General features: G+C 70.2%; 111 protein-coding genes and 2 pseudogenes (2 of these 113 running past the window's edge). 74 read left to right on the top strand and 39 right to left on the bottom strand.

What is annotated here, in order from left to right; translation table 11 throughout:
• The 6 genes and pseudogenes from clpB to ACW9TB_RS00795 all read right to left on the bottom strand — a co-directional run.
• On the bottom strand, positions 1–2,257 hold the 5' portion of the coding sequence (gene clpB / locus ACW9TB_RS00820; RefSeq protein ID WP_472745946.1) for an ATP-dependent chaperone ClpB. The gene continues 326 nt to the left of window position 1, outside the view; 2,257 of the gene's 2,583 nt are visible here — the first part of the coding sequence; the start codon lies at positions 2,255–2,257; its stop codon lies off the left edge, out of view.
• Positions 2,258–2,524: 267 nt separating this feature from the next.
• Positions 2,525–2,777, bottom strand: a pseudogene (locus ACW9TB_RS00815) (heat shock protein transcriptional repressor HspR); the annotation flags it as partial.
• 2 nt (positions 2,778–2,779) lie between these two features.
• Positions 2,780–3,982, bottom strand: a complete 1,203-nt coding sequence (gene dnaJ / locus ACW9TB_RS00810; protein WP_472745945.1) for a molecular chaperone DnaJ — start codon at positions 3,980–3,982, stop codon at positions 2,780–2,782.
• 34 nt (positions 3,983–4,016) lie between these two features.
• Complete coding sequence (gene grpE, locus ACW9TB_RS00805) at positions 4,017–4,634, bottom strand: nucleotide exchange factor GrpE (protein WP_472745944.1); 618 nt, start codon at positions 4,632–4,634, stop codon at positions 4,017–4,019.
• 28 nt (positions 4,635–4,662) lie between these two features.
• The gene (gene dnaK, locus ACW9TB_RS00800; protein ID WP_472745943.1) at positions 4,663–6,540 is read right to left on the bottom strand and encodes a molecular chaperone DnaK; all 1,878 of its coding nucleotides are present in this window, start codon (positions 6,538–6,540) and stop codon (positions 4,663–4,665) included.
• A 235-nt stretch (positions 6,541–6,775) separates the two neighbouring features.
• A complete protein-coding gene (locus tag ACW9TB_RS00795) occupies positions 6,776–7,261 on the bottom strand; it encodes a hypothetical protein (RefSeq protein ID WP_472745942.1) in 486 nt (161 codons plus the stop codon).
• A 158-nt stretch (positions 7,262–7,419) separates the two neighbouring features.
• Between ACW9TB_RS00795 and proC the strand changes: the two genes are divergently transcribed.
• The 8 genes from proC (at position 7,420) to ACW9TB_RS00755 (ending at position 14,826) form a co-directional block, all read left to right on the top strand.
• Positions 7,420–8,214 (top strand): pyrroline-5-carboxylate reductase, encoded by a 795-nt coding sequence (gene proC, locus ACW9TB_RS00790; RefSeq protein ID WP_472745941.1) that lies wholly within the window; start codon positions 7,420–7,422, stop codon positions 8,212–8,214.
• A 75-nt stretch (positions 8,215–8,289) separates the two neighbouring features.
• The gene (locus tag ACW9TB_RS00785) at positions 8,290–9,528 is read left to right on the top strand and encodes an MFS transporter (RefSeq protein WP_472745940.1); all 1,239 of its coding nucleotides are present in this window, start codon (positions 8,290–8,292) and stop codon (positions 9,526–9,528) included.
• 206 nt (positions 9,529–9,734) lie between these two features.
• Positions 9,735–10,898: an acetoin utilization protein AcuC gene (locus ACW9TB_RS00780; RefSeq protein WP_472745939.1), complete on the top strand. Its 1,164-nt coding sequence runs from the start codon at positions 9,735–9,737 to the stop codon at positions 10,896–10,898.
• A gap of 260 nt (positions 10,899–11,158) precedes the next feature.
• Positions 11,159–11,998 carry a phosphatase gene (locus ACW9TB_RS00775; protein ID WP_472745938.1) on the top strand — a complete coding sequence of 280 codons (840 nt, stop codon included), beginning with the start codon at positions 11,159–11,161 and terminating at the stop codon, positions 11,996–11,998.
• A gap of 322 nt (positions 11,999–12,320) precedes the next feature.
• Positions 12,321–12,524: a helix-turn-helix domain-containing protein gene (locus tag ACW9TB_RS00770; protein WP_012887307.1), complete on the top strand. Its 204-nt coding sequence runs from the start codon at positions 12,321–12,323 to the stop codon at positions 12,522–12,524.
• Positions 12,525–12,830: 306 nt separating this feature from the next.
• Complete coding sequence (locus tag ACW9TB_RS00765; protein ID WP_018654693.1) at positions 12,831–12,929, top strand: 30S ribosomal protein bS22; 99 nt, start codon at positions 12,831–12,833, stop codon at positions 12,927–12,929.
• Between the two features lie 20 nt (positions 12,930–12,949).
• Positions 12,950–13,963: an NAD-dependent epimerase/dehydratase family protein gene (locus ACW9TB_RS00760; protein ID WP_472745937.1), complete on the top strand. Its 1,014-nt coding sequence runs from the start codon at positions 12,950–12,952 to the stop codon at positions 13,961–13,963.
• A complete protein-coding gene (locus ACW9TB_RS00755) occupies positions 13,960–14,826 on the top strand; it encodes a lysophospholipid acyltransferase family protein (RefSeq protein WP_472745936.1) in 867 nt (288 codons plus the stop codon). The genes ACW9TB_RS00760 and ACW9TB_RS00755 overlap by 4 nt, the downstream gene beginning before the upstream one ends.
• 14 nt (positions 14,827–14,840) lie before the next feature.
• Here ACW9TB_RS00755 and ACW9TB_RS00750 read toward each other — a convergent pair whose 3' ends face one another.
• The 3 genes from ACW9TB_RS00750 to ACW9TB_RS00740 form a co-directional block, all read right to left on the bottom strand.
• Positions 14,841–15,740 carry an HAD family hydrolase gene (locus ACW9TB_RS00750; RefSeq protein WP_472745935.1) on the bottom strand — a complete coding sequence of 300 codons (900 nt, stop codon included), beginning with the start codon at positions 15,738–15,740 and terminating at the stop codon, positions 14,841–14,843.
• 257 nt (positions 15,741–15,997) lie between these two features.
• Complete coding sequence (locus ACW9TB_RS00745; RefSeq protein ID WP_472745934.1) at positions 15,998–16,624, bottom strand: DUF5667 domain-containing protein; 627 nt, start codon at positions 16,622–16,624, stop codon at positions 15,998–16,000.
• Positions 16,625–16,808: 184 nt separating this feature from the next.
• Complete coding sequence (locus tag ACW9TB_RS00740; RefSeq protein WP_472745933.1) at positions 16,809–17,453, bottom strand: sigma-70 family RNA polymerase sigma factor; 645 nt, start codon at positions 17,451–17,453, stop codon at positions 16,809–16,811.
• Between the two features lie 421 nt (positions 17,454–17,874).
• Between ACW9TB_RS00740 and ACW9TB_RS00735 the strand changes: the two genes are divergently transcribed.
• Positions 17,875–19,572, top strand: a complete 1,698-nt coding sequence (locus tag ACW9TB_RS00735) for a putative quinol monooxygenase (RefSeq protein ID WP_472745932.1) — start codon at positions 17,875–17,877, stop codon at positions 19,570–19,572.
• Between the two features lie 224 nt (positions 19,573–19,796).
• Here ACW9TB_RS00735 and ACW9TB_RS00730 read toward each other — a convergent pair whose 3' ends face one another.
• Positions 19,797–20,045, bottom strand: coding sequence for a glutaredoxin family protein (locus ACW9TB_RS00730; RefSeq protein ID WP_344891144.1), 249 nt, complete (start codon positions 20,043–20,045; stop codon positions 19,797–19,799).
• A gap of 270 nt (positions 20,046–20,315) precedes the next feature.
• Here ACW9TB_RS00730 and ACW9TB_RS00725 point away from each other — a divergent pair, with 270 nt between their 5' ends.
• From ACW9TB_RS00725 to ACW9TB_RS00700, 6 genes are all read left to right on the top strand, one after another.
• Complete coding sequence (locus tag ACW9TB_RS00725) at positions 20,316–21,023, top strand: redox-sensing transcriptional repressor Rex (RefSeq protein WP_329089022.1); 708 nt, start codon at positions 20,316–20,318, stop codon at positions 21,021–21,023.
• A gap of 241 nt (positions 21,024–21,264) precedes the next feature.
• Positions 21,265–22,605, top strand: coding sequence for a glutamyl-tRNA reductase (locus ACW9TB_RS00720; protein WP_472745931.1), 1,341 nt, complete (start codon positions 21,265–21,267; stop codon positions 22,603–22,605).
• Positions 22,602–23,522, top strand: coding sequence for a hydroxymethylbilane synthase (gene hemC / locus ACW9TB_RS00715; RefSeq protein ID WP_472745930.1), 921 nt, complete (start codon positions 22,602–22,604; stop codon positions 23,520–23,522). Before ACW9TB_RS00720 ends, hemC begins: the two co-directional genes overlap by 4 nt.
• Positions 23,519–25,099, top strand: a complete 1,581-nt coding sequence (locus ACW9TB_RS00710; protein ID WP_472745929.1) for a bifunctional uroporphyrinogen-III C-methyltransferase/uroporphyrinogen-III synthase — start codon at positions 23,519–23,521, stop codon at positions 25,097–25,099. Before hemC ends, ACW9TB_RS00710 begins: the two co-directional genes overlap by 4 nt.
• Positions 25,100–25,383: 284 nt before the next feature.
• Entirely contained in the window at positions 25,384–26,370 is a 987-nt protein-coding gene (gene hemB, locus ACW9TB_RS00705; RefSeq protein ID WP_472745928.1) for a porphobilinogen synthase, read from the top strand.
• A 192-nt stretch (positions 26,371–26,562) separates the two neighbouring features.
• Positions 26,563–27,204: a bifunctional DNA primase/polymerase gene (locus ACW9TB_RS00700; RefSeq protein WP_472745927.1), complete on the top strand. Its 642-nt coding sequence runs from the start codon at positions 26,563–26,565 to the stop codon at positions 27,202–27,204.
• A 49-nt stretch (positions 27,205–27,253) separates the two neighbouring features.
• Here the strand turns inward: ACW9TB_RS00700 and ACW9TB_RS00695 are convergent, their stop codons facing one another.
• Both ACW9TB_RS00695 and ACW9TB_RS00690 read right to left on the bottom strand, forming a co-directional pair.
• Positions 27,254–27,895 carry a response regulator transcription factor gene (locus ACW9TB_RS00695; RefSeq protein WP_472745926.1) on the bottom strand — a complete coding sequence of 214 codons (642 nt, stop codon included), beginning with the start codon at positions 27,893–27,895 and terminating at the stop codon, positions 27,254–27,256.
• On the bottom strand, positions 27,892–29,841 hold the full coding sequence (locus tag ACW9TB_RS00690) for a sensor histidine kinase (protein ID WP_472746516.1): 1,950 nt from the start codon (positions 29,839–29,841) through the stop codon (positions 27,892–27,894). Before ACW9TB_RS00690 ends, ACW9TB_RS00695 begins: the two co-directional genes overlap by 4 nt.
• 61 nt (positions 29,842–29,902) lie before the next feature.
• Here ACW9TB_RS00690 and ACW9TB_RS00685 point away from each other — a divergent pair, with 61 nt between their 5' ends.
• Complete coding sequence (locus ACW9TB_RS00685; protein ID WP_472745925.1) at positions 29,903–30,223, top strand: hypothetical protein; 321 nt, start codon at positions 29,903–29,905, stop codon at positions 30,221–30,223.
• On the opposite strand, the gene ACW9TB_RS00680 is transcribed toward ACW9TB_RS00685, so the two are convergent.
• Complete coding sequence (locus ACW9TB_RS00680) at positions 30,204–31,598, bottom strand: sensor histidine kinase (protein ID WP_472745924.1); 1,395 nt, start codon at positions 31,596–31,598, stop codon at positions 30,204–30,206. The genes ACW9TB_RS00685 and ACW9TB_RS00680 overlap by 20 nt on opposite strands.
• 204 nt (positions 31,599–31,802) lie before the next feature.
• Between ACW9TB_RS00680 and hemL the strand changes: the two genes are divergently transcribed.
• The gene (gene hemL, locus ACW9TB_RS00675) at positions 31,803–33,101 is read left to right on the top strand and encodes a glutamate-1-semialdehyde 2,1-aminomutase (RefSeq protein ID WP_472745923.1); all 1,299 of its coding nucleotides are present in this window, start codon (positions 31,803–31,805) and stop codon (positions 33,099–33,101) included.
• Positions 33,102–33,113: 12 nt separating this feature from the next.
• On the opposite strand, the gene ACW9TB_RS00670 is transcribed toward hemL, so the two are convergent.
• Both ACW9TB_RS00670 and ACW9TB_RS00665 read right to left on the bottom strand, forming a co-directional pair.
• Positions 33,114–33,707 (bottom strand): Uma2 family endonuclease, encoded by a 594-nt coding sequence (locus ACW9TB_RS00670; RefSeq protein WP_472745922.1) that lies wholly within the window; start codon positions 33,705–33,707, stop codon positions 33,114–33,116.
• A gap of 43 nt (positions 33,708–33,750) precedes the next feature.
• The gene (locus ACW9TB_RS00665; protein ID WP_472745921.1) at positions 33,751–34,641 is read right to left on the bottom strand and encodes an EamA family transporter; all 891 of its coding nucleotides are present in this window, start codon (positions 34,639–34,641) and stop codon (positions 33,751–33,753) included.
• Positions 34,642–34,707: 66 nt separating this feature from the next.
• On the opposite strand from ACW9TB_RS00665, the gene ACW9TB_RS00660 reads away from it, so the two are divergent.
• Entirely contained in the window at positions 34,708–35,715 is a 1,008-nt protein-coding gene (locus ACW9TB_RS00660; RefSeq protein ID WP_472745920.1) for a LysR family transcriptional regulator, read from the top strand.
• A gap of 81 nt (positions 35,716–35,796) precedes the next feature.
• Here the strand turns inward: ACW9TB_RS00660 and ACW9TB_RS00655 are convergent, their stop codons facing one another.
• The gene (locus tag ACW9TB_RS00655; RefSeq protein WP_472745919.1) at positions 35,797–36,663 is read right to left on the bottom strand and encodes an EamA family transporter; all 867 of its coding nucleotides are present in this window, start codon (positions 36,661–36,663) and stop codon (positions 35,797–35,799) included.
• 341 nt (positions 36,664–37,004) lie between these two features.
• On the opposite strand from ACW9TB_RS00655, the gene ACW9TB_RS00650 reads away from it, so the two are divergent.
• Genes ACW9TB_RS00650 through ccsA form a run of 5 tightly spaced genes read left to right on the top strand, consistent with a single transcriptional unit; the run spans position 37,005 to position 41,545 of the window.
• A complete protein-coding gene (locus ACW9TB_RS00650) occupies positions 37,005–37,643 on the top strand; it encodes a histidine phosphatase family protein (RefSeq protein ID WP_472745918.1) in 639 nt (212 codons plus the stop codon).
• 56 nt (positions 37,644–37,699) lie between these two features.
• The gene (locus tag ACW9TB_RS00645) at positions 37,700–38,269 is read left to right on the top strand and encodes a TlpA family protein disulfide reductase (protein ID WP_472745917.1); all 570 of its coding nucleotides are present in this window, start codon (positions 37,700–37,702) and stop codon (positions 38,267–38,269) included.
• Between the two features lie 27 nt (positions 38,270–38,296).
• Positions 38,297–39,031 carry a cytochrome c biogenesis CcdA family protein gene (locus ACW9TB_RS00640; RefSeq protein WP_472745916.1) on the top strand — a complete coding sequence of 245 codons (735 nt, stop codon included), beginning with the start codon at positions 38,297–38,299 and terminating at the stop codon, positions 39,029–39,031.
• Positions 39,031–40,602: a cytochrome c biogenesis protein ResB gene (gene resB, locus ACW9TB_RS00635; RefSeq protein WP_472745915.1), complete on the top strand. Its 1,572-nt coding sequence runs from the start codon at positions 39,031–39,033 to the stop codon at positions 40,600–40,602. The genes ACW9TB_RS00640 and resB overlap by 1 nt, the downstream gene beginning before the upstream one ends.
• Entirely contained in the window at positions 40,592–41,545 is a 954-nt protein-coding gene (ccsA, locus tag ACW9TB_RS00630; protein ID WP_472745914.1) for a cytochrome c biogenesis protein CcsA, read from the top strand. Before resB ends, ccsA begins: the two co-directional genes overlap by 11 nt.
• A 177-nt stretch (positions 41,546–41,722) precedes the next feature.
• Here ccsA and ACW9TB_RS00625 read toward each other — a convergent pair whose 3' ends face one another.
• The gene (locus tag ACW9TB_RS00625; RefSeq protein WP_472745913.1) at positions 41,723–42,022 is read right to left on the bottom strand and encodes a PLD nuclease N-terminal domain-containing protein; all 300 of its coding nucleotides are present in this window, start codon (positions 42,020–42,022) and stop codon (positions 41,723–41,725) included.
• Positions 42,023–42,213: 191 nt separating this feature from the next.
• Here ACW9TB_RS00625 and ACW9TB_RS00620 point away from each other — a divergent pair, with 191 nt between their 5' ends.
• Both ACW9TB_RS00620 and ACW9TB_RS00615 read left to right on the top strand, forming a co-directional pair.
• Positions 42,214–42,972 (top strand): hypothetical protein, encoded by a 759-nt coding sequence (locus ACW9TB_RS00620; protein ID WP_472745912.1) that lies wholly within the window; start codon positions 42,214–42,216, stop codon positions 42,970–42,972.
• Between the two features lie 10 nt (positions 42,973–42,982).
• Positions 42,983–43,222: a hypothetical protein gene (locus tag ACW9TB_RS00615; protein ID WP_440067964.1), complete on the top strand. Its 240-nt coding sequence runs from the start codon at positions 42,983–42,985 to the stop codon at positions 43,220–43,222.
• A 216-nt stretch (positions 43,223–43,438) separates the two neighbouring features.
• Here the strand turns inward: ACW9TB_RS00615 and ACW9TB_RS00610 are convergent, their stop codons facing one another.
• Entirely contained in the window at positions 43,439–43,678 is a 240-nt protein-coding gene (locus ACW9TB_RS00610; protein ID WP_012887349.1) for a BldC family transcriptional regulator, read from the bottom strand.
• Between the two features lie 263 nt (positions 43,679–43,941).
• On the opposite strand from ACW9TB_RS00610, the gene ACW9TB_RS00605 reads away from it, so the two are divergent.
• Entirely contained in the window at positions 43,942–44,139 is a 198-nt protein-coding gene (locus tag ACW9TB_RS00605) for a DUF4229 domain-containing protein (protein WP_472745911.1), read from the top strand.
• On the opposite strand, the gene ACW9TB_RS00600 is transcribed toward ACW9TB_RS00605, so the two are convergent.
• A complete protein-coding gene (locus ACW9TB_RS00600) occupies positions 44,123–45,514 on the bottom strand; it encodes a delta-60 repeat domain-containing protein (RefSeq protein WP_472745910.1) in 1,392 nt (463 codons plus the stop codon). The two genes, ACW9TB_RS00605 and ACW9TB_RS00600, sit on opposite strands and share 17 nt — an antisense overlap.
• A 78-nt stretch (positions 45,515–45,592) precedes the next feature.
• Here ACW9TB_RS00600 and ACW9TB_RS00595 point away from each other — a divergent pair, with 78 nt between their 5' ends.
• The 18 genes from ACW9TB_RS00595 to ACW9TB_RS00510 all read left to right on the top strand — a co-directional run bounded on the left by ACW9TB_RS00595 (position 45,593) and on the right by ACW9TB_RS00510 (position 65,512).
• Positions 45,593–46,318 carry a demethylmenaquinone methyltransferase gene (locus ACW9TB_RS00595; RefSeq protein WP_472745909.1) on the top strand — a complete coding sequence of 242 codons (726 nt, stop codon included), beginning with the start codon at positions 45,593–45,595 and terminating at the stop codon, positions 46,316–46,318.
• Between the two features lie 149 nt (positions 46,319–46,467).
• Complete coding sequence (locus ACW9TB_RS00590; RefSeq protein ID WP_472745908.1) at positions 46,468–47,745, top strand: geranylgeranyl reductase family protein; 1,278 nt, start codon at positions 46,468–46,470, stop codon at positions 47,743–47,745.
• A gap of 121 nt (positions 47,746–47,866) precedes the next feature.
• Positions 47,867–48,226 carry an NADH-quinone oxidoreductase subunit A gene (locus ACW9TB_RS00585; protein WP_329089076.1) on the top strand — a complete coding sequence of 120 codons (360 nt, stop codon included), beginning with the start codon at positions 47,867–47,869 and terminating at the stop codon, positions 48,224–48,226.
• Positions 48,227–48,228: 2 nt separating this feature from the next.
• A complete protein-coding gene (locus ACW9TB_RS00580; protein ID WP_030916695.1) occupies positions 48,229–48,780 on the top strand; it encodes a NuoB/complex I 20 kDa subunit family protein in 552 nt (183 codons plus the stop codon).
• Entirely contained in the window at positions 48,777–49,463 is a 687-nt protein-coding gene (locus tag ACW9TB_RS00575) for an NADH-quinone oxidoreductase subunit C (RefSeq protein ID WP_472745907.1), read from the top strand. Before ACW9TB_RS00580 ends, ACW9TB_RS00575 begins: the two co-directional genes overlap by 4 nt.
• Entirely contained in the window at positions 49,460–50,830 is a 1,371-nt protein-coding gene (locus tag ACW9TB_RS00570; protein ID WP_472745906.1) for an NADH-quinone oxidoreductase subunit D, read from the top strand. The genes ACW9TB_RS00575 and ACW9TB_RS00570 overlap by 4 nt, the downstream gene beginning before the upstream one ends.
• A complete protein-coding gene (gene nuoE / locus ACW9TB_RS00565; protein ID WP_472745905.1) occupies positions 50,827–51,579 on the top strand; it encodes an NADH-quinone oxidoreductase subunit NuoE in 753 nt (250 codons plus the stop codon). Before ACW9TB_RS00570 ends, nuoE begins: the two co-directional genes overlap by 4 nt.
• Before the next feature lie 130 nt (positions 51,580–51,709).
• Positions 51,710–52,996 (top strand): NADH-quinone oxidoreductase subunit NuoF, encoded by a 1,287-nt coding sequence (nuoF, locus tag ACW9TB_RS00560; protein ID WP_472745904.1) that lies wholly within the window; start codon positions 51,710–51,712, stop codon positions 52,994–52,996.
• 67 nt (positions 52,997–53,063) lie between these two features.
• Positions 53,064–55,601, top strand: coding sequence for an NADH-quinone oxidoreductase subunit G (locus ACW9TB_RS00555; RefSeq protein ID WP_472745903.1), 2,538 nt, complete (start codon positions 53,064–53,066; stop codon positions 55,599–55,601).
• On the top strand, positions 55,601–56,950 hold the full coding sequence (nuoH, locus tag ACW9TB_RS00550) for an NADH-quinone oxidoreductase subunit NuoH (protein WP_472745902.1): 1,350 nt from the start codon (positions 55,601–55,603) through the stop codon (positions 56,948–56,950). The genes ACW9TB_RS00555 and nuoH overlap by 1 nt, the downstream gene beginning before the upstream one ends.
• The gene (gene nuoI, locus ACW9TB_RS00545; RefSeq protein WP_389919290.1) at positions 56,937–57,452 is read left to right on the top strand and encodes an NADH-quinone oxidoreductase subunit NuoI; all 516 of its coding nucleotides are present in this window, start codon (positions 56,937–56,939) and stop codon (positions 57,450–57,452) included. Before nuoH ends, nuoI begins: the two co-directional genes overlap by 14 nt.
• Positions 57,445–58,281: an NADH-quinone oxidoreductase subunit J gene (locus ACW9TB_RS00540; RefSeq protein ID WP_472745901.1), complete on the top strand. Its 837-nt coding sequence runs from the start codon at positions 57,445–57,447 to the stop codon at positions 58,279–58,281. Before nuoI ends, ACW9TB_RS00540 begins: the two co-directional genes overlap by 8 nt.
• Entirely contained in the window at positions 58,278–58,574 is a 297-nt protein-coding gene (nuoK, locus tag ACW9TB_RS00535; RefSeq protein ID WP_329089089.1) for an NADH-quinone oxidoreductase subunit NuoK, read from the top strand. Before ACW9TB_RS00540 ends, nuoK begins: the two co-directional genes overlap by 4 nt.
• A gap of 66 nt (positions 58,575–58,640) precedes the next feature.
• The gene (gene nuoL, locus ACW9TB_RS00530; protein ID WP_472746515.1) at positions 58,641–60,503 is read left to right on the top strand and encodes an NADH-quinone oxidoreductase subunit L; all 1,863 of its coding nucleotides are present in this window, start codon (positions 58,641–58,643) and stop codon (positions 60,501–60,503) included.
• Positions 60,503–62,125, top strand: a complete 1,623-nt coding sequence (locus ACW9TB_RS00525) for an NADH-quinone oxidoreductase subunit M (protein WP_472745900.1) — start codon at positions 60,503–60,505, stop codon at positions 62,123–62,125. Before nuoL ends, ACW9TB_RS00525 begins: the two co-directional genes overlap by 1 nt.
• Entirely contained in the window at positions 62,122–63,672 is a 1,551-nt protein-coding gene (nuoN, locus tag ACW9TB_RS00520; RefSeq protein ID WP_472745899.1) for an NADH-quinone oxidoreductase subunit NuoN, read from the top strand. The genes ACW9TB_RS00525 and nuoN overlap by 4 nt, the downstream gene beginning before the upstream one ends.
• 14 nt (positions 63,673–63,686) lie before the next feature.
• On the top strand, positions 63,687–64,691 hold the full coding sequence (locus tag ACW9TB_RS00515; RefSeq protein ID WP_472745898.1) for a polyprenyl synthetase family protein: 1,005 nt from the start codon (positions 63,687–63,689) through the stop codon (positions 64,689–64,691).
• A 419-nt stretch (positions 64,692–65,110) separates the two neighbouring features.
• Entirely contained in the window at positions 65,111–65,512 is a 402-nt protein-coding gene (locus tag ACW9TB_RS00510) for a MarR family winged helix-turn-helix transcriptional regulator (RefSeq protein WP_472745897.1), read from the top strand.
• Between the two features lie 5 nt (positions 65,513–65,517).
• On the opposite strand, the gene rarD is transcribed toward ACW9TB_RS00510, so the two are convergent.
• Complete coding sequence (gene rarD, locus ACW9TB_RS00505) at positions 65,518–66,438, bottom strand: EamA family transporter RarD (protein WP_472745896.1); 921 nt, start codon at positions 66,436–66,438, stop codon at positions 65,518–65,520.
• Between the two features lie 136 nt (positions 66,439–66,574).
• On the opposite strand from rarD, the gene msrA reads away from it, so the two are divergent.
• The 9 genes from msrA (at position 66,575) to ACW9TB_RS00460 (ending at position 72,037) form a co-directional block, all read left to right on the top strand.
• Positions 66,575–67,237 carry a peptide-methionine (S)-S-oxide reductase MsrA gene (gene msrA, locus ACW9TB_RS00500; protein ID WP_472745895.1) on the top strand — a complete coding sequence of 221 codons (663 nt, stop codon included), beginning with the start codon at positions 66,575–66,577 and terminating at the stop codon, positions 67,235–67,237.
• A gap of 344 nt (positions 67,238–67,581) precedes the next feature.
• On the top strand, positions 67,582–68,166 hold the full coding sequence (locus tag ACW9TB_RS00495; protein ID WP_472745894.1) for an HD domain-containing protein: 585 nt from the start codon (positions 67,582–67,584) through the stop codon (positions 68,164–68,166).
• 265 nt (positions 68,167–68,431) lie between these two features.
• Complete coding sequence (locus ACW9TB_RS00490; protein WP_472745893.1) at positions 68,432–68,902, top strand: hypothetical protein; 471 nt, start codon at positions 68,432–68,434, stop codon at positions 68,900–68,902.
• Complete coding sequence (locus ACW9TB_RS00485) at positions 68,899–69,255, top strand: hypothetical protein (RefSeq protein WP_472745892.1); 357 nt, start codon at positions 68,899–68,901, stop codon at positions 69,253–69,255. Before ACW9TB_RS00490 ends, ACW9TB_RS00485 begins: the two co-directional genes overlap by 4 nt.
• 114 nt (positions 69,256–69,369) lie before the next feature.
• Positions 69,370–69,525 carry a hypothetical protein gene (locus ACW9TB_RS00480; protein WP_472745891.1) on the top strand — a complete coding sequence of 52 codons (156 nt, stop codon included), beginning with the start codon at positions 69,370–69,372 and terminating at the stop codon, positions 69,523–69,525.
• Between the two features lie 35 nt (positions 69,526–69,560).
• Positions 69,561–69,863 (top strand): hypothetical protein, encoded by a 303-nt coding sequence (locus ACW9TB_RS00475; protein WP_472745890.1) that lies wholly within the window; start codon positions 69,561–69,563, stop codon positions 69,861–69,863.
• Positions 69,860–70,276 carry a type II toxin-antitoxin system VapC family toxin gene (locus ACW9TB_RS00470; RefSeq protein ID WP_472745889.1) on the top strand — a complete coding sequence of 139 codons (417 nt, stop codon included), beginning with the start codon at positions 69,860–69,862 and terminating at the stop codon, positions 70,274–70,276. Before ACW9TB_RS00475 ends, ACW9TB_RS00470 begins: the two co-directional genes overlap by 4 nt.
• A 74-nt stretch (positions 70,277–70,350) precedes the next feature.
• Entirely contained in the window at positions 70,351–70,929 is a 579-nt protein-coding gene (locus ACW9TB_RS00465) for a TetR/AcrR family transcriptional regulator (RefSeq protein WP_472745888.1), read from the top strand.
• Between the two features lie 214 nt (positions 70,930–71,143).
• Positions 71,144–72,037 carry an SDR family NAD(P)-dependent oxidoreductase gene (locus ACW9TB_RS00460; protein WP_472745887.1) on the top strand — a complete coding sequence of 298 codons (894 nt, stop codon included), beginning with the start codon at positions 71,144–71,146 and terminating at the stop codon, positions 72,035–72,037.
• A 305-nt stretch (positions 72,038–72,342) separates the two neighbouring features.
• On the opposite strand, the gene ACW9TB_RS00455 is transcribed toward ACW9TB_RS00460, so the two are convergent.
• From ACW9TB_RS00455 to ACW9TB_RS00440, 4 genes and pseudogenes are all read right to left on the bottom strand, one after another.
• Positions 72,343–73,476, bottom strand: coding sequence for a CU044_5270 family protein (locus ACW9TB_RS00455; protein ID WP_472745886.1), 1,134 nt, complete (start codon positions 73,474–73,476; stop codon positions 72,343–72,345).
• Positions 73,473–74,033 (bottom strand): RNA polymerase sigma factor, encoded by a 561-nt coding sequence (locus tag ACW9TB_RS00450; protein ID WP_472745885.1) that lies wholly within the window; start codon positions 74,031–74,033, stop codon positions 73,473–73,475. The genes ACW9TB_RS00455 and ACW9TB_RS00450 overlap by 4 nt, the downstream gene beginning before the upstream one ends.
• A 152-nt stretch (positions 74,034–74,185) precedes the next feature.
• A pseudogene (locus ACW9TB_RS00445) lies at positions 74,186–74,845 on the bottom strand (DUF6891 domain-containing protein).
• A 322-nt stretch (positions 74,846–75,167) separates the two neighbouring features.
• A complete protein-coding gene (locus ACW9TB_RS00440) occupies positions 75,168–76,004 on the bottom strand; it encodes a MerR family transcriptional regulator (RefSeq protein ID WP_472745884.1) in 837 nt (278 codons plus the stop codon).
• A gap of 55 nt (positions 76,005–76,059) precedes the next feature.
• Here ACW9TB_RS00440 and ACW9TB_RS00435 point away from each other — a divergent pair, with 55 nt between their 5' ends.
• On the top strand, positions 76,060–76,800 hold the full coding sequence (locus ACW9TB_RS00435) for a hypothetical protein (RefSeq protein ID WP_472745883.1): 741 nt from the start codon (positions 76,060–76,062) through the stop codon (positions 76,798–76,800).
• A gap of 369 nt (positions 76,801–77,169) precedes the next feature.
• Entirely contained in the window at positions 77,170–78,339 is a 1,170-nt protein-coding gene (locus tag ACW9TB_RS00430; RefSeq protein ID WP_472745882.1) for a Cmx/CmrA family chloramphenicol efflux MFS transporter, read from the top strand.
• 145 nt (positions 78,340–78,484) lie between these two features.
• Here the strand turns inward: ACW9TB_RS00430 and ACW9TB_RS00425 are convergent, their stop codons facing one another.
• Together ACW9TB_RS00425 and ACW9TB_RS00420 are read right to left on the bottom strand one after the other, a co-directional pair.
• A complete protein-coding gene (locus ACW9TB_RS00425) occupies positions 78,485–79,099 on the bottom strand; it encodes a signal protein (RefSeq protein WP_472745881.1) in 615 nt (204 codons plus the stop codon).
• 286 nt (positions 79,100–79,385) lie between these two features.
• A complete protein-coding gene (locus tag ACW9TB_RS00420) occupies positions 79,386–80,780 on the bottom strand; it encodes a hypothetical protein (RefSeq protein ID WP_472745880.1) in 1,395 nt (464 codons plus the stop codon).
• On the opposite strand from ACW9TB_RS00420, the gene ACW9TB_RS00415 reads away from it, so the two are divergent.
• The gene (locus ACW9TB_RS00415; protein ID WP_472745879.1) at positions 80,737–81,417 is read left to right on the top strand and encodes a hypothetical protein; all 681 of its coding nucleotides are present in this window, start codon (positions 80,737–80,739) and stop codon (positions 81,415–81,417) included. The genes ACW9TB_RS00420 and ACW9TB_RS00415 overlap by 44 nt on opposite strands.
• 53 nt (positions 81,418–81,470) lie before the next feature.
• Entirely contained in the window at positions 81,471–82,025 is a 555-nt protein-coding gene (locus ACW9TB_RS00410) for a hypothetical protein (RefSeq protein WP_472745878.1), read from the top strand.
• A gap of 112 nt (positions 82,026–82,137) precedes the next feature.
• Here the strand turns inward: ACW9TB_RS00410 and ACW9TB_RS00405 are convergent, their stop codons facing one another.
• Positions 82,138–83,139: an NAD(P)-dependent alcohol dehydrogenase gene (locus tag ACW9TB_RS00405; RefSeq protein WP_472745877.1), complete on the bottom strand. Its 1,002-nt coding sequence runs from the start codon at positions 83,137–83,139 to the stop codon at positions 82,138–82,140.
• Positions 83,140–83,432: 293 nt separating this feature from the next.
• Here ACW9TB_RS00405 and ACW9TB_RS00400 point away from each other — a divergent pair, with 293 nt between their 5' ends.
• Entirely contained in the window at positions 83,433–84,077 is a 645-nt protein-coding gene (locus ACW9TB_RS00400) for a DUF2306 domain-containing protein (RefSeq protein WP_472745876.1), read from the top strand.
• Here the strand turns inward: ACW9TB_RS00400 and ACW9TB_RS00395 are convergent.
• From ACW9TB_RS00395 to ACW9TB_RS00385, 3 genes are all read right to left on the bottom strand, one after another.
• Complete coding sequence (locus ACW9TB_RS00395) at positions 84,067–84,723, bottom strand: response regulator (protein WP_472745875.1); 657 nt, start codon at positions 84,721–84,723, stop codon at positions 84,067–84,069. The genes ACW9TB_RS00400 and ACW9TB_RS00395 overlap by 11 nt on opposite strands.
• The gene (locus ACW9TB_RS00390) at positions 84,720–85,859 is read right to left on the bottom strand and encodes a sensor histidine kinase (protein ID WP_472745874.1); all 1,140 of its coding nucleotides are present in this window, start codon (positions 85,857–85,859) and stop codon (positions 84,720–84,722) included. The genes ACW9TB_RS00395 and ACW9TB_RS00390 overlap by 4 nt, the downstream gene beginning before the upstream one ends.
• A gap of 216 nt (positions 85,860–86,075) precedes the next feature.
• Complete coding sequence (locus ACW9TB_RS00385) at positions 86,076–86,690, bottom strand: TetR/AcrR family transcriptional regulator (protein ID WP_472745873.1); 615 nt, start codon at positions 86,688–86,690, stop codon at positions 86,076–86,078.
• Between the two features lie 127 nt (positions 86,691–86,817).
• Between ACW9TB_RS00385 and ACW9TB_RS00380 the strand changes: the two genes are divergently transcribed.
• Positions 86,818–87,618: an alpha/beta fold hydrolase gene (locus ACW9TB_RS00380; protein WP_472745872.1), complete on the top strand. Its 801-nt coding sequence runs from the start codon at positions 86,818–86,820 to the stop codon at positions 87,616–87,618.
• A 13-nt stretch (positions 87,619–87,631) separates the two neighbouring features.
• On the opposite strand, the gene ACW9TB_RS00375 is transcribed toward ACW9TB_RS00380, so the two are convergent.
• The 3 genes from ACW9TB_RS00375 to ACW9TB_RS00365 form a co-directional block, all read right to left on the bottom strand.
• Positions 87,632–89,017, bottom strand: coding sequence for an MFS transporter (locus ACW9TB_RS00375; RefSeq protein WP_472745871.1), 1,386 nt, complete (start codon positions 89,015–89,017; stop codon positions 87,632–87,634).
• A 252-nt stretch (positions 89,018–89,269) separates the two neighbouring features.
• Complete coding sequence (locus ACW9TB_RS00370; RefSeq protein ID WP_472745870.1) at positions 89,270–89,704, bottom strand: VOC family protein; 435 nt, start codon at positions 89,702–89,704, stop codon at positions 89,270–89,272.
• A gap of 103 nt (positions 89,705–89,807) precedes the next feature.
• A complete protein-coding gene (locus tag ACW9TB_RS00365; RefSeq protein WP_472745869.1) occupies positions 89,808–90,755 on the bottom strand; it encodes an SDR family NAD(P)-dependent oxidoreductase in 948 nt (315 codons plus the stop codon).
• A gap of 191 nt (positions 90,756–90,946) precedes the next feature.
• On the opposite strand from ACW9TB_RS00365, the gene ACW9TB_RS00360 reads away from it, so the two are divergent.
• Positions 90,947–91,546, top strand: a complete 600-nt coding sequence (locus ACW9TB_RS00360; RefSeq protein ID WP_472745868.1) for a TetR/AcrR family transcriptional regulator — start codon at positions 90,947–90,949, stop codon at positions 91,544–91,546.
• Between the two features lie 133 nt (positions 91,547–91,679).
• Here the strand turns inward: ACW9TB_RS00360 and ACW9TB_RS00355 are convergent, their stop codons facing one another.
• Positions 91,680–94,142, bottom strand: a complete 2,463-nt coding sequence (locus ACW9TB_RS00355) for a discoidin domain-containing protein (RefSeq protein ID WP_472745867.1) — start codon at positions 94,140–94,142, stop codon at positions 91,680–91,682.
• 571 nt (positions 94,143–94,713) lie between these two features.
• Positions 94,714–95,277, bottom strand: a complete 564-nt coding sequence (locus ACW9TB_RS00350; protein ID WP_472745866.1) for a helix-turn-helix domain-containing protein — start codon at positions 95,275–95,277, stop codon at positions 94,714–94,716.
• Positions 95,278–95,355: 78 nt separating this feature from the next.
• Here ACW9TB_RS00350 and ACW9TB_RS00345 point away from each other — a divergent pair, with 78 nt between their 5' ends.
• Both ACW9TB_RS00345 and ACW9TB_RS00340 read left to right on the top strand, forming a co-directional pair.
• Positions 95,356–96,870, top strand: a complete 1,515-nt coding sequence (locus ACW9TB_RS00345) for an alpha/beta hydrolase family protein (protein ID WP_472745865.1) — start codon at positions 95,356–95,358, stop codon at positions 96,868–96,870.
• Positions 96,871–97,073: 203 nt separating this feature from the next.
• A complete protein-coding gene (locus ACW9TB_RS00340; protein ID WP_472745864.1) occupies positions 97,074–98,048 on the top strand; it encodes a hypothetical protein in 975 nt (324 codons plus the stop codon).
• A 315-nt stretch (positions 98,049–98,363) separates the two neighbouring features.
• Here the strand turns inward: ACW9TB_RS00340 and ACW9TB_RS00335 are convergent, their stop codons facing one another.
• The gene (locus ACW9TB_RS00335; RefSeq protein ID WP_472745863.1) at positions 98,364–98,681 is read right to left on the bottom strand and encodes a hypothetical protein; all 318 of its coding nucleotides are present in this window, start codon (positions 98,679–98,681) and stop codon (positions 98,364–98,366) included.
• 212 nt (positions 98,682–98,893) lie between these two features.
• On the opposite strand from ACW9TB_RS00335, the gene ACW9TB_RS00330 reads away from it, so the two are divergent.
• The 3 genes from ACW9TB_RS00330 to ACW9TB_RS00320 all read left to right on the top strand — a co-directional run bounded on the left by ACW9TB_RS00330 (position 98,894) and on the right by ACW9TB_RS00320 (position 100,803).
• Entirely contained in the window at positions 98,894–99,313 is a 420-nt protein-coding gene (locus ACW9TB_RS00330) for an STAS domain-containing protein (RefSeq protein ID WP_472745862.1), read from the top strand.
• A gap of 182 nt (positions 99,314–99,495) precedes the next feature.
• Entirely contained in the window at positions 99,496–100,149 is a 654-nt protein-coding gene (locus tag ACW9TB_RS00325) for an NUDIX domain-containing protein (RefSeq protein ID WP_472745861.1), read from the top strand.
• A 162-nt stretch (positions 100,150–100,311) separates the two neighbouring features.
• Positions 100,312–100,803 (top strand): GNAT family N-acetyltransferase, encoded by a 492-nt coding sequence (locus tag ACW9TB_RS00320; protein WP_472745860.1) that lies wholly within the window; start codon positions 100,312–100,314, stop codon positions 100,801–100,803.
• Positions 100,804–100,888: 85 nt separating this feature from the next.
• Here the strand turns inward: ACW9TB_RS00320 and ACW9TB_RS00315 are convergent, their stop codons facing one another.
• Positions 100,889–101,248, bottom strand: a complete 360-nt coding sequence (locus ACW9TB_RS00315) for a DUF742 domain-containing protein (RefSeq protein ID WP_472745859.1) — start codon at positions 101,246–101,248, stop codon at positions 100,889–100,891.
• Positions 101,245–103,221 carry a sensor histidine kinase gene (locus ACW9TB_RS00310; RefSeq protein WP_472745858.1) on the bottom strand — a complete coding sequence of 659 codons (1,977 nt, stop codon included), beginning with the start codon at positions 103,219–103,221 and terminating at the stop codon, positions 101,245–101,247. Before ACW9TB_RS00310 ends, ACW9TB_RS00315 begins: the two co-directional genes overlap by 4 nt.
• Before the next feature lie 242 nt (positions 103,222–103,463).
• Here ACW9TB_RS00310 and ACW9TB_RS00305 point away from each other — a divergent pair, with 242 nt between their 5' ends.
• Positions 103,464–103,805 carry an SWIM zinc finger family protein gene (locus tag ACW9TB_RS00305; RefSeq protein ID WP_472745857.1) on the top strand — a complete coding sequence of 114 codons (342 nt, stop codon included), beginning with the start codon at positions 103,464–103,466 and terminating at the stop codon, positions 103,803–103,805.
• Here the strand turns inward: ACW9TB_RS00305 and ACW9TB_RS00300 are convergent.
• Positions 103,715–104,074: a barstar family protein gene (locus tag ACW9TB_RS00300; protein WP_472745856.1), complete on the bottom strand. Its 360-nt coding sequence runs from the start codon at positions 104,072–104,074 to the stop codon at positions 103,715–103,717. The genes ACW9TB_RS00305 and ACW9TB_RS00300 overlap by 91 nt on opposite strands.
• Before the next feature lie 355 nt (positions 104,075–104,429).
• Here ACW9TB_RS00300 and ACW9TB_RS00295 point away from each other — a divergent pair, with 355 nt between their 5' ends.
• The 8 genes from ACW9TB_RS00295 to ACW9TB_RS00260 form a co-directional block, all read left to right on the top strand.
• Positions 104,430–105,407 (top strand): DMT family transporter, encoded by a 978-nt coding sequence (locus tag ACW9TB_RS00295; RefSeq protein ID WP_472745855.1) that lies wholly within the window; start codon positions 104,430–104,432, stop codon positions 105,405–105,407.
• Between the two features lie 10 nt (positions 105,408–105,417).
• Entirely contained in the window at positions 105,418–106,041 is a 624-nt protein-coding gene (locus tag ACW9TB_RS00290) for a GntR family transcriptional regulator (protein ID WP_472745854.1), read from the top strand.
• Between the two features lie 58 nt (positions 106,042–106,099).
• On the top strand, positions 106,100–106,450 hold the full coding sequence (locus ACW9TB_RS00285; protein WP_440083959.1) for a hypothetical protein: 351 nt from the start codon (positions 106,100–106,102) through the stop codon (positions 106,448–106,450).
• A 245-nt stretch (positions 106,451–106,695) separates the two neighbouring features.
• Positions 106,696–108,150 (top strand): sugar transferase, encoded by a 1,455-nt coding sequence (locus ACW9TB_RS00280; RefSeq protein WP_472745853.1) that lies wholly within the window; start codon positions 106,696–106,698, stop codon positions 108,148–108,150.
• Positions 108,150–109,217, top strand: coding sequence for a glucose-1-phosphate thymidylyltransferase (locus ACW9TB_RS00275; protein WP_472745852.1), 1,068 nt, complete (start codon positions 108,150–108,152; stop codon positions 109,215–109,217). Before ACW9TB_RS00280 ends, ACW9TB_RS00275 begins: the two co-directional genes overlap by 1 nt.
• Positions 109,214–110,251, top strand: coding sequence for a dTDP-glucose 4,6-dehydratase (gene rfbB, locus ACW9TB_RS00270; RefSeq protein WP_472745851.1), 1,038 nt, complete (start codon positions 109,214–109,216; stop codon positions 110,249–110,251). Before ACW9TB_RS00275 ends, rfbB begins: the two co-directional genes overlap by 4 nt.
• Positions 110,248–111,105, top strand: a complete 858-nt coding sequence (gene rfbD, locus ACW9TB_RS00265; protein WP_472745850.1) for a dTDP-4-dehydrorhamnose reductase — start codon at positions 110,248–110,250, stop codon at positions 111,103–111,105. The genes rfbB and rfbD overlap by 4 nt, the downstream gene beginning before the upstream one ends.
• A 226-nt stretch (positions 111,106–111,331) precedes the next feature.
• Positions 111,332–112,305, top strand: partial view of a methyltransferase domain-containing protein gene (locus ACW9TB_RS00260; protein ID WP_472745849.1) — the 5' portion only. 271 nt of this gene lie beyond the right edge of the window; only the first 974 of its 1,245 coding nucleotides appear in the window; its start codon is at positions 111,332–111,334; the stop codon falls past the right edge of the window.

Raw genomic sequence — 112,305 nt, 5'->3', positions numbered from 1 at the left:
TGAGGAACTCCGGCTTGAACGAGCTCCTGACCGCGGTCATCACGGCGGTCCGCTGGGCCTCCTTCGTCATGCCCGGGTCCACGAGGAACTGCGAGCCGATGTTGGAGGTGAGGATCAGGATCACGTTGCGGAAGTCGACCGTCCGGCCCTGGCCGTCGGTGAGCCGCCCGTCGTCGAGGACCTGGAGCAGGATGTCGAAGACCTCCGGGTGCGCCTTCTCGACCTCGTCCAGCAGCACCACGCCGTAGGGCCTGCGCCGCACGGCCTCGGTGAGCTGGCCGCCCTCCTCGTAGCCCACGTAGCCGGGAGGGGCCCCCACCAGGCGCGCGACGCTGTGCTTCTCGCCGTACTCGCTCATGTCGATGCGGACCATCGCCCGCTCGTCGTCGAAGAGGAAGTCGGCCAGCGCCTTGGCCAGCTCCGTCTTGCCGACGCCCGTCGGGCCGAGGAACAGGAAGCTCCCGGTCGGCCGGTCCGGGTCGGAGATGCCCGCCCGCGCCCGCCGTACGGCGTCGGAGACCGCCTCGACCGCCTGCCGCTGGCCGATCAGCCGCCTGCCGAGCTCCTCCTCCATACGGAGCAGCTTGCTGGTCTCGCCCTCAAGCAGCCGGCCCGCGGGGATGCCGGTCCACGAGGAGATCACCTGGGCGATGTCGTCGGAGCCGACCTCCTCCTTGACCATGGGGTCCTCGGGCTGGGCGGCCTTGCTGGCCTCGGCGAGCTCGGCCTCCAGGTTGGGCACCTCGGCGTACATCAGCCGCGAGGCGGCCTCGAAGTCGCCGTCGCGCTGCGCGCGCTCGGCGGCGCCCCGCACCTCGTCGATCTGCTTCTTCAGGTCGCCGACCCGGTTCAGCCCCGCCTTCTCCCGCTCCCAGCGGCCGACCAGGGCGTTGAGGTCCTCCTGGCGGTCGGCGAGCTCCCTGCGGAGCCGCTCCAGCCTCTGCAGGCTGCTCTCGTCGGTCTCCTTGGCGAGCGCCAGCTCCTCCATCTTCATCCGGTCGACGTTCCGCTGGAGCTGGTCGATCTCCACCGGACGGGAGTCGATCTCCATGCGGAGCCGGGAGGCCGCCTCGTCGACGAGGTCGATCGCCTTGTCGGGCAGGAACCTGGAGGTGATGTAGCGGTCGGAGAGCGCCGCGGCGGCCACGAGCGCGCCGTCGGAGATCTGGACCTGGTGGTGCGCCTCGTAGCGGCCCTTGAGGCCGCGCAGGATGGCGATGGTGTCCTCGACGGTGGGCTCGCCCACGTAGACCTGCTGGAACCGCCGCTCCAGAGCCGGGTCCTTCTCGATGCGCTCGCGGTACTCGTCCAGCGTGGTCGCGCCGATCATCCGCAGCTCGCCGCGGGCCAGCATGGGCTTGAGCATGTTGCCCGCGTCCATCGCGCCCTCGGCGGCACCCGCGCCGACCATGGTGTGCAGCTCGTCGATGAAGGTGACGACCTGGCCGTCACTCTCCTTGATCTCCCCGAGCACCGCCTTGAGGCGCTCCTCGAACTCGCCGCGGTACTTGGCGCCGGCGACCATCGCGCTGAGGTCGAGGGCGATCAGGCGCTTGTCGCGCAGGCTGGAGGGGACGTCGCCCGCGACGATCCGCTGGGCCAGCCCCTCCACCACGGCGGTCTTGCCGACGCCGGGCTCGCCGATGAGCACCGGGTTGTTCTTGGTACGGCGGCTGAGCACCTGGATGACGCGCCGGATCTCCGAGTCGCGGCCGATCACCGGGTCGAGCTTGCCCGCCCTGGCCCGCTCGGTCAGGTCGATCCCGTACTTCTCCAGCGCCTGGTAGGTGTCCTCGGGCGTCTCGCTGGTCACCCTGGCGTGCCCGCGCACCTTCTCGAAGGCGTCGAGCAGCGCGTTCGGGCTCGCGCCGTTCGCCTTGAGCAGCGTGGCGACGGGGCCGCCGTCGGTGGCGAGGCCGACCAGCAGGTGCTCGGTCGAGACGTAGTCGTCCTCAAGCCCGCGAGCCCGCTGGGCCGCGGTGTTCATCACGGTGAGGAGCTGCCGGGAGCTCGACGGGGCGCTGACCGTGGAGCCCTGCGCTTTCGGCAGGGCCGCGAGCTGCTTCTCGGCCTCGACCCTCAGCCGCTTCCAGTCGGCGCCCACCGCTTCGAGCAGGGGTACGGCGGTGCCACCGGTCTGGGTGAGCAACGCGGTGAACAGATGGGCCGGGGCGACCTCGGGATTGCCTTCGGCGGCCGCCCGCCTGATGGCGGAGGAGACCGCCGCCTGGCTCTTCTGGGTGAGCTTGTAGTCCATGCTTGTCAGGCCTCACTCGAAAGTGCTGGGTCATGGCGACGCCGGAGCGCCGCCGTGTCGGCGGCGACGTCGGCGTACCGCTGTGCGATGGCGACACCGGCCCGGCGCGTCCTCGCGGAGCCGCTGTGCACCCGCTGTGCACCGGCGCGTCCTCAAGGCGTGGGACGGAGTCTCAGGCGGGGGGCAGCTGGTACTGGATGAGCGCGCGGATCATGTTCATCTCCGCGCGCAGGCGGTGGTTCTCGTCACGCAGGCGCAGGGCCTCCGTTTCGAGGACCAGGATTCGCTTGATGCCCGCGAGGTTGATGCCCTCCTCCTGGGAGAGCCGCTGGACCTCGCGGAGCATCACGATGTCGCGGGTGGAGTACAGGCGTCCGCGTCCCGCCGTACGGCCTGGGCTGACCAGGCCGAGACGGTCGTACTGGCGCAGGGTCTGCGGGTGCAGACCCGACAGCTGGGCGGCCACCGAGATCACGTAGACGGGTGTGTCGTCCGACAGATCGAAGTAGTTGGCTTCCATGGCTACTCGCTTCTGGCCTGTTCGATCAGGTCCGCCCGCGGGTCACCACCCGAGGTGGCGTCGCGGAACTCCTCAAGGGCGCCCCTTGCCTTGTCCTCCAGTTGTTGTGGCACCAGGACCTCGACGGTGGCGAGCAGGTCGCCCTTGGTGCCGTCCTTGCGCGCCACCCCCCTGCCGCGCACCCGGAAGGTGCGGCCGTTCGGGGTGCCCTCGGGGATGCGCAGCGTGACCGGCAGCCCCTTGAGGATCGGCACCTTGATCTCGGCGCCCAGCGCGGCCTCGGTGAAGGTCACCGGGACGGTGACCGTCAGGTTCTCTCCCGTCCTGCCGAACACGGCGTGCGGCTTGACGTGGATCTGGACGTAGAGGTCACCGGCGGGCCCGCCGTTCTCGCCGGGCGCGCCCTTGGCCTTGATCTTGATGCGCTGGTTGTCGCCGACCCCCGCCGGGATGCGGGCCTGGATCGTCCGGGTGCTCTTGCCCCGCCCGCTCCCGTCGCACACCGGGCACGGGTCGTCCACCAGCAGGCCGCGGCCCTTGCAGTCGCGGCACGGCTCGGAGAAGGCGAAGTTGCCGAGGTTGCGGCTGGCCGCGCCGGTGCCCTCGCAGGTCGGGCAGACCCGCGGGGTGGTCCCGGCCTTGGCGCCGGTGCCTCCGCATCCGGTGCACGCGGAGGAGCTGGTCAGGCGGAGCGACACCGTGGTGCCCTCCACCGCCTCGGAGAAGGAGAGCGTCACCTCGGACTCGATGTCCTGGCCACGCCGCGCCCTGCTCGCCGTCCCCCCGGGGCGGCTCGCGCCGCCCCGGTTGAAGAGCCCGCCGAAGATGTCGCCGATGCGCTCCCCGGCACCGCCCTGTTGCTGCTGCTGGCCGGTCCCCCCGAACAGGTCTCCCAGGTCGAACGGGAAACCGCCCGCGCGCTGGGCGCCCCCCGCCCCCGGGAAGCCGCCGACGCCCGATCCGAACAGCGTCCGCGCCTCGTCGTACTCCTTGCGGCGCTTGGTGTCGGACAGGATGTCGTACGCCTCCGAGACCTCCTTGAACTTGGCGGTGCTCTCGGAGGTCGCCGAGCTTCCGGGGTTGGCGTCCGGGTGGTACTGCCTGGCCAGCTTGCGGTACGACTTCTTGATCTCGTCGGCCGTAGCGGTCTTGGGCACACCAAGGACGGCGTAGTAGTCCTTCTCCAGGTAGTCCTTGGTGCTCATCTACGTTCCTTCTCAGAGATCAGATGTGGGGGTGTCAGTTGTCGTCCGCGGCGGGCTCTTCTGGCTCCGCGACCGCGACGCGCGCGGGGCGGAGCACTCGCTCGCCGATCCGGTAACCGGGCTGCAGGATCTCCACGCAGGTCGGCTCCGTGACCTCGGGGGAGTAGCTGTGCATCAGGGCCTCGTGCACCGTCGGGTCGAACGGCTCACCCTTGGTGCCGAAGGTGCTCAGCCCCAGCTTCCCGGTGGCCGCCTCCAGTGATTCGCTCACCTTGGCGAAGCCGCCGGTCAGCTCCCCGTGGTCACGGGCCCTGCCGATGTCGTCGAGGACGGGCAGCAGCTCGGCCAGCACACCGGCCACCGCCTGCTCCTTGACCGCCACGCGGTCTCGCTCGACCCGCTTGCGATAGTTGGAATACTCGGCCTGAAGACGCTGCAGGTCCGCGGTGCGCTCGGCGAGCTGGGTGGCCAGCTCGATCGAGGCCAGGTCGGACGCCAGGGAGGACGGCGGCTTGTCGGCCCCCTGCTCCCTGTCGTTCTGGCCCGTGGTCTCGGCCGGCTTCGCCTCGCGTACCTGACCCGTCTCCGGGTCTATCTTCCGGTTGTCGCGGATCACCGGCTCCTCCTCGGAACCGTTCTCGCGCGTGCTCACGCTGGTGCTCCCCTCGGCGTTCCGGCCGTCACTTGGCGCCGTTGTCGCGCTTCGGCTCGTCGTCCACGATCTCGGCCTCGACCACGTCGTCGTCGGCCTTCTGCCCGTCGGTGGCGTCCGCGCCGGGAGCGCCGGCACCGGCCGGGGTCTCGGACCCCTGCGCCTGGGCATAGATGGCGGACCCCATCTTCTGGCTGACCGTGGCGAGCTTCTCCGCGGAGGTGCGGATCTCGGACGAGTCGGTGCCCTCCAGAGCCTTCTTGAGCTCGGCGACGGCCTCGTTGACCTCGGTCTTGATGTCGTCCGGGACCTTCTCGGCGTTCTCGCCGAGGAACTTCTCGGTCTGGTAGACGAGCGAGTCGGCGTTGTTGCGGACCTCGGCCTCCTCGCGGCGCTTCTTGTCCTCCTCGGCGTAGGACTCGGCCTCGCGCATCATGCGCTCGATGTCGTCCTTCGGCAGCGCGGAGCCGCCGGTGATCGTCATCGTCTGCTCCTTGCCGGTGCCGAGGTCCTTGGCGGAGACGTTGACGATGCCGTTGGCGTCGATGTCGAAGGTGACCTCGATCTGCGGGATGCCGCGCGGCGCCGGGGCGATGCCGGTCAGCTCGAAGGTGGCCAGCTTCTTGTTGTACGCGGCGATCTCGCGCTCGCCCTGGTAGACCTGGATCTGCACCGACGGCTGGTTGTCCTCGGCCGTGGTGAAGACCTCGGAGCGCTTGGTCGGGATCGTGGTGTTGCGCTCGATGATCTTGGTGAAGATCCCGCCCTTGGTCTCGATGCCCAGGCTCAGCGGGGTCACGTCGAGCAGCAGGACGTCCTTGACCTCGCCCTTGAGCACACCGGCCTGAAGGGCGGCGCCGATGGCCACGACCTCGTCCGGGTTGACGCCCTTGTTGGGCTCCTGGCCCGCGGTCAGCTCCTTGACGAGCTCGGCCACGGCGGGCATGCGGGTCGAGCCGCCGACGAGCACCACGTGGGCGATGTCGGAGACCTTGATCCCGGCGTCCTTGACGACCTGGTTGAACGGGCCCTTGCACCGCTCGAGGAGGTCGGCGGTGATCCGCTGGAACTCGGCGCGGGTGAGCTTCTCCTCCAGGTGGAGGGGACCCTCGGCCGAGGCGGTGATGTAGGGAAGGTTGATAGAGGTCTCCGACTGGCTGGAGAGCTCGATCTTGGCCTTCTCCGCGGCCTCGCGCAGGCGCTGCAGGGCCATCTTGTCCTTGGTCAGGTCGACACCGTGCGCGTTCTTGAACCGGTTGGCCAGCTCGTCCACGACGCGCTGGTCCCAGTCGTCGCCACCGAGGTGGTTGTCGCCGCTGGTGGCCTTGACCTCGACGAAGCCGTGGCCGTCCTCCTGGCCGACGTCGAGCAGGGACACGTCGAAGGTGCCGCCGCCGAGGTCGAAGACGAGGATGGTCTCGTCCTTCTCCTTGTCCAGGCCGTACGCCAGCGCGGCCGCGGTGGGCTCGTTGATGATGCGCAGCACGTTCAGGCCGGCGATGGTGCCGGCCTCCTGGGTGGCCTGGCGCTGGGCGTCGTTGAAGTAGGCGGGAACGGTGATCACCGCGTCGGTGATCTTCTCGCCCAGGTAGGCTTCGGCGTCCTGCTTCAGCTTCTGTAGGACGAACGCGCTGATCTGCTGCGGGTTGGACTTCTTGCCGTCGATCTCGACGGACCAGTTGGTGCCCATCTCGCGCTTGACCGAGCGAATCGTCCGGTCGACGTTGGTGACGGCCTGCCGCTTGGCGACCTCTCCGACGAGAACCTCGCCGTTCTTCGCGAACGCGACCACGGACGGCGTGGTCCGCGAACCCTGAGCGTTGGCGATGACGGTGGGCTCACCGCCCTCAAGAATCGAGACGACGGAGTTGGTCGTCCCCAGGTCGATACCTACCGCACGTGCCATGAGTACGTCCTTGTAGTCAAAGTTGAGTCGATGAGACTCATAGTGGAACCTCGTGTGACGTTTGTCAAACGACTTGAGTCTATTGGGCTCAACCTTCGGACGCGCGGGGTCATTCCCGGTTTTTCGCGGACGCCATGACCCTCTGACGAGGGAACACGCGGGATCGTTCCCCCGGCGGTGACCGGAGCCGTCCGGTCACCGCCCACGGGAGGTTCGTACGCCGTGAGGTGCCGCGTCAGCGGGCGCCGTCGACCACCTTGCGGGCGCCGAGGGGCTTCTTGAGCTTGACGGTCGTCACCTTCTGGATGGCTATCTCGATGCAGGCGATGTTCTGGACCTTGCTGCTCGGGCCCTCCCAGAGGGTGACGGTCACCCGCTTGGAGGTCTCGCGCACGGTGACCCGGTCGAGCACGTTGCACGGCTCCACCCCGGACCACCAGGTGATCCGCAGGCTCCGGCCGTCCTTGGACGGCTTGGCCTTCAGCCACCTGACCTTGCGGGGGTTGTCGGTGTGGCCCTCGGGCTTCGTCGGTTTGGGGGCGCCGCTCGTGGGTTCGTCCCGGGGAGCCACGGTGTGACTCGCCGGCTCGGAGGGGCCGCCGGGGATGGAGGTGGCCTGACTCACCGGCCGCGAGGGGGAGGCGGTGACCGTGGCGCTGGGTTCGGCGCCGCAGCCCAGCGCCAGCAGGAGGCTTCCGGCCAGGAAAGAGGTCGCGATCATACGCATACCCCTAAGACGGATCGGGGCCTGGAGCGGTTCAGAGCACCCTGACATCGCGCTGTCGACCTCCCCACCGGGGGCTACGGCGGGATGACTCCCGCCGGTGGCCGGGCCGATAGGCTGCGGGGAGTCCCGAACCACGATTTCGAGGTGCTCACATGATCGCGATTCTTGGAACCGGCAAGATGGGGGAGGCCCTGCTGTCCGGCCTGCTCAGGGCCGGGTTCAAGCCGGGTGACGTGATCGCGACGGCGCGGCGCGCCGAGCGGGGCCAGGCCCTCGCGGAGCGGTACGGCGTGCGGGTCGCCTCCAACGCCGAGGCGGCCAAGGACGCCGACACGATCATCCTCGCGGTCAAGCCGCAGGACATGGGGTCCCTGCTCGCCGAGATCGCGGGGCATCTCCCGGCCGACCGCCTGATCGTCTCGGCGGCGGCGGGGATCACGACCTCGTTCGTCGAGTCGCGGCTCGGCGCCGAGGTCCCGGTGGTCCGGGTCATGTCCAACACGCCGGTGCTGGTCGACGAGGCGATGAGCGTGATCTCGGCGGGCGCGCACGCCTCGGAGGAGCACCTCAGGCGCGCCGAGGACCTGTTCAGCCCGGTCGGCAAGGTGCTGCGCATCCCCGAGTCGCAGCAGGACGCGGCCACGGCCCTGTCGGGCAGCGGCCCCGCCTACTTCTTCTACCTGGTCGAGGCCATGGTCGACGCGGGCATCCTGCTCGGCATGCCCCGCGCCGCCGCCCTCGACATGGTCACCCAGTCGATCGTCGGGGCGGCGATCATGCTCCGCGACTCGGGGGAGCACCCCGTGATCCTCCGCGAGGCGGTCACCTCGCCCGGCGGCACGACCATCGCGGCCATCGCCGAGCTGGAGCGGCACAGCGTCCGCGCCGCCTTCCTGGCCGCCATCGAGGCCGCCAGGGACCGGGGACGCCAGCTCGCCGAGGGCTGACCCCACCCCCTCCTATTAGGAAACTTTCCTACATAAGGCATCATTTCCCACGGAACTCCGGGGAATGAGGCGATCGTGGAGCAGGCCGTATCGGCTGATGAACGGCGGGAGGAGACCGGGCCCGCCGTCTGGACGCGGAGCTTCCTGCTCTTCTTCACCGCCAGGTCCGTCTCCATGCTCGGGGCCGCGATGGTCCCGTTCGCGACGGCGGTGGGCGTGGGCGGGCTCGGCTACGGCCCCACGGGGGTGGGGCTGGCGCTGGCCGCGTGGATGGCGCCCTTCGCGGTGCTCATCCTGTTCGGCGGGGTCTTCGCCGACAGGTTCACGCCGCGCCGCATGATGATCGGCGCCGACACGGTCAGGGTGGTGAGCCAGGGGACGGCCGCGGCGCTGTTCGTCTTCGGCAGGCCGGACCTCTGGCAGATCCTCGTCATCTCCGCGATCAACGGCGTCGCCGCCGCGATGTACCAGCCCGGCGTCTCCAGCACGGTCCCGCGCGTGGCGCGCGACGTGCAGAAGGCCAACGCCACCCTGCGCGTCTCCGAGTCGATCATGTTGCTGGCCGGTCCCGGGGTCGCCGGTGCCATCGTCGGCCTCTCCGGGGTCGGCGTCGTCTTCGCGATCGACGCGGCGGGGTTCGCCGTCAGCGCGGCGTGCCTGCTGCTCCTGCGCCTGCCCGTGGCCGCCGGCCCGGCCGCCGAGGGGTCGATGTGGCGCAACCTGCGCGGGGGCTGGCGGGAGTTCCGCTCCAGGACCTGGATGTGGTCGGTGATCCTGGTCTGGGCGGTCTTCGGCGTCACCCTGTTCGGCCCGATGATCCCGCTGGGCTCGGTGCTGATCAGCGAGCGGCTCGGCGAGACCACCTACGGCCTGGTCATGTCCGCCTCCGGCGCGGGCACCATCGTCGGCGGCCTGGTCGCGATGCGGGTCCGCCCCGGACGGCCGCTGATGGCCGGCGCGATCGGCCTGTTCGGCTTCGCCCTGGAGCCGCTCTCCATCGCCCTGGCGTCGCCGCCCGCGGTCCTCATGGCCGCGCACGTGGTCGGCGGCGCGGGATGGGCGTTCTGGTCGGTCATGTGGGCCACGAGCATCCAGACCCAGGTGCCCGCGGAGGCGCTCAACCGGGTCACCGCGTACGAGGTCGCGGGCTCGACCCTGTTCGTCCCGGTCGGCCAGGTGCTCGCCGGTCCGGTGGCCGGGCTGGTGGGCGCGCCGCAGTTGCTGACGGTGTCCTCGATCGTGGCGGTCGCGGGGTGCGCCTCCCTCCTGATGGTCCCCGCCGTACGGGGACTGCGCCGGGTCTCCTCCACCTGACGTCCGAGAGCGGGGTACGTGTCTGACGGGGCCCGCCAAATGTGCCCGTTTATAGCAATAAATCAAGATATTTCACTCAAGTGAAAACGGGTCTGGTCCCCGAGATGGCCGCGTAAACGCCATTCCGGACACGTGCGGTAACGTCGAGCCGGGAGCAGGAAGATCGGGCCGTGACGCGCGGCGTCGCGACCAGACAGGGAGTGCGCATGAGCCGGTCCGTGCGGGTTGTCTGGGACGATGCGCTCACCTCGTACGACTTCGGCCCAGGGCACCCGCTCGCGCCCGTACGGGTCGAGCTGACCATGGCGCTGGCCAGGGAGCTCGGCGTGCTGGACCGGGTGGAGATGGGCGGCTGCGCGCCCGCCACCGACGACGAGCTGGCGCTCGTCCACGAGCGCGGCTACATCGAGGCCGTCAGGCGGGTCTCCGCCACCGGGCGGCCCGACCTGGCCTGCGGGCTCGGTACCACCGACAACCCCGCCTTCGCCGGGGTCCACGAGGCGTCCGCGCTGATCACCGGCGCCAGCCTGGCCGCGGCCCGCGCGGTGTGGAGCGGCGAGGCTGAGCACGCGGTCAACGTCGCGGGCGGCCTGCACCACGCGATGGCCGCCAAGGCGAGCGGCTTCTGCGTCTACAACGACCCGGGCGTGGTGATCGCGTGGCTGCTGGCCCAGGGCGCGTCCAGGGTCGCCTACGTGGACGTGGACGTGCACCACGGCGACGGCGTGCAGGCGCTGTTCTACGACGACCCCAGGGTCCTCACCGTCAGCCTGCACGAGAGCCCCCGTACCCTCTTCCCCGGCACGGGGTTCCCCGAGGAGCGCGGGGCGGAGGGCACCGCGGTCAATGTGGCCCTGCCCGCCGGATGTGGCGACAGCGGCTGGCTCAGGGCCTTCCACGCGGTGGTCCCGCCGCTGCTGCGGGAGTTCGCCCCCGACGTCCTGGTCACCCAGCACGGCTGCGACAGTCACGCCCTCGACCCGCTGGCCAACCTGACGCTCAGCCTGGACGGCCAGCGGACCGCGTACGCGGCGCTGCACGAGCTGGCCCACGAGACCGCGGGCGGGCGGTGGATCGTGACCGGCGGCGGGGGGTACGAGCTGGTGCAGGTGGTTCCCCGGGCGTGGACCCACCTGATCGCGGAGGTGTCGGGCCACCCTCTCGACCCCCGGACCGCCACTCCCGACGCGTGGCGCACGTTCGTCAAGGAACGGACCAACCAGACGGCGCCGCTGACGCTGACCGACGGCCGAAATCCGGAATTTCGTGATTTCTCCACTGGTTATGACCCAGCAGACCCGATCGACCGGGCCATCATGGCGACGAGAAATGCCGTCTTCCCCTTCCACGGGCTTGATCCCCTCCCGTGAACATGGTCCGTCGGTGAACTGGACCGAAGAACGAAACGGCCCGCGAGGGTGCGTCGTCGAACTGGACCGAGGAACGAAGTAGCCCGCGAGGGTGCGTCGTCGAATTGGACCGAGGAACGAAGTAGCCCGCGAGGGCGCGCCGGTGAACTGGACCGAGGAACGAAGTAGCGAGGAACGAGCGGATGAGTGACGAGGGAAGTCACCGGACCCCAGCACCCGGGCCGCGACGCGAGGCGTCGCGTGTGGCGGGGAACGAGCGGATGAGTGACGAGGGAAGTCACCGGACCCCAGCACCCGAGCCGCGACGCGAGGCGTCGCCGATCACTCGGGCTGAGCTTCGTGAGCATCTGGTCCGTACCCGGATCGCCGGGGACGTGGCGACCAGCCGGGAGAACAACCTGGACCACTACCGGTCGCTGTCCAACCGTGATCCGCACTACATGTTCGGGCTGACGATGGACGGCGCCTGGTCCTACCGGGACGTGCTGGAGCTGATGGCCAAGTCCGCCGGGGTGGTGGCCGACCCCGGTCACCGGGAGGGGCAGGACACCATCGACCCCGACCGTACGATCGAGGCGGCCGAGAAGATGGGCGACACGATCGCCGGTGTGCTCCGGGGGGAGAACCCCAGGATCCTGATCGCCACCGGGCACCCCACCGGCCTGCTCACCATCCACATGGCACTGGGCCGGATGCTCAGGGCGCGCGGCGTGACCCTGATGGCACCGGCCGAGGGCTGGTCGTACTGGGGCAGCGGGTTCGGCCGCAGGCGCAAGATCCGCTACATGGACGACGTCGCGATGCTCGACGACAAGGGCGCCTTCGTGCACACCCACGACCCCGCCCCGATGCGTGCCATGATCGCCGAACTGGGCGCGGACCGTCCCGATCTGGTGATCGCCGACCACGGCTGGGCCGGGGCGGCGGGCGAGGCGGGCATCCTCACGGTCGGATTCGCCGACAGCAACGACCCGGCCCTCTTCGTCGGGGAGGCCGAGGGCAAGATCGCGGTCACCGTCCCGCTCGATGACAATGTGCTACCGAGGTATTACGAACCGCTGACACACCACCTGGTCGAGAGGGTCGTGCGAGCCCTCTGAGGCGGGGGATGCGCAAATTAGGACATCCCTATACGGGCATTTCGCGCCTGCATTCCACCTACCTCGCCGACCGTTTGCCAACTTTTTGGGGATTGTGGGCGACTCTAATGGGAGACAGTTGGTCCGTTCCAAGATCAATGCGAGGGGCACGGTCCACCTGCTGGCCAGCGATTTCATGCGTTTCGCTGACGTGGGACTCCGAAGGCTGAGAAAATAGGGGGTTTGCGTGACAGGGGTCCCGACTTACGCTGACGGCAGTACACGTGCGTGAGCAATGGCACCAGTGGGGATAACCCGGATACACGTGCGGAAGAGGCGTCCGATGGGTGCAGGCGAAAGACCTCTCAGCGAGGTGAAGTTCCTGACGGTGGCAGAAGTGGCCACTGTCATGAGGGTGTCCAAGATGACTGTGTACCGACTCGTGCATTCGGGCGAGCTGCCGGCCATCCGGGTCGGTCGATCCTTCCGAGTGCCGGAGCAGGCGGTGCACGATTATCTCAGGGATGCCTACATCGAGGCAGGTTGAGGCAGGGTGAGCTCGACGCGTCGAGCCGAGCGGCCGGGGGGAACGATCCGGTCGTGAGGTGAGCCAGGCGCGCGGGGCCGCTCATGGTCCTGCTCCTTCCGGTCTGACCGGGGCACGATTTCCGGTACGACCGTTGGAGAGCCGGTCCGTGTCTCATCGGGGTAGCGACGTGGTCGCCACGTCGTGAGTTCATGCGCCCGGGGTCCCCCCAGGGGCGATCTACCGTGGATCGCCGGTAGTCTGTTGTGCCGGTGTGCTCTCGCGCACCGGTTCGACAATCTCGGCTACCAGCTACCTGGGGGTCCCGTGGGCTCTGTGATCAAGAAGCGCCGTAAGCGCATGGCGAAGAAGAAGCACCGCAAGCTTCTGAAGAAGACCCGCATCCAGCGGCGTAACAAGAAGTAGCGCGGATCTGCGAGGCGCCGATGACCCACACCGTGCTTGTCACCGGGGTCTCGCGCCACATCGGCGCCCGAGTGGCGAGCGTTCTCGCGGATGACCCGGACATCGACCGGGTCATCGGAGTGGATACGGTGCCGCCGCCCTCGCTCTCACGTGATGGCGGCGTACCTCTCGGCCGGACGGAATTCGTCCGCGTGGACCTGCGCAGCCCCGACATCGCCCAGGTGATCGCGGCCGCCGACATCGACACCGTCGTTCACATGAGTCTGGTGAGCGCTCCTCCCAGGAGCGGTGGCCGGGCACTCATGAAGGAGCACAACGTCATCGGCACCATGCAGTTGCTCGGTGCCTGTCAGCGGTCCGCGACGGTTCGCCGTGTCGTCGTGCGCTCGACCACCGCCGTCTACGGCTCCTCCCCGCACGACCCCGCGGTCTTCACCGAGGACGCCGAGCCGGGAGAGCCTCCGAGCCGTGGCTACGCCAAGGACGCCTCCGAGGTGGAGGGCTACGTCCGGGGCTTCGCCAGGCGGCGGCGCGATGTCGCGGTGTCGACGCTCAGGTTCGCCAACTTCATGGGACCCGGCGTCGACTCACCGCTGACGCGTTACTTCACCCAGCCCGTCCTGCCGACCGTGTTCGGGTTCGACCCGAGGCTGCAGTTCGTCCACGAGGACGACGCGGTCGAGGTGCTGCGGCGGATGGCGATGGAAGACCACCCGGGCACGTTCAACGTGGCCGGAGACGGCGTGCTGCTGCTGTCGCAGTGCGCGCGCAGGGCCGACCTGCTCCCGATGCCCGTTCCCTCTCCGCTCTTCCGCTTCATGGGTGAGCTCGCCCGGGGCGCGGGACTGGTCGACTTCTCCCCCGAGCAGCTCCGGCTGATGTGCCACGGACGCGTGGTCGACACCACCGCGCTGTCCACGGCTCTCGGCTGGAGGCCGAAGTTCTCCACCGCCGCGGCCTTCGAGGACTTCGTCCGCGCGCGTGACCTTCCCGCCACCCCGGTGGACATGGTGTCCCGGCCGGTGACGGGGTGAGCGCGGACGGCGACGAGGGCGACGATCACCGGCTGGCCGAGGCGCTCGCCTTCCTGCGCCGCCGCCTGGCCGGGGAGTACGAGGTCGACGAGTTCGGCTTCGACCCGGAGCTCACCGACAGGGTGCTGCTGGAGCTGATCCGCCCGCTGTACCACCACTGGTTCCGTACCGAGACCGTCGGCATGCGCAACGTGCCCGGCGACTCCGGGGCCCTGATCGTGGCCAACCACTCGGGCACCCTCCCGCTCGACGGGCTCATGCTCCAGGTGGCCCTGTACGACGACCACCCCGAGCGCCGCGCGCTCCGCCTCCTGGGGGCCGACCTGGTCTACCGGCTCCCGGTGCTCGGCCACCTGTCCCGCAAGACCGGCCACACCCTCGCCTGCCGCGAGGACGCCGACCGGCTGCTCCGCAAGGGCGAGATCGTCGGCGTCTTCCCCGAGGGGTTCAAGGGGGTCGGCAAGCCGTTCTCCGACCGCTACCGGCTGCAGCGCTTCGGCCGGGGCGGCTTCGTCGCCTCCGCGATCCGCGCGGGCGTGCCGATCGTTCCCTGCGCCATCGTGGGCGCCGAGGAGATCTACCCCAAGATCGGTGACCTGCGCTTCCTGGCCAGGGCGCTCGGGCTCCCCTACCTGCCGGTCACGCCGTTGTTTCCCTGGTTCGGGCCGCTCGGGCTGGTCCCGCTCCCGTCCAAGTGGATGATCGGCTTCGGTGAGCCGATCCGCACCGACGAGCTCGACCCCGCGGACGCCGACGACCCCATGCTGGTCTTCAACCTCACCGACCAGGTCAGGGAGGTCGTCCAGCAGCAGCTCGACGAGCTCAGGCTCCGGCGCGGCCACGCCTTCCCGCCCTTTTTCTGAGACGCGGGGAGGTCTCAGCGGCCGGAGCGGTAGTGGCGGCGCAGGGCGACGGCGGCGGCGATGCCGCCCACGACGGCTCCCGCGCCCGCCGCGATGGGCAGCCCGATCATGGTCGCCTTGCGTCCCGTACGGAAGTCCTTGATGTCCCAGCTGTTCTGCCGGGCGAAGTCGCGCAACTCGGCGTCGGGGTTGATCGCGGTGGCGTGGCCGACGAGGGAGAGCAGGGGCAGGTCGTTGGCCGAGTCGCTGTAGGCGGAGCAGCGGGACAGGTCGAGACCCTCCCTGCGGGCCAGGGCCCTGACGGCCTCCGCCTTGGCGGGGCCGTGAAGCAGGTCGCCGACCAGGCGGCCGGTGTAGACGCCGTTCTCGGTCTCCGCGACGGTGCCGAGCGCGCCGGTCAGGCCGAGACGCTGGGCGATCACGCGGGCCAGCTCCACCGGGGTCGCGGTGACCAGCCAGACCCGCTGGCCCGCGTCGAGGTGCGCCTGCGCGATGGCGCGGGTGCCCGCCCAGATGCGGTCGGCCATCACCTCGTCGTAGATCTCCTCACCGAGCCGGACGATCTCCTCGACCTTGCTGCCCGCCACGAACGCCAGCGCGGTCTCCCTCGCCTCCTCGATGTGGGCGGGGTTCTCGTCGCCGCGGATCCGGAAGACCATCTGGCCGAGCGCGAACCTGAACAGATCCCTGCTGGTGAACAGGCCCCGGGAGGCGAGGCCGCGGGCGAAGTGGTAGATGGAGGCGCCGCGCATCATGGTGTTGTCGACGTCGAAGAAGGCGGCGGACACCGGGTCGGGCTCGGCCATCGGCATCGCCACGGCGGCCGCGGCGGCGACCTCGCCGGCCGCGACCTCCCCGACCGTCGCCCGCCCGGCCGTCCCCGCTTCGTCCCGCCGTCGTAGTAGCCGCCTCATAACACCTCAGCTTAACCGTGACGGAGGGGTGAGATCGGTAGCGTCCGTGTTAGCCGGATGTGACGTCTTGGCGTCGTATGACCGTCGTGCGGCCCGTCGTACGGCGTCGTGCGGGCCCCGGCGGGGCCGGGGCTCCGGGTTCCGGCGTCGCGGCGCTTCCGGGCCCGGCGTCGTGACCGGGGACGTCCTGGGCGGACGGCCGCCCGGTCGCGGTCCGTGGCGGTCCGCGGTGCTTCGGGAGAGGGAGGCCGGTTGGGCTACCCGGGTGGGGCCAGGCCCTCGATGTAGTTGAGGTACACGTGGGCCTTGCGCTGGTTCTCGGCGCCCATCTTGGGGATCATCCCGGCGATCTGGGTGCGCTGTTTCTGGACGAAGCGCTTGAGCTCCTTGGCGCGCGCGGAGTCGCGGCGCCGTATCTGCCTGAGGGAGGTCACCGCGGAGCGCGTGGTGTCCTCCATGGCCTGGAGGGTCTCCCCGATCACGTCCTCGCGCGCGCCCTCGCCCTCGGCGGAGCCCAGGAGCTCCTCGACCTCGCGGGCGCGGGTCTCGGCGTAGCCGAAGGAGCGGTCGGCCCGTTCGGCGTCGTCGCTGCTCAGGTGGAACAGCGTCCTCTCCGCGGCCCGCTTGAGCGGGTAGAAGGTGTCACCGGGCATCGACCGGTAGGTCCACATCCCGGACACCACCATCGTGGCCACCAGGGCGACGCTGAACAACCTCGGGAACAGCCCCGCGCGGAACCTCCGCCGGGACCGGGAGTGGCGGGGACCCGCCGGGCGCCGTTCGGGAACGTCGTCTCCGGGACGGGACTGGGCGAGCTGCTCGCGGAGCCTGGCGTTGAACTCGGGCCGGGGACCGGCCGCCATGCGGGCTCCGAGTCGTGACACGCGGTTTTGGATGCGCGCCTGCGACCTCCGTGAGAATCCGGGCAGCCACTTCCCCATGAACGCTCCCTGCCGCCCCCAGCTCATGATCCATCGGTGTCACTTGCCTAACGACGACTCGGCACGGCAGGTTACGCGCTGCGCCGCATCGGCATGGGGAACATCGTTCCGGGCGCGGCGGCCGAGGTCAGCTGAGGTCCGGGGGCAGCGCGCGGGCCAGGGCGCGGATCGCGCGGAACTGGAGCGCCTTGATGGCGCCGCTCTTCTTGCCCATGATGAGCGCGGTCTCCGCCAGCGACATGCCGTGCAGGAAGCGCAGCACCACGCACTCCTGCTGCTCGGGGCCGAGGTCGCGGACGGCGGTGAGCACCCGATCGCTGATCATCGCGGTGACGACGGCGTTCTCCGGGATGTGCGGGCCGTCGAGCGGTGTGTCGATCACCTCGGCCGTCGTGACCTCAAGGCGGTACCTGCCGGACTTGAAGTGATCGGTGATCAGGTTCCTCGCGATGGTCACGAGCCAGGCCCCGAAATCACGCCCTTGCCACGTGAAGTCCGTGATCCGGCGGAGCGCGCGGAGAAAGGTCTCGCTCGTGAGATCCTCGGCCAGCGGGTGTGAGCCGACCCGGAAATACACGTAGCGGTACACCAGGGTGAGGTAACGATCATAGAGCGTGCCAAAAGCATCCGAGTCTCCGGTTTTGGCACGCAAAACGAGCCTCCGGAGTTCTTCGGAGGCATCCTCACGCACGGTGAGGTCACTACTGCGGACGGGCTGGGCTACCCCGACTGTCGTGGGGAGGTGCCCGGCGAGCGGCCACGTTTCAGGCATCCGGTATCCCTGAGGGGAGGGGGTACGGCGTGCTCGATCACTCTAGAAATCAACGGGTAATTCCACAATCCACTTTGAAGCGTCGTGACTGGGGGTAATCGCCGGATACGGTGTGGGGTCGGTTGTTTCAGACCGGCTCCGGGAGCCAACCGAGGGTTCGGCTACCGGTTGGGGGGTAATGTCCGGCAGCATTGGAGACACCATGGAAGTCCTCGTCGCTGTCATCGCCTTCGCCGGTGCATTGCTCGCAGCCATCGCCACCGGTGCTCTCGTCAGTCGCCTCCGCAGTGAGCCCAAGGGCTGGCTGATCGCCTGGAGCATCACGACGGCGTCTCTCTCCGTCTCACTCGGAGTAATCGCCACCGGTTACTTGATCGGGTTTGGGGCAGGCACATTCCGTATTTATCAACTGACTGGATCCATGCTGGCGCCCCTGTGGCTGGCCGTCGGGGTCATTCAGTTGCTGGCCCGCAAGGGTGTGGCCAGGTTCTCCTCCTGGCTTCTGGGGATCGCCCTCACCGTCATCGCCGCGGTGATCCTCGCGGTCGACCCGGTCCTGGCGGAGAAGGACTTCACCAAGGTCCTCCCGCTGGGCGGCCGTCACTGGGGCCTGTTCCCGACCTCCCTGCTCCTCGCCGTTCACGTGATCGTCGCGCTCGTGCTGCTGGGCGGGCTGCTGCTCGCGGTCGTCCGCTGGCGCGGCGGTGACGACTACGACGCCGACAACATGCACGCGCTGCTGGTGCTCGGCCCCACCGGCCTCGCCCTCGTCGGAGCCGTCAGCTTCGCGGTGCCCGGGATGTTCACCGCGCTCCTGCTCTTCGTCACCGCCGCCGCGGTCTGGTACGTCATGCTCCGCCCGCTCGCGCCCTACGAGGACGACGAGGACGGGGACGACGCGGACGACGAGTGGGAGGACCGCCCCCCGCAGCCCCGCCGCCCCGAGTACCAGCCCCGTGACGTGCAGGTCGCCGGGCGCCGGGTGACCCCGGACGGCCCCCCGGCCCGTGCCCTGGCCGAGGAGTCGCCCCGCCGTTCCGGTCTCGGTGACCTTGTGGCCGAGTACCGGGCGGGCGAGCAGGACGTCGACTACGCTGCGCGCATGCGGCAGCAACCCTCCCCAGGCGACGACCGGTTCGGTGGCCCCGCCACGGGGATGTTCATGGCGGGTGAGTACGGAATGCCCGCCGACCAGCCGCCCGGCGGTGACCCCGGCAGGCGCGGCGGTGATCCCGGCAGGCAGCAGCAGCCGCCGCCGGTCACCGGCCAGTTCGGCATGCCGGGCATGCCGGGCGTGGCGGGTCCCGCCACCGGCGAGTACAACATCCCGGCCCACGAGTTCGGCAGGCACGGCGCCGCGGGGTCCGGCAGGCCGCCCGGCCCGGGGACCGGCGAGTTCGGCAGGCCCGGCGGCACGGGGGAGTTCGGCAGGCAGGGAGGCGCCGGGGAGTTCGGCAGGCAGGGAGGCGCCGGGGAGTTCGGCAGGTCCGCGGGACCCGGCACCGGTGAGTTCGGCATGCCGGGCGCGGCCGGTCCCGGCAGGCCGGGCAGTCTCCAGCCCATGCCCGCCGACCAGGCCTTCGGCGGCGCGCCCTCCCCGGGCTCCGAGCAGGGGCGCGGAGGCTCCCGGGGCTACGACCGGGGAGTCTCCCCCGGCTACGACCGGGGAGTCTCCCCCGGCTACGACCAGGCGTTCGGTGCCGCCCCCTCGACCGGTGCCATGTATCCGGGCGGGCCGGGAATGCCGGGCGGCGCCGGTGACCCGCAGGGTGGCTCGAACCGTCCCTCGCCGAGCATCTTCGGCCTGCTGACCGTCTTCACCCTGCTCGACGGCACCGGCGAGAGGTTCGACCGGCTCGCCGACGAAACCGTCGAGGCGGTGCGCCGCTCCGAGCCGGACACGCTCGTCTACACCTGCCACTCGGTGAAGTCGGCGCCCCTCCAGCGCATCGTCTACGAGCTCTACCGTGACGAGGTCGCCTACACCGACCACCAGCGCCAGCCCCACACGCAGCGCTTCGTCACCGAACGCCAGGTGATGGTGCTCGCCACCAACGTGATCGAGCTCACCGTGAACGCCGCGAAGGTGATGCCGCTCCCGACGGCCTTCAGGTCGTGAGCGCGGCGCGGGCGGCCCGGCGAGCGGCCGCCCGCGCGATCACGACCCCTCGGCGGCGACCCGGCCGCCCGCGACCGGGGTGATCACATCCCCACGGTGAAGGCCCGCCGGGTCGAGATCACGCCCCACGCTGACGGCCCGCCCGCCACGGCCGTGTCGTGAGCGTCGTGGAGGGATCCGCCGGGAACGCCGTACGGGACGCGCGTCCGCGCTCTCAGGCTCTCTCAGGCGCCGAGGGCGGCGCGGAGGCGGTTCTCGTCGACACGCCAGAAGTCGTGCTGCACCCCGTCGACGAGGGTGACCGGGATCATCTCCCAGTAGCGGGCCTGGTCCTCCTCGGAGGCCGTGATGTCGCGTTCCTCCCACGGGACGCCGAGTTCCGTGGCGACCCGTTCGATCACCGCCCGCGCGTCGTCGCACAGGTGGCAGCCGGGTTTGCCGAGCAGGGTGATGCGATGGTCTCGCGGTGACATGACCGCCACGGTAGCCGAGTCGCGGCGCCGCGCCGGTCCTCGCGGTGCGGGGGGAAGATCCGGCCCGGGAGACGGAAAGCCCGACGAACACGCAGGTCCAGGGCCTGGTGAGGGGGCGGACGGCGGACCGGAGGGGGTCGCGGCCAAGATTGTGAACACTCACTTTGTGCATCGGTTCACAAAAGGACTAACCTGAATGACAGTGGTTTCACCTCGTCATCCGTCGCGTCCGGGCCGCGCCGGTCGCCTGTCCCCCTGGAGCTCCGGCACGTGATCCGCCGTCTGTCCCAAGCCCGCGAACGCGGCATTCCCGAGGCGACCGTCGCCCGGCTGCCGCTCTATCTGCGAGCGCTGAACGGCATGGCCGAGCGTGGCCTGGCGACCGTGAGCTCGGAGGACCTCGCCGTCGCGGCGGGCGTCAACTCGGCCAAGCTCCGCAAGGATCTCTCCCACCTCGGGTCGTACGGCACCCGCGGGGTCGGCTACGACGTCGAGTACCTCATCTACCAGATCTCCCGTGAGCTGGGCCTCACCCAGGACTGGGCCGTCGCCATCGTCGGAGTCGGTAACCTCGGGCGTGCGCTCGCCAACTACGGGGGGTTCGTCTCCCGGGGGTTCAGGGTCGCGGCGCTGCTCGACGCGGACCCCGAGGTGGTGGGCGACCACATAGCGGGATTGAATGTGGAGCACATCGACGAGCTGGAAGCCGTGATAAGGCGGCGGGGAGTGTCGATCGTGGTGCTCGCGACACCGGCCGTGGCGGCCCAGCAGGTGGCCGACCGGGTCGTCGCCGTGGGAGTCACCAGCATCCTGAACTTCGCCCCTGTCGTCCTTTCAGTGCCGGAAGGCGTTGATATCCGTAAAGTCGACCTATCGATCGAACTCCAGATTTTGGCGTTCCACGAGCAACGCAAGGCGGATCGGATGACTGGGGGGCCCGCGATGGCCGAGGAGTGGCCCGAGGCGGTGGACCTGTGAAGAGACACGGCGCACGAGTCGGCGGGCACGGCATCTCCCGGCTTTCCCGGACGACCGCGACGAGCATGACGATCACCAAGACCATGGCACGTATGAGGACGAATACGGAGACGGCGAGCGCGGGCACGGCGAGTATGAGCACGGTGATCAGCAGTGCGGCGAGCGCCGCTACTCCGTCCGGCCACCTCCCCCCTCGCGACTCCGGAGCCTCCCGGAGCGGCCGGAAGGCGGGGGAGGGCCGATGAGCGTTCTCGTCGTCGGCCTGAGCCACCGGACGGCACCGGTGGCCCTGCTGGAACGGGTCTCCGTCTCCGGCGACTCGCTGGTGAAGCTGCTCCAGGACGTCCAGCAGGACGTCCACGTCGCCGAGGCGATGGTCGTCTCGACGTGCAACAGGGTCGAGGTCTACGCCGAGGTCGACCGGTTCCACGCCGCGGTGACCTCGCTGTCCCGGCTGCTCGGCACCCACTCCGGTGTCCCCATGGAGCAGCTCGCCTCCCACCTCTACGTGCACTACGAGGACCGCGCCGTCGAGCACCTGTTCTCGGTCGGCTCCGGCCTCGACTCGATGGTCGTGGGAGAGGGACAGATCCTCGGCCAGGTGCGTGCGGCGCTCAGGCTCGCCCAGGAGGAGGGCACGCTCGGCCCGACGCTCAACGAGCTCGTCCAGCAGTCACTGCGGGTGGGCAAGCGCTCCCACACCGAGACCGGCATCGACCGGGCGGGCGCCTCCCTCGTCGGCGTGGGGCTCACCCTCGCCGAGCGCGCCCTCGGCCCCCTCCAGGGGAAGCGGGCCCTGGTGGTCGGCGCGGGCTCGATGAGCGCCCTGTCGGCCGCGACCCTGCAGCGGGCGGGAGTCACAGACATCGTGGTGGTCAACCGGACCCACGACCGCGCGGTACGGCTGGCGCAGACGGTCGGCGGCAGGGCCGCCGCGTTCGGCGACCTGACGGCCGAGCTGGCGGAGGCCGACCTGGTCATCTCCTGCACCGGCGCCACCGACGTGATCATCACGGCCGACATGGTGACCCCCCACGAGACGTTCCTGCTGGACCTGGCCCTGCCGCACGACATCGACCCCGCCGTACGGCGGCTGCCCGGTGTGACGCTGGTCGACCTGGAGTCCATGCAGAAGAGCGAGGCCGACGCCGGCACCGACGACGGGGGCCGTGCCGAGGCGGTCACCGCGGTGCGCGCCATCGTCGCAGAGGAGGTCACCGCCTACCTGTCGGCCGAGCGCGCCGCGCGCGTCACGCCGACCGTGGTGGCGCTGCGGAGCAAGGCGGCCGAGGTGGTCGAGGCGGAGCTCGGGCGGCTCGTCGCGCGAGTCCCCGATCTTGAGGGGCGCGTCAGGGACGAGGTCACCCAGACCGTCAGGCGCGTGGTCGACAAGCTGCTCCACGAGCCCACCGTGCGCGTCAAGCAGCTGGCGGAGTCTCCGGCGGGCGATCATTACGCGGAAGCGCTGCGCGAGCTGTTCAATCTTGACCCGAAGGTGCCAGAAGCGGTGCGGCGTATCGAGACGATCGACGCAGAGCCGGGTAAGAACACCGAGCCGAGCAAGAAGGAGGCAGGCCTGTGAGCAGCGTTTCCCCTCCGCTCCGGCTGGGGACGAGGCGGAGCGTCATGGCGACGACGCAGTCGGGCCTGGTCGCCGCTCGCCTCACCGAGCTGACCGGCACGGCCGTCGAGCTGGTCGGCGTCACCACCTTCGGCGACGTGACCAAGGCCGACCTCACGCAGCTCGGCGGCACCGGGGTCTTCGTCAGCGCGCTGCGCGACAAGCTGATCGAGGGCGCGATCGACTTCGCGGTGCACTCGCTGAAGGACCTGCCCACCACGCCCGACCCGCGCGTGGTCATCGCGGCGATCCCGCCGCGCGACGACCCCAGGGACGCCCTGGTGAGCGTCGCCAAGCTGGCCGACCTGCCGCCCGGCGCGACGATCGGCACGGGTTCCCCGCGCCGGATCGCCCAGCTCCGGACGATCCGTCCTGATCTTGAGTACGTGCCCATCCGCGGCAACGCCGACACACGCATCGGCAAGGTGACCTCCGGCGAGCTTCAGGGCGTCGTGCTCGCCGCCGCCGGGCTCGGCCGGCTGGGCCGCGACGCCGAGATCTCCCAGATCTTCGAGGTCGAGGAGATGCTGCCCGCCCCCGGACAGGGGGCGCTGGCCGTGGAGTGCCGTTCCGACCGGGCCGACCTGGTCGAGCTGCTGGGCGTGCTCGACGACGCGGGCACCCGCGCCGCGGTCACCGCCGAGCGCGCGGTGCTCAACGCCCTGGAGGCGGGGTGCGCCGCCCCGGTGGGCGCGTACTCGGTCGAGAACGGGCACGATCTGATCCTTACCGCCGCCGTCGTCGCCGTCGACGGCAGGCGCGCGGTGCGCAAGTCCACCGCCGGAAGCTCTTCCGCGCCCATGGATCTCGGCCGCGACCTCGCGGCCGAGATGATCGCGGAAGGGGCCGGCACGTTGATAGGGGAGCGAGCACATTGAGCTCCGGAAGTACCACCTTCGAGCGCCCGTCCGGGTTCGTCGCCTTCGTCGGCGCCGGTCCCGGTGACGAGGGCCTGCTCACGCTGCGCGGCGCCGACCTGCTCTCCAGGGCGAACGTCGTCATCCTCGACCGGGAGGCGTACGGCCCGCTGTTGCGCCACTGCCGCGAGGACGTCGAGATCGTCGACGCGGCCGAGGACGGCGCCGTCTCACTGAAGGTCGTCAAGGCCGCCAAGGGCGGCAGCGGCGTCGTGCGGCTGTGCGCCGGCGACCCGATGTTCTTCTCCTCGATCACCGAGGAGGTCGCGGCCTGCGCCAAGGCGGATGTGGACTTCGAGATCGTGCCCGGCGTGCCGCCGGCGACGGCGGTGCTCACCTACGCGGGGATCCCCGCCGCGGTCTCGGTCCCCGAGTTCCGGGTCGTGGACGCGACCCAGATCGACGACTGGTCCGCGTACGCCACCGGGGCGGGCACGCTGGTGATCTACAACGGCGTCGCCGAGGCCGTCCCGATCGGCAAGGCGCTGATCGCGGCGGGCCGTCCCGACTCGACGCCCGTGGCGGTCAGCAGCGCGGGCACCACGACCGAGCAGCACACCGTGGTGACCACGCTGGGCCGGCTCGCGCCCGATCTCAAGCACGCGGGGATGGCCGAGCCCGCGCTGATCGTGGTCGGCGAGGCCGTCGGCATGCGCGACCGGCTGTCGTGGTTCGAGACCAAGCCGCTGTTCGGCTGGCGGGTGCTCGTGCCCAGGACCAAGGAGCAGTCGGCCAGCCTGGTCGAGCAGCTGCACTCGTACGGCGCGGTGCCCGAGGAGGTCCCCACGATCTCCGTCGAGCCGCCGCGCACCCCGCAGCAGATGGACCGCGCGATCAAGGGCCTGGTCACCGGACGCTACGAGTGGGTCGCCTTCACCAGCGCGAACGCGGTCAAGGCCGTCCGCGAGAAGTTCGAGGAGTACGGCCTGGACGCCCGCGCGTTCGCCGGGCTCAAGGTCGCGGCCGTGGGCGACAGCACCGCGCGGGCGCTGGTGCGGTTCGGAGTCAAGCCCGACCTGATGCCGTCCGGCGAGCAGTCGTCGGAGGGCCTGCTGGCCGAGTGGCCTCCGTACGACTCGATGCTCGACCCGATCAACCGGGTGCTGCTGCCGCGCGCCGACATCGCGACCGAGACGCTCGTGGCCGGGCTGACCGAGCTCGGCTGGGAGTGCGACGACGTGACCGCCTACCGGACCGTCCGTGCCGCGCCGCCGCCCGCCCCGACCCGCGAGGCCATCAAGGGCGGCGGGTTCGACGCGGTGCTGTTCACCTCGTCGAGCACCGTCCGCAACCTCGTGGGCATCGCGGGCAAGCCGCACAACGTCACGGTGATCGCCGTGATCGGCCCGCAGACCGCGAAGACCGCCGAGGAGTTCGGGCTCCGCGTCGACGTCATGGCCGACAAACCCTCGGCTTCCGCCCTCGCGGCGGCGCTGGCGGAGTATGGTGCCAAGCAGAGGCAGGCCGCGGTCGTGGCGGGGGACACCCCCCGCAGGCCCTCGCAGACCCGGCGGGGAGCCCGGCGCCGCGCGAAGTAACCTTGGAAGTGGCCGCGCCGCCCGCGCACGACGGGCGGGCGGGCCGCGCTTGACGGTCTTGGCTGAGCCTGACGGTCCCGGACAGGCTGGACGGTGTTGGCCCGGCTTGACGGTCCCGGACGAGTGCTGTGAAACCGTACCGGCGTCGCGGCACGGTCGGCATCACGATCAGCGCCGTGTCGCGCCGGTCGGCACCACGTCGCGCCGAGCGGCGAGTCAGGAACACACAACCGAGTTCCTCCGGCCCGCGGTTCCCCACCGGCCGGGGGGAGGGGGAGACACCTATGATGGCCCAGTTCCCTGTCGCGCGTCCGCGCAGGCTCCGTCGTACGGCACCGATGCGCCGGATGGTGGCCGGGACCCGGCTGCACCCGGCGGAGCTCGTGCTGCCGATGTTCGTGAAGGAGGGCATCGGCGAGCCGAACCCGATCGGCTCGATGCCCGGGGTGTTCCAGCACACCCGCGACTCGCTGCGCAAGGCCGCCCACGAGGCCGCCGAGGCCGGGGTCGGCGGGCTGATCCTGTTCGGCATCCCCGAGGTGAAGGACGGCCGGGGGTCGGCGGGCGACGATCCCGAGGGAATCGTCCAGCTGGCCGTGGCCGACCTGGTCGCCGACGTCGGCGACACGATGGTCGTGATGGCCGACACCTGCCTGGACGAGTTCACCGACCACGGTCACTGCGGCGTCCTGACCGCGTCCGGCGAGGTCGACAACGACGCCACCCTGGAGCGCTACGCGGCCGTCGCGGTGGCCCAGGCGCGGGCCGGGGCGCAGGTCATCGCGCCCAGCGGCATGATGGACGGCCAGGTCGCGGCGATCAGGGCGGCACTGGACGGCGACGGCTTCGAGCAGGTCCCGATCCTGGCGTACTCGGCCAAGTACGCCTCGGGGCTGTACGGCCCGTTCCGCGAGGCGGCCGAGTGCGCTCCGCGGTTCGGCGACCGCAACGCCTACCAGCAGGACCCGGCGGGCCCGGTCGGCGAGGCGTTGCGCGAGGTCAGGCTCGACCTTGAGGAGGGCGCCGACGCCGTCATGGTCAAGCCCGCGCTGGCCTACCTCGACATCCTGCGCCAGGTGCGCGACGCCGTGGACGTGCCGGTGGCGGCCTACCAGGTCAGCGGTGAGTACGCCATGGTCGAGGCCGCGGCGGCGAACGGCTGGATCGACCGGGACCGGGTGGTCATGGAGTCGCTGGTCGCGATCCGCAGGGCGGGGGCCGACATGATCCTCACCTACTGGGCCACCGAGGTGGCCGCGAAACTGAGGTGAGACCGGCGGCACGTGCCGAGAACTGGAGGTTCGTCGCTTGATGGAGAAGCGTGTGCGTTAGAGTGCGATAACCGGTGCGGATGTGTCCCAGGTGGCGTAAACCCTGGGTATTTGACGTTCCCACGGACCAGAGTGTGGACAGGTCGATCGCATCCGGGTGGCACGCGGGATGCGCTGACGACGGAGGACACAATGGTCGGGGTACCGATGGTTCGTCGAAGTAGACGGCATGGCCATCCGAAGCAGATGATCAACTCTGTGCTGGAGTACGCGGCCCTGGGCTGGGCGAGCTGTCCCGGCGCGAGGCCGCTGAAGGGTGGTTCGCGCTCCTGCTCCTGCGATCGGGTCGGTTGTCCCGACCCGGGGGCGCATCCGCTCTCGCGGGCCTGGCAGATGCAGGCCACCACCGACCCGACCCTGCTCACCAACTGGTGGCGGTACGAGCCGGAGGCGAACGTGGTCCTCCCCACGGGGCGGGTGTTCGACGTCTTCGACGTACCGCTCGCCGCGGGGCGCACCACCCTCGCGAACATGGACTCCGCCGGAGCCACCTCGGGCCCGGTCGCCGTCAACGGCGACCGGGCCCTGTTCTATGTGGCCACCAGGAACGCCTCCGACGACGAGGACGAGTGGTGGACCTGCGCCCTCGACTTCGGCCCGTCCACCATCGAGGAGATGCCCGGCCTGCGCTGGCACTGCCGCGACAGCTACGTCCTCGCCCCGCCCTCGCTCCTGCCGACCGGCGGGTCCGGCTCGTGGCTGCGCCCGCCCGACGGACGCCCGCTGCCCGACCCTCTCCGCGTCCTCGACTGGCTCGCCGACACCTGCGAGTGAAGCCGCGTTCTCCGGGCCGCTTCGAGGGTTCTCCGGAGTCGTCGGCAGGTCAGGGGGAGCCGCCCAGACCGGCCTCGCGGGCGCGGACGATCGCCTGGGCGCGGTCGGCCACCTGGAGCTTCATGAAGATGTTGGAGACGTGGTTGCGCACGGTCTTGCCGGACAGGGAGAGGATCCCGGCGATCTCGCCGTTGCCCCTGCCCCTGGCGACCAGTTCGAGCACCTCCCGCTCCCGCCCGGTGAGCTCGGGGAAGGCGGTCCTCGCCGGATCGGGCATGCCGGTGAAGTAGGCCAGGACGCGGCGGGCGATCTCGGGGCCGTAGATGGCCTCGCCCGCGGCGACGGCGCGCACGGCGCGGCCGATCTCCTCGGCTCCGGCCTCCTTGAGCAGGTAGCCGCGTGCCCCGGCGCGCACGGCGGCGAACACCGAGTCGTCGTCGCGGAACATGGTCAGCACCAGCACCCCGATCCGCGGGCTGGTCCTGATGATCGTCCTGGTCGACTCGACGCCGTTGCCGCCGGGCATCTGCAGGTCCATCACGACCACGTCGGGCTGGAGCTCGGCGGCCATCGCCACGGCCTCCACGCCGTTGGACGCCTCCCCGACGACCTCGATGTCCATGGCCGCGAGCAGGCCGCGCAGGCCCTGCCGGAAGACCGGGTGGTCGTCCACGATCAGCACGGTGATCACTTGGCCTCCTCCACCGGCAACCTGGCGGTCACCTCCGTACCGCCGCCGGGCCCGCGGCCGATCACGCACGAGCCTCCCACCTCGGCGGCCCGCTCGCGCATCGAGGTCAGCCCGACACCCGCGACCGGGTGCTCCGGCAGGCCGATCCCGTCGTCGGCGACCTCCACGCGCAGCTCGCCCGGCAGGCGGCGCAGCCGGATGAGGACGGTGTCCGCACCGGCATGCCGCCTGGCGTTGGTGAGCGCCTCCTGGGCGATGCGGTAGGCGGCGACCTCGACGGCGGCGGGCAGGTCGTCCAGCGGGCCGTCCGCCGTCACCGCGCTCTCCCCGGCGGCGGCCCGCAGCGCGCCCTCCAGGCCCAGGTCGTCCAGCGCGGGCGGACGCAGGCCGTACACCAGCTCGCGGACCGACGCGATCGTGGCGATCATCTCCTCGCGGACCCGGACCAGCAGTCCCTCCACGGCCCGAGGGTCGGTGTCGAGGCGTCTGCGGGCCTCGTCGAGGGTGAACGTGACGCTGGTCAGCGCCGGGCCGAGCCCGTCGTGCAGCTCCCTGCCCAGCCGGCGGCGCTCCTCGTCGCGGGTGGACCGGATGCGCTCCCGGGAACGGTGCAGGTCGGCGGTGAGCCGTACGGCGTGCGCCAGCTCGGCGAGGTGCCTGGCGAGCACCTCCATCGGCTCGCGGCCCGGCCGGACCCCCGACACCAGCAGGGTCCCGACCCACTCCGCGTGCCAGAACAGCGGCACCTCCCGCGCTCCGGGCCGCAGCTCCCCGTACGTGAACACACGCGCCGCCCCGGCCCGGCCGGTGCGGACCTCGACGCCGACCCCGGTGGCTCCCAGCGCCTCGCGGATCGCGGCCACGGCCTCGTCGAGGGCCGCCGCCGGATCCCGCGCCCCCTGTCCGGTACGGCCCAGCAGGCCGACGACCCGGTAGGGGTCGCGCTCGACGGCGAAGACCCGGTCCACCATCCTCCGCAGGCGGAGCCGCAACGGGTGGAAGATCCCGCCCACGGCCAGCGCCGCGACCATCCTGGCGCCCTGGCCCAGGTCGCTGGCGAGGGCACCGGCCACCCAGATCAGCCCGAAGTAGACCCCTCCGGTGACCGCGACGAGGGAGCCGTAGACCAGCGCGCGGTTGAGCACGACGTCGATGCCGTAGAGGCGGTAGCGCAGCACCGCCGCGATGATCGACAGGGGCAGCCCGGCCATGAAGACGGTCTCCAGGGCCATCAGCAGCCAGGAGCCGGTCGCCGCCTTGACGATCCAGAAGGCCAGGTACACCGTCAGCGCGCCGACGTACCAGGCGATCTGGCGCCGTAGCTCGGTGTCGCCCGCCCGGTAGCGGAAGGCCAGCGACAGCAGGCCGAGCGCGGTGAGCACCATCATCGGGCCGCCGATGTACGACTCCACGGCCGGTGAGATCTCGCGCAGCGCCTCGACGCCGAAGGGGTTCGGGACCGGGAGCTGGCTCTCGAACTCGGGATCGGGGGCCAGTCCCAGGAACAGCGAGTGCCCGACCATGAGGGCCAGGTTGGCGTACAGCACCGGCCGCCAGCGCCGGGAGGGCAACCGGCCGTCGGGGAACAGCAGCGGCAGCAGCGAGATGAGCACGGGAGCGTGCCACAACCACAGCCACATCGCCAGCCACGCGAGGTAGGGGGTGATCCCTCCGGGGTCGGTGAGGTAGGACCAGTGGGCGCCGCTGTAGATCAGGTAGTAGAGACCGCCGACGATCCCGCTGGTCCACAGCAGCCAGGGGACGACCAACCCGGGTCGGCGCGTGATGAGGAACGCGCCCGCGGCCGGGAACAGGATGACGGTCGGGTCCAGGGTGATGAAGGGTTCGGTCCAGGTCGAGGCGCTCAGCTCGGCCAGCCGGACCGCCAGGATGTTGAACACGGGTCCCAGCACCGCACCGGTCCAGACGAGGACGGCCAACGCCACCCTCCGCCGATCTCTCCCGCCGCCCTCGGTGGTGTCCACGTGCGGGCGCGTGTGTGCCCGCGTGTCCGTACGTACGGGTGAGACTGCGGCGGTTTCGCGCACGGGCGAGGTTATGCCGGTTCTGTCCACCGGCGGGATCGCGGTGTCCGTGTTCGTAGGGAAGGTCATGCCGGTTTTGTCCACCGGCGGGATCGCGGTGTTCGTGGGGAAGGTCATGCCGTCTCTGTCCATCGGCGGGATCGTCGCGTGCGAAGGGGAGGTCATGCGGGTTCCGTCCGCCGATGGGATCGTCGCGTGCGCGGGCGATGTCATGTCGTCTCTGTCCGCCGATGGGATCGCGGTGTCCGTGTGCGCGGGGGAGGTCATGCCGTCTCCGTTTTGAGGGGGAGCCGGGCGACGACCTCCGTGCCGCCGCCGGGACGTGGCCCGATCGTGCACGAGCCACCCGCCTCCGCGGCCCGCTCGCGCATGGAGACCAGGCCGACGCCGCCGCGGACCCGTTCCGGCAGGCCGATCCCGTCGTCGGCGACGGAGAGCCGCAGCTCGTCCCCGCCGACCGCGGGATCGGCCTCCGCCTCCACGGAGCCGCGGTGAGGCTCACCGTCGCCCGGCGCGCTGCCCGGCACAGTGTCCAGCGCGCTGCCCGGTGCGGTATCCAGTGCGCTGCCCGGTGCAGTGCCCGGCGCGTCTTCGGACCCGCCTCCGGGGTCCACCGGTTTGGCACGTTCCCTCCCGGCCCGGACCACCTCGACCCGTACCAGGGCGGTGGTGGCCTGGGCGTGGCGGCGGACGTTGGTGAGCGCCTCCTGGGCGATCCGGTAGGCCGCCACCTCCACCGCCGGGGGTACGTCGCCCAGCGAACCGGCCAGCGCGACGTCCACCCTCGGTCCCGGCGCGTTGGCCAGCGAGCGCAGCGAGCCTGCCAGGCCGAGGTCGTTCAGCGCGGGCGGGCGCAGGCCGTACACCAGGTCCCTGACGTCGATGATCGCGGTGCCCATCTGGTCGCGTACCCGGACCAGCAGTTCCTCCACGGCCTCGGGGTCGCGCTCCAGCCGGAGCCTGGCCTCGTCCACGGTCATCGCCAGGCTGGCCAGCGTCGGTCCCAGCCCGTCGTGCAGGTCGCGGCGGAGCCTGCGCCGTTCCTCCTCCCGGCTGGTGAGGATGTGCTCCCTGGAGCGTCGCAGGTCGGCGGTGAGCCGTACGGCGTGCGCCAGCTCGGCCAGGTGCCTGGCCAGCACGTTCAGCAGGTCCGGTGAGGTGCCGGGACCGCTGCTGAGCAGCCGTCCGACGGGTTCTCCGTGCCAGACCAGCGGGGTCTCGACCGGCCGTTCCCCCAGCTCGCCGTCCCGTACGGTCCCGCCGTGGACCTCGACGGCCACGCCGTCGGCGCGGAGGGCCTGGCGGACCAGCACCGCTGCGGTGGCCAGCCCCTCGGCGGGGTCGACGGCCTCCTGGAGGGTACGGCTCAGCCGGTCGGCCACCCGGTAGGGATCGCGCTCGACCCGCAGCAGCCGGTCCACCATCCGCTGCAGGCGCAGCCGCGACGGGTGGAAGACCGCGCCCACGGCGAGTGCCGCGACGAGCCCGGCCACCGGGTCCTGTCCGCCGCCCAGCGTGCCGGTCAGCCAGGTCAGGCCGGAGTAGACACCACCGGCGACCACCGCCAGGGAGCCGTAGACCAGGGCGCCGTTGACCACGGCGTGGACGCCGGGCGGCCGGGACTCCGGCCGCCCGGCAGGGGGTGTCGTCACTGCCATGCTCGAAGGATCTCCCACGGGATGTCCCGCTGTCCCGGGGCTGGTGTCCCGTTTTGCGAGGACATCGGTCCGGACACGGCCGGGTGTGCCCGTGGAGGTATGGCCGTCGCCCCGTGAGCCCGTGAGGAGGTCCGGCCGTGATCGTCCTCCCAAAGGTGATCATTCCCGGCAGAGGTCCGTTCTCCGGTGACTACCCTTGGGGACGTGAGCCGTACTGAGAACTCCGAGGCCCTGTTCGCCCGCGCACGCGAGATCGTCCCCGGGGGCGTCAACTCCCCGGTCCGAGCCTTCGGCGCCGTCGGCGGGACGCCGCGCTTCATGACCTCGGGGCAGGGCCCCTACATCACCGACGTCGACGGCAACCGCTACGTCGACCTGGTCTGCTCGTGGGGGCCGATGATCCTCGGCCACCGGCACCCCGCCGTGATCGAGGCCCTTCAGGAGGCGCTGCGCGACGGCACCTCGTTCGGTACGGCGACACCCGGCGAGGTCGAGCTCGCCGAGGAGATCGTCGCCCGGGTCGAGCCGGTGGAGAAGGTCCGCCTGGTCAGCTCCGGTACCGAGGCCACCATGTCCGCCGTGCGGCTGGCCCGGGGCTTCACCGGCCGGTCCAAGATCGTGAAGTTCGCGGGCTGCTACCACGGCCACGTCGACGCCCTCCTCGCCTCGGCCGGTTCCGGCGTGGTGACCTTCGGCCTGCCCGACACCCCCGGCGTGACCGGCGCCTCGGCCGCCGACACAGTGGTGCTCCCGTACAACTCGGTCGAGGCCGTCACGGAGGCCTTCCAGACCTTCGGCGCCGACATCGCGTGTGTGATCACCGAGGCGTGCCCGGCCAACATGGGCGTCGTCCCGCCGCTTGACGGGTTCAACGCCACGCTGCGCGAGCTGTGCACCGCGCACGGCGCCCTGCTGATCGTCGACGAGGTGCTCACCGGCTTCCGGGTGTCGGAGTCCGGCTGGTACGGGCTGGACCCGGTCGACGCCGACCTCATGACCTTCGGCAAGGTCATGGGCGGCGGCCTGCCCGCCGCCGCGTTCGGCGGGCGCGCGGACGTGATGGCCCACCTCGCGCCGGAGGGGCCGGTCTACCAGGCGGGCACCCTGTCAGGAAACCCGCTGGCCTGCGCGGCCGGTCTGGCCACCCTGCGCGCCTGCGACGAGGGGGTCTACGACCGGGTCGACGCCGCGGCGCTGGTCATCGGCCGTGCCGCCGCCGACGCCCTGGCCGCGGCCGGGGTGCCGCACCGCCTGCAGCGCGCCGGGAGCCTGTTCTCGATCTTCTTCACCGACGAGCGGGTCACCGACTTCGCCGCCGCGCAGAAGCAGAACACCGCCGCCTACCGGGCGTTCTTCCACGCGATGCTCGACCAGGGCGTCTACCTGCCGCCGTCGGCGTACGAGGCGTGGTTCCTGTCCTCCGCCCACGACGACGAGGCCCTCTCCCGTATCGCCGACGCCCTCCCCGCCGCCGCCAAGGCCGCCGCACAGGCTTCCACGTAGTGGGGACCGGCGCTACCTGGGCAGATCGCCGAAGTCGATGGTGATCGGGAAGGGCACCGGGACGGTCAGCCGGTCGTGGTGGATGCCGGTCAGAGCGTACGCGTGGGTGGCGGGGTCGAGCTCGTAGACGTAGACCACGGGGGAGCCGTCGTTGTTCTCCACCCGCCAGAAGTGCGCGATGCCCGCCTCGGCGTAGCGGGACGGCTTGGTCTTGCGGTCGCGGTCCTCGGACTCGGGGGAGACCACCTCGATGGCGAGGTGCACCTCGCCGGGGGTGTAGAACGTCCGCTCGTCGTCATCGGCGGCCTTCGCGTCGACGACCACGACGTCGGGACAGGGGCGCATCCGGTGGCCGAGCTTGACGTCCATCCGGGTCACGACCGCGACGTGACCAGGAGCGCGGATCTTCAAACCGGTCGCCAGACCGGCCAGGACGCGCTGGTGGAAACGTGTCTGGGGAGCGGCGAAGACGAGTGCTCCGTCGATCAGCTCGACGCGCTCGAAGAAGCCTGGTTCGCCGTCAGGGCCTTCGGAGAGGCGGTCGAGGTCGTCGGCGGTCCAGCCTTCCGGGGGTGGCGACGGCCAGTGGTCGAAGGCGGCGTCCATGCCGGTCACCGTAGCTTCCGGTCCTGCCGCCTGTCGGGGTGATTCAGACTCTCTCCGCTTCCGGTGCCCTGTCTGTCAGGGGGGTCGTACGGGCGCGGGTGCCGGCGTAGAGGACGCCGGAGATGATCAGGGCGGCGGCGGCGAGTTTGGCCGGGGAGAGCGGTTCGCCGGTGAACAGGGCGGCCGAGGCCATGCCGAAGGGCGGGATGAGCAGGGCCGACGGGGCGACCACCGAGGCGTCGTAGCGCTTGAGCAGGAAGCCCCAGATGCCGAAGCCGCCGAGGGTGGCGATCAGTGCCACGTAGATCACCGACAGGCTGCCCTCCACCGAGAACTCCAGGCGGGGTACCCCCTCCACCAGCAGGGCCAGGAGCGTCATGGGGATGGCCGCGACCCCGCAGATCCAGACCATGAAGCGGAACGAGTCGGGCGGCGCGGCCTTCCTGATCGCGATGTTGCCCGCGCTCCAGAAGAACGCCGCGCCGACGACCAGCAGGAACGCGCCGATGGGGCCGCCGGTGCCCAGGTCGGCGGCGATCAGCGCCAGACCGGCGAACGCGACCGCCATGCCGGTGATCCGCCGCCGGGTGAGCCGCTCCCCCAGCAGGGCGACCGCCAGGACGCTGGTGAAGACCGCCTGGATCTGGACGACGAGCGAGGTCAGCCCGGCGGGCATGCCCGCCCGCATGCCCATCAGCAGCAGGGTGTACTGCCCGATGCCGAGCGTGGCCCCGGCCACGAGCACCTTCCGCCAGGGCACCCCGGGACCGCCGACGAGCAGTACGGGCGGGGAAGGCGGCCAGCAGGAAGCGCAGCGCCACGTAGAACAGCGGGGGGAAGTGCCGGAGCCCGGCCTCCATGACCACGAAGTTGAAGCCCCACATGGCCGCGAGACCGACGGCGAGGAGGAGATGCCGGGTACGCATGCAATCATCGTCGTTTCCAACGATATTTCAGCACAAGTGAGACTTTCTGACCGATGTCGTTTAGAGTTGCTTACATGTTGGATCTCAACCGGCTCAAGGCCCTGCACGCGGTCTCCGTCTACGGCTCGGTGGGCGCCGCGGCCGAGGCGCTCATGGTGACCCCCTCCGCGGTCTCCCAGCAGCTGGCCAAGCTGGAGCGGGAGACGGGCGCGACCCTGCTGGAGCGCAACGGGCGCGGGGTGCGGCTCACCGACGCGGCCGGGCTGCTCGCCGACCACGCCGAGCGCATCCTCGCGCTGGTCGAGACGGCGGAGGCCGACTTCGAGGCGCTGCGCGGCGCGGTCGTGGGGCGGCTGAGCATCGGCGCCTTCCCCACGGCGGCCCGGGGCCTGATGCCCGCCGCGCTCACCCTGCTGCGCAGGCGCCACCCCGACCTGCGCCTCCAGCTCATGGAGCGCGAGCCGGAACGGCAGATCCGCGAGGTGGCCAGGGGCGAGCTCGACCTCGCGGTGATCCAGGACTGGATGAACCGCCCGGTGGCGATCCCCGAAGGGCTGTCCCGGGCCACGCTCTTCGACGACATCGCCGACGCGATCCTGCCCGCGTCCCACCCGCTGGCGGGCCGTCCCGAGATCGAGCTCGCCGAGCTGTCCGGGGAGCAGTGGATCAGCTCCGCACCCGGCACGATCTGCCACGACTGGCTGGTCCACACGTTGCGCTCGGCCGAGCTGGAGCCGGACATCACCTGCATGACGGACGAGTATCCGACCCAGATGGCCCTCGTCGCGGCGGAGCAGGGATGCGCCATCATCCCCCGGCTGGGCCGCGACTTCGTCCCGCCGGGGGTACGGGTCGTCCCGATCAGGTCGCGCCCGACGCGCAGGATCTACGCGCTCTGGCGGAACGACGCCGCCCGCCGCCCGGCCATCCGCGCCGCGGTCGAGGCGCTGAAGGCCGTCTCCGCCGACTTCCGCGGCCCCGTGTCCGAGCCCGCCGGGCCTGTCAAGCCCATGGCGGTCCCGGTGACGGCTCCGGCGACGGCCTCCCCGGTGGTCCCGGGTGGCCCCGGCGGCTCCGGGTGACGTCTCGGGCGGATGCCGGGCGTTCGCTTACTCTTGGCTCCCTCGGCTTCCGGCCCCCGGCGGGCTCGGTGTAGGGCGCCGCTAGCTGAGGGCGATCGTCACCACGCCGCCGACGATGACGCAGGCGGACAGCAGCCGCCGGGTCAGGTCGCCCTCGGCCAGCAGCCTGCCGCCGAGCAGCACCGCCACGAGCACGCTCACCTCCCGTACCGGGGCCACCACGCTGATCGGCGAGAACGTGAACGCGGTCAGCGCCAGGACGTAGGAGAGCGGCATCAGTACCGCCGCGCCCAGCACCCGCGCCCGGTGCTCGTGCCAGACGGGCGGGATCAGGCCCCTGCGGCGGGAGCCGAGCGCCGACGGGGTCAGGACCAGGGTGCGGGAGAGGTCGCAACCGTAGTTGAGCAGGATCGGCGCCACCGCGAAGACGCTCACGACCTGCTTGTCCCAGACGGTGTACGCCGCGATGAACAGCCCGGTGGCCAGCCCGAACCCGATCCCGCTCAGGTCCTGACGGCTGGGCCCGCGCGCCGTGCCGAGCAGGAGGACGCCCACCCCGACCAGCAGGATCCCGGCGATGCCCGCGGGGCCCGGCCGCTCACCGAGGAACAGGATGGCGACCAGGCTGGCCAGCAGCGGCCCGGTACCGCGGGCGATCGGGTAGACCATCGACAGGTCGCCGTGCCGGTAGCCGCGCTGGAGCAGCATGAAGTAGCCCAGGTGCAACGTGGTGCTCGCGGCGATCACCCCGAGATCGGCCCAGGAGGGGCCGGTGCCGCCGAGAAGGAGGTAGCCCACCGCGACCGGCGTCCAGAGCAGCGTGGACGCGGCGGCCACCATCCAGACGAAGACGACGCCGTCGGCCTCGGCCGCCTGCTTGCTCATCAGGTTCCAGCAGGCGTGGGCGACGGCGGAGGCGAGAACGAGGGCGAGCGCGAGGGGACTCACGGAGGCGACCCCATTGAAAAGAGGACGAGCACAGAGGGGCTCACGGAGGCGACTCCCCTGGGGAGAGGACGAGCACAGGGAGGCTCACGGGGCGACCCTCCTGAGGAGAGGAAGCACAGAGGGGCTCACGAAGGCGACCCTCCTGAGGAGAAGACGAGCACAGGGGGGCTCACGGAGGCGACCCCCCTGAGGCTCACGGAGGCGACCCTCCCGAGGAGAGGGCGAGCGCAGGGGGAGGCTCACGCGGGCGACCCTATCCTGCCCCATATTCCGCCCCATCAGCCCCGAGTGGCCCACCTGCCCGGCCACCACCCCTTACCTGTCGGTAAGCTGGCGGGACCATGGCTGAGACCACCGTCGTTCACCTCCTGCGCCACGGTGAGGTGCACAATCCCGCCAACGTCCTGTACGGCAGGCTTCCCGACTACCACCTCTCCGACAACGGCCGCCAGATGGCCGAGACGGTGGCGAAGGCGGTCGCCGGACGTGACGTCACCGCGCTGTTCTCCTCGCCGCTGGAGCGTGCCCAGGAGACGGCGGCCCCGTTCGCCGAGACCTTCCACCTGGACGTCACGATCGACGAGCGGCTCATCGAGGCCGAGAACATCTTCGAGGGCCTCTCCCTCGGCAGGGGCGACACCCTCTTCCGCAACCCGCGCTTCTACCGCTACCTGTGGAACCCGGTCCGCCCCTCCTGGGGGGAGCGCTACACCCACCTGGTCAGCCGGATGAGGGCCGCGATCGACGCCGCCCGCGACGCGGCGCGCGGCCATGAGGCGATCATGGTCAGCCACCAGCTCCCGATCTGGACCATCAGGCTCGCGGCCGAGGGCAGGCGCCTGCCGCACGACCCGCGCCGCAGGCAGTGCGGCCTCGCCAGTCTCACGAGCTTCTCCTTCGAGGGAAACCGTCTGATCAGCGTCGGATACAGCGAGCCCGCGGCGGCGCTCGTCAAACGCCCCACTGTGCCGGGCGCCTGACCCCGCCGGTACAGTGATTGCTCTACCGCTTGTAGTACAAGGAGCCTCCGTCACCCATGCGCGCACAATCCTTCGCCGCCGCCGCGCTGCTGATCGCCGTGGCCGGGTGCGCCGGAAACCAGGGATCGCAGCCGCAGACCGGCGACACCCGCTTCGTGGCGGGCGACGGAAAGATCACCCTGTTCCAGGCCGCTGACCGCAAGGTCGCCCCGCAGGTCCAGGGGGAGACCCTCGACGGGGGTACCGCGACCCTCGCGGCCCACAAGGGCAAGATCGTGGTGATCAACTTCTGGGCCTCCTGGTGCGCGCCCTGCCGGGCCGAGGCGCCGGTGCTCAAGGACATCTCCGCCAAGACGAAGGCGGACGGCGTGGAGTTCCTCGGCATCGACTTCAAGGACCGCAAGGCCGACGCGCTCGCGTTCGAACGCAGCCACCAATCGGGGTACCCGAGCATCTTCGACCAGCCGGGCAAGGTCGCGCTCTCCTTCCAGGGCACGGTCCCGCCCGCGGCCATCCCCTCCACCCTGATCATCGACCGTCAGGGCCGGATCGCCGCCAGGGCCCTCGGCGCGGTCAAGTACAAGGATCTCCTCAACGCCGTGACCAAGGTCGGCGATGAGCGATAACGGCTCCGGACGACGGCCGGAGCCGCGATGAGCGCCGACCTCGTGGGCACCGTCGCCGGTGGCTCGCTGGCGCTGGCGCTGCCGATCGCGGTCGCGGCCGGGCTGGTGTCGTTCCTGTCGCCGTGCGTGCTGCCGCTGGTCCCCGGCTACCTGTCGTACGTGACCGGTATGAGCGCCGACCCCCGGCGGGGGCGCATGGTCGCGGGCATCGTGCTGTTCGTCCTGGGCTTCGCCTTCGTGTTCGTGGCCGGGGGAGCGCTCTTCGGCGGCCTCGGCTCGGCCCTGTTCGGCAACGCCGGGATCATCACGCGGGTGCTGGGCGCCCTCACGATCGTGCTCGGCCTGGCCTTCATGGGGGTCGTCCCCGGCCTGCGGCGGGACTTCCGCATCCAACGGCTCCCGGCCGCGGGCCTGGCCGGGGCACCCCTGCTCGGCGTGGTGTTCGGCCTGGGCTGGACCCCCTGCATCGGCCCCACCCTCGGGGTCGTGCTCACCCTCGGCCTGAACGAGGGCAGCGCCGGGCGCGGCGCGATCCTCGCCTTCGCGTACGCGCTCGGCCTCGGCCTGCCGTTCGTGGCGGCCGGGCTGGCGTACAGCAGGGCGCTGAGGACGTTCAAGGCGGTACGCAGGCACTCGCGGCTGATCACGCGGGCGGGCGGCGTGATGCTGGTCGTCGTCGGCGTGCTGCTCGTCACCGGGCTGTGGGAGCAGCTCGTCGCGATGACCCAGGGCTGGGTCGGCGGATTCGAGCCGGTGATCTGATGGTGTCCGTCGACCCGAAGACGGGGGAGCGAGCGGTGGACGAGGCGCGGCGGCCCGCGGGCCTGGGAGTCGTGGGGTGGGCGCGCTGGTTCTGGCGGACGCTCACCTCGATGCGGACCGCGCTGATCCTGCTGTTCCTGTTCGCCCTGGGCTCCATCCCCGGCTCGATCTGGCCGCAGCGCGGTGTCTCCGACGCCAAGGTCTTCCAGTACTTCGAGGACAGCCCCGGGCTCGCCGAGTGGCTGGACAGGTTCTGGCTGTTCGACGTGTTCAGGGCGCCCTGGTTCGCGGCGATCTACCTTCTGCTGTTCGTGTCCCTGATCGGCTGCGTGCTCCCCCGTACCGCGACCCACCTGCGGGAGCTGCGCAGGAAGCCGCCCGCGGCGCCGCGCAACCTGGGCAGGCTGCCGCAGCACGCCGCCTTCGAGGCCGACCTCACCGTCGAGGAGGCCGCCGCGAGGCTGCGCGCCAGGCGGTTCCGGGTGACCACGGGGCCGGACTGGGTCGCCGGGGAGAAGGGCTACCTGCGCGAGACCGGCAACCTGCTGTTCCACGTCGCCCTGCTCGGCCTGCTGGTCGCGGTCGGGGCCGGGGCGCTGTACGGCTACCGGGGCAACGTGCTGGTCGTGGAGGGCGAGGGGTTCGCCAACACGGTCGCGGCCTACGACCGCTACATGCCGGGCCCCCAGGTGAACGCCGAGTCGCTGGAGCCGTTCTCCTTCACCGTCGACGACTTCCAGGCGACCTACATCGCGAAGGGCGAGAAGGCGGGCCAGGCCCTCGACTACGAGGCCAGGCTCAAGGTCGAGGACGCCCCCGGCGCCGCCCCGCGCGACTACGTCCTGAAGGTCAACGAGCCGCTGGACGTCAACGGCACGCTGAGCTACCTGATCGACCACGGCTATGCGCCGACCTTCAGGATCACCGACGGCGAGGGCCAGGTCGCCTTCGACGGTCCGGTGCCCTGCCTGGTCGTCCAGCCCGCCACCTTCACCTCCGAGTGCGTGATCAAGGTCCCGGACGCGCGGCCCGAGCAGCTCGGCGTCCTCGTCGGCTTCCTGCCGACGACCGTCCCGGTGGGCTCGGAGTGGGTCTCGGTCTTCCCCGGCGCCGCCAACCCCACCGCCCAGGTGTACGGCGCCTTCGCCGGTGACCTGGGCCTGAAGGACGGCCGCCCGCAGTCGGTCTACGAGCTGGACCCGGCGAGCCTGAAGAAGATGAAGCCGCTGGTCATGAAGGCCGACCCGCTGGCGGTCGGCAAGAAGCTCACGCTCCCGAACGGCGCGGGCTCGATCGAGTTCACCGGCGTCAGGGAGTGGATCGCCCTGCAGATCACCCACGACCCGGGCCGGATGCCCGCGTTCGTGGCCTCGGTCCTCGCCGTCGTCGGCCTGGTGCTGACCCTGACCGTACGCCGCCGCAGGATATGGGTCCGGATCCACGAGGACCGCCGGGTCGAGGCGGGCGGCCTCACGCGCACCGAGGGCGGCGATTTCAGCGACGAGTTCACCGAGATCGTCTCCGCATTGAACCCAGGAGTTCCGAATTCAGGAGTGAAGGATGTCCGCTGAGGTCGACGCCGGCCTCGCCACGTTGAGCGACCAGCTCATCCTGGCGACGGTGCTGCTCTACGTCTCCGCAATGATCGCCTACGCCCTCGACCTGGCCTTCGGCCGGTCGGCGAGGGCTTCGGCCCGGGTGAAGGTGCCCGTCCTGGCCACCGTCGGCGGAGGCGAGAGCCCGGCCGGTGCCGCCGAGGGCGTTCCCGCCGAGAAGGCGCCCCCCGCCTGGGCGGTGTGGGCGGGGCCGGTGGCCGTCGGGCTGAGCTGGCTCGGCTGGGCCGCCAACCTCGCCTCCCTCCTCACCCGCGGCCTGGCCGTGGACCGGTGGCCGTGGGGCAACATGTACGAGTTCGTGGTCGCCATGTGCTTCGCGGCGGTGAGCGCGTTCCTGTTCATGCAGCTCCGCTACCCGGTCCGTTTCCTGGGCGCGTTCGTCACGGTCGCCGCCGCGCTGGGGCTCGGTTTCGCCGTCCGGTACCTGCACGTGCAGGCCGGTCCCGTGGTGCCCGCGCTGAACTCGTACTGGGTCGCGATCCACGTCTCGGCGGCGATCGTCGCCAGCGGGCTGTTCATCGTGGCCGGGGTCTCCGGCATCCTCTATCTGGTCAGGAAGGACACCGCGGTCAGGCTGCCGTCCCGGCAGGACCTGGAGCGGGTCGCGCACCGGGCCATCGTGATCGGCTTCCCGATCTGGACCTTCGCCGTCATCGCCGGAGCTCTCTGGGCCGACAAGGCCTGGGGCCGCTACTGGGGCTGGGACCCCAAGGAGATCTGGGCGTTCATCACCTGGATCGCCTATGCCGCCTACCTGCACGCCAGGGCCACCGCGGGCTGGAAGGGCAGGGCGGCCATGATCGTGCAGCTCGTCGCCTTCGCCTGCCTGCTGTTCAACCTGGTCGGGGTGAACATTTTCCTCGGCGGCCTGCACTCCTACGCCGAGGTTCCCGGCTGATTCTCGACACCGGCTGATTCTCGACACCGAGATTTCCCCGGGCCGAATTTTCCCATCGGAATTTCCGGCCGCATTTCCCCGCCGGGGTTCCCGTTGATTTCCACGCGGGATTCCCGGCGGTTTCACGCCGGAATTCGGTCGTCCGCAAGGGGGCGTACCGGTCGGTCGATCGCCGTCTCAGTCGTCGTCGCGCAGGCGGCGGTCGAGGTCCTTGAGGAAGTCGGGGTCGTCGTCGGGGCCCTTGGGAGCCTCGGGGCGCGGCGGCCTGTCCTCGGCCAGGAGGGAGCGGGGCGCCCTGGGACCGGTCGGCCGGCCGAGCAGCAGCCAGAAGGTCCCTCCGGCGATCGGCATCAGCACCACGATGAGCACCCAGAGGAGCTTGGGAAGGTTCCTGGACTCCTCGTCCGGCGTGGTGATGACGTCGAACAGGCAGTAGAGCCAGAAGGCGAGTATCGCCAGACCGACAAGCAGGGGCATGCCCGAACTGTAAGCCATCGTGGGACCTGCTGCGGTCCGGCTCCGCGTTACGGATGACTGGCAAGGCTCCCACCCCGTACCGTAGACCCGTTGCCACTTCCCCAGGGGGTGTGATGGCACATTCGGGCGACAAGGGCCGCCATCGACGGCGGTGGTGGCAGCGGGGTCCGGCCACGCGTGCGGAGAGTGCCGTGAGGGAAGCCCCGCGTGAGGTCCCCCGCGAGCCCGAGCGCCGGGTCGGGACGGTCACGGCCCCGGTGGCCGACCGCCCGCAGTACACCTGGAAGGACTTCGAGCTCGACGACGAGAGTCCCAGGGCCCAGCCCAACTCCCCCGACACCCCCGACCTGGGTGACGGCCTGCGCCACTGCGGGCGCCTGGAGCGCATCCTGCACCGCCAGTGGGACTCGCGGCGGGAGACACCGCCCCCCGAGGTCGTACGGGCGGTGGAGAGCCTGGCGAGGCTGCCGGACGTGCTGAAGGACAAGCTGGCCGCCGGTCTCGACGGCATCTACGTCGGCGCGGGCGGGGTGCCCGACCTGGACGACATGGGATACCTGCGCGGCGCGCCGCTCCCCTCGGGCCGGGCGACGTGGGACGTCTGCGCGGGGGCGTACGGCGACCACAAGATCGTGGTGGGAGACCGCCCCTCGCCCACCCCCGACGTGATGATGCACGAGGTCGGGCACGCCCTGGACGACGTGGACGCCCCGCACGGCGACTGGGTGTCCGACTCCCCGGAGTTCGCCGCCCTCTACGCCCAGTGCGTTCCCGTGCTGGCCTCGGGGTTCCATCTCCAGTCGAACGACCTGGGGCGCAAGGAGTTCTTCGCCGACGCCTTCGCCGCGATCGTCTCCCGGCAGCGCCCCGCGCTGGTGGACATGCTGGGCGGCGACACGCGGATGGCGCTCAACGTCATGTTGTTCTTCAACCGGCGCTACGGAATCTAGGTGATCTGGGATGTACGTCGTCAGGCTCGCTGACGGGACCCTGCGCGTGCCGCAGACCCTGGCCAGCGATGACGGGCGTCTGATCGGCAACGCCTACGTGGAGGTCTCTCCGGGGGATCCCGACTACGACCGCTGGCTGGCCGAGTCGCTCACCGAGGAGGAGTGGGCCGAGCGCCGCCGCCGGTGGCTGGAGGAGAACGACGAGCTGGAGCGGGAGTTTCTGGCCTTCAAGGCCGAGCAGGAGACCTAAGAGGCTCGGGGGCTTCGCGGAACCGGGGAGATCGGGGGCCGGAGCGCGCCGGGTGGCTCCGGGTGCGGAACGCGGCGGCGGGCCCGGCGGGGCGGGTGGCCCGGTGACGGGGGAGGTCACCGTCCGTGTCGTGTCGTACTTCACACGACTCCACGGTGACCCTGCGGCTTCCGGGTAAGGCGCGCAGGATCACCGATGGTGTGACGTCCTAAGTCGTCAGACGCGCGGGGACTCGCCTGCCGGCCGTTCGGCCGTCAAGACGTCCTCTCCACGCAGAAGGGCGTGCACTTCCGACTCGCGGAAACGCCGGTGCCCTCCGGGGGTACGGATGCTGCTGATGCGGCCTGCCGCGGCCCAGCGTGTAACCGTCTTTGGGTCGACCCGGAAGAGGGCGGCAACCTCTCCGGGCGTCAGCAGACGCTCGCTGCTACTCTCCACAATCTCTCCCCCTCGCATCCCGCTTCCTGCCAGCGGGCGGACAGGTAACCAGTGTGCCGAGCGAAGCCTGATTTATCCGTGGTTTTCAACAAAGATCACGGGTTGTTATCTACTGCCTGCCCGATTGTTATATGATAGAGCCTTTTTGAGGCTCTCGTGGGTGTTTCTTTACGAAACAGATCTCTTGGGAAGACTAGCAGCGCTCGCAGTGGATGCGAAGAGTTACGCCTACAGCCACCGCGATCGCGACGGCGTGAGCGGAGTGACGTAGCCTCGACGCTGTGCATCCCGTCATCGTTTACACCGCGTCCCGGGTCGGTCTGCTGGCCGTGAGCCTGGGAGTGCTCTATATCCTCGGCCTGCGCCAGCCCCTGGTCCTGTTGATCGCCGCATTCCTGGTCAGCGGTGTGGCCAGTTACGTCCTGCTCTCGAAGCAGAGAGACGCGCTGAGCGAGCGAATCACTAAGAATCGGGAGTGATCGGCAACGGGAACATGCCGACTCGGGCATGGTACTCGTGACCAAGGTGGGTTGTGTCACTACCAACCAGTAATCCGCCGGGATGCGCGAGGAATGCCTTGACCCCGATTCCGCGTTCCCGCGTCGGGTTCCATGTCAGGGCCTTGCCGGTACGCGGATGGATCGCGCCGATCCCCGGCCGCGCCACCGCCCCGGGGCCCGCGGAGTCGTGGCCGCTCGGATTGTTCAGCCAGCGCTGGTGCCCGCCGACATAGACGGCCGCCCCCGTCGCCGCCACCGCGTACAGCGAGTCGCCCCCGGTGTGGTTCACCCATGTCGGCTCCACCATGCCGCGCGCGCCGGTCTCGAAGCGGGCGGCGGTGTCGCACATCCGGTCCGGGCCCCCCGGGCCGCCGGTCGTGACGACGGCGAGGTAGCTCCCGTCGGGGGCGAAGTCCAGCCCCCGCACGTAGCCGGGGAAGTCGGCCATGCACCTGCCCCGGTAGGCGTCGGTCCGCCACGGCGCGACCACGGCCGGTGACGCGGCGAGGCCCGGCATGGAGGCGTCCGGTGCGGAGGTGCCCGATGCGAGGGCGCTCAGCGCGGAGGCGCCCGGTGCGAAACTCGGCGTGAGGGTGCTTGACACGGGAGTGTTCGGGGCGGTGACGGTGATCAGGCCGAGCTGGGCGCGCGGCAGGCCGCCGAGGGTGGTGAAGTCGCCGCCGACCGCGAGCCTGCCGTGGCTGAGGGAGATCGCGTGGACCCTGGTCCTGCCTCCCCTGGGCGCGCCGGGCTCGATCGTGAAGGACGGGTCGGCCGCGCCGGTGACGGCGTCGAGCCTGGCCAGTGCCGTACGGGCGACGCCGCCGACGTGGGTGAAGTCGCCGCCCGCGTAGAGGTGGCGGCCGAGCCTGGCCAGGCCGGTGACCGTGCCGCCGAGGACCTGGGCGTCGAAGCGGGGGACCGGGGAGCCGTCGGAGAGCCGGAGCAGGGCCAGGCCCCGCGTCCGCGCCCCGCCGGTCTTCGTGAACCGCCCGCCCGCGTAGACGGTGCCGTGGACCCCCGCCGCCAGGGCCTGGACCGGGCGGTCGAGACGCGGCGCGAAGCCGGGCAGGATCCGGCCGGTGGCCAGGTCGTAGGCGAAGAGGTTGGTGCGCGGCAGCACCCTCGCCTCCCGCACGCTCCCGGCCTCGCGCACCTCGCCGAACGAGCCGCCGACCACCACCGTGCCGTCCACCAGCGCGATGGCGTTGACGATCCCGTCGAGCACGTGGGGAGTGGTGTCCACCGGATCGGCCGAGACGACCCTGCTGTGCTTCGTGGTGCCGGCGGCGGCGATCCCGGAGGGAACCAGGATCAGGACCGCGACCAGCGCGTAAGTGGCTCTGGCAAACATTCGACAATTTTTAGCATGCTCTGAGTAATGTAATGACTACTTTCCGTGGATTGTCGGGGCGGCCCTAGGGTGGGGGTCATGACGCGCGCTTCTCTGGACAAGCAGCCGCACGAGGTCGCCGCGATGTTCGATCGCACGGCCAGGCGGTACGACCTTGTCAACGACGTTATCTCGCTGGGCCAGGTCCGGCTGTGGCGCAAGGCCGCCGCCGCGGCCGTCGACGCGGGCCCCGGCGAGCTGGTCCTCGACCTCGGCGCGGGCACCGGTACGTCCACCGACGCGTTCACCACGCTGGGCGCCCGCGCGATCGCCTCCGACTTCTCGCTCGGCATGCTGAGCACCGGGGTCAGGCGCAGGGGAGGCTCGGGCATCTACGGAGGGGGCGTGCGGAACGTCAGTTTCGTCGCGGGCGACGCGCTGCGGCTGCCCTTCGCCGACGACGTCTTCGACGCGGTGACGATCTCCACGGCACTGCGCAACGTGCACGACACCGGCCAGGCGCTGCGCGAGATGTACCGGGTGGCCAGGCCGGGCGCGCGGCTGGTGATCCTGGAGTTCTCGCACCCCACGCCGAAGTCCTTCGACCTCGTGTACTCGCAGTATCTGATGAGGCTGATGCCGCAGGCCGCGAAGCTGTTCGGGTCCAACGACGACTCCTACGAGTATCTGGCGGAGTCGATCAGGGCCTGGCCCGACCAGGCGGGGCTGGCGAAGATCATTCAGGGGGCGGGCTGGGAACGCGTCGCCTGGCGCAATCTCACCTTCGGAATCGTGGCCCTTCACCGTGCGTACAAGCCCGTTTAGAAGATTCACGGGCGATGGCAACACCCGCCTGACACTTTGCCCTGCAAAGGCGTTAGACTTCGGCCCGACAAGTTTGTGAAGCCCTTCACAAAGGAACGAAAGGCCCCTTACCCCGAGGCCCCTTAAGCGTGTAGGACAGGACAGGTCCCGTGACCGTGCCAGCCGCCACACAGCGGAAAGTCGCTGAGGCTGACGCCGACGTCATCGTCGTCGGCGCCGGGCCCGCCGGTTCGACAACCGCTTTCCATCTCGCGCAGGCCGGGCTCGACGTCCTGCTGCTCGAGAAGACCACCTTCCCCCGCGAGAAAGTCTGCGGCGACGGGCTGACGCCCCGAGCGGTCAAGCAGCTCATCGCGATGGGGATCGACATCGACGCCCCCGGCTGGGTCCGCAACAAGGGCCTGCGCGTGGTCGGCGGCGGGATGCGCTTCGAGCTCGACTGGCCTGAGCTGTCGAGTTACCCCGACTTCGGCCTGGTCCGCACCCGCCAGGACTTCGACGAGATCCTGGCCGCCAACGCGGTCAAGGCGGGCGCCCGCCTGCTGCAGGGGGTCAACGTCACCGCCCCGGTCCTCGACGAGCGCAGCGGGCACATCACCGGCGTGGTCGCCAGACGGGACGGCCAGGAGGTCACCTACCGCTCGCGGCTGGTGGTCGCCGCCGACGGCAACTCCACCCGCATCTCCCTGGCGATGGGGCTGCACAAGCGCGAGGACCGCCCGATGGGCGTCGCCGTGCGGACCTACTTCGAGAGCCCCCGCCACGACGACGACTACCTGGAGACCTGGCTGGAGCTGTGGGACGGCGACACCCTGCTGCCCGGCTACGGCTGGATCTTCGGCGTCGGCGACGGCACCTCCAACGTGGGCCTGGGCCTGCTGAACACCAGCGAGTCCTTCAAGGGCATGGACTACCGTGACCTGCTCAAACGCTGGGTGAAGGGCATGCCCCCCGAGTGGGGCTACGTCGAGGAGAACATGACGGCCCCCATCAGGGGCGCCGCGCTGCCGATGGCCTTCAACCGCCAGCCGCACTACACGCGGGGCCTGGTGCTGGTGGGCGACGCGGGCGGGATGATCAACCCGTTCAACGGCGAGGGCATCGCGTACGCGCTGGAGACCGGCCACATCGCCGCCGAGATGATCGTGCAGGCGCTCGCCAGGGCCACCCCCGCGCAGCGGGAGCGCGTGCTGCGGGCTTACCCTCAGACCCTGAAAGACGCATACGGTGGTTACTTCACCCTCGGCAGGGGATTCGTGGAGCTGATCGGGCACCGCGGGGTGATGAACTTCGCCACGCGTCACGCGCTGCCGCACCCGCACCTGATGCGGTTCGCGCTCAAGCTTCTTGCTAATCTCACCGACCGGCGGGGTGACGCGTCCGACCGCATCATCAACGCCCTGTCGAAGGTGGCTCCACCGGCATGAGATCGACGAGTGCCGAGCACCTGGGGCCGAGGGCGATGATCGCCCTGCCTAGACTTTCGAAATACACCACAACGCAGAGCTACGCGCCGGCGCGCGTGGAGATGGGAGAGGAGGCGTAGCGATGGAGTTGTACGCACCCATCCTGGTGCTCGCCGTTCTCGCGGCGGGATTTGCGATCTTCTCGGTGACGATCGCCCCCTTCACCGGTCCCAAGCGCTGGAACCGCGCGAAACTCGACGCCTACGAGTGCGGGATCGAGCCGACGCCCCAGCCCGTGGGCGGAGGACGCTTCCCGCTGAAGTACATGGTCACCGCGATGCTGTTCATCGTGTTCGACATCGAGATCATCTTCCTCTACCCGTGGGCGGTCGCGTTCGACCAGCTCGGGATCTTCGGGTTGGTCGAGATGCTGCTGTTCATCGTCACCGTGCTCGTGGCCTACGCGTACGTGTGGCGCCGCAAGGGTCTGGACTGGGACTAGATATGGGTCTTGAAGAGAAACTTCCGAGCGGGTTCATGCTCAGCACGGTCGAGCAGGTCGCCGGCTGGGCACGCAAGAACTCCGTCTGGCCGGCGACGTTCGGCCTTGCCTGCTGTGCCATCGAGCTGATGTCCACCGGCGGTCCCAAGCACGACCTGGCGCGCTTCGGCATGGAGCGCGCTTCGGCGTCTCCGCGCCAGGCCGACCTGATGATCGTCGCGGGGCGGCTGTCGCAGAAGATGGCCCCGGTGCTGCGCCAGATCTACGACCAGATGGCCGAGCCCAAGTGGGTCATCGCGATGGGCGTCTGCGCCTCCAGCGGCGGCATGTTCAACAACTACGCGATCGTGCAGGGCGTCGACCACGTCGTCCCCGTCGACATCTACCTGCCCGGCTGCCCGCCGAGGCCCGAGATGCTCATCGACGCGATCGTCAAGTTGCACGACAAGATCCAGAACACGAAGTTCGGCGCCCACCGCGCCAAGCAGATCGACGAGCTCGAACTGCAGGCCCTGCGGACGCTGCCGCTGATCGACCAGGGAACCGCCAAATGACGAGCGAACCCGCTGACAACCTCCCCGAGGTGCCGGAGGAGCCGATCGCCCACCTGGGCATGTTCGGCGCCTCGGGCACCGGTGACACCTCGGGCTACGGCCGCCTCGTCGTGCGGCGCAAGCCCGAGCTGTCCAGCGCCCGCCCGTACGGCGGCTACTTCGACACCGTCGCCGACGAGCTGGAGCGCGCCCTCGGCGGCGATCTCGCCGACGCCGTCGAGCGCGTGGTCGTCGACCGGGGCGAGCTGACCTTCCACGTCAGGCGCGAGCGCCTGCTCGACGTCGTCAGGGTCCTGCGCGACGATCCCGCCCTGCGTTTCGAGCTCTCGCTCGGCGTCTCCGGCGTGCACTACCCCCACCTGGCGGGCCAGGAGCTGCGCGCGGTGATCCACCTGTGCTCGATCACGCACAACCGCCGCCTGCGCGTCGAGGTCTCCTGCCCCGACGACGACCGGCACATCCCCTCCACGGTCTCGGTCTACCCGACGCACGACTGGCACGAGCGCGAGACCTGGGACTTCTTCGGCATCGTCTTCGACGGGCACCCGGCGCTGACCCGCATCATGATGCCCGACGACTGGGACGGTCACCCCCAGCGCAAGGACTACCCGCTCGGCGGCATCCCGGTCGAGTACCGCGGCGCCGAGATCCCCGCGCCGGACCAGAGGAGGTCCTACACATGAGCGTCCCCCACCAGGAGACGAAGGAGACCATCGGCGGCCCGTACGACGACACGTACGACGAGGCCACCGAGGGCAAGGTCTACACCGTCTCCGGCAACGACTGGACGGAGCTCGTCGAGACCCTCTCCGGCCAGCAGGACCAGCAGCTCGTCATCAACATGGGCCCCCAGCACCCGTCCACGCACGGCGTGCTGCGCCTGGTCCTGAACCTGGACGGCGAGACGGTCACCGAGGCCCGCACGGTCATCGGCTACCTGCACACCGGCATCGAGAAGAACCTCGAATACCGGACGTGGACCCAGGGCACGACGTTCGTCACCCGGATGGACTACCTGGCGCCGATCTTCAACGAGACCGCCTACTGCATGGGCGTCGAGCGGCTGCTGGGCATCACCGACCGGATCCCCGAGCGGGCCCAGGCCATCCGCGTGATGATGATGGAGCTCACCCGGATCTCCTCGCACATGGTGGCCATCGGCACCTTCGGCATGGAGCTGGGCGCGACCACGCCGTTCCTCTTCGGGTCCCGCGAGCGCGAGATGGTGCTCGACGTGATGGAGTACATCACCGGCCTGCGGATGAACATGGCCTACGTCCGGCCCGGAGGCGTCTCCGTCGACCTGCCCGCCGGTGCCGTCGACAAGGTCGGCGAGCTGCTCAAGGTCATGCCGGGGCGCATCAAGGACATGCGCAAGATGCTCGACGCGAACCCGGTCTACCTGGCCCGCACCAAGGACGTCGCCTACCTCGACCTCACCGGCTGCATGGCGCTGGGCGTCACCGGCCCGATGCTGCGGGCCGCCGGTCTGCCCTGGGACCTGCGCAAGTCGCAGCCCTACTGCGGCTACGAGACCTACGACTTCGACGTCCCGACGGAGAAGACCGCCGACGTCTACGGCCGCTACCTGGTACGGGTGGCCGAGATGGAGGAGTCGCTCAAGATCATTGAGCAGGCGCTCGACCGCCTCTCCGGGCCGCTCAAGAACGGCCGGGTGATGGTCGACGACAAGAAGATCGGCTGGCCCGCGCAGCTCGCGCTCGGCCCCGACGGCCTGGGCAACTCGCCCGACCACATCGCGCACATCATGAGCGGCTCCATGGAGGCGCTGATCCACCACTTCAAGCTGGTGACCGAGGGTTTCCGGGTCCCGGCCGGGCAGGCGTACGCCTCGGTCGAGTCGCCCCGCGGCGAGCTCGGCGCCCACGTGGTCAGCGACGGCGGGACCCGCCCCTACCGCGTACACTTCCGCGACCCGTCCTTCACGAACCTGCAGGCCATGCCCGCGACGTGTGAGGGCGGCATGGTCGCCGACGTCATCTCGGCGGTGGCCTCGATCGACCCGGTGATGGGAGGTGTCGACCGATGAGCGCGACCACGGGCCCGGCCGACGGCAGGGCAGGCGCGACGAGCGGCGAGGCCGCCCTCCAGGGCGGCGAGGAGGTGAGCGCGACCGTGACCAAGGGGTACGCGCCGGAAGTGCGCGAGCGCCTGGAGCGCGACGCCAAGGAGATCATCGGCCGCTACCCGAAGCCGAGGTCGGCCCTGCTGCCCCTGCTGCACCTGGTGCAGTCGGAGGACGGCTACGTCTCCGACGACGGCCACGAGTTCTGCGCCGAGATGCTCGGCCTGAGCAAGGCCGAGGTCGTGGGCGTCTCCACCTTCTACACCATGTACAAGCGCAGGCCGATGGGCCAGTACCACGTGGGCGTGTGCATCAACACGCTCTGCGCGGTCATGGGCGGCGACCAGATCTGGGACGAGCTGTCCGAGCACGCGGGCATCGGCCACGACGAGACCACCCCCGACGGCAAGGTCTCGCTGGAGCGGCTGGAGTGCAACGCCGCCTGCGACTTCGCCCCGGTGATGATGGTCAACTGGGAGTTCTTCGACAACCAGACCCCGGCCTCGGCCAAGCAGCTCGTCGACGACCTCAGGGACGGCAAGGAGCTCTCCCCGACCCGGGGGCCGAAGAAGCTCTGCACGTTCAAGGAGGCCTCGCGGGTGCTCGCGGGCCTGCCCGACGGCCTGGCCGGAGACGGCCCCTCGGCGAACGGCGCCTCCCTGGAGGGCCTGAGGATCGCCAAGGCCAACGGATGGAAGGCCCCGGAGGCGTGAGCGTGCCACGGAGCGGAGCCACCACGAGCGGGCGCGCCGGTCAGACCGGCGCGCGCGGGCGCAACGAGCGTGCCAGCGGGCACGGCGCGGCCTCGTCACGGAGCGACGGGCCGTCAGGCGAGGAGACGAAGTGACCACTCTCACCCCGGTTCTCACCGCGAACTGGGACCAGCCCAACTCCTTCACCCTGGAGGGCTACGGCGACTACTCGGCGGCCAAGAAGGCGCTGGGCATGGACCCCGACGCCGTCATCCAGGCCGTCAAGGACTCCGGACTGCGCGGCCGGGGCGGCGCGGGCTTCCCCACCGGCATGAAGTGGGGCTTCATCCCCCAGGGGGACGGCAAGCCGCACTATCTGGTGGTCAACGCCGACGAGTCCGAGCCCGGCACGTGCAAGGACATCCCGCTGATGATGGCCAACCCGCACTCGCTGGTCGAGGGCGTCATCATCACCGCGTACGCGATCAGGGCCAACCACGCCTTCATCTACGTGCGCGGCGAGGTGCTGCACGTCGTGCGCCGCCTGCAGGCGGCGGTGGCCGAGGCGTACGCCAAGGGCTATCTCGGCACCGACCTGTTCGGCTCCGGCTTCGACCTGGAGCTGGTCGTGCACAGCGGGGCGGGCGCCTACATCTGTGGCGAGGAGACGGCGCTGCTCGACTCGCTGGAGGGCTATCGCGGCCAACCTCGGCTCAAGCCCCCCTTCCCCGCCGTGGCGGGCCTGTACGCCTCGCCGACCGTCGTCAACAACGTCGAGTCGGTCGCGAGTGTTCCCTCGATCGTCGCCAACGGCGCCGACTGGTTCGCCGGGATGGGCACCGAGAAGTCCAAGGGCTTCGGCATCTTCTCGCTGAGCGGCCACGTGACCAGGCCCGGCCAGTACGAGGCCCCGCTCGGCATCACGCTGCGCGAGCTGCTGGAGATGTCCGGCGGCATCCGCGAGGGCCACCGGCTCAAGTTCTGGACCCCCGGCGGGTCGAGCACCCCGATCTTCACCGACGAGCACCTCGACGTCCCGCTGGACTTCGAGTCCGTCGGGGCCAAGGGCTCGATGCTCGGCACCCGGGCCCTGCAGATCTTCGACGAGACCACCTGCGTGGTGCGCGCGGTGCTCCGCTGGACGGAGTTCTACGCGCACGAGTCGTGCGGCAAGTGCACCCCCTGCCGGGAGGGCACCTTCTGGCTCAAGCAGGTGCTCAAGCGGCTGGAGAAGGGCCAGGGCACCGAAGAGGACCTGACCACGATCACCGACATCGCCGACAACATCCTGGGACGCTCGTTCTGCGCCCTGGGCGACGGTGCCACCAGCCCCATCCACTCGTCGGTGAAACACTTCCGCGACGAATACCTCAAGCACTTCGAGATCGGCGGCTGCCCGTTCGATCACGCCCCGTCCAGGCTGTGGGGTGCCCAGTGAGCGCGCGGATCCAGGCAACCGGCAAGCACAGCACCGTCTCGGTCGCCAGGCCGACGGAGGAGACGCCATGACCGTCGAAGCCACCACCCCGGCGCAGCAGGTGCCGGTGAACCTGGTCACCGTCACCATCGACGGCTTCCAGGTGAGCGTCCCGAAGGGCACTCTGATCATCCGGGCGGCCGAGCTGCTCGGCATCCAGATCCCCCGGTTCTGCGACCACCCGCTGCTGGAGCCGGCCGCCAACTGCCGCCAGTGCCTGGTGGACATCCCCGACGCCGGAAACGGCCGGGGCTTCCCCAAGCCGCAGCCCTCCTGCGCGATCGAGGTCGCCGAGGGCATGGTCGTGCAGACCCAGCTCACCTCCCCGGTCGCCGAGAAGGCGCAGCGCGGCGTGATGGAGCTGCTGCTCCTGAACCACCCGCTCGACTGCCCGGTCTGCGACAAGGGCGGCGAGTGCCCGCTGCAGAACCAGGCCATGTCCAACGGCCAGGGCGAGAGCCGCTTCACCGAGAAGAAGCGGATCTTCGAGAAGCCGGTCGCGCTCTCCTCGGAGGTGCTGCTCGACCGCGAGCGCTGCGTCCAGTGCGCGCGCTGCATCCGCTTCTCCGACGAGATCGCCGGAGACCCGCTCATCGACTTCTTCGAGCGCGGGGCCAAGGAGCAGGTCGCCACCGCCGACGGCCGCCCGTTCGAGTCCTACTTCTCGGGCAACACCGTGCAGATCTGCCCGGTGGGCGCGCTGACCGGTGCCGCGTACCGCTTCCAGGCCCGCCCGTTCGACCTGGTCTCCACGCCCAGCGCCTGCGAGCACTGCGCCGGGGGCTGCTCCCTGCGCACCGACCACCGGCGCGGCAAGGTCACCCGCCGCCTGGCCGGGGACGACCCCGAGGTCAACGAGGAGTGGAACTGCGACAAGGGCCGCTGGGCCTTCACCTATGCGACCCAGCCGGACCGGCTGAGGACCCCCCTCGTCCGTGACGAGGAGGGACGCCTGGTCCCGGCCTCCTGGCCCGAGGCGTTCGCCGCGGCCGCCAAGGGCCTGTCCGCCGCCCGCGGGCGCGCGGGCGTGCTGGTCGGCGGTCGCCTCACCGTCGAGGAGGCGTACGGGTACGCGAAGTTCGCCCGGATCGCTCTCGGCACGAACGACATCGACTTCCGCGCCAGGCCGCACTCCGAGGAGGAGGCGCGGTTCCTGGCGCACGCGGTCGCGGGCAGGGGCATCGAGGTCCGCTACGCCGACCTGGAGAAGGCGCCCGCGGTGCTCCTGGCGGGCTTCGAGCCCGACGAGGAGTCGCCGATCGTCTTCCTGCGCCTGCGCAAGGCGTGGCGCAAGAAGGGCCTGAAGGTCTTCTCGGTCGCGCCGTTCGCCGGTCCCGGGCTCGCCAAGATGGGTGGCACCCTGATCCCGGCCGTGCCGGGCTCGGAGACCGCCGTCCTCGACGACCTGGCCGCCGTGGACGCGCTCGCCGCCGAGGCGATCAGGCAGCCGGGCGCGATCATCCTGGCCGGTGAGCGGCTCGCCACCGTGCCGGGCGCGCTGTCGGCGCTGCTGCGGCTCGCCGGCTCCACCGGCGCCCGCCTCGCCTGGATCCCGCGCCGCGCCGGTGAGCGCGGGGCCGTCGAGGCCGGGGCGCTGCCGAACCTGCTGCCGATCGGCCGCCCGGTCGGCGACGAGACCGCCCGCGCCGAGGTGGCGAGGGCGTGGGACGTCGCCTCCCTGCCCGAGGGCGAGGGCCGCGACACCACCGCCATGCTGGCGGCGGCGCTCGACGGCCGGATCGACGCCCTCGTCGTCGCCGGTGTCGACCCCTACGACCTGCCCGCGCCGCAGGCCGCGCTGCTCGCCCTGGAGAACACCCCGTTCATCGTGAGCCTGGAGCAGCGCGCCAGCGCGGTCACCGACCGCGCCGACGTGGTGCTCCCGGTCGCCGTGGTGGCCGAGAAGTCGGGCACCTTCGTCGACTGGGAGGGACGCGGGCGCACCTTCGAGGAGGCGCTCCGGGTTCCGGGGGTCATGAGCGACCTGCGGGTCGTCTCCGCGATCGCCGACGCCATGGACGTGCACCTCGGCCTGCCCGACCCCGCCGCCGCCCGCCGCGAGCTCACCTCGATCGGCGCGTGGCGCGGCCCCAGGGCCTCCGCCCCCGACGCTGTCGGCCGGACCGCCGTCAGGCCGGAGGCCGGGGAGGCCGTCCTGGCCAGCTGGCACCTGATGCTCGACGACGGCCGCCTGCAGGACGGGGAGCCGTACCTCGCGGGTACCGCCCGCCCGGCCGTGGCGCTGGTGTCGGAGTCCACCGCGGCCGAGTCCGGCCTGGTCGACGGCGGCGAGGTCGTCGTCAGCACCGAGCGCGGCTCGCTGAGCCTGCCCGTGCGGATCGCGGACCTGCCCGACCGGGTGGTGTGGCTGCCCGCCAACTCCGCGGGCCGCTCGGTCACCCGGGACCTGCGCGCCGTCGCCGGTGACGTGGTCAGGATCGGCGCCTCCTCAGGGAACGCCGTGTCCAACGGGGACGCCGTCGCGGGCACCGGGCCCGACGAGCGTGCCACCGGCACGACGGCCGGCGAGGCACGCGCCGCCGGCGAAGCTAACGAGGAGCGGTAATGAATGCCCGGACTCTTCTAGCGGCCGATCCGACCCTCGCCGACTTCGGCAAGGACCCGCTCTGGATCAGCATCATCAAGGCCGCCGTCATCTTCATCGTCCTGATGCTGGGCGTGCTGTTCGGCGTGTGGTTCGAGCGCAAGCTCATCTCCCGCATGCAGAACCGGTACGGCCCCAACCGGGCGGGCAAGTTCGGGTTGCTCCAGTCGGTGGCCGACGGTCTCAAGATGGGGCTGAAGGAAGACCTGATGCCCAGGACCGTCGACAAGGTGATCTACTTCATCGCCCCGGTCGTCCTGGCGGTCCCGGCCTTCCTCGCCTTCTCCGTCATCCCGATGGGCCCGATGGTCTCGATGTTCGGGGTCCAGACGCCGCTGCAGCTCACCGACCTGCCGGTCGCGGTGCTGCTGGTGCTCGCGATGGCCTCCATCGGCGTGTACGGCATCGTGCTGGCCGGCTGGGGCTCGCGCTCCCCGTACTCGGTGCTCGGCGGCCTGCGGGCCAGCGCCCAGGTGGTCTCGTACGAGATCGCGATGGGCCTGTCGTTCGTGGGCGTCTTCCTGTTCGCCGGGACCCTCTCCACCTCGGAGATCGTCGCGGCGCAGGCGACGGGCGGGGTGGTCACCCTGGGCGGCGTGCAGTTCTCGATGCCCTCCTGGTACATGGTCCTGCTGATCCCGTCCTTCCTGATCTACATCATCACGATGCTGGGCGAGACCAACCGGGTCCCCTTCGACCTGCCCGAGGGCGAGGGCGAGCTGGTCGGCGGCTTCCAGACCGAGTACTCCAACTCGTTGAAGTTCGCGGTCATCATGCTCGCCGAGTACGTCAACGTCTTCGTGGTCTCCGCGGTCTCCATCACACTGTTCATGGGCGGCTGGCGGGCCCCGTGGCCGATCTCCATGTGGGACGGGGCCAACACCGGCTGGTGGCCGCTGCTGTGGTTCTTCATCAAGATGGTGCTGGTCTTCTCCTTCTTCGTCTGGTGCCGGGCCTCGCTGCCGCGCGTCAGGTACGACCAGCTGATGGCCCTCGGCTGGAAGATCCTCATCCCGGTCAACCTGGCCTGGATCCTGCTCGTCGCCACGGTCAGGGCCCTGCAGCTGGAGAGCGTCGACCGCTCGCTCGTGCTCATCCTGGCCGCGGTCGTGATGATCGGCTGCCTCGGCATCTGGTGGCGCTTCGACAGCGTGCTGCAGAAGCGCAAGGAGGCCAAGGCCGCCCAGGTCGAGGCCGAGTTCGAGCAACTCCAAGCCGAGCCGTCCGCGGGTGGCTTCCCGGTGCCGCCGCTCGACCTGCCGCACTACCACGGTGTAGCGCGCAAGGAGGTTCCCAGTGGGAGCAACTGATTGGCTGAACCCCATCAAGGGGTTCGGCGTGACCTTCCACACGATGTTCAAGAAGGTCGAGACGGTCAACTACCCCGAGGAGCAGCGGCCCACGGCGCCGCGCTTCCATGGCCGGCACCAGCTCAACCGCTGGCCCGACGGCCTGGAGAAGTGCGTCGGCTGCGAGCTGTGCGCCTGGGCCTGTCCGGCCGACGCGATCTTCGTCGAGGGCGCGGACAACACCGACGAGGAGCGGTTCTCGCCGGGTGAGCGCTACGGGCGCACGTACCAGATCAACTATCTGCGGTGCATCCTGTGCGGCCTGTGCATCGAGGCGTGCCCGACACGGGCGCTCACGATGACCAACGAGTACGACCTCGCCGACACCAGCCGTGAGAGCCTGATCTACACCAAGGAGATGCTGCTCGCGCCGCTCGGTCCCGGCATGGAGATCCCGCCGCACCCCATGCGTCTCGGCGAGACCGAAGAGGACTACTACCGGCTGGGACGCAACAATGGGTGAGACCATCACGTTCTGGGTTCTGGCGGTCGTCTCGGTGGGGGCGGCCCTCGGGCTCGTCTTCAGCCGCAAGGCGGTCTACTCGGCCCTGATGCTCGGCGTCGTCATGCTGTCGCTGGCCGTGCTGTACGCGGTCCAGGACGCCCCCTTCCTCGCCGCGGTGCAGATCATCGTCTACACCGGCGCGGTCATGATGCTCTTCCTGTTCGTCCTGATGCTCGTCGGCGTCGACTCCGCCGACTCGCTGGTCGAGACGATCAAGGGGCAGCGCCTCTGGGCGGCCGTCGCGGGCCTGAGCTTCGCGGCCCTGCTCGCCCTGGGCGTCGGCAACGCCACCTACGCCGCGCCCACCGGCCTCGCCGGGGCGGTGAAGGAGGCGGGCGGCAACGTGCCCTCCCTGGCGCAGCTGATCTTCACCAGGTACGTCTTCGCCTTCGAGGTCACCTCGGCGCTGCTGATCACCGCCGCGCTCGGCGCGATGGTGCTGGCGCACCGCGAGCGTGTCCGGCCCAAGGCCACCCAGCGCGACCTGGCCCGCGCCCGCTTCACCGGCCCGCAGCCCTCGCCGCTGCCGGGGCCCGGCACCTACGCGCTGCACAACGCGATCGACATGCCGGCCCTGCTGCCCGACGGAACGGTCGCGGAGAAGTCCATCAACCGGGTGCTCGCCCGGCACGAGATCGAGGACGGCTTCGCGCCGACCGACCCGGCGAAGGCGGCGCTCATCAAGCAGGTCCTGGAGAAGGACGCGGCCGAGGGCCGCGACTCCGACCCGGACGACGAGCCCGTCCATGTGAGGGACGCGGCACTCCAGCAGGAGGACAGCAAGTGACCACTCACTACCTGGTGCTCTCCGCGCTGCTGTTCGCGATCGGCGCCGTCGGTGTGCTGGTGCGGCGCAACGCGATCGTGGTGTTCATGTGCGTGGAGCTCATGCTCAACGCCTGCAACCTCGCGTTCGTCACCTTCGCCAGGCAGCAGGGCAACCTGGACGGCCAGATCATCGCGTTCTTCGTGATGGTGGTGGCCGCGGCCGAGGTCGTCATCGGCCTCGCCATCATCGTGATGATCTTCCGAACCCGCAGGTCCGCGTCGGTGGACGACGCCAACCTGCTGAAGTACTAAGAGGTGGCCGTGGAACCCGCTGAGATCATCCAGCATTCCGGGGGCGTGATCGGAGTCTCCTGGCTCATGATCGCACTCCCGCTGCTCGGCGCCGCGGTCCTGTTGCTGGGCGGGCGCCGCACCGACCGCTGGGGGCACCTCCTCGGCGTCGCGATGTCCCTGGGCGCCTTCGTGGTGGCGGTCGCCGCCTTCGTCCAGATCCTCGGCCTGCCCGACGCCCAGCGTCGCCAGGGTGTCGCGCTCTACCAGTTCATCCCCGGCGTCGCCGACATGGGGCTGCTGATCGACCCGCTGTCGATCAGCTTCGCCCTGCTGATCACCGGCGTGGGATCCCTGATCCACATCTACTCGATCGGCTACATGTCGCACGACGTCGACCGGCGCAGGTTCTTCGCGTACCTGAACCTGTTCGTCGCGGCGATGCTCCTGCTGGTGCTGGCCGACAACTACGTCGCCCTGTTCATCGGCTGGGAGGGCGTGGGCCTGGCCTCGTACCTGCTCATCGGGTTCTGGCAGTTCAAGCCCTCGGCGGCGGCCGCGGCCAAGAAGGCCTTCATCGTCAACCGCGTCGGTGACTTCGGCCTGCTGATCGCGGTCTTCACGGTCTTCACGACGTTCGGCACGGTCGCCTTCAGTGACCTGTCCGGTGAGACCGTGAGCGGGGCGATCCAGTCCGGCGCCGCCTCGCAGGGCACGATCACCGCGATCGGCCTGCTGCTGCTCCTGGGCGCCTGCGGCAAGTCGGCCCAGCTGCCGCTGCAGTCGTGGCTGCTGGACGCGATGGAGGGCCCGACCCCGGTCTCGGCCCTCATCCACGCGGCGACCATGGTCACCGCGGGCGTCTACCTGGTCGTCCGCTCGGGCGCGTTCTTCGAGGCCGCCCCGACCGCGCAGCTCGTCGTGACGATCGTCGGTGTGGCCACGCTGCTCGCCGGTGCGATCATCGGTTGCGCCAAGGACGACATCAAGAAGGGCCTCGCGGGCTCGACGATGTCGCAGATCGGCTACATGATGCTCGGCGCGGGCCTCGGCCCGGTCGGCTACGCCTTCGCCATCGCGCACCTGATCGGGCACGGCTTCTTCAAGGCCAACATGTTCCTCGGGGCGGGCTCGGTCATGCACGCCATGAACGACGAGGTCGACATGCGCAGGTACGGCGGGCTGTTCTCGGTGATGAAGGTCACCGCGGCCACCTTCATCGTCGGCTACCTCGCGATCATCGGCTTCCCGCTGCTGTCCGGTTACTTCACCAAGGACGGCATCATCGAGACGGCGATGGAGCACAACCAGATCCTGGGCTGGCTCGCGGTCGTGGGCGCGGGCATCACCGGCTTCTACATGTCGCGGATGGTCTTCATGACGTTCTTCGGCAAGAAGCGCTGGGCCGACGACGCGCACCCGCACGAGTCGCCCTCGGTGATGACCGTGCCGCTCATCCTGCTCTCGATCGGCTCGATCGTCCTGGGCGCCTTCCTGGTCCTGGACAACCGGCTCATGAGGTTCCTCGCCCCGGCGGTGGGCCTGCCCGAGGAGCTCCCCGGCTTCCACCCCTTCAGCGTCCCCGGCCTGGCCACGCTCGCGCTGGTCGCCGCCGGTGTCGCCTTCGCCTGGTTCCGCTACGGTGCCGCCGAGGTGCCCGCGGTCGCCCCGCGCGGCTCGTTCCTCACCACCTTCGCCCGCCGTGACCTGTACGGCGACGCGCTGAACGAGGCGCTGTTCATGCGCCCCGGCCAGTGGCTGGCCCGCATCGCGGTGTTCTTCGACAACCGCGGCATCGACGGCCTGGTCAACGGCCTGGCGGCGGGGATCGGCGGGACCTCCGGGCGGCTGCGCCGCATCCAGACCGGATACGTGCGGTCCTACGCGTTGTCCATCCTCTTCGGTGCCGCCGTGGTCGTTGGCGCGCTGCTCTACGTAGGGAACATGTGATGCCCTGGCTCTCGACCCTGATGGCCGTGCCCGTTCTGGGCGCGGTGGGTGTCTCCCTTGTCAAGAGTGACAAGCTCGCCAAGCAGCTGGCCCTGGTGGTCTCGCTGGTCGTGCTCGCGCTGACCGTCGTCCTGGCGGTCCAGTTCGACCCGGCCTCCGAGACGCGCTTCCAGTTCGCCGAGGTCTACGACTGGATCCCGCGCTTCGGCGTCCACTACGGCGTCGGCGTCGACGGCATCGCCCTGGTGCTGATCGCGCTCTCGGCCGTGCTCGTGCCGATCGTGATCCTCGCCTCCTGGCACGACGCCGACGGCTCCGGGGCCGCGGCCCCGCCCAAGCGGTCGGTGAAGACGTACTTCGCGCTGCTGCTGGTGCTGGAGGCGATGATGATCGGCGTCTTCGCGGCGACCGACGTCTTCCTCTTCTACGTCTTCTTCGAGGCGATGCTCATCCCGATGTACTTCATGATCGGGTCGTACGGCGGGGCGCAGCGGTCCTACGCGGCCGTGAAGTTCCTGCTGTACTCGCTCTTCGGCGGCCTGCTCATGCTGGTCGCGGTGATCGCGCTCTACGTGGTCGCCGGGAAGAACACCTTCATGTTCCCCGAGCTGATCGCGGCCGTTCAGGACCCGACCACGCAGAAGTGGCTCTTCGCGGGCTTCTTCATCGCGTTCGCGGTCAAGGCGCCGCTGTGGCCCTTCCACACCTGGCTGCCCGACGCCGCCGCGCAGGCCCCGGCAGGCGCCGCAGTGCTGCTGGTGGGCGTGCTGGACAAGGTCGGCACGTACGGGATGCTGCGCTTCTGCCTGGAGCTGTTCCCCGAGGCGTCGAAGTTCTTCACCCCGCTGGTGATCGTGCTGGCGGTCGTGGGCATCGTCTACGGCGCGATCGTGGCCATCGGCCAGACCGACATGAAGCGCCTGATCGCCTACACCTCGATCTCGCACTTCGGCTTCATCGCGCTGGGCGTCTTCGCGATGACCTCGAACGCGGGCGCGGGCGCCACCCTCTACATGGTCAACCACGGCTTCTCGACCGGCGCGCTGTTCCTGGTCGCCGGGTTCCTGATCTACCGCCGGGGTTCCAGCCAGATCGCCGACTACGGAGGCGTGCAGAAGGTCGCCCCGCTGCTCGCGGGCACCTTCCTGATCGCCGGGCTGTCCGGGCTCTCCCTGCCGGGTCTGTCCACGTTCGTCAGCGAGTTCATGGTGCTGCTCGGCACCTACGAGCGCTACCCGGTCCCGGCGATCATCGCGACCAGCGGCGTCGTCCTGGCGGCCGTCTACGTCCTGTGGATGTACCAGCGCATGATGACCGGCGCCCCGAACGTGGCGTACGCCGTGCCCGTCGCCGCCTCCTCCGCTTCGGACTCTTCGGACTCTTCGGAGGAGTCGGGGCAGGTCCTGGCCGACGCCCCGAAGAAGCCCGCGTTCGCCCTGCCCGACCTCGACCGGCGTGAGAAGTTCGTGGTGGCCCCGCTGATCGCGGTGCTCCTCGTCCTGGGCTTCTTCCCCAAGCCGGTGCTCGACGTGATCAACCCCGCGGTGGACAAGACGCTCACCAGCATCAACATCGAACAACCCAAACCCGCCGTGGCGGACCAGAAGGGGGCCGGCGAGTGAACGGCACCATCCAACCCCCCGTGATCGAGTACGCGCTGCTCTCGCCGATGCTGCTCGTCTTCGGCGCGGCCATCGTCGGTGTGCTGGTCGAGGCGTTCGCGCCCCGCTACCTGCGCAAGTCGATCCACATGCCGCTCACGCTGCTCGCCCTGCTCGGCGCGTTCCTGATGACGGTCCTCAACGCCGTCAACGGCCTGCCGGACGCCGCGGCGGCGATGGGCTCGGTCGCGGTGGACGGGCCGTCCCTGTTCATCTGGGGCATCATCCTCGTCCTCGCCCTGGTCAGCACGCTCCTGATCAACGACGAGGAGCAGTTCGTCGCGCAGGCGGCGGCGGTGCCGGGCAGCCCCGACGAGGAGGAGGCGATCCTCAGCGGCTACGCCCAGACCGAGGTCTACCCGCTGCTGCTGTTCTCGGTCGGCGGCATGCTGCTCTTCGCCTCCGCCAACGACCTGCTGATCATGTTCGTCGGCCTTGAGGTCATGTCCCTGCCGCTGTACCTGCTCTGTGGCCTGGCTCGCCGTCGCCGCCTGCTCTCGCAGGAGGCCTCGGTCAAGTACTTCCTGCTCGGCGCGTTCTCCTCGGCCTTCTTCCTGTACGGGATGGCCCTGGTCTACGGCTACGCCGGGTCGGTGGACCTGGGGGCCATCAACGCCGCGCTCAGCGCGGTGAGCGGCCAGGAGACGCTGCTGCTGATCGGCACCGCGCTGCTCGGCATCGGCCTGCTCTTCAAGATCGGGGCCGCGCCGTTCCAGGCGTGGAAGCCTGACGTCTACCAGGGCGCGCCCACCGCGGTCACCGCCCTTATGGCCTCCACCGTCCTCGTCGCGGCCTTTGGGGCCGTTCTGAGGGTCTTCTGGGTGGCTCTGGGCGGGCTTGAGTGGAACTGGAAGCCGGTCATGTGGGGCGTCGCGATCCTGACGATGATCGTCGGCGCGATCCTGGCCATCACCCAGACCGAGATCAAGCGGATGCTCGCCTACTCCTCGATCGCGCACGCGGGCTTCCTGCTCACCGGTGTCGTCGCGATCGGCGCCGCCGAGCAGAACGCGCAGGCCCTCTCGGCCATCCTGTTCTACCTGGCCGCGTACGGCTTCACCACGGTCGGCGCCTTCGCGGTCGTCACCATGGTCCGCGACGCGGGCGGCGAGGCCGGGCACCTGTCCCGGTGGGCCGGTCTGGGCAAGCGCTCCCCGATTCTGGCGGGCATCTTCGCCTTCTTCCTGCTGGCGTTCGCGGGCATCCCGCTCACGAGCGGCTTCTTCGGCAAGTACGCCGTCTTCTCGGCGGCGGTCGCCGGTGACGCCCTGCCCCTGGTCGTCGTGGGTGTGGTCAGCTCGGCGATCGCGGCGTTCTTCTACGTCCGCGTCATCGTGCTGATGTTCTTCAGCGAGCCCTCCGCCGACGGGCCGTCCATCGCGGCGCCCACGGTGGGCACCTCGGCTGTGGTCGCCCTGGCGGCAGCGGCTACGGTAGTGCTCGGGGTCTTCCCGCAGCCGGTGCTCGATCTCGCGGATCAGGCTGCGTCCGCGCTGTTCATTCGCTAGAGGAGTAACGTTTCATGGCTGCGCCACCGGTTGTTGATCTTCCGTTTGTCGACGAGCGGCTGGCGCAGGACCTCGCTACCGGACTGGCCGAGGTCGAGAAGCTGCTGCGGTCCTCGGTGCAGAGCGACGACGCCTTCGTCACGGAGGCGTCCAAGCACCTCATCGAGGCCGGCGGCAAGAGGTTCCGGGCCATGCTGGTCCTGCTCGCCGCCCAGTTCGGCTCGCCGGAGGCCGCGGGCGTGGTGCCCGGAGCCGTGGTGATCGAGCTGACCCACCTGGCGACGCTCTACCACGACGACGTGATGGACGAGGCCCCGGTCCGCCGGGGCTCCCCGTCGGCGAACGCCCGCTGGGACAACACCGTGGCCATCCTGACCGGCGACTACCTGTTCGCCCAGGCGTCGGAGATCCTCGCGGACCTCGGCTCCGACGTCATCAGGATCCAGGCCCAGACGTTCTCCCGCCTGGTACGCGGCCAGATCCGCGAGACCATCGGCCCCCGCCCCGGCGACGACCCGGTGGCCCACTACATCGGGGTGCTGGCCGACAAGACCGGCTCGCTGATCGCCACCTCCGGCCGGTTCGGCGCCATGCTCAGCGGTGCCTCGCCCGAGGTGGTCGAGCGGCTGACCCGGGCCTGCGAGGCCATCGGGGTCGCGTGGCAGCTCGGCGACGACCTGCTGGACGTCGCCTCGGAGACGGTCGAGTCGGGCAAGACGCCCGGAACCGACCTGCGCGAGGGCGTCCGTACCCTGCCGGTGCTCTACGTCCTCGCCGCCGATGGCTCCGACGCCCCGGAGGGTGCCCGCCTGCGCGAGCTGCTGGCCGGTCCGGTGGCGGAGGAGGACATCGAGGAGACCCTGCGCCTGCTCCGCGCCGACCCCGCGATGGGGCGCGCCCGCGCGGAGCTGCTCGCCTGGGCCGACCGCGCCCGCGAGGACCTGGCGAGCCTCCCCGACATCCCGGCCCGCACCGCCTACCTGGCGCTGTGCGACTACGTGGTGGAGCGTTCCGGCTGATCGTTTTGTGGCCGGTACCGCTTTCCCGGCCCGCGCCGACCGCGCCGTAGGTCGTTCCGGCACCCGTGACCGCGTTGCGGGCGTTCCACCGGGCCGTTTTCCCGGCACCGTGACCGCGTTGTGGGCGTCCTTCGGCACGGCAGCGCTTTCCCGGTACCTGTGACCACGTCGTACGCGTTCCGCCAGGCCGTTTTCCCGGCACCCATGACCGCTGACCGCGTCGAGGGCGTTTCGGTCGGCACCGTTAGCCTTGCACTGTGCGACCACGTCGTGAAGCGTTCGGACCGGCCACCGCGGGCATGATCACCGCCCTGCCGGGCGGTTTTTCGTACGTCTTCCACGATGTTGCTTGCATGTATAAGCAAAGATTGTACGTGCATGTAGACTCCTGCCGATAGAACACTCCAGGAGGAATCACCATGTCGTGGGACCGTTTCGCCCTCTTGCACGCGCGCGTGGAGGCGGAGTTGACCAAGGCCCTCCAGCGCGGGCACGGCCTCGGCCTGTCGGAGTACCGCGCGCTGGGACGGCTCGCCACCGTCCCCGGCGGCTGCATGCGCATGCAGGAGCTCGCCGAGGCGGTGGGGCTCAACCAGAGCTCGGTGACCCGTCTCGTCGCCCGTCTTGAGGAGGCCGGAATGACCCGGCGCGACCTCTGCTCGGACGACCGACGGGGCGTCTTCTCGCTGATCACCGACGAGGGACGCGCCCGCCTGGCCGAGGCCACGCCCACCTACGAGCGCTCCCTGGCCGCGGCCCTGGAGCAGGCCGGCGTCGACCCGGACCTCAGCCCCCTCGTCCTCGCCGTACGCGGCTCCTGACCGGTTTATACCGGTTCCTCCACCGGAACGGCCCTGAGGGCCGTCCGGCGGGCCTGGGCGGCCGTCCGGAGGCTGTCCCAGGTGAAGACCGACAGCGCCAGCCAGATGACGCCGAACCCCAGCCAGCGGCTGGGCGGCATGACCTCCCGCATGACGAACACGCCGCACAGGAACTGCAGTATCGGCGCGATGTACTGCAGCAGGCCGATCGTGGTGAGCGGTATCCGGATCGCGGAGGCGGTGAAGCAGAGCAGCGGGACGGCGGTGACCACACCCGCCCCGGCCAGCAGCAACGCGTGGCCCGCCCCCGCGTCGCCGAACGTGCTCGTCCCCTGCTGTCCCAGAAAGAGCAGGTAGCCCAGCGCGGGCAGCAGCAGCACCAGCGTCTCGACCGTCATGCTCTCCACCGCGCCCACCCCGGCGATCTTCTTGACCAGTCCGTACGTGCCGAAGCTGACGGCCAGCACCAGCGCGATCCACGGCGGACGCCCGTAGTCGACGGCGAGGATGACCACCGCCACCGTGCCCAGCCCCACCGCGACCCACTGCCACCGCCGCAGCCGCTCCTTCAGCAGCAACACCCCGAAGAGCACGCTGACCAGCGGGTTGATGAAGTAGCCGAGCGCGCCCTCGACCACGTGCCCGCTGTTGACGGCGTAGATGTAGACGCCCCAGTTGACCGTGATGATCATCGCTGCCAGTACGAGGAGACCGAGCTTTCGCGGGGTGCGCAGGAGTGCGCGGAACCATGACCAGTGGCGCCGTACCGCCAGGATGGCGACGACGGCGACCAGGGACCACGCGATGCGGTGGGCCAGGATCTCCAGGGCGGCCGAGGGCTTCAGGAGCGGCCAGTACAGCGGGAACAGGCCCCACATGGTGTAGGCGGCGATGCCGTACAGGACCCCACGGCGCGTTTCAGGCATGTTGCCCATCTTCGCTGCTTACTTGATTTAATACAATTTAGTAGTACTTTCCACTCTGTTAAGAGACCCTTACGGGAACACGGGAGGGTCGCCCGCGGTTGCCTCCTGATGAGAACGTGTCAGGAGGAGGTTCACAATGGGCTGGCTGTTCGGCAAGGACAAGACGACGATGGTGTCCCCGGAGAACGCGCTCCCGGGCCGCCCCACACGGATCACGGCACCCGGCCGCCACGCGGTCCTCGACGCCCCGCTCGCTCCGCCGTACCCCGAGGGAAGCGAGATCGCCGACTTCGGCCTCGGCTGTTTCTGGGGCGCCGAGCGCATCTTCTGGCAGACCCCGGGCGTGGTCTCCACCTCGGTCGGCTACGCGGGTGGCTACACCCAGAACCCGACCTACGAGGAGGTCTGCACCGGCCAGACCGGCCACACCGAGCTCGTCCGCGTCGTCTTCGACCCCACCAGGGTCTCGTACGAGGAGCTGCTGCGCGTCTTCTGGGAGGCCCACAACCCCACCCAGGGCATGCGCCAGGGCAACGACGTCGGCACGCAGTATCGTTCGGCGATCTACTTCAACTCACCCGAGCAGGAGAAGTCGGCCCTGACCTCGCGCGACGCCTACCAGAAGGTGCTCACCGAGTCAGGCTACGGCCCCATCACCACCGAGATCGCCCCGGCGGGTGACTACTACTACGCCGAGGACTACCACCAGCAGTATCTCCACAAGAACCCGAACGGCTACTGCGGCATCGGGGGCACCGGGGTGTCATGTCCGATCGGCCTGACCTCCGGCGAGGCGTAGTCTTACGGACCTGACCAGATCCTGGCCCTTGATCACCCGGAACATCCGGTGTCGATCTTGGGCCAGAGGCATTTTCGGCGACAGGTGTCACAGCGGGGCGTCCCGCGTACGTCGGGCGGCCACTTCAGTCGGTTCAGCGGGCGTGTCCGGACAGCGGCGCCGTCCAGGCGGCCTGAGCTTTGGTGATCGACCCGGCGCTGGACACCCAGAGCATGGATGCTCTCAGAGATGCGGCCGTCCGTACCCTGGGCGAGGGGCCACCGCGTCGCCGCGGTTCCGGCGGGAGCCGGAGGCGGTCATCTACGCTCTGCGCATGATCCACCGAGGGGTGAGAGGGGACTTCCATGGCGGAGGAACTGTCGAAGCTGACGGGCCTGCTGTACGAGATCGGGCTGCTCAAGCGCTACAAGCGCACCGGCTGGCTGGTCGCGGGGGTACGGGATCCCGAGAGCGTCGCCGATCACTCGTTCCGGACGGCGATCATCGCGAGTGTGATCACGGCGTTGGAGGGTGGCAATCCCGAGCGTGCGGCGTTCATGAGCCTGTTCCACGACACACAGGAAACTCGCGTCACCGACATCCACTACATCGGCAAGCGGTATCTGAAGGCGGCGCCGAACGAGGAGGTCACCGCCGACCAGGTGCGCGGTGTTCCGGAGCCGGTGGCGGAGATGGTGAGCGGCGCGGTCGGTGAGTACGAGGAGAAAGTCAGCCTTGAAGCCATCTGCGCCCGTGATGCCGACAAGCTCGAATGCCTGATCCAGGCCATCGAGTACCGCGAGCAGGGCCACCAGAATGTCCAGCCGTGGATCGACAGCTCACTCGCCGCACTGAAGACGGTGTCCGCGAAGCGCCTCGCGGACGAGGCGCTTCGCACGGGCTCGCTGGAGTGGGTGACCCGCGCCCTCAATGGCGACCGAGACACCTGACGCTCATCGAGGCCGAGTTCTCTCCGGCTCGCGCGGCTGCGACTCGCCTCGCTGGGCACGACCGGACTCACTTCGCGAGCCCTCTTGGGTGCCGAGTGCGACGTTCTGGGGGTACGACACGCTGCTCGCCGGAGCCCGGCACGTTCACGAGTTGGAGTTCGGGGAGTCCACGGCGAGTCGCACACGGTCGCCGGTGGTTCGACGGCATGGCACTCTCCCCGTGGTTCACCGTCTGTCAGAATGTGTTCTGACTTACGATGGTGGGGTGAACACCAGCAACGCTGACGCCGTCACCTTCTCGGACCTGTCGAGAAACCCCCGAGCCGTCGCCGAACGCGCCGCGCGCCTCGGTCGGGTACGTGTCACTCACCGCGATGCCCCGGACTTCTACCTGACCGCCGCCGACCGTGAGGAACAGCGCGAGCAGACGCTGGCCACGGCATCCCGCCTGCTCCTCGCCTTCATCAAGCACGATCCGACCGCCCGCACGCTGGTCATCGCCATGCCCGAGGTCTTCCCCTGGGTCCGCCACCTCACCTCTTCCGAACTGCGTGCCTTCGCCCTGGAGTTGGTCGAGGCGCTCTCCGACGCCGCGGAACTGGATGTCGACGTCACCACGCAGGAAGTCATCACGGGCTGGCGGGCAACCGCTCGGATCAAGGCCGACCCCGCGCGCTACGCCCAGGCACGCAAGGCCACAAGCGGCGACTTCGGGCCGGTGGAGGTTTCGGCGTGAGTCCGAAACGTGGAGACCGGGTCACCGTCCCGCCCCCTGACGAGGAATGGGATATCCGGTTCGGCACCGGTGACGCGGTCAAGGGCTGGGAGGAACCGTGCCGTCACGCCTTGGCCAACACGCGCCGATGCCTGGAGGCTCTGCGCGCCGATCCACGCTCACGGGCAGATCACGAGCGCCAGCACCGCCTACGGGGCGACCTCGCGACTCATCGCCACAGTGGACAGGATCTGGAGCAGTGGGAGTTCGAGGTCACCAGTGGCGGGCGCGTACGCTATGCCATCGATGACATCACCCGCACCGTCTGGGTCGTCTACGCATCACCCCGCCACCCGAAAGACACTGATGCCTGAGGCCGAAGATGGTGTCGTGATGACAGACGTGCAGGCCAAGCGGGTTAAACCCGGGATCATCGACGCCGACATGGCTGGTCGTGCCGCGCGCCGGATCGAGGCGAGGAGCATGATTTGTCGCCTGAATCGAACCGCTACCACCGGCAGTACCTGTGCAAGAACTCCGGCGGCTACTGCGGAATCGGCGACGCCGAGGGCTCCTGCCCGGTCGGCCTGACCTCCGGCGAGGCGTGGCTACGCTTAGTGGTTGAGGTCTCGCGCAGGATGTAACCGATTTTTGCTACTTCGAGTAGTAAGATAGCTTCATGAGTGTGCCTGAGCGAGAGTTCGCTCCGGGAGACGGGCCGGCCGCCAAGGTCAGTGTGTCCCTGAGAACGGGTAACATCCGCGCCGTCAGAGAGCGGGTCGGAGCCCGTGGGTTCTCCGCCTATGTTGATGCCGCCGTGGAGCGCCAGATCGAGCGGGATCTCCTGGAAGAGGCCCTCCAGGCGAACGAGGACGCCTCCGGGCCGATCCCGCAGTCCTTGCGTGACGAGGCGGCGGCGCTGTTCCGTCGCGTCAGGTCGGCGCCCGAACTCCGACCCGAACTCCGGGAGGAGGACGGGTGACGCGCGCACGGAGCAGGCTGAGCGCGGGCACTGTGGTCCTTGACTGCGAGGGGCTCGTGAAGTGGTGTGAGGCCGACCGGCGGGTGACCGCGTTCGTGCGGGAGGCCCAGGACAACGACTTTCGGGTTGTGGTCAGCGCGATGACGCCGATCGAGGCGCAGGATGTTCGCGTCAGAAGCGATCGTCTCAGGTGGTATCTGTCGCGCTTGAAGATCGAGCCTGTGACCGAGGACATCTCGTCACGGGCGATCGAGCTTCTACGAGACGCACGTCTGCACGGTCACAAGTACGCCATCGACGCCGTGGTCGCGGCTACCGCACTGCGTTCGGTGCGGCCGGTCGTCGTTCTGACATCTGATGAGGACGACATGGGCAAACTGTGCGGGAAAACCGTGGAGGTGGTCCATGTCTGAGACCGCTCGTGAGGCGGCCGGGCGTCGGCTCGGCGCCGCGTGGTGCTTGACCGGCGGGCCGTTAGGCTGAGCCCGTGACACCCAGTGCTGAGCGGGGGACGGCGTTGCGTGCGGACGCCGCGCGTAACCGCGCACGGGTGTTGCGGGTCGCCAGGGAGCAGCTGGCCGCGGGTGACGACTCGCTCATGCTGAACACCATCGCCCGGCTCGCGGGAGTGGGCGTCGGGACCGTCTACCGGCACTTCCCCAACCGGCACGCGCTGCTGGAAGCACTGCTGGCGGAACGCTTCCAGCAGCTTGTCCATGAGGCGCAGGCCGCGGCGGCCGACGAGGACTCGCTCGCGGGTCTGCACCGCCTCCTGCGTTTCACTCTCGGACGCGCGCTGGACGACGCCGGGTTTGCGGCGGTGCTCGGATCCGCCAGCGACGCCGACGCGCGGACCTCGGCGATGAAGGCCGAGCTTGACCGTGCCGTCGCGGAACTGCTTGACCGCGCTCGCCGTACGGGAGCCATCCGGGATGGCATCGAGGCGGACGATGTCCGCCGCCTGGTCTGCGGTATCGAGCACGCGGTCCGCTCCGGCGACGATGACGCCAGGCGTGCGGAGATCTACCTCGACGTTCTCCTCCAAGGGCTGCGCCCTCCGCGCTGACGGCGGTCTGGGATCTCCTTGAGGGTCCGCGCCGACCGCGCTGACAGCGGTTCGGGACCTCATCGAGGGGCTGCGTCAGCCCTGTTGACGGAGATCCGGAACTCCCCGCCCGGAAGTTCGCCGCATGCTCGACCTTCCTAATCGGATAGCTATCCGCTTATGCTGTGATGCGACCTGAAAAACGGATAGGTATCCGCTGGGGAAGGGGAGGGGCATGGAGAAACGGGCTGTGGTGACGGCGGGGACCGGGGGGATCGGCCTGGAGACCGCGATGGGCTTGGCGGCGATGGGTTACGCGGTGACCGTGGTGGGCCGGAACGCCGAGCGGGGCGCCCGCGCGGTCGAGCGGATCGACGCGGTGGCGATCGGTCCGGAGGCGAGGTTCGTCGCCGCGGACCTCGCCTCGCTCGGTGCCGTACGAGCGCTCGCGACCCGTCTCGCAGGGGAGGGGCCTCTGAACGTTCTGGTCAACAACGTCGGGGCGATGTTCGTGGACCGGCAGCGGACGGTGGACGGGATCGAGGCGTCGTTCGCCGTGAATCACCTTTCCCCGTACCTGCTGACCGAACTGCTGCTGGAACCGCTTCGGGCCGGAGGGCCGAGCCGGATCGTGAACGTCACCTCGGGGTCGGTCCGGGTCGCCAAACGCTCCTTCGGTGCCGTCGAACCGCCGGGCGGCTACTACGGCTTCCACTGGTACGGACGGGCGAAGCTCGCCAACCTCGCCTACACGCTGGATCTGGCGGAGCGGTTGCGAGGCACCGGCATCTCGGTCTTCGCGGCCGATCCGGGCGGCGCGGCCACCGAGATGACCGACGGCACCATGCGGTCATCCAGGATCGTCTCGCCGGGGCTGCGGCTGCTCTGGCCGCTGGTCCGGCGAACCTTCGAGCGCGCCACCTCCGGCTCCGCGTCGCTGGCGGCACGGCCGTCGATCCTCGCCGCGGCCGATGCCTCACTCGACGGGCGGACCGGCCTGGTCATCGGGCCCGAGGTCCGTCCTGTCGTCCCCTTCGCCCCGGCCGCCGACCCGCGAACGGCCGAGGCCGTCCTCAGGCTCAGTCGGCGACTGGCCCCGCTCGCTGCGCCTGCCGACGTGATCGCATGAGGTGAACCGCCAGGCCAGGCCGCCCGTCGTCGCCCTCGCTCCAGCATCGGGTACGCCGACCGGGAGGTGGTTCCGCTGGGCCGGGATCAGGTGCTCACCGGCCCGGTGCCGCTCCTCGGCGGGACGATGACGGCGTACGAGCGGGGAGTGGGGAGTGGGGAGCGGGCTGGTGGTCCGGTGGCTTGGCGGCTCGGCGGTCCGGTGGCATGACGGAAGGGCGACCGCGGCTCATGCCCGCGGTCGCCCGCCCTCGTTGGGAGTGCCGCCCTCGTTGGGAGTGCTGTCCCTGTTGGGGCCGTTGGTTGTTACGGTTTGATTGGCTTTTGGTCGGTCCATTCGGCCTTGACGGTCGCGTTCCAGTTGACGATGGTGCCCGGCTTCGCCCAGTCGTAGGTTCCGGTCGGGGCGACGGCCACGAACCGGTCCGTCAGCAGGATGCCGGTCCGCGGGTCGACGATGAGCTGCCGTTCGAACTCGCCGGTGGGCCACGTCTCGGTCCGCGCGACGCCGTGGCCCCTGCGGTCCAGCGCGTCGGTCACCTCACCCAGCGACCGTACGCCGTCCAGTCCGGCGAGCACCTGGTAGGCCGCGGCCCGGACGGCGGGCTTGACGGGCATGTCGCTCAGCAGGCCCGCGGTCACCTGGAAGAGCCAGGAGTCGGCGTCCTGCGGCTCGTCGGACTCGGTGCCGTGCCCCTCGTACCTCTTGAGCAGGTACTCCTTCAGCCCGGCCGCGGTCGTGGGGAGAGCCTGGAGCTCGGCCACCGAGACGTTCTCACCGGCCAGGTCGGCAATCTTGTCGCCCAGGTTGATCGTGTTGCCGAAGGGCTTGTTGCCCTTGGCCTCGACGGTCAGGCGTGCCTTGGTGTCGGCGTTCTTGGTTATGGTCACCGTCCACCTGTCCGGGGAGCCGTCCTGCTTCCAGGCGGCCTCCGAGCCGGGGGCGGGCTTGGTGCCGAGGTCCTGGGACACCCACCAGCTCTCCCGCTTCGGCGAGCGGGCGATCCATGTCCGGCTGCGGCCCAGGCTGTTCACCGTGTAGTGCGTCTTGGTGCCCACCTGCTGGGCGTTGCCGCTCGTCCTCTCGACGTACCAGTAGGCCCCGCTGCCCTGCCGGGCCTTGAGTGACGACTCGGCCGCGACGAGGAGGATCTGCTTGGCCGACAACCGCGTCACCGGCTGCTCGTCCCGGGCGACGGCCGGGGAGCTCGGGACCGGTGTCGTGCCGCCGGTCGCGGTGATCGTCACGGCGACGGCGGTGGCCGCGGTCACGCTCGCCAGGCCGAGTGCCCACACGGGCCTGGGGACGCCGGTCCTGCGGGTCCGCGCCGGCCTGGTCCGGGACATGGCGTAGGAGAGTTCGGCGGCCCGGGTCCGCTCGTCGGCCGGGGTGTCGAGATGGGCCGGGCGGGCCGCCCGTAGCTGGTCCATCGGGTTCATGACCACTCCTCACTGAGATTGCGCACCCGGGTACGGGGACGGACCGCCGGTGGCGACGTCATCGCCTGGACCAGCCGTTTGCGGGCCCGGTGGAGCCGCACCCGGAAGGTCGCGGCGGAACATCCGATGACGCGTGCCGCGTCGCGCGGTGAGAGCCCCTGCCAGGCCACCAGGATGAGCAGCTCGCGTTCGTCCTGGTTCAGCGAGGCGAGCGCGGTCATCACGGCGAGGCGTTCGGCCACCTGGTCGGCGTGGTCCTCCTCCGTCCCTGTGCGCAGCTCGGCGTGGTCCTCCTCCGTCCACGCGCGCAGCTCACCGGCGAGCGACTCGCGCCGGATTCCGGCGCGGATGTTGTCACGCAGCACGTTGCGGGCCACGCCGAGCAGCCACGGCAGGGCGGGCTCCGGTATGTCGTCGAACCGCCGCCAGGCGATCGCGAACGTCTCGCTCACCACCTCGTCGGCGATCTGCCTGCCCGCCTGGCTGACCACGTAGGCCCAGACCCGCTGTCGGCACTCGTCGTACATCGTGGTGAACCGCTGTGAGTCGTCCGTCACCGCCTGGCCCCCCTTCGTCCCGGGTAATTGCTTCAACACCAGGAAGTGGGCTGAGGCCCTCAAGTGTTACAAATAACTACAAATCACCTTTTGGTCTGGTGTCGCGGACCCTCTCGGCCGTGTTTGTTCGCGTACGGCGATGATCTTCGCGGTCAGCCGGTGAGGCGTTTGCGCCAGTCGAGGGGGGTGACGGTGATGGTCTGCCCGGGATCGCCGTTCCACTCGACCGGCAGGCCGGTCTCCCCGAGCGCGGCCACGATCTCCCGGCCGATGGACGCCGTCGTGTCCGGTGAACCGTCGAACCCGCCGTACAGGAGCGACATCCCGTGTCCGGCCGCGGCCGAGTCCGTGCACTGGGTGTGGAAGTAGACGAAGCCCCGGGCGTCCGGTGAGCCCGCCGCTCCGATCTCCGCCTGGCCGCAGGTACGGCAGCAGGTGAAGTTCTCCCTCGCCGTGATGCCCGTGGCCTCCAGGGCGGTGAAGGCCCGGCCGAGTCATTCCGGGTCCGTCTCTCCCGCCCAGGAGCTCTGCTCCTCGACGCGTTCCAGCCACATCCGGTCCACCAACTGGCGTGCCTGTTCGGGAGAGACCGGCCTACGGTTCCCCGACACCAGGTAGTCCCGCGCGATCTCGGTCAGCTGTGCCCGCGTCGCGTAACCGCCCAGGATCACCTCGCGGACGCGCGCGTCGAGCCTCCCGCGCTCGTCCTCGTCGAGTTCGAGAGGGGGCGGAGGTTCGGGGAGGTCCAGGCCCAATGAGGTCCACCTCAGTCCGGAGTCCCAGCCGTCCTCCCGGCCCGCCCAGCGGGTCATGGCCGCGATCACCGGTACGGGTCCGTCGAGTGTCGTCCGGAAGTGCCGGTCGGCTGCCCCGTCGCGGTGTTCCAGCTCGTAGTCGCCGCCGTCCTCGTGCCATACCTGGACGAAGACCTCGGGGAGGTCGGGAATCCGCTGGACGACCAGGAACCTGTCGCCCTGACCGCCCAGCCGGTCGACCAGCTCGGTGAGTTTCCCGGCGCCTGCCCGGACGTGCCGGTGACCGTCCTCTGTCAGTACGGTGATCGCGAACATGCCGGTCACCCTGGCACAGGGGACCGACAGATGACCAGTTCGCGGGCGGCCGGTGAGGAGGGGGTCATCCCTCATCCTGACCATGGATCGCCGGGCGGGGATCTCCGCGTGTCACCGGTGTCCACGAGGTCCCGTGTACGGGGATCTCCAGGATGGTGGCCCGCGTGCCGTCGGCGTCCATGAGGTGCTCCTCCACGTTGGGACCGGCGATGTCCATGCGGTGGCGGTCCAGCCAGCCGAACAGTTCCCGCCCGGCCTGGACCACGCCGACGGGCGGGACGACGGCGCGTACGACGGTGCGGGCGGGCAGGACGAGCTGCTCCCCGCCGTGGTCCGTGGTCACCGCCACCGCGAATCCGTGCTCCGTGGGCGTCGCCGTGGCGAGTTCACCGGGCCGCTCCCGGCCGCGCTCCGTGGTCGTGGTGAGTCCAGCGGCCGGGTCCCGGCGCAGCCAGGTCAGCAGGGTCGCGGGCGGTGCCGGGCAGACACCGGTCAGCTCGGCCGGATGATCGAGGCGTAGGTGGCGTACGCGCAGGCGGCGCGGACCCACCGTGGTCCGCTGCGGCAGGATCGACATCGGCGTCGCGAGGTGGTCCTCCGCGTGGGCCGCGGTCGTGGCCAGGGCGGTGATGTCACGCCGGATGCTCGCCAGGGTCTCGGCCACGGCCTGCCGCACCTGTGCCTCGGGAGCCTCCAGCAGGTCGGCGATCCGGCGCAGCGGCAGGCCGAGGCGCCGCAGCGCGCGGATGCGTTCGAGCCGGGACAGCTCGGCCACGCCGTACCAGCGGTAGCCGGTGGCACGGTCTGTCGCGGCGGGCACGAGCAGCCCGGTCTTGTCGTAGTGGCGCAGGGTGCGTTCCGAGACGCCGGCCATGCGCGCCAGTTGTCCGATCCGCCACATTTTGACCTCTCATGCTTGACCTTGTCCCTGCGTCAGGGTCCTACCGTCACCGTCCATGACCGACTCGAACCCTGGAACCCGGCTCACCGGTGTTCTGCTGCTGATCTCGCTTGTCGCCATGGTCGCCGGTGCGGCCGTCGTGGTGCCATCGGGGCTTACCCTGAATCCTTCCGATCCCGCCGCCACGCTGGCCGCGGTGGGCGGGCACGTCGGGTCGCACCTGGCCGGGCTCGCCCTCGACGTGCTGGGCTGGCTGGCGCTGGCCGCCGCGGGGCTGGTGACGGCCGCCGGTTCCGCCGGGGCGCCCAGGCCGTATCCGGTGGTGCTCGCCGGTGGGCTGCTGGCGGCCGCCGGGCTGGCGGGCATGCTCCACGACGCCGGCAACCTGGCACTGACCCAGCTGACCGCCGTCCCCGAGGGCGTCACCGTCGCCGCGGCGGTACTCCTCACCGCCAAGTGGACGGTCAACCTGGCCGGGCTGCTGTGGGTCGCGGCCACCGCCGCCACCGCGGCCGGTGTCCCGATGCCCACGGGGCTTCGCCGTGCCGGTGCGGTCGTCGCGCTCCTGGGGCTGGTGGCGGTCGCGCTTCCGTGGACGACCGGTGCCAGGGGGCCGTCGGTGGCGATGGAGCACCTCGGGTACGTCCTTCACCTGCCGATCATGCTGTGGTACGGCGTACTGGGCCGACGATGTCTACTTGACCGTTCCCGGCAGGACGGCGGAGGTCGCGGAGGTCGCGGAGGTTTCGGAGGCGAGCCTCCGCGGTTCCCCGGTCCTGCCGGTGTGGACAAATAGGTGGACACGATGCGCTGGGGTTGCTAGCTTGCGCCCATGTCCAGCCCCGAGGCGGCCAGACGCTAGCCACCGGTCGTCCGGTGGCCGCTCACGTCGTCGCATCGAAGCTCCGCGGCCGAACGAGGCCGCGGTCCTCGCCGTTCGCGGTTACCGCCACTCGCGGTGATCGCCGTTCGCGACCACTGCCACCGGATCACCTGGAGCGGGCTGTCCTCGACCCGGACCGTACGTCACCTCCGTGACGTCGGCGGGCTCTCCCGCGCGGTAGCCGCACCCTCGATCGAACGGTCGTCCTCCGACGTCCCCGTGCGGGTGCCGCCGCGGCCTGATGCTTTTTACCGATCCACGATGTGGTCGCGGAGTTTTGTCATGCCATTCGTTGTTTACCTGCTCGGACTGGCGGTCTTCGCCCAGGGAACGTCCGAGTTCATGCTGTCCGGCCTCGTGCCGGGCATCGCACGGGACATGCGCGTGTCCATTCCCGCCGCGGGGTTTCTGACCTCGGCGTTCGCGGTGGGGATGGTCATCGGCGCACCGCTGACGGCGATGCTGAGCCTGCGCTGGTCGCGGCGTCGCTCGCTCCTCACCTTCCTGATCGTCTTCCTGCTCGTACATGTCCTCGGCGCGGTCACCACCAGCTACGAGGTGCTGCTGGCCACCCGGATCGTCGGAGCGCTGGCCAACGCCGGGTTCCTGTCGGTGGCCCTGGCGACCGCGACCGGTATGGTCACGCCGAACGCCAAGGGCCGTGCCACCTCCGTCCTGCTCGGTGGCATCACCCTCGCCTGTGTCGTGGGCGTTCCCGCCGGTGCGCTGCTCGGCCAGCTGTGGGGATGGCGCTCGGCGTTCTGGGCGGTGGCCGTCCTTTCCGTACCGGCCGTCGTCGCGATCCTGCGGGCGGTACCGGCCGGAGGATCCGGCTCCGGCCACACGGGCGTGCGCGGGGAACTGCGCGCACTGCGCGATCGGCGGCTTCTGGTGATCCTGCTCCTGGGAGCCCTGGTGAACGGCGCGACGTTCTGCACGTTCACCTACCTCGCGCCGCTGGTCACCACCGTCACCGGAATCGAGCCCGCGTGGGTGCCCGCCATGCTGGCGCTTTTCGGCCTGGGGTCGTTCCTCGGTGTCACCGTCGGCGGACGCGTCGCCGACGTACGGCCCGTACCGCTCCTGGTGATCGGCGGGGTGGCTCTTCTCGTCGGCTGGGTGGTGTTCGCGGTGACGGCGGGGAACCCGGTGGCGGCGATCGTGCTCGTCTTCGTCCAGGGGACCCTGGCGTTCGCCGTCGGGTCGACGTTGATCTCGCAGGCCCTCTACGCGGCGACCGAGGCGCCGACCCTGGCCGGTGGGTTCGCCACGGCCGCCTTCAACGTGGGCGCCGCGGTCGGTCCCTGGCTCGGCGGGATCCCCATCGACGCGGGCCTTGGCTACCGCTCGCCGCTGTGGGTGAGCGCGCTGCTGGTGACCCTCGCGCTCGCCACCGCCGGGGGAGCCCGGATGATCCGGCAGGCCCGTACGTCAGCCGGTTCGCGTGCGTAAGGGCTGAGAAGCCGGGAAAGATCCGCCGCCCCGACGAGTGTGAACGATGGAAGAGTTCGAGGCCGACACGGTCCCGGTGTGGGAGCGCGCCTCAATTCTTTTCACGGGCGGGGCGGCCGGGTCTCACCGGCCACTCGTCGAAGCCTCAGGTCTGCGTGGTCTCGACGATGAGCGTGTAGTCGACGCCCGTGTGAAAGTCGCCGGAGGATCCGCGAATGGTCAGGGTGTGACGGCCGGGCCGCGGCGGCTGGAGACGCACCCAGATGCCGCAGGCATGGGACGTGCTCGTTCCCTCCTCGTCCGTCAGGGGGTTGCCCGCCACGCCGGTCACCGTGACGTTGTCGTCCTTCATCCGTTCGGGCGTGACGGGCTTGTCGTCGAGGGTGGCGCTGCCTTCCGCGACGGCCATGAACTCCTCGCACGACGCCTCGGAGCCGGTCCAGTTCACCAGGGGGAACACCATCGGCCGTCCCTCGGGAACCGTGCATGTCCGCCGCGAGACACCGCCGAAGGTTCCGGCGAGGAACCACACGTCCTCCGGCTGGTTCCGGTCGCAGAACTCCCCGGTCGTGTCCGTCACGGGGTTCGTGCTCTCGCTCTCCGAGGCCGCCCAGGTCCACCAGCGGCTCTGGATCGCCTCCGTCGACAGGGCCGCCGCCTCCGGAAGGGCGGTCCTGTCCGCGCCACCCCCTTGAGCCACCCCGCAGCCGGTGAGGAGACCGAAGGTCAGCAGGAACGGTACGGCGGGCCGGAGAGACATCCGGAAATCATAGACCCGACGATCATCTGCCCTTCCACGCGGTGGTTCTGAGCGTAGAACCGAAGACGGCATGTCGACTACTGCGGCCTTGGTGGCACCAACGTCAGGCTGGGTTATCCGTTCACGTTTTCGCCAGACGGGTCTGGTTCCGGCAGAAAGGGAAAACGAAGCTCATTCGTTCAGGACGCCTGGTCGCTGCGATCAACATGCGGGACGATTACCACGAATCCCGTGCCGAGCTCCTACGGAGCCATTTTCCGGCTTTTAGTCACCCGGTGTCCGTGGTTCACCTGTCACGCCTCCAGAGCTTGCCCGTCGCCAGTTCGAGGTAGTAGACGCGTTCGCTCGCGTAGCCGCGGACCAGGAAGGGGCCTTTCTTCGACCAGCCGAGGCCGATGTCAAGGAAGTCGTCGCCGGGGAACGTGGGAGTGACAACGGACAGGCGCCTGCCGGTCTCCGGGGCGAAGGTCTCGACACTCGTCCCATGGCCTCGGATGGCCACAAAGCGCCTTCCGTCCGTCCGGAGGTGGTACGTGTCCTCGCGAGCGTCATCCTCGATCTTCCTGAGGGGAAGGTCCATCCGCGTCCTTCCCCGATGGTCGAGTACGAGCACCTGGGAGGCCGTCGTGACCACGATCCCGCTCTCGTTGAGATCGTGGACCCGTCGAACACCGGGGACCGACACCGTGGTCCAGGTCCTGGTGTCGGTGATCCGCGTACCGTCCTTGGTCAGGGTGAAATACCTGTTCTGGCTGGCGAACGTGGGTGTGGGCACCTCGGCGTCGGCCAGGCTGCCGGTGAGGTGGCGGATGCCCTCGCTGTCCTGGTAGACCATGCGGCGATCGTGTCTGTCCAGATAGACGACGGCCTTCTTGTCGGGGCTGCGTACGAACGGCGCCCGCCGGGGTGCTCCGCCTTTCCCGATGACGTACGGCGCGGCCTGCGGGAAAGGCTCCTCGTTCACCAGCCACGACCGGCAGGGGGCGTCCACCTCGTCGTTCCACGGGCAGGTGGGCTCCGTGTATTCGTCCACCGTCGTGAACTCGGCCGTGTCCTTCGGGAACGGCCTGGGCATCGTGTATTCGGGCAGCTCCCCCTGTTGCGGCTGGAAGGGAGTGAGGAACGCGCCCGACAGCACGATCGCGGTTCCCGCGAGGTAGAGGGTCCGCGTCGACCATCGGCGGAGGGCTGGCTCGGCCAGGGTTGTGTCGTCCGATGCCTCGGGCGTCGGCTCGGCGGCCAGGTTCCGGGCGGCGAGTTGTACGGCCGCGGCCACAATGATCACGATGACGGCATGGGCCAGACGCGCCTGAGTGACCCCCCTGTCGATCAGCAGATAACCACATGCCACCACGGAGCCGCCCAAGCCGAGCAGCCATGCCCCCCGGTAGATATTCGCGTCGTCGGGAGCGTGTGACTCCCGGGGCGGTAACCGTACGTCGCGGAAGACGGAAACGGCGCACCACCCCAAAACCAGGTAGAACGGGTCGCCGGTCAGGCCGGCCAGGGGAACGGCGACGGTGAGGGCGATCAGCCGCCATCGGCGCAGACCGGTGAAATGGTCGACGATCTGGCGGGCGTTGGCCATTGTGACGGAAAGACCGATCAGCGTGGCGAACCTGGTGAGCCGCTCCGAGGTGACCGGCACGGCCGCCGCCAGCACGGTTGCCACCACCGCCAACCAGAAAATCGTCGAAGGTATCGTCACGAGATATCACCGTATATGGTTCTACATCGTGACTTCAGGCGATATATGGCAGCAATTCGGTGTCGCCACGTGGCGTACCAAGCGTGCGCGGTCGCTGTCACGGAGTGTGGTGTTAGGTTTCCTGGCGCTGGCGGTCGTTGGGGCGGTCCTGTGGTGGTCAGGATCGATAACCCCGCATATCCGGTGGAGCACCGACGCTTTCTTCCTCCGCGCGGAGGTGGACAAGAATGGCGTCCTGTCCACCACCCTTGATATCACGCTTGAAAACGACGGGATGGTCCCCTTCACCCTCACCGGTATCTCGACGGAAATACCGGGAATCCTCCTGCTGCCCGCCGACGAGGCGAGAGAGGAACGTTCCTCGGTCACCGTGAGGAGTGGTGGCCAGAAGACCGTGAAGAGGCGTGTCGTCATCACCGACTGCGCGGCGGTGCCCCACGAGCCCCAGCCGCTCGGTTTCACCTACACCACCTGGATGGGCTCGGGATCGGCGGAGGTGATGTTGGACTCATGGGCACTGACAAGACGCGAGGAGAGGCTGCCGGTCGCCTGGCAGCGAGGTCTCGCCACCAAGACCTGCAATGACGCGGTGAGCCCGGATTGGCCCTGAAGGGTGACTCGCCCGTGGAAGTGGACAACGACAAGCCTGGGAGGGTGTGACGCGTGCTGCCCGTCACGAAGATCGCCACCGGTTTCCTCTTCGCCTTCGCCGCCTTCCGTATCAACGGCCTCGACCTGCTGTTCGACCCCATCGGGTGGGGTCTGTGCGTGTCAGGGCTGTTTCAGCTGCAGCGATCCGCCGACGACCCCTTCGGCCGGGCCAGGACCTTCGCCATCGCCACGTTCTGCGCCTCGCTCGCCGCCATGGCCGTGTCCGGCACGCCCTCGAACGGTCCCCTGACGCTTTCCCTCATCGAGCAGGGGATCGGCATCGCCAACACGGCCGGTGCCCTGGTCACCGTCTGGCTGTCCGTCGACGCCGTCATCAGGCAGATCCGTCCCCGCGGGGACATCTCCAGGGTCGCCCTCCTCGACGTGCTGCGCTGGGCCGTCGCCGGTCTGGGAGCGCTCGGCATGCTGGCCGGGTACGGCTACGCCGACCTGGGCCCCGTCCTGCCCATCGCCTGGTTCGCGGCCGTCCTGGCCCTGATCGTCACGCTCTACCGCGCGGCCCACCTGCCGTACCTTACCTCGACATGGGGACCCGTGGTGGATTAGGCATGCGGGGCCATGCCGTGACCGTCGGTGGCAGGGGCGTCATCCTCCCGCGGAGGCGTGCCGAGACGGTGACACCGGGGCCGCCCGGCCGGTACGGATGGTTCGGGGCCGATCAGATCGTGATGACGACCTTGCCCGGGGAGTGGCCCTCCTCCTGGTATCGGACGGCCGCCCGGGTCTCCGCGAACGGGTAGCCCCGGTCGATGACCGGGGTGATCTTCCCGGCCTCGATGAGCTCGGTCAGCGTGATCAGGTTCTGTTTCTTCTGCGCGCATCCGACCGCGTCCGCCCTCGCCGTCCGCTGGGACACGAACGGCGAGGTCGAGAAGGCCGCGAGCATGTGGCCGACCGGGCGCAGCCATCGGCCGCCCGGGCCGCCGACGATGACGTAGGTCCCCTTGGGAGTCAACGCCCGCCGGCACGCCGAGACCGGGTGGTTTCCCGCGATGTCCAGCAGGACGTCGTAGCGCCGCCCGTTCCGAGTGAAGTCCTCTTTGGCGTAGTCGATGACCTCGTCCGCGCCGATCGACCGGACCAGGTCCACGTTCCTCGTACCGCAGACGCCGGTGACCTTCGCGCCGAGCGCGCGGGCGATCTGCACCGCGAACGTCCCCACGCCTCCCGAGGCCCCGTTGACGAGGACCCGCTGACCCGGCTGGATCCGTCCCTCGTCGCGCAGGCCCAGCAGGGCGGTGATCGCCGCCATCGGTACCGCGGCCGCCTGCTCGTACGACAGGTTCTTCGGCTTCGGCGCCAGCTCGTCCTGCCCGACGCACACGTACTCGGCGAGGCCGCCCTGCTTGAGCAGCGCGAACACCTCGTCACCGGGACGGAACCCCGTCACGTTCGGGCCGACGGCCTCGACCTGCCCGGCCATGTCGGCGCCCAGGATGCTGATCCTCGGCCTGCGCAGCCCGAGGCCGCCCATCAGGCGCGCCACGTACGGCTCGCCTCTCATGTTGTGCCAGTCGTAGGGTTGTACGGAGGTGGCGCGCACCCGGACGAGCACCTCGCCGTCACCGGGCACCGGTTTGTCGATGTCCGTCAGGTCGAGAACGTCGGGTGAGCCGTACGAGCGCAGGACGAACGCCTTCAACGTGTTCTCCTCATCCATCGCGGGTGGGTACGGGGCCGTCGGGAGTGCCGTACTCGCGGGGATCGGGGCGCCGGCGGCCTGGTGGCGCCGAGTGTGTCTCGTGCCACGAGCATCAATGTAGGAAAGCTCCGCGCGGGGCTCATCAGCCGAAAGTACGCCCGATCGATGGATGATCGGCCACCTTGGTTCTGACCGTTCCGGTGATGAAACGCCCCCGTCCGGGCCGTCACGATCGGGACATGACCAACCAGAGCACGACGGGACGTCGCTCGTCCCCACGACAGCGGCGACAGCCGCGGAGTGGCGGGCCGGTGGACGGCCGGAACTCCAGGGCGGACAGGCTCGTGCCCGCCGGGCTGATCCTGCTCAGCCTCGTTCCCCTGGTCGCCGGTGCCGTCCGCCTGACGGAGCTGACCGGCGGCGCGACGGTCACGCCGGAGAACGCGCGGTTCCTCACGGCGCCGGTACCCGTGGTGCTGCACATTCTCAGCGTCACCCTGTACAGCCTGCTGGGAGCCTTCCAGTTCGCGCCCGGTTTCCGGCGCCGCAGGCCCGGATGGCACCGCGCCGCCGGGCGGATCCTGGTCCCGGGCGGACTGGTCGCGGCGCTCTCCGGCCTGTGGATGACCCTCTTCTACGCCCGCCCGCCCGGTGACGGTGATCTCCTCGCCGCCTTCCGGCTCGCGTTCGGCTCGGCCATGGTCCTGTCCATCGTCCTCGGCCTCGCCGCGATCCGGCGGCGGGACATCGCCCGGCACCGCGCCTGGATGATCCGCGGGTACGCGATCGCGCTGGGCGCGGGCACGCAGGCGCTGACCCACCTGCCCTGGTTCCTGATCGTCGGCACGCCCGGCGAGTTCGCCAGGGCGTCGCTCGTGGCCGCCGGTTGGGTGATCAACCTCGCCGTGGCCGAGTGGGTCATCCGCAGGCGGCCCCGCGCCCGGGTCAGCTCCTGACGCGCCTGGTCTCGTAGGCCCACATCGCGATCTCGACGCGGTTGCGGGCACCGAGCTTGGCCATCAGGCTGGCGATGTGGGACTTGACGGTGCTGAGGGAGATGTGGAACTCGTCGGCGATCTCGCTGTTGGTCCGCCCCCGCGCCACGGTGACGAGGATCTGTTCCTCCCGGTCCGTGAGCGCCTCGATGGGCTGCGACGGCGATGAGGTGGGCCCGGCCTCGGCGAAGGCCCCGAGCAGCCGCGCGGTGATGCTCGGGGCGATGAGCGCGTCGCCGTCGGCGGCCGCGTGGATGGCCTGGGAGAGCAGCACGGTGCCCGCGTCCTTGAGCAGGAATCCCCGGGCACCGGCCCTCAGGGCCGCGTAGACGTACTCGTCCAGGTCGAACGTGGTGATGACGACGACGGCGAGGGGGTCGTCGACGGCCGGACCGGCGAGGAGGCGGGTGGCCTGGATGCCGTCGATCCCGGGCATGCGGATGTCGAACAGGCACACGTCGGGGCGCAGGCGCCGCGCGAGCTCGACGGCCCGCCGCCCGTCGGCGGCCTCGCCGACCACGTCGATGTCCGGCTGGGCGTCGAGGATCATCGCGAGCCCGGTACGGACGATCTCCTGGTCGTCGGCGACGAGCACCCGGATGCTCATGCCGCCGACCCGTTCCTGGGCAGCACGGCGGTGACGCTCCAGCCCCGGCCGGGATTCGGACCGGCCTCGCAGGTGCCGCCGAGCAGGTCGGCGCGCTCGATCATGCCGATGAGCCCGTACCCCGACGGGCCGGGCGGGCGGATGGAACCGGTGTCGCCGTCGTCGCTCACGCGCAGGTGCACCGAGGTGTCGTCGGCGGTGACGCGGACCTCGACGTGGGTGGCGTGCCGGGCGTGCCGCCTGGCGTTGGTGACCGCCTCCTGGGCGAGCCGGTAGATCGCGGCCTCGACCGGCGGGGAAAGGTCGTCGAGGTCGTCCGGGATCTCCACGTTGACGGAGAGGCCGGACGAGCTCTGGCTCGCGAGCTGCCGGAGATCGTTGACGCGCCGTCCGGGCGCCAGGTCCGCCGGTTCGTCCCGGCGGAGGACGCGGACCATGGCGCGCATCTCGGCGAGGGCGCGCGACGCCTCGGCCTCGATCACCTGGAGCGCCTCGGTCGCGGCGTCCGGCCGCGACGCCGAGGTGGCGATGCCCGCCTGGGCGCGGATCGCCATCGCCGAGACGTGGTGGGCGACGGTGTCGTGCAGGTCGCGGGCGAGCTGCTCGCGTTCGAGCAGCTTGACCCGGTCGAGCTCGCGCACCCTCGCCCTCGCCCGGTATCGGAGCGCCCCGCCCAGGACGACGGCGGAGAACATGACGGCGAACGCGGCGACCACGTCACCGGCGACGAGGCGGTCGAAGACGATCGAGAGGTAGACCGCGACGAGCATGACCGTCAACCCGATCGCGACCTCGCGCCCGGACCCCCACCGGAACAGCGCGTACACCACGATCAGGAGATATCCCATCGTGTACGTCTCCGCGGAGTCGCCGCCCGTCAGCAGCGGGGCCAGGCTCGTGGTGCCGAAGACGATCGCGACCACCAGCAGCGGCCTGCTCCGGCGCCACAACAGCGTGGGGACCAGCCCGACGGTGACCGCCACCGAGACGACCCGCCACGGAAGGTCCGGCCGCAGCACCCCTTCGAGCAGCGCGACCGGCACGAGCAGTCCCACCAGCACCCAGTCGCGCCACACCCGCACCGGCGGGTTGGGGGGACGGGGCTCGTCCCACACGGATCGAACAAGGGGGAGCACCCCATCATGGTACGAGAGCACGTACCGATTCGGATCGGCCCAAAGTACGAGGGAAGCGTTACCGGCGGGCCGGTGGTTCGAGCGTTACCGGTGGTTCGGTGGTCCTGGGGTTCTGGGGTTATCCGGTGGTTCGGCCGTCGCGCGGGAGGATCGGCGGATATCCGGGAAGTTCCCACGCGGCTCAGAGGAGTCCCCGTCTGGTTTCGGGAGTCGCCGTCATCTCGGGGCTTCGGGGGCGATGGGGGCGATGGGGTCGATGCCGGTCGCGATGGCGCGTAGCCCCGCCACCACCTGGGCCGCGGACGGTGCCTGCTCGGGATCGGTGAGCCACTGCGTTATGACGCCGCTCATCAGGGCGAGCTGCACCGAGCCGAGGGTGCGCGTCATGTCGTCACCGACCGCGTCCTCCTCGACGCCCGCCAGGATCGCCACCAGCCCGCGACGGCCCTCGGCCTGGCCGCGAGCCAGATGTTGCCGCAGCTCGGGATAGTGCTCGGCCTGCAGGAGCGCCTCAAGGCTGGCGACCCACAGCGATCGGCGGGCGGTGAAGGACTCGATGATCCTCTCCCACATGGCCTCGTACTGCTCGGCCGGGCCAGCGTCCGGTTTGGCGTACCCGGACAGGGTGCGGCCGGTCTCGGTGCCCCACTCGTCGATGGCCTCGATGAGGGCCGCGTTCAGCAGTGCCTCGCGCGAGCCGAAGTGGTAGCCGATGGCGGCCATGCTGACCCCGCCCGCGGCGGCCGTGATGTCCCGGATGGTGGTGCGCGCCCACCCCTTCTCCTCCAGGCAGCGGCGGGCTCCCGCCAGAAGATCTTCGCGATTCCCCATGTCCGGCATGCTATCGGCGCCTGGAGCGGATGCGTCATGCGAACGCCTAAGGCAAGCGCCTTGCGCAAATGCCCAAATTCGTCCTATGGTCACTGGCATCGCCAGAGACGACCCCGGGAGACCCGCCGTGACCAGCCCCATCCGCGCCGAGTTGCGCATCGACGGCCGCCGCCTGTCCTACCTCGACGTCAATCGCGCGGGCCGTCCCCTGCTCGCCCTGCACGGCCACCTGGCCGAAGGCGCCGGTTTCACCGACCTGGCCGCCGGACTGGCTCCCGGCTGGCGTGTCATCGCCCCCGACCAGCGCGGCCACGGTGAATCCGACCGGGCGTCCGACTACTCCCGCCAGGGCTACCTCGACGACATTCTCGCCCTGCTGGACCACCTCGGCCTCGACCGGATCACGATCCTCGGCCATTCGCTGGGGGCCATCAACGCCTACCAGTTCGCGGCCCGTCACCCCGGCCGGGTCGAGGCCCTCGTCAACGCCGAGGGGCCGGTCTCGCTCGACCCGCACGGCCCCAACCCGCTGGCCTTCCTCCTCACCCTGCGCGACCAGGCCCCCACCCGTCAGGCGCTCATCGAAGGGCTCGGTCAGGCGGCCCCCTTCTTCGCCGACACGTTGCGTGAGAACGCCGACGGCACCTGGCGCCTGCCCTTCCATCCCCAGGACATGGTCGACTCGGAGGACCTGGTCCACGGCGACCACTGGGACGACTGGCTGGCGACCGCCTGTCCCGCCCTGCTGATCCGGGGCACCCGGGGCGTCATCCCCGCCGACCAGGCCCGCGCCATGGTCGAACGACGTCCCGGCACCCGCCTCGCCGAGCTGGACACCGACCACTTCGTGTACGCCAACGACCCCGCCGGATTCGTCGGGGCCGTTCGCGAGTTCCTCACCGTGTCGGCCGGTCCGCGACGGAGCTGACCGGGGAGGGCCGTCACCGCATGACGTTGTGGTGGGCCTGAGCCCGCCTCTGGGCGGGGATGGTGCCGAGCGGGCCGCTTTCCACGGGGAGTTCCTCGGCGACCGGCGCCTGTCCGCGACGCCTGACGCGCGGGACCGCGGCGACGAACAGTGCGCCCAGCAGGGCGGGCAGGACGAACCCGTAGAAGTTCCACTCGAACCCGAGCCCGGAGCCCAGCAGCCAGCCGCCCAGGAGCGGACCGGCGATCGCACCGGCCCTGCCCACGCCGAGCGTCCAGCCGAGGGCCGAGCCCCTGCCGGAGGCCGGGTAGAAGATCGCGACATAGCCGTTGACCAGGATCTGGGTTCCGACGCTGCCCAGTCCCGCGACGGCGACGCAGAGCATCAGCAGGCCGGTGCCGAGGTCGAGGCTCATCAGGTAGACGGACACGGTGGCGGCCAGGAAGGCGCAGACCGTGATGGCCTTGGCCCCGATCCTGTCGGCGAGGGCGGACATCACGATGGTGCCGGCGATCGCTCCGACGTTCAGGACGAGCAGGAACTGCAGCGAGGGCCCGAGCGGGTAACCGGCCTGGCGCATGATCTGCGGCAGCCAGGTGTTGAGACCGTAGACCAGCAGCAGGCCGCAGAAGCTGGCCGCTCCGAAGAGGAGGGTGGCGGCGAGGTAGCCCCGCCGGAACGGCAACGTGACGCCCTTTCCGCCCCGGGGCGCGGCGGGCTCGTCGTGGCCGTCGCCGAGGTCCAGCCCGTAGCGGGCGGCCACGGCCTCGGCCTCCGCCCTGCGTCCCCGCGCCAGCAGGTAGCTCGCCGACTCGGGAAGCAGCCAGATCGCGAGCGGCAGGATCAGCAGGACGGGCGCGGCTCCGACCAGGAACATCACCCGCCAGCCGTGCTCGGCGAGAAGCGCCATCGCCACCAGCGCGGTCAGGCAGCCGCCCACCGGGTAGCCGCAGAACATGAGCGCGTTGTAGAGGTTGCGCCGGTTTCTCGGGGCGTACTCGACGGTCAGGGCGATCGTCGTCGGTACGACACCCCCGAGGCCGAGTCCGGCGACGAAGCGGAACAGGCCGAGCAGTTCGGGGGACGACGCCGTGGCGCACAACGCCATGGCCACCGAGAACCAGGCGATGCTGACAAGGATGATCTTGCGTCGCCCGACGATGTCGGTGATCATGCCCGCGACGACCGCGCCGATCAGCATCCCGATCAGGGCGTAGCTGCCGATGGCCCCGGCCTGCGCCGGAGTGAGCCCCCACTCCTGGTTGCCGAGCAGGCTCGGGACCACCGACCCGTAGACGATCAGGTCGTAGCCGTCGAAGACGATGGTGAAGAAGCAGATGGCGACGACGGCGAGCCCGCTCCTGGGGCGCGCGGGCGACGAACGCTCGGTCGTGTGCATTGTTCACTCCGGGACGTGAGGCTCGGATATGGCGTTGTGGCGAAATTACAACGCGTGCACGACGACGGTCCAATAAAACATTATGTTAAAAACGATAATTGCTGTTTTTCGTATCTTGGCTATGTGGGAATGGCGTGATCCGCTGTAATTGATATACGGATATATCGTGGCGGTCAAGGCGGGGTCGCCGGGCCGTCCGGTGGCGGTGTTTCCGCAGTTCGGCCGTGTACCAACCCACCGGTCAGACCTGGGTCAGACCGCGAAGATCTGTGAGTCGTCGGCGAACGCCTTGAACTCCAGGGCGTTGCCCGCCGGGTCGTGCAGGAACATCGTCCACTGCTCGCCGGGCTGCCCTTCGAAGCGCAGATAGGGTTCGATGACGAACGCGGTACCCGCCGCCCTGAACCGGTCGGCCAGTTCGTGGAACTGCGGGACCGTGAGAATCAACCCGAAATGCGGAACCGGTACGTCGTGGCCGTCGACCGGGTTGCTGACCTCGCGCCCTCGGCCGGGTGCGAGGTGCGTGACGAACTGGTGGCCGCGCAGGTTCCAGTCGGTCCAGGTGTCCGAGCTCCGGCCCCGCTCGCAGCCCAGTGTCTCGCCGTAGAACCTGCCGGCCGCCTCCAGGTCGTCGACGGGAACGGCCAGGTGGAACCGTGGGATCGGTGACGAGCCTGTCGTGTTCATCCGGACTCCTGTTTTTCGAGGGGCGCCATACGCCCGGTTTACCGGATTCGTCCCCAATGCTCCGGGCTTCACGCCGACGGACACCTGTCAGAGCCGGTGGCGGCTACGAGGCCAGCGTCTCGGTGGACACCTGCCAGAGCCGGGCGGCGGCCTCGGGGTCGAGCGCGTACGCGGCGACGCCGTTGCGGGCACCCTGCTGGTTCCGTACCGCCTCGTTGCAGTCCTCGAAGTAGCGCCCTCCGACGCCTTCGAGCAGCGGCGACGTCGCGACCAGCACGGACGTGGCGGCACCCTGCTCGGGCGTCTTCCACGTGATGGCCCCCGCGCCACCGGCCGCCGCGATCGCCCGGTCGAGGTCCTCCTGAGAGACGTGCCGCTGGAGGTTGGTCCGGATACCGCCGGGCATGAGCGCGTTGACGGTGATGCCGTCGCTCGCCCAGCGCTTCGTCGCCTCGACCCCGAACAGCACGTTGGCCGTCTTGGACTGGCCGTACGCGGCCCACGGCTCGTACGCGCGCTCCCTGAAGTGGATGTCCTCGAAGACGACCGGCGAGCGCAGGTGCGCGCCCGAACTGACCGACACGACGCGGGCGCCACCGGCCGCCGCGAGTGCCCGGTGCAGCCCGGTGGCGAGCGCGAAGTGGCCGAGGTGGTTGGTGGCGAACTGCAGTTCCCAGCCCTCCGGCGTGCGCGTCTCGGGCGACGCCATGACACCGGCGTTGTTGACGAGGATGTGCAGCGGGCCGTCCCACGCGGCCGTGAACGACGCCACGGACGCCTGGTCGGCGAGGTCCAGCGGCGCGACGAGGACCTGCTTGTTGCCGGTGGTCGCGATGATGTCGTTCGCGGTGCGCTCTCCCGCGCCGAGGTCGCGTACCGCCAGGGTCACCTCCGCGCCCGCTCCGGCGAGCGCCCGCGCGGTCTCGATGCCGATGCCGGACGCCCCGCCGGTCACGATGACGCGACGGCCGGTGAGGTCGACGCCGTCCACGACCTCGGCGGCGGTGGACGTCGCGGTGAACGGCGTGGTGATGCGTGTGGTCTCAGTCATGATCCTGCCCGTCCTGCTTGGCGGTTCGCTCGATGATGCGTACGAGAGGCCCGGCCGGTACGATGTGCAAACGGAGGAGCCTCCACTACGAACGACTCTAAGCGGAGTTTCCTCCGTTTAGCAAATCCCCATCGACGAGTCCCTGGCGTCCAGACGTCCAGGCGTCCTGATGAACCGACTGAGGAGAAACCGTGCCGGCCACCGGCCCCCGACCGCTCCGCGCCGACGCGCGGCGTAACCGCGACCGGTTGCTTGAGGTCGCCGTGCGCGCCTTCTCCCACGACGGGCCGGACGTGACGCTCGACGCGATCGCGAAGGCCGCGGGCGTCGGCATCGGCACGCTCTACCGCCATTTCCCCACCCGCGAGGCGCTCATCGAGGAGGCGTACCGCAGCGAGCTGAACAGGTTGTGCGACGTCGTGCCCGACCTGCTGGAGGCCATGCCTCCGGACGAGGCGACGCGCGCCTGGATGGACCACTTCGTCGACTACATGACGACCAAGCGCGGCATGGCCGACGCGTTGCGCATGGTCATCGCGTCCGGCGGGAATCCGTACGCGCAGAGCCTGGACCGGCTGGTCGAGGCGATCGTGACGCTGCTGCGGGCCGGTGCCGCCGCCGGGACCGTGAGGTCGGACGTCGAGCCGATCGACGTGCTCGCGAGCATGGGCGGGGTGTCCCTCGCCGCGGGCGGGCCCGAGCAGCGCGACCAGGCCAGCCGCCTGCTCGACCTGCTGATGGACGGGCTGCGCTACCGCGCCGGTGCTCCTGACGCCCCTGCCGCGTCCTGACGCGGGAGACGGCCGGTCCGCACAACGTGAAAACCGTGGGCCTCCGCGGTGGCGGAGACCCACGGTGTGGGGTGGAACGCCTGATCAGCGAGGAGAGCGCTGTGACCACCGCTGATCAGGCGGGCTCAGGAACTCAGGGGTAGGAGACGAGCTTGGACGGGATCGTCGCGGTGCCGAAGGCGGGACCGCCCACACCGTTGATCACGTGGTTGACCCGGCCGTTGCCGCCGAGGGAGACGGTGAGCAGGCTGTGGAACTTGACGCCCGGCTTCACCGGCGCCTCGAAGCCGTTCTCCACCTCGATCGTCGGGTCGACGTTGAAGTAGACGTAGCTGCCGAGACCCCAGCCCTCGTGGGTGTTGACCGCGGGGCCGACCTTGTAGGCCGCCCATCCCTTGCTGGTGCCGTTCATGTAGGCCGCCTGGTTCGGCGGGTCGTACGCCTTCTCGTTCTGGAAGAAGATCGTCCGGCCGCGCTCGCCGTACCACTCGACGTCGTACTTGCGGTAGTGCTCGACGAACAGGCCGGTGGCCAGGACGTCGTCGCCGTTGACGATGAGGCCGGTCTCGGCCGTGTTGACGTTCCAGCCGATGCCCTCACCGTGGTCACCGCGCCACAGCCAGGTGTGGTCGATGATCACGTCGTCGCTGTTGACGACGACACTGGTGGTGGCGTTACCGGCGAAGGCGCCGCCGATGCGGACGAAGACGTCCTGCAGCGTGGTCGGGTTGGCGGCGTGGTCGGCGCTCGACCCCTGCGGGCCGACCTCGATGAGCACGTCGGACTTCTGCGGGCCCGCGTCGACCAGGAAACCGGCGAGCTTCACGCCGTCCACGTCGGCCACCTTGACCGCGGTGGAGCCGCCGCCCGGGATGATCGTCGCGAGACCGAGGCCCAGGACGACGGTGTTCGCCCGGGTCACGTTGATCGGCTGGGTGAGGTTGTAGATGCCGGGGGTGAGCAGCAGGTGCAGACCCTGGTTGAGCGCGGCGTTGATGGTCGCGGCCGAGTCGCCGGGCTTGGCGACGTAGAACTGGCTGAGCGGGAGCGAGGTGCCGGGGGTGGGGCCGTTCGCCCAGCTCACGCCGCGTGCGTTGGTCCGCTTGGCCGGGACGAACACCCGGTAGGCGCCAGCGCCGTCCACGTAGAGGTACGGCTTCTCGCGGCTGATCGGGGTGTTCTCCAGCGTGGTGTAGGACTTGCCGAGGAAGTCGGTGGCGGGAGCGCCCTGCACCCCGGAGAAGACCATGTTCCACACGCCGTTGACCCAGCCGCCGACGGAGCTGTCACGGGTGTACCACTGCTGCTGCGAGTACGGGCCGACGGCGCCGTCGACCTTGCTGTCGGCGATGTAGCCGCCGCTGGCCCAGCCGTAGCCGGTGGGGGCCAGGTTCAGCGCGCCCTTGATGTGCATGCGGCGGAACGGCGCGGCCTGGGAGACGGCCCACTGGTTGGTGCCGCCGGGAGGCTGGACCGACAGGTTCTCCGTCGAGCGCCAGAAGTTCTGGGTGGCGTTGCCGCCGAACCAGCCCGCGTCGACGGTCACGCCGTTGAGGGTGACGTCGTCGGGGTTCTGGCCCAGACCGATGATCGAGGTGTAGAAGCCGACCTTGGCGTTCACGTTGTAGGTGCCCGGCTTGAACAGGAAGGCGTGGCGCCCGGTGCCGAACTGGGCCGACTCCTGCTGGGTGAAGACCGTGTCGAGCTGGCTCTGGATGGTGGCGCTGGACATCGACGGGTCGAAGACGTGGACGTTCGGGCCCAGCGGGCCGCCGCCGCCGGGGATCTCGGGATCGGAACCGCCCGTGGTGTACACCGCGAACTCCCACAGTGAGTAGCCGTAGGGGGTGCCCCGCGTGCTGCCCAGCATCCGGACGTACCTGGCGGAGCCGGTCACGTCATGCGACTGGACACCGCCGGTCGCGCCGGTGACCGTCTTCAGGTCGGTCCAGGTGGTGCCGTTGGTCGATCCCTGGAGCTTGAAGGCGCTGGCGTACGCGGCCTCCCACCTCAGGTCGATCTTGCAGAGGGTCTGCGCCGAGCCGAGGTCCACCTGGACCCACTGCGGGTCGCCGGCCGCGCTGGCCCAGCGGGTCCCGTTGTTGCCGTCGAAGGCGGCGCTCGCGGGAAGGGTGGCGTCCTGGACCGACGAGGCGCTGTAGGTCTTGCTCAGCGCGGCGTTGGTGGTCCCGCAGGGACCGCCGGGGCCGGGGCCGCCGTCGGGACCGAAGACCTGGAACTCCCAGAGGGAGTAGCCGTAGCCGGTGGCCCGCGTGACGCCCTGCATCCGGACGTACCGGCCGGTGCCGGTGACGTCCCAGGTGTCGATCCCGCCGTCACCGCCGGTGACGGTCTTCAGGTCCGTCCACGTGGTCCCGTTCGTGGAGAGCTGGATCTTGTATCCGCTGGCGTACGCGGCCTCCCAGTTCAGCACGACCTTGTTGACGCTGGTCGAGGCGCCGAGGTCCACCTGGAACCACTGGGCGTCGGTGGCCGCGCTGGACCAGCGGGTGCCGGCGTTGCCGTCGACCGCGGCGGCCGGGGCGGTTCCGGCGTTCTCGGACGACGAGGCCGTCGCGGTCTTGCCCTGTGACAACAACGTGTCGGCGAAGGCGGGGGTCGACGGTACTGCGATCAGAGCTGCCGCGACTGCCGTAGCAGTCCATAAGGCGGCAGGACGGAACAGACCTCTCATGCATGTCTCCACTGCGGATCCGGGGGGTGGAAGGTCTAACAGCAGGTGAAGGGCGACTTACGGGGAACGGTAAATCAACGCCTTATTTCTACACTTAATTTAACTTGTCGGAAACATCGCGTCAATGGGTCAAAAGTCATGGACGGCCGCTTTGGGGGGATATTTCGGTAACCACCTGGCCGGGGGCTTGCGCGCACCGGATTCGAGCCGGGACGGGAGTCAGGACGGAAGCCGACACGGGAGTCAGGGCGGGACCGAGGGCGGGGCCGAGGGGGACCGGGCGGGTCCAGGCTCGGAGGCGGGGTCGGGTCCAGGCCCGGGACCGGGTTTCAGGTCCGGGGCTGTGTTTGGTCCGTGTCTGGGTCCGGTCCGGGTCCAGCTTTGTGTCTGCTTCGGGGGCGGGCCCAGATCTAGGTCCGTGTCTGGTTCGGGTCCGCGTCTTGTTCGGGTGGGTTCGGGGCCGGGTGGGCTGTCAGTCCTCGTCGGCGGGCATGGCGAAGAGCCGGACGTACATGGGACGCGCGCCGGGGGACGCGTCCTCGGGCCGGGGGCTGTACTTCATCAGCAGCGCGATGTAGGCCTCGAAGAACTCCTTGAACTCGGCCTTGGTCATCCGGCCCAGGCCGCGCGACCCGGTGGCCCACTCGGGATCACGCAGGTAGGCCTCGGGGAAGCGCTCGAACAGCTCGCGGTCCTCCTCCATGCCGACCCGGTGGAACTCGGCGAGCGCGGGACGGTCCTCGGGGGCGAGCTGGCCGGGCGTGGGGAGTCGCAGGTCGCGCGGGCCCTCGGCCTTGCGCCACCAGCGCTCCCTGCCGGTCGAGCGCTCGGGGACCTCCTCGATGAAGCCGTACTTCTCAAGCTGGCGCAGGTGGTAGCTGGTCGTGCCGGTCTTCGCGCCGAGCAGCTCGCCGAGCGTCGTGGAGGTGGCCGGGCCGTGCACGTTGAGGTGACGCAGCATGAGCCGCCGCATGGGATGGGCCAGGGCCTTGAGTTTCCCCGGATCGTCAAGCAGGAACGGCTCGTCATCCTTCATGAGGAGCAGCCTAGTCCTGCAGAACGATATCTGCAGACAAACCTTTGCCGAGAACTCTCTGCAGAGTAGCTTCGGCATATGAGAAGAATCGTCCCGGCCTCCCCGGGGCTCCGGGCGGTGGCCGCCGTCGCCGCCTTTTGCCTGCTCACGGCCCCGGCGGTCCCCGCCGCCGCCGTCACATCCGGATCCGCGACAACGGTCGCGACCCCCGCGACCCCGACCCCTGCGACCTCGCCGTTGGACGGTACGGCGAACGGCGTACCGTCCGATCTCACGGCGACGGAGGTGGGCTTCCGAGGTGGCGACGGCCTCGCCATGCGCGGCACGGTCATCTCGCCCACCGGCGCGGGATCCGCGCGTCCGGGCATGGTCCTGGTGCACGGCGCGGGCACCGGCACGCCCCGCGAGAAGCTGATGGGCGAGGCCGTGGCGTTCGCCCGCCAGGGGATGTCCGTGCTGATCTACGACAAGCGCTCGAAGGGCTACTCGCTCTTCGAACGGTCCTACTCGCTGCTCGCCGACGACGCGCTCGGCGCCCTGGCCGTTCTCCGCTCCCAGCCGGGCGTCGACCCGGCGAAGGCCGGAATGTGGGGGCTCAGCGAGGGCGGCTGGGTGGTTCCCATCGCGGCGGCGCGGTCGGGCGACATCGCCTTCGTCGTCCTCGTGGGCGCCAACGGGATGGCACCGCTGCGGCAGCAGACCTGGGCCGTGGCGGCCGGGCTGCGCAAGGCGAGGGTGTCGGGATCGCTGATCGACCGGGCCGAGTTCAACCTGTACCGGACGATCGCCGACGGCGGCATGTTCCCCGAGCCGTACTACGACCCCGAGCCGACGATCGCCCGGGTGCGTCAGCCGGTGCTCGGCATCTGGGGGACCCACGACCTGCTGACCCCGCCGGAGGAGAACCCGCCGATCTTCGCCAGGGCGCTGGAGAAGGGGGGGAACAAGCACTACACGTTCCGTTTCTTCCCCGGTGCGGACCACGCCGCCCACCAAACCCCCGACGGCGGCGTCACCCGATCGCCCGAACTCGCCCCGGGCTATGCCGACCTGGTCGGCTCCTGGGTCGGCGACGTCACGGCGGGCAGGCCGCCGACGACGGGAACGTCCGGGCCCGCTCCCGCGCAGGACTCTCTGACCGTGCCGGTGGATCCCCCCGCCCCGTGGGAGTCGGCGCCGGTCCAGCTCGTGGGCCTGCTGCTGCTCCTGGTCGCCTTCACCGCCTATCCGGTGGTCGCGCTGGTACGGCGCCTGCGCGGCCGGTCGCGCCCTCCGGTGACCGGGGCCGCGCGGCTGCTCAGCGCCGGAGGTCTCGCGGTGGTGCTCGGATCGTTCTCCTACCTGTTCTACCTGGTGATGACCGGCGGCAAGCTGGCCGCTCCCGGACCGGTGCTGGCGGGGCGCCCGCTGCTCTGGCTGCTGCTGCAGGCCCTCGCGGTGGCCTCCGTAGTGGCGGCCGTCCTCACCGCGCTGGCCTGGCGCCGCGCCCGCTCCTCGGTGTCGCGGGGGGAGGGGGTGCGGCTCGGTCTCCTGCTCGCCGGTGGGGCGGTGTTCGTTCCGTGGGCCCTCTACTGGGGACTGCTGCTCCCCTGACGGGGGTTCGTCGCGGCGCCCGTACGCCGGGCGCCGCTCCGGGGTGCCCGGCCCGGCACCTTTCCATAGCTCCACGGTGAAAGGAATGGGGCCGTGCGCCGCCGGAAAGATTCCGTCCGGCTGAAACCGAGGAAGGGAAGTGGTATAAGTGCTAATAAATCATTTATTGTCGTAATTCTGACTTGCGGAACATTTGTGGTGGTATGAGAGCTTTCGTATTGTCCCTGGCGGCCGTTGGTACCCTGATCGCCGTCATCGGCTGGCTGGGTGCCATCGACGTTCAGGACACCTTCTCCGCCTCGGCCGTGGGAGCCACGGGTCCCGCCGCGAGTGACAGGCGGGCGATCAGGAGCTTCGTGGAGGCGAGCAAGGGCGCGAGCGGCGCTTCCACGCTGGTGGACAAGGGCGTGAGCACCGCTCCCACGGCGACGGACAAGCGGGTGGTCAAGACCTCCGTGACGAAGGTCGGCGGCAAGTCCTACCTCCGGGTGCAGGTGACGAGCGGATACGGCACCACCAGACGGTTCTCCGTGAAACAACGGGTCTGCGTGAAGAAGAAGTGCCGGACGGTGACGACCGCCATGTCGGTGAACGCCGGGCGGACGGCCTGGCAGGAAACGTATCTCGGCACCGGCACATACAAGAAAAGCGGCACCTCCTCCGTTTCCGTGACGACGCCGCGACCGGCGAAGTCCACCCCCGCGCCCCGGGTGACCGTCACCGTGCGGCCCACGACCCCGGCTGTGACCACCACGGTCACGGTGACCGAGACCGTGACCACCACCGTGACCGCGACGGTGACGGCCACCGCGACCGTCACCGCCACCGTGACCGCGACGGTCACCGCCACGCCGACGCTCTCGCCCTACCCGACTCCCACGCCCTACCCGACCCCTACGCCCTACCCCACCCCGTCACCCTCCGTGACGTCGACCGGCCCGCTCTGCGACGCGCCCCCCAACCCCTACGGGTTCACGTTCTGCCTCACGGGGAGCAGCAGGGTGTATCCGCCCGCGGACGACGCCTGCCTGGTTTTCCGGTGCATCGACTACTTCCCCGAGGGGAAGGGCTACCTGGTCATGTGCAAGGACGGCATGGTGAGCATGTCGGGCGGGCTCAGCGGAGTCTGCTCCTTCCACGGCGGCTGGCTGCGGGACGTGCACCGGAACACCGCGTAGGAGGCCGGGGCGAGAGCCCGCGACCGAGACCGGCCGCGTGGTTCACGGTCCCGTGGGCGCCGTCGCGACGGAGGGCGGAAAGCCGCGTAAGCACCGCCGGTGGCCGGGACCGAACGTTTTCCGTGCCCCGTCGGCGGTCAAAGCCGAACATGCCCGTCGGTGGTCAAAGCCGAACGTGCCCATGCCCGTGGTCACCGGCGGTCAAAACCGGACGCCTCCCGTACCCGCGAGAGGCGCGGCCACCCTCACCATGACCGCGCCTCCCGCCGGTACGGGACACGCGCCGTTCCCGTCCCCCGGTGTCGCTCGTCGTGTTCAGTCGCTCTTGTTTCGTTTGGCGGGGGTTCGTTGGTCCGCCTCGTCGGCCAGTTGATCCTCCACGATGGCGCACCAGCGGTGCCAGCGCGCTAGATCGAGATGCTCTTCCACATCGCCCACACCCGCCTCGGCCATGAGCTGGTGGCTACTCGCCGCCGCCTCGTGGGCGTTGACCAGCGCGTGGTGACCATGGTTGGCGAGTGATTCGCTGACAGCCAGATTCACGGCTATCTCTCCCATTGTCTTGGGCCGGCCAGAAAGTCCGTCGCCGAACCCCTTCCCGGTGAAGTCGCGGCTCTCCGAATCGTCGCTCATAGCTGCTGAGTGCCCCCCAGGTCCTAGATCTATCTGGGACTTCCGATCCGATGTGGATGATTTCCGGGCCCGGTGGCCGTGAGCCGGACCGTGAGGTGTCCCAAGCCCAGGACGCGATTCGCTTACGGGCGTGTTGCAGTTGGCCGGAGAGGGTCTTCTCACCAAGATCTTTAAAATAGCCTCGATGCAACCGGCGTAAGGATCGTGGGGGGATGACGACGCGGCTTGATCTCTCGGTCCGCAGACACGAGGGCATCTCGGTGATCGTGCTCGCCGGTGAGCTGGACAAGCTGTCCAGCCCCCGGCTCCGTGACGTCATGGTCACGCAGCTGGACGACGGGACGTGCCGTCTCGTCCTCGATGTCACCGGCCTGAGATTCTGCGATTCCACCGGCCTGTGGACCATGCTGGAGCTCCAGCGGCGCGCGGGCGCGGCGGGGGGCTGCCTGCGGCTGGCCGGTGTCCACGGGGTCCTGGGACGGATCCTGACGATCACGGGCCTCGCGGGCGCGTTCTCCCTTGACCCCGACGTCCCCACGTCGCTGCGGGCCGCGAGCCCGGCCGCCCCGGACGAGAAGCCCCCCTCCCTGTCTCCACCGTCTCCACCCGCGTCTCCCCCCGACCCACGCTGAGGGGGCCTCCCCGCTCCACGTCCCGTACGTGAGACGGCCGGGAGACCGGCCCTCCGGCTGGTGCAGACTTGTCCTTCATACGGCCATCGCCTCCGGCGGTGGTCCGGCCGCGCGGGCCGTTCCGGGCGTGCGGCGCGGTGTCGAGAGGAGAGTGGGAGCCCGTGTCGGCTGAGATACCCGGGGTGGATGTTCCGGATGGGCGGGGTCGTACGGGACTGGACAGGGCGGGGCTGGATCTGACCGGCAACCCCCGGGTCCGGGTGCGGGAGGTGCGGCTGCTCTCGTCCAGCTGGTACGTGCTGCGCAAGACGACGTTCGACTACCGGCGCCGGGACGGCGGCTGGAGCACCGAGCAGCGGGAGACCTACGACCGGGGCAACGGCGCGACGATCCTGCTCCACGACGTCGAACGGGGGACCGTGCTGCTGATCCGGCAGTTTCGCTACCCGGTCTACGTCAACGGCCACCCCGACGGGTTCCTGCTGGAGACGGCGGGGGGCCTGCTCGACGACGACGACCCGGAGACCGCGATCCGCAGGGAGGCCGCGGAGGAGACCGGCTACGACATCGGGGAGGTGGAGCACGTCTTCGACGTCTACATGAGCCCCGGCTCCGTGACCGAGCGTGTCCACTTCTTCGCCGCCCCGTACAGCGCGGACCGGCGGACCTCCGAGGGTGGGGGGCTGGCCGACGACGGCGAGGACATCGAGGTGGTGGAGCTGCCCTTCGCGAAGGCCCTGGGCATGATCGCCTCGGGTGAGATCGCCGACGCGAAGACCATCATGCTGCTGCAGTGGGCGGCGCTGTCCGGCCCGTTCTCCGGCCGGGGCAGGTGAGCGGTCCGGGGCCGGGATCCCGCGGAGACGGTATGGCCGGACAGCTGTCCCGGCCCTCGTGAAACCGCTCCCACAAGATCTGTGTCGGGGTCCACTCCTTCCCGTACCGGATCCGGTGTCCACGCACTTCACGGGCAGGGCGCCGGGCACTACCCTGCACGGATGACGGAAGTGGAGCTGCGCGGCTGGCGGCCCGACGACATGCCGGTCGTGCTCGACGCGTTCCGCTCCCCGGACATGGCGGAGCAGGCGGCCAGGCCCATCGACACCGCCCAGGCGGCGCTGGAGTGGATGGGGGTCTGGGGGTTCCGCGACGACGCGCGGGCGTTCGCCGTGGTGTCCAACGGCGAGGTCGTGGGAAACGTCGCGGTGAGCAACATCGACGTCCACGGCACCGGCTGGGTCTCCTACTGGACGCTCCCGCGCGCCAGGGGACGGGGTGTCGCCGTGGCCGCCACCAGGAAGATGTCCGAGTGGGCGTTCAGGGAGCGGGGGCTGTTCCGCCTGGAGCTGGCGCACCGGGTCGGCAACGCCGCCTCCTGCGCGGTGGCCACCAGGGCCGGTTTCCTGACCGAGGGCGTCGAGCGGGCCAAACTGAGCTACGAGGGCGTCCGCTACGACGTGGAGCGGCACGCCCGCCTGGCCACCGACTGAGCCGGTGGGGACCCGGAGGGTCCTGAGACCCTGAGCCCGGTGAGATGCGCGGAAGCGGGGTTGAAGATGGGCTCGGGGAGCGGGGTCAGAGGGTTCTGAGACCGGCGAGGAGGTCTCGGAGCAGGCTCTCGCGGGGGACCGACGACGGGCGTGTGGGGGGCCGTACGGTGATCAGGCCGCTGTCGCGCAGGTCGCCGAGGAGCACCCGGAGCACCCCGACGGCGAGGGTGGTCCGCGCGGCCAGCTCGACGACCGCGATCGGCGTGCGGCAGGCGTCCAGGATCGACAGGTGCTCGGGCTGCAGCTCCCGGTGGGGGGCGCCGATCGCCACCACCACGGCCATCAGGTCGAAGTGGGCCCCCTCGGCCCTGGTCCGGCCGCGGGTCACCGTGTAGGGGCGGATGATCGGACCGGGCTCCTGGCCGGTCGGGTGTTCGGTTGTCACGGTCCACCCTCCTGCCCGGCGCGACGCCATTCGTCGGAGGGCGCCGCGAACACGGCGCCCGCGCCGTCGCGGGTCCGCCGGGCTCCCGCGACCGGGTCGGCGGGTACGGTCTGGCGTGTCCGTTTGGGCAGGCCGTCGCCCGGGGGTAGCCGTTCGACCTCGACCGAGTAGGTGAAGCGGGGATCGGCCGGTTCGGCCACCAGTTCGCTCGGGAGCATCACGATCGCCGTGGTGCCGCCGAAGGGGGAGGGCCGCAGGAAGACGTGGATGCCGTGCCGGGCGGCGAGCTGCGCGACGACGAACAGGCCGAGCCGGTCGCTGTCGGCCAGGTCGAACTCCGGCGGGTCGGCCAGCAGCGTGTTGAGCCTGGCCGTCTCCTCGGCGGAGATGCCGAGCCCCCTGTCCTCGACCTCGATGGCGTAGCCCCTGGCGACCAGGTCGCCGTGGACGCGTACGGAGGTGTGCGGGGGCGAGAACACGGCGGCGTTCTCGACCAGCTCGGCGACCAGGTGGATCACGTCGGTGACGGCCGCGCCGACCAGGGACGGGCCGTGCGGGACGCCGATCGTCACGCGCGGGTAGTCCTCGACCTCCTCGACCGCGGCGCGGACCACGTCGTAGATCGTGACCGGGTCCCGCCATCCCCGGCCGGGAGCGGCGCCGGACAGGATGATCAGGCCCTCGGAGTGGCGGCGCATCCGGGTGGTCAGGTGGTCGAGGCCGAAGAGGTCCTCAAGGGTCGCCGGGTCGCTGGCCCGCCGCTGCATGGCCTCCAGCATGGCCAGCTGCCGGTACAGCAGGGACTGGCTGCGCCTGGCCAGGTTCACGAAGACCTTGTTGACGCCCCTGCGCATCTGGGCCTGGCCGACGGCGGCCTCGACCGCGGTCCGCTGCACGGAGGAGAACGCCCTGGCGACCCCGGCGACCTCGGTGGTGCTGCCGGTCCTGATCTCGGGGGCCTCGGGGCGGACGTCCTCACCCCGGCGGAGCCGCTGGACCACGTCCGGCAGCCGGGTGCCCGCGAGGTCGAGGGCCGCCTGCTGGAGGCCGACGAGCTCGCCGGCCAGCCGTCGGCCGAACCGTACCGAGACGAAGACGGACAGCCCGACCGCGACCAGGCCGAGCCCCGCGGCGAGGCCGATCTGGATCATGATGTCCCTGGCGAGGGGCATGGACCGCTCGCTGATGCGCCTGCTGACGTCCCCGGCGCGCTTGTCGAAGTCGTCGGAGAGCCGGGCGGCGATCCCGGCCCAGGAGGGGTCGGGCACGGCCGACGCGGCGACGGCGTCCTCGATCCTCTCGAACGAGGCGTAGTCGGAGGAGTCGCGCAGCGGGGTGTAGAGAGACTGGAACTCGCTGTCGAACTGGTCGAAGCCCAGGGAGTAGAGGAGCCTGCGGCCGGTGACCAGCTGGCCGAACCTCGCGCGTTCACCGGGGCTCATCGCCCCCTCGACGACGGCTCCGGAGATCAGCGCGGCCTGCTGGCTGAGCATCTCGCGGCTCCGCCCGACCATGACGACGGCCCGCGTCTGGTCGGTCAGCTCGGCGTCGGCGGATATCCGGATCTTCTCGTAGGCGTCGAAGGCGGCCGCGACGATCCCGCTGTAGGCGTCGAGGACCCGCAGCCGGGGCTCGGTACGGGTGTCGACCCCGCTGCGGATCTCGGTGAGCCGGTCCAGCGAGGCGAGGAGACGGCTCAGGCGGCCCCAGGTGGCGGGGGAGATGTCGGGGCGGATCTCGGCGGTCAGCCGTTCCAGCTCCGCTCTGGCGCCGTTCGTCCGGAGGCGCTGGGCGTCCAGTTCCGTCCTCGGGACGTCGACGTCTCCCAGGACGGACAGCGACAGCATCCGCTCGTGCTGGAGCGCGGTGGTCACGTTCCTGGTGGGCACGACCACGTACTCGTAACCGCCCCGGATTTTGAGTAACGCCTGCCCATCCCGGACCGTGAGGTTGGCCGCAAATACCCAAATCACTACAAGGGATATAATGGGTACTAGGAGTAGGGCAAAAATCTTTACCCTGATTGAGTATTTTCGGCTGGCCATAATACCTCGCACACCTTGAGATGCGTGGTTAACAATGGCCAAACATAGCAATGTGGGTCACTTGGGACCAGACGTGCACGTGAGTCACGTTGAGATGATTTATCGTGCTGTGTCGATTCGGAACCATCGGCCCCTCACGCGCGTCTCTCTAGGTAGGAGGGGGGTCGACGATGCAGAAGATCGCGGACCTGATCGGAACCGAGGCCGAGCGCGCCGACCAGGCGGCGCTGGCCCGGGGCGGCGAGCTGGCGAGAGCGGGAGCGGTGCAACTGGTCCGGTTCGGGCCGCCACAGGTGATCGCCGAGGTCGACGACGGCGCCGCGTGCGTCGAGTTCCGGATCGTCGACGAGACCCTCCGCTGGCACTGCAGCTGCCCCGAGGGCAGGAACGGCGTCTTCTGCGCCCACTGCGTGGCGACGGCTCAGTCGGTCAGGATGAGGACGGACAGGAAGGACTCCCCTCCCGTGCCGTCGGCGACCGCCTCGGCGAGAACGGTGCGGATGGCGTCGTAGGCCGGGCGATCTCCCGCCCGGAGCGTCGACGGCTCCGACCAGACCAGCGTGTGCTCGCCCGGCGGCAGCCACGACAGGTCGGTCAGCACGTCGTAGAGCGCGTCGAGATTGTGCCCGAAGTGGTCGGGCAGGTCCAGGGCCTCGGCGATCGCGTCCATCGCCTCGGCCGAGGTGGTGATCTTCACCCCGTCCAGCGGGTGCGGCGTGGCGCCGCCGAGCATGGACTCGACCTCCCCGGCCGGACCCTGGCGGAACGTCCCCCTGGACACCGTCGTCATCGTCGGCCCCAACCGGCGGTGACGGCGGGCACACCGTGGCCGCCCGGGTGGTTCGTCTCGCGGGCGACGCCCTGGATCACCATCGGCCGTGCCCCCTGAGCTGCTGATTCGTGCTGCATATCGGACATCTCACCTCGCCGAACTACCCGCGCGCGAACCCGCGAAAACGGGGTGACCGGCGTCTCTTCACAACTCCCCGCCCTCCGGGCGCCTCCCTTCTCTCCCCGTCGAGTACGTCGACGCGTCTCACCTCGCCACCCGGAGCCTCGGTGCCCGCTGTGTGCCCTCCGGGCGCGGGCGGAAATAGAATTGTCTAGTTGTCATACAATCTGCCTACAATCGGTCCATGAAAATCGCCGTGATCGGAGCCGCCGTGCTCTGGGGGACCGCGGGGACCGCGGGCCTGCTCGTCGCCGGGGTCGATCCCGTCTCCCTGGCCGCCGCACGCCTGGTGATCGGCGGCCTGGTCCTCGCGGCCGTCACCGCTCCCGCCGTGCGGCTCCTGCTCCCCCCTGCGGGCTCCCCCGAGGGCCCAGGTCCTTCCGGAGGCTCTCCAGGGGTGCGCCTCGGCCCGCTGGTGGCCGCGGCGGTGGCCGTGGCGGCGTACCAGCTGTGCTATTTCGCGGCGGTCGGCAGGACCGGGGTGGCGGTGGGCACGGTGGTCGCCGTCGGCAGCGGGCCCGTGTTCACCGGGCTGCTGTCCTGGCTGCTCGACCGCGTGCGGCCCGGCCGCCGCTGGGCGGGGGCGACCGCGGTGGCGATCACCGGTTGCGCCGTGCTCACCGGCGGGGGAGGCGAGGTGCGGGCCGACGGTGTCCTGCTCGCGCTGCTCGGCGGCCTGCTGTACGCGTTCTACGCCGTCACCGCGGCGCGGGCGATCGGCGCGGGAGCCCCGTCCGACGGGGTGATGGGGCTGATGTTCGGCGGGGCCGCCGTCGTCCTGGTGCCCGTCCTGCTGTGGACGGGCACCGGCTGGCTCGCCGAGCCGCGCGGCCTGCTCACCGCCCTCTACCTGGGCTGCGCCACCACCGCGCTGGCCTATTTCCTGTACGGGAGGGGGCTGCGCACGACCCCGGTCGCGACCGCGGCGACCCTCGCCCTGGCCGAGCCCGCGGTGGCGGCCCTGCTCGGCGTCGTCGTGCTCGGTGAGCGGCTCGCGCCCGCCTCGGTCACCGGCCTCGTCCTGCTCGGTGTCAGCCTGGCCGCGGTCTCCCTGCCGGAACGCGTCCCCCGGGAAACCGGGACCGGGGGGCGATGCGGGGACGGCGCGGGGCATCTCGCCCGGAGCGCGTCCACCCCGGAAGCCGGGACCTCGGGGCAATAGGGTCGTAGGCGTGACTCTCCCGCTCCACGCCGTCTCCGCCGTCGGCGCGCTCGCCGACGCCCTGCGCCGGAGGGTGCTGTCCGGCGAGATCGCCCCGGGTACCGCGCTGCCGGAGCAGGAGCTCTCGGCCCTGTACGGGGTGGCCCGCCCGACCGTCCGCGAGGCGCTCGCCGTGCTCGTGCACGAGGGGCTGCTCAGGCGCGAGCGGCACCGCAGCGCCCAGGTGGTCGAGGTGACCACGGCCGACCTGGACGACCTGATGTTCGTCCGGCGCCCGCTGGAGGAGCTGATGGCCACCTCGCTGGCGGGGCGGCGGGTCGGGGAGGCCGACGCGGCGCTGGCGCGGATGGCCGCGCTGCCCGCCGACGCCCCCTGGTCGGAGCTGGTGGCCGAGCACGTGGCCCTGCACCAGGCGCTGGTCGTCGCGGTGGGCAGCCCCCGGCTGGAGCGGCTCTACGGCACGCTGGCCACCGAGACGAGGCTCGGCATGGTCAGGCTGCGCGCGGTCTACTCCGACCGGCACGTGCTGGTCGCCGAGCACGGGAACCTGCTCGACGCGATCGGCCGGGGGCCCGGGGAGGTCGCCAGGGAGGCGGTCGCCGCGCATCTCGACCACCGCTGGGGCGATCATTAGGCACCGACTTGCATGGCTCTATTGCACGCGGAGCCCTGAAGTCGTCACAATCGCGGCCATGCACGGCAACTCAGTGCCGGACTCCTACGTATATGTCACCGAAGAAGGCGTGACCCGTCACTACGCGGACGGCAGCGTCGACGCCCTCGCGTGGGAGGACGTCGTCGAGGTGCGGGTAGTGGGCGATACGGACTCGGACATCCTGTACATCCTTCTTGATCGACAGGGCCAGGGGTGTGTGGTGCCCCACTCGGCGACCGACGCGACCTTCCTCGCCCGCCTTCGATATCTCCCGGATTTCGACCTCGACAGGCTCGGTGCGGCGGTGGAGTCGGCGCGCGACGATTACGTCGTCGTATGGCGCAGCCCCGAACCGCCTTCGGCCCTCCCGGATTTCGAATACGACTAATTTCCCGTTATTTCCTATATATGGCGGTCAAAGTTACACGTTTGGACCGTTCCGTCAAGATGCCATCTCTGCCGTAGTTCGGCCAATAGTGGACAGTAGCCGGTATTCCCCTACTCATTGGTGATCACTAGGATTTCCATGGGTATCCACGCTCCTGATGCATTAGGGAATGCTGTCAACCATTGAAAGAGATGCGCGGCACCTTATTCGGTTACGCCGGGGCATCTTGGGTGGGACGGGGTGGTATGAGAGTGGAAACTGAGGAGCTCGTCATCGGGCTCCTCAAAAGTCCTGCACGCACTGCTCCGAGCATTTGGACGCGCTCTTATGTCCGCATCCTGCTTGCCGGAGACGTCGCGTGTTCGGTGATCGCCTGCGAGGCCGTCCTGGGGACACGGCTGTGGTTCGGCGCCTTCGTCCCCGTGACGGAAGCCCTGCTCGGACTGGGTCTCGCCCTCGTCTGGCCGCTGGCCCTGGCGTCGGGAGGCGCCTATCGCCAGCGTACGCACGGCGAGGGGACGGATGAATTCCGGGCGGTTTTCAATGGTGCCGCCGGTCTGACAGCGGCGGTTGCGATCGGTGCGTATATCACGCAAACTCCGATCGCCCGCAGTTTCGTCATGGCGATGTTCCCGCTCGCTTTCGCCCTGAATCTCTTCTTCCGCTACCGGATGCGCAAGAGGCTGCACCGCAGACGCTCGCGCGGCGACTACATGCGGCATATGGTCGCCGTCGGCCATCGGGAGTCGGTGCTCGACCTGGTGATGCAGTTGCGCAGGCAGCCGCACCACGGCATGACCGTCGTCGCCGCGTGCCTGCCCGCCGGTCCCGACCTGGTGGAGGTCGACGGGGTCCCGGTCCTCGGCAACTTCTCCGACGTCCCCACGGTGGTGGCCGAGGTCAACGCCGACGCCGTCGCCGTTCTGGCCTGCCCGGAACTGGACGGCGCTGCGCTGCGCAGGCTCGCCTGGGGCCTGGAGGACGCCCGTACCGACCTGTTCGTGGCACCCGCCCTCATGGACGTGGCAGGGCCGCGCATCAGCATCAGCCCGGTCGCCGGAATGCCGCTCCTGCACGTCGAGCACCCCGACTTCCGTGGCGCCCGGCGGCTGGCGAAGAGCCTGTTCGACCGGACGGGGGCGGGCCTGGCCCTCCTGGCGCTGGGGGTGCCCATGCTGGTGATCGCCGCGCTGATCCGCGCGACGAGCCCGGGACCCGCCCTCTTTCACCAGGTCAGGGTGGGTAAGGGGGGCACGGAGTTCCATGTCGTGAAATTTCGCACAATGGTGGTCGATGCGGAACGGCTCAAGATCGACCTGGAGCGCGAGAACGAGTTCGACGGCGTCCTCTTCAAGATTAGGAACGATCCAAGGATCACCCGTGTGGGCGCCTTCCTGCGCCGATACTCCCTCGACGAGCTGCCCCAGCTGCTCAACGTGCTGCGCGGCGAGATGTCCCTCGTCGGCCCGCGCCCTCCCCTCCCCGACGAGGTCAGGCAGTACGGCGCCGACGTACGCCGCCGCCTGGTCGTGAAACCCGGCATGACCGGCCTGTGGCAGGTCAGCGGGCGCTCGGACCTGACCTGGGAGGAGTCGGTCCGCCTGGACCTCCGCTACGTCGAGAACTGGTCGCTCTTCCTGGACCTGCAGATCCTCTGGAAGACCTGGAGCGCCGTGACCGGCGGAGAAGGGGCCTACTAGTGAAAGCGCTCGTGCTCGCCGGAGGGTCGGGCACCCGGCTGCGGCCGATCACCCACACCTCCGCCAAGCAGCTCGTACCCGTCGCGAACAAGCCCGTGCTCTTCTACGGGCTGGAGGCCATCGCCGCCGCGGGCGTCCGCGAGATCGGGATCGTCGTGGGCGACACGCACGCCGAGATCGAGGCGGTCGTCGGCGACGGCCGCGCGCTCGGCCTGGAGGTCACCTACGTCCGCCAGCGGGCGCCGCTGGGCCTGGCCCACGCGGTGCTCGTCGCCCGCGACTACCTCGGCGACGACGACTTCGTCATGTACCTCGGCGACAACTTCATCGTCGGCGGCATCAACGACGTCGTGGAACGTTTCGCCCGCGAGCGGCCCGCCGCCCACATCATGCTCACCAAGGTCGGAGACCCCCGGCAGTTCGGGGTCGCCGAGCTCGACGCCACCGGCCGGGTGATCGGGCTGGAGGAGAAGCCGACCGCCCCCAAGAGCGACTTCGCCCTGGTCGGCGTCTACCTGTTCACCGCCGCGATCCACGAGGCGGTGGCCGAGCTCAAGCCCTCGTGGCGCGGGGAGCTGGAGATCACCGACGCCATCCACTGGCTGATCGCCGACGGGCGGAGGGTCGAGTCCTCCGTCATCTCCGGCTACTGGAAGGACACCGGGAACGTCACCGACATGCTGGAGGTCAACCGGCTGGTGCTGGAGTCCCTGGAGCCCCGGGTGGACGGCCTGGTCGACGACGCCAGCCAGCTCATCGGCCGGGTGGTCGTCGAGGCGGGCGCCGAGATCGAGCGGTCCCGCGTCGTCGGGCCCGCGATCATCGGCCCCGGGGCCCTGATCCGCGACAGCTACATCGGTCCCTTCACCTCGATCGCGGCGGACTGCGCGATCAGCGGCAGCGAGATCGAGTACTCGATCGTCCTGCCCCGGTCCTCGATCGCCGGGGTCTCGCGCATCGAGGCGTCCCTCATCGGCCACGACGTCGAGGTCACCCCCGCTCCCACCACCCCCAGAGCCCACCGTCTCGTGCTGGGCGATCACAGCAAGGTCCAGATCAGCTCATGACAGCAGCCGACAGAGGGACGACCCCCGTCCCGTCGAAGGTCCTGGTCACCGGGGGAGCCGGATTCATCGGCTCCCACTTCGCCCGCGTGCTCGCCGCGGGCGGGGCCACCGTGACGATCCTCGACAAGCTCACCTACGCGGGCAACCCGGCCAACCTGGAGGGGACACCCCACGACTTCGTCCACGGCGACGTCTGCGACGCCGGGCTCCTGGCCGGGCTGGTCCCCGGGCACGACCTCGTCGTCAACTTCGCCGCCGAGTCCCACGTCGACCGGTCGATCGACGGCGCCGCCGACTTCGTACGGACCAACGTCCTCGGCACGCAGGCGCTGATGCAGGCCTGCCTGGAGGCGGGGACCCCCCGGGTGGTGCAGGTCTCGACCGACGAGGTGTACGGGTCGATCGACGAGGGCTCCTGGGACGAGAGCGCGCGGCTCAGCCCGCGCTCGCCCTACTCCGCGGCCAAGGCGAGCGGCGACATGGTCGCCCAGGCGTACGCGGTCACCCACGGCCTGCCGGTCTCCATCACGCGCTGCGGCAACAACTACGGCCCCCGCCAGTATCCGGAGAAGCTGATCCCGCGCTTCGTCACCCGCCTGCTGCGGGGGCGCAGGGTCCCGCTCTACGGCGACGGCGGCAACGTCCGCGACTGGGTCCACGTCGACGACCACTGCGCGGGCATCCGCGTCGTCGCCGAGCGCGGCGAACCCGGCGAGGTCTACCACATCGGCGGTACGGCGGAGCTGAGCAACGTCGAGCTCACCGCCCGGCTCCTTGAGGCCTGCGGCGCCGGGTGGGACATGGTCGAGCGCGTCCCCGACCGCAAGGGGCACGACCGCCGCTACTCCCTGGACGACTCCCGGCTCCGCGCGCTCGGCTACCGGCCGTCCGTCCCATTCGAGCGCGGCCTGGCCGAGACGGTCCGCTGGTACGAGGAGAACCCCGGCTGGTGGGAGGCCGCCGTGAGGGAGACGGACCCGGGCGCACCCGTTTCGGCGGGGACGGGCGCGCGGCGGGGAGGCGAGACCGGATGACCCGCTGGATGATCACCGGTGCCGCGGGCATGCTCGGAACCGAGCTGGCCGCCCGCCTGCGCGCCGATGGGCAGCCCGTCCTCGCGTTCCGCAGGCACGAGCTGGACCTCCGCGACACGCCCGCCGTGCACCACCTGGTCGAGGCGTGCCGGCCCGACGTCGTGGTCAACTGCGCCGCGTGGAACGCCGTCGACGAGGCGGAGTCGCGCGAGGACGAGGCGCTCGCGGTCAACGGCACCGGGGTGCGCACGCTCGCCGAGGCGTGCGGCCACGCCGGCGCGCGGATGATCCAGCCCTCCAGCGACTACGTCTTCGACGGCACCGCGCTGGACCCCTACCCCGAGGACGCGCGGCCCTGCCCGGTCAACGCGTACGGCAGGACCAAGCTCGCGGGCGAGCGCGCCGTGCTGGAGGTGCTGCCGCGCGGCGGCTACGTGGTGCGCACCGCCTGGCTGTACGCCGCGACCGGCCACAACTTCGTCCGCACGATGGCCCGCATGGAGGGTGACGGGATGGCCCCCGACGTCGTCGGCGACCAGTTCGGCCAGCCCACCTGGGCAGGGGACCTGGCGGCCAGGATCGTCGACCTGGCCGGGAGCGGGGCGCCGCCCGGTGTCTACCACGCCACCAACTCGGGCCACACGAGCTGGCACGGCCTGGCCAGGGAGGTCTTCGCGCTGCTCGGCGCCGATCCCCTCCGGGTGACGGAGGTCTCCTCCAAGGACTTCCCGCGCACCGCGTCCCGGCCCCCGTACAGCGTGCTGGGGCACGACGGCTGGCGCAGGGCCGGGCTGGCGCCGATGCGGCACTGGAGAGAGGCGCTGAGGACGTCCCGTGTGCTCGCGGCGGGCTAGCGGGGACGAGACCGGCCCGCCGCCGGTGGCGCGGGGTGCGGAGGGGACACCCCGCGCCACCGGTGGCGGACCGGGGTCCCGCGGGACCCGGCCGCGAGCACACGGGACGGCCTCGGGAGACCTGGTCGCCGGGCACGAGGACGGCTCAGGAGAACCGGTCGCCGGGCACGAGAACGATCCAGTCGGAGAACCGTCGGACCGCGTCACGCGGCGAGGGAGCGCATTCATGACAACCTGCAGGCTGTGCGGCTCGACGAGTCTCGCCAGCGTCGTCGACCTCGGGGCGACACCGCCCTGCGAGCGGTTCCTCACCGAGGGGCAGCTGGAGGAGCCCGAGGTCACCTACCCGTTGCACCTGCGGGTCTGCACCGGCTGCTGGCTGGCGCAGATCCCGCCGATGATCACGCCGGAGGAGACCTTCACCGAGTACGCCTACTTCTCCTCGTACTCCACCTCGTGGGTGGAGCACGCGCGGGAGTTCGTGCGCGGGGCGGCCGACCGGCTCGGGCTGGGGGCCGGGTCGTTCGTGGTCGAGGTGGCCAGCAACGACGGGTACCTCCTGCGGCACGTCGTCGAGCGGGGCATCCGCTGCCTGGGCATCGAGCCGTCGGAGAACGTCGGACGGGCGGCCAGGGAGGCCGGGGTGACGACCTTCACGGCGTTCCTCGACCCGGAGACCGGCGCCTCGGTGCGCGCGGAGCACGGGCCCGCCGACCTGGTGGTGGCCAACAACGTCTACGCCCACATCCCGGACGTCATCGGGTTCACCCGGGGGCTGCGCGCCCTCGTGGCCGACGACGGCTGGGTCTCCATCGAGGTCCAGCACCTGCTCACCCTGATGGAGCACAACCAGTACGACACGATCTACCACGAGCACTTCCAGTACTACACGGTCGCCTCCGCCCAGCGCGCCCTGGCCACCGGCGGGCTCGCCCTGGTGGACGTCGAGTCGCTGCCCACGCACGGGGGCTCGATCCGGCTGTGGGCCAGGCCGGTGGAGGCCGTCGACGAGCAGGGAGAGCCGGGCGCGCGGGTGGCCGCGCTGCTCGCGGCCGAGAAGGCGGCGGGCCTGCACGAGCTGTCCGGGTACGCCGAGTTCGGTGAGCGGGTGGCGCGGGTCCGGCGGGACCTGCTGGGCTTCCTCCTCGACGCCGCCCGCGAGGGCAGGACCGTCGCGGGCTACGGGGCGCCGGGCAAGGG

This window comes from Streptosporangium sp. H13245 (assembly GCF_055690525.1).
This window is presented reverse-complemented; position numbering and strand designations above follow the sequence as displayed.

Coding starts and splice junctions, on each gene's coding strand:
- ACW9TB_RS00795 (WP_472745942.1), bottom strand. CDS start 7,261: ATGATCGCGACCTCTTTCCTGGCCGGAAGCCTCCTGCTGGCGCTGGGC.
- nuoE (WP_472745905.1), top strand. CDS start 50,827: ATGAGCGCGACCACGGGCCCGGCCGACGGCAGGGCAGGCGCGACGAGC.
- ACW9TB_RS00680 (WP_472745924.1), bottom strand. CDS start 31,598: ATGGCAGTGACGACACCCCCTGCCGGGCGGCCGGAGTCCCGGCCGCCC.
- ACW9TB_RS00515 (WP_472745898.1), top strand. CDS start 63,687: ATGGCTGCGCCACCGGTTGTTGATCTTCCGTTTGTCGACGAGCGGCTG.
- ACW9TB_RS00330 (WP_472745862.1), top strand. CDS start 98,894: ATGACGACGCGGCTTGATCTCTCGGTCCGCAGACACGAGGGCATCTCG.
- ACW9TB_RS00640 (WP_472745916.1), top strand. CDS start 38,297: ATGAGCGCCGACCTCGTGGGCACCGTCGCCGGTGGCTCGCTGGCGCTG.
- ACW9TB_RS00460 (WP_472745887.1), top strand. CDS start 71,144: ATGGAGAAACGGGCTGTGGTGACGGCGGGGACCGGGGGGATCGGCCTG.
- ACW9TB_RS00730 (WP_344891144.1), bottom strand. CDS start 20,045: ATGTCACCGCGAGACCATCGCATCACCCTGCTCGGCAAACCCGGCTGC.
- resB (WP_472745915.1), top strand. CDS start 39,031: ATGGTGTCCGTCGACCCGAAGACGGGGGAGCGAGCGGTGGACGAGGCG.
- ccsA (WP_472745914.1), top strand. CDS start 40,592: ATGTCCGCTGAGGTCGACGCCGGCCTCGCCACGTTGAGCGACCAGCTC.
- ACW9TB_RS00340 (WP_472745864.1), top strand. CDS start 97,074: ATGAGAGCTTTCGTATTGTCCCTGGCGGCCGTTGGTACCCTGATCGCC.
- ACW9TB_RS00365 (WP_472745869.1), bottom strand. CDS start 90,755: ATGACTGAGACCACACGCATCACCACGCCGTTCACCGCGACGTCCACC.
- dnaK (WP_472745943.1), bottom strand. CDS start 6,540: ATGGCACGTGCGGTAGGTATCGACCTGGGGACGACCAACTCCGTCGTC.
- ACW9TB_RS00610 (WP_012887349.1), bottom strand. CDS start 43,678: ATGCGAGGGGGAGAGATTGTGGAGAGTAGCAGCGAGCGTCTGCTGACG.
- ACW9TB_RS00495 (WP_472745894.1), top strand. CDS start 67,582: ATGGCGGAGGAACTGTCGAAGCTGACGGGCCTGCTGTACGAGATCGGG.
- ACW9TB_RS00440 (WP_472745884.1), bottom strand. CDS start 76,004: ATGTGGCGGATCGGACAACTGGCGCGCATGGCCGGCGTCTCGGAACGC.
- ACW9TB_RS00575 (WP_472745907.1), top strand. CDS start 48,777: ATGACGAGCGAACCCGCTGACAACCTCCCCGAGGTGCCGGAGGAGCCG.
- ACW9TB_RS00375 (WP_472745871.1), bottom strand. CDS start 89,017: ATGCACACGACCGAGCGTTCGTCGCCCGCGCGCCCCAGGAGCGGGCTC.
- ACW9TB_RS00435 (WP_472745883.1), top strand. CDS start 76,060: ATGACCGACTCGAACCCTGGAACCCGGCTCACCGGTGTTCTGCTGCTG.
- ACW9TB_RS00770 (WP_012887307.1), top strand. CDS start 12,321: ATGGGTGCAGGCGAAAGACCTCTCAGCGAGGTGAAGTTCCTGACGGTG.
- ACW9TB_RS00350 (WP_472745866.1), bottom strand. CDS start 95,277: ATGAAGGATGACGAGCCGTTCCTGCTTGACGATCCGGGGAAACTCAAG.
- ACW9TB_RS00570 (WP_472745906.1), top strand. CDS start 49,460: ATGAGCGTCCCCCACCAGGAGACGAAGGAGACCATCGGCGGCCCGTAC.
- ACW9TB_RS00585 (WP_329089076.1), top strand. CDS start 47,867: ATGGAGTTGTACGCACCCATCCTGGTGCTCGCCGTTCTCGCGGCGGGA.
- ACW9TB_RS00320 (WP_472745860.1), top strand. CDS start 100,312: ATGACGGAAGTGGAGCTGCGCGGCTGGCGGCCCGACGACATGCCGGTC.
- ACW9TB_RS00525 (WP_472745900.1), top strand. CDS start 60,503: ATGCCCTGGCTCTCGACCCTGATGGCCGTGCCCGTTCTGGGCGCGGTG.
- ACW9TB_RS00455 (WP_472745886.1), bottom strand. CDS start 73,476: ATGAACCCGATGGACCAGCTACGGGCGGCCCGCCCGGCCCATCTCGAC.
- ACW9TB_RS00595 (WP_472745909.1), top strand. CDS start 45,593: ATGACGCGCGCTTCTCTGGACAAGCAGCCGCACGAGGTCGCCGCGATG.
- msrA (WP_472745895.1), top strand. CDS start 66,575: ATGGGCTGGCTGTTCGGCAAGGACAAGACGACGATGGTGTCCCCGGAG.
- ACW9TB_RS00740 (WP_472745933.1), bottom strand. CDS start 17,453: ATGCCTGAAACGTGGCCGCTCGCCGGGCACCTCCCCACGACAGTCGGG.
- ACW9TB_RS00345 (WP_472745865.1), top strand. CDS start 95,356: ATGAGAAGAATCGTCCCGGCCTCCCCGGGGCTCCGGGCGGTGGCCGCC.
- ACW9TB_RS00295 (WP_472745855.1), top strand. CDS start 104,430: ATGAAAATCGCCGTGATCGGAGCCGCCGTGCTCTGGGGGACCGCGGGG.
- ACW9TB_RS00670 (WP_472745922.1), bottom strand. CDS start 33,707: ATGGACGCCGCCTTCGACCACTGGCCGTCGCCACCCCCGGAAGGCTGG.
- ACW9TB_RS00720 (WP_472745931.1), top strand. CDS start 21,265: ATGAGCGTTCTCGTCGTCGGCCTGAGCCACCGGACGGCACCGGTGGCC.
- ACW9TB_RS00430 (WP_472745882.1), top strand. CDS start 77,170: ATGCCATTCGTTGTTTACCTGCTCGGACTGGCGGTCTTCGCCCAGGGA.
- ACW9TB_RS00650 (WP_472745918.1), top strand. CDS start 37,005: ATGGCTGAGACCACCGTCGTTCACCTCCTGCGCCACGGTGAGGTGCAC.
- ACW9TB_RS00615 (WP_440067964.1), top strand. CDS start 42,983: ATGTACGTCGTCAGGCTCGCTGACGGGACCCTGCGCGTGCCGCAGACC.
- ACW9TB_RS00405 (WP_472745877.1), bottom strand. CDS start 83,139: ATGGATGAGGAGAACACGTTGAAGGCGTTCGTCCTGCGCTCGTACGGC.
- rfbB (WP_472745851.1), top strand. CDS start 109,214: ATGACAGCAGCCGACAGAGGGACGACCCCCGTCCCGTCGAAGGTCCTG.
- rfbD (WP_472745850.1), top strand. CDS start 110,248: ATGACCCGCTGGATGATCACCGGTGCCGCGGGCATGCTCGGAACCGAG.
- ACW9TB_RS00625 (WP_472745913.1), bottom strand. CDS start 42,022: ATGCCCCTGCTTGTCGGTCTGGCGATACTCGCCTTCTGGCTCTACTGC.
- ACW9TB_RS00645 (WP_472745917.1), top strand. CDS start 37,700: ATGCGCGCACAATCCTTCGCCGCCGCCGCGCTGCTGATCGCCGTGGCC.
- rarD (WP_472745896.1), bottom strand. CDS start 66,438: ATGCCTGAAACGCGCCGTGGGGTCCTGTACGGCATCGCCGCCTACACC.
- ACW9TB_RS00760 (WP_472745937.1), top strand. CDS start 12,950: ATGACCCACACCGTGCTTGTCACCGGGGTCTCGCGCCACATCGGCGCC.
- ACW9TB_RS00510 (WP_472745897.1), top strand. CDS start 65,111: ATGTCGTGGGACCGTTTCGCCCTCTTGCACGCGCGCGTGGAGGCGGAG.
- ACW9TB_RS00660 (WP_472745920.1), top strand. CDS start 34,708: ATGTTGGATCTCAACCGGCTCAAGGCCCTGCACGCGGTCTCCGTCTAC.
- ACW9TB_RS00735 (WP_472745932.1), top strand. CDS start 17,875: ATGCTGGCGCCCCTGTGGCTGGCCGTCGGGGTCATTCAGTTGCTGGCC.
- ACW9TB_RS00700 (WP_472745927.1), top strand. CDS start 26,563: ATGGTCGGGGTACCGATGGTTCGTCGAAGTAGACGGCATGGCCATCCG.
- ACW9TB_RS00385 (WP_472745873.1), bottom strand. CDS start 86,690: ATGGGGAATCGCGAAGATCTTCTGGCGGGAGCCCGCCGCTGCCTGGAG.
- ACW9TB_RS00600 (WP_472745910.1), bottom strand. CDS start 45,514: ATGTTTGCCAGAGCCACTTACGCGCTGGTCGCGGTCCTGATCCTGGTT.
- ACW9TB_RS00425 (WP_472745881.1), bottom strand. CDS start 79,099: ATGTCTCTCCGGCCCGCCGTACCGTTCCTGCTGACCTTCGGTCTCCTC.
- ACW9TB_RS00555 (WP_472745903.1), top strand. CDS start 53,064: ATGACCGTCGAAGCCACCACCCCGGCGCAGCAGGTGCCGGTGAACCTG.
- ACW9TB_RS00775 (WP_472745938.1), top strand. CDS start 11,159: ATGAGTGACGAGGGAAGTCACCGGACCCCAGCACCCGAGCCGCGACGC.
- ACW9TB_RS00780 (WP_472745939.1), top strand. CDS start 9,735: ATGAGCCGGTCCGTGCGGGTTGTCTGGGACGATGCGCTCACCTCGTAC.
- ACW9TB_RS00280 (WP_472745853.1), top strand. CDS start 106,696: ATGAGAGTGGAAACTGAGGAGCTCGTCATCGGGCTCCTCAAAAGTCCT.
- nuoL (WP_472746515.1), top strand. CDS start 58,641: ATGATCGCACTCCCGCTGCTCGGCGCCGCGGTCCTGTTGCTGGGCGGG.
- ACW9TB_RS00335 (WP_472745863.1), bottom strand. CDS start 98,681: ATGAGCGACGATTCGGAGAGCCGCGACTTCACCGGGAAGGGGTTCGGC.
- ACW9TB_RS00580 (WP_030916695.1), top strand. CDS start 48,229: ATGGGTCTTGAAGAGAAACTTCCGAGCGGGTTCATGCTCAGCACGGTC.
- ACW9TB_RS00665 (WP_472745921.1), bottom strand. CDS start 34,641: ATGATTGCATGCGTACCCGGCATCTCCTCCTCGCCGTCGGTCTCGCGG.
- ACW9TB_RS00285 (WP_440083959.1), top strand. CDS start 106,100: ATGCACGGCAACTCAGTGCCGGACTCCTACGTATATGTCACCGAAGAA.
- ACW9TB_RS00475 (WP_472745890.1), top strand. CDS start 69,561: ATGAGTGTGCCTGAGCGAGAGTTCGCTCCGGGAGACGGGCCGGCCGCC.
- nuoH (WP_472745902.1), top strand. CDS start 55,601: ATGAATGCCCGGACTCTTCTAGCGGCCGATCCGACCCTCGCCGACTTC.
- ACW9TB_RS00395 (WP_472745875.1), bottom strand. CDS start 84,723: ATGAGCATCCGGGTGCTCGTCGCCGACGACCAGGAGATCGTCCGTACC.
- ACW9TB_RS00540 (WP_472745901.1), top strand. CDS start 57,445: ATGGGTGAGACCATCACGTTCTGGGTTCTGGCGGTCGTCTCGGTGGGG.
- ACW9TB_RS00370 (WP_472745870.1), bottom strand. CDS start 89,704: ATGAACACGACAGGCTCGTCACCGATCCCACGGTTCCACCTGGCCGTT.
- dnaJ (WP_472745945.1), bottom strand. CDS start 3,982: ATGAGCACCAAGGACTACCTGGAGAAGGACTACTACGCCGTCCTTGGT.
- hemB (WP_472745928.1), top strand. CDS start 25,384: ATGATGGCCCAGTTCCCTGTCGCGCGTCCGCGCAGGCTCCGTCGTACG.
- ACW9TB_RS00305 (WP_472745857.1), top strand. CDS start 103,464: ATGCAGAAGATCGCGGACCTGATCGGAACCGAGGCCGAGCGCGCCGAC.
- proC (WP_472745941.1), top strand. CDS start 7,420: ATGATCGCGATTCTTGGAACCGGCAAGATGGGGGAGGCCCTGCTGTCC.
- ACW9TB_RS00750 (WP_472745935.1), bottom strand. CDS start 15,740: ATGAGGCGGCTACTACGACGGCGGGACGAAGCGGGGACGGCCGGGCGG.